107 protein-coding genes and 1 riboswitch (2 of these 108 cut by a window edge) are annotated in these 115,343 nt (G+C 28.0%); of the genes, 18 read left to right on the top strand and 89 right to left on the bottom strand.

The window, feature by feature from the left end:
• A protein-coding gene (locus tag JOC62_RS07355; RefSeq protein ID WP_204594580.1) for an FUSC family protein crosses the window boundary here: on the top strand, positions 1-1,165 show its 3' portion. It extends 569 nt beyond the left edge of the window; only the last 1,165 of its 1,734 coding nucleotides appear in the window; the start codon falls outside the window, past its left edge; it ends in the stop codon at positions 1,163-1,165.
• Positions 1,166-1,204: 39 nt separating this feature from the next.
• Here the strand turns inward: JOC62_RS07355 and JOC62_RS07350 are convergent, their stop codons facing one another.
• The 23 genes from JOC62_RS07350 to JOC62_RS07240 form a co-directional block, all read right to left on the bottom strand.
• Positions 1,205-1,672 (bottom strand): hypothetical protein, encoded by a 468-nt coding sequence (locus JOC62_RS07350; RefSeq protein WP_204594579.1) that lies wholly within the window; start codon positions 1,670-1,672, stop codon positions 1,205-1,207.
• A 327-nt stretch (positions 1,673-1,999) separates the two neighbouring features.
• On the bottom strand, positions 2,000-2,578 hold the full coding sequence (locus JOC62_RS07345; protein ID WP_204594578.1) for a hypothetical protein: 579 nt from the start codon (positions 2,576-2,578) through the stop codon (positions 2,000-2,002).
• A gap of 74 nt (positions 2,579-2,652) precedes the next feature.
• A complete protein-coding gene (locus JOC62_RS07340; protein WP_204594577.1) occupies positions 2,653-3,132 on the bottom strand; it encodes a thioredoxin family protein in 480 nt (159 codons plus the stop codon).
• Positions 3,133-3,253: 121 nt separating this feature from the next.
• On the bottom strand, positions 3,254-3,970 hold the full coding sequence (gene deoD, locus JOC62_RS07335) for a purine-nucleoside phosphorylase (RefSeq protein WP_204594576.1): 717 nt from the start codon (positions 3,968-3,970) through the stop codon (positions 3,254-3,256).
• Between the two features lie 132 nt (positions 3,971-4,102).
• Entirely contained in the window at positions 4,103-5,593 is a 1,491-nt protein-coding gene (locus JOC62_RS07330) for an amino acid permease (protein ID WP_204594575.1), read from the bottom strand.
• 105 nt (positions 5,594-5,698) lie between these two features.
• Positions 5,699-5,872, bottom strand: a riboswitch (Lysine riboswitch).
• 348 nt (positions 5,873-6,220) lie between these two features.
• The gene (trmB, locus tag JOC62_RS07325; protein WP_204594574.1) at positions 6,221-6,874 is read right to left on the bottom strand and encodes a tRNA (guanosine(46)-N7)-methyltransferase TrmB; all 654 of its coding nucleotides are present in this window, start codon (positions 6,872-6,874) and stop codon (positions 6,221-6,223) included.
• A 77-nt stretch (positions 6,875-6,951) separates the two neighbouring features.
• Positions 6,952-7,737 (bottom strand): putative ABC transporter permease, encoded by a 786-nt coding sequence (locus JOC62_RS07320; protein WP_204594573.1) that lies wholly within the window; start codon positions 7,735-7,737, stop codon positions 6,952-6,954.
• Positions 7,738-7,802: 65 nt separating this feature from the next.
• Positions 7,803-8,606: a putative ABC transporter permease gene (locus tag JOC62_RS07315; protein ID WP_204594572.1), complete on the bottom strand. Its 804-nt coding sequence runs from the start codon at positions 8,604-8,606 to the stop codon at positions 7,803-7,805.
• Positions 8,607-8,793: 187 nt separating this feature from the next.
• The gene (locus JOC62_RS07310; protein ID WP_204594571.1) at positions 8,794-9,639 is read right to left on the bottom strand and encodes a DegV family protein; all 846 of its coding nucleotides are present in this window, start codon (positions 9,637-9,639) and stop codon (positions 8,794-8,796) included.
• A 403-nt stretch (positions 9,640-10,042) separates the two neighbouring features.
• Entirely contained in the window at positions 10,043-11,206 is a 1,164-nt protein-coding gene (locus JOC62_RS07305; protein ID WP_204594570.1) for a hypothetical protein, read from the bottom strand.
• A 47-nt stretch (positions 11,207-11,253) separates the two neighbouring features.
• Complete coding sequence (locus JOC62_RS07300; protein WP_204594569.1) at positions 11,254-12,588, bottom strand: type II secretion system protein; 1,335 nt, start codon at positions 12,586-12,588, stop codon at positions 11,254-11,256.
• Positions 12,589-12,609: 21 nt separating this feature from the next.
• Positions 12,610-13,209 carry a PulJ/GspJ family protein gene (locus tag JOC62_RS07295; protein ID WP_204594568.1) on the bottom strand — a complete coding sequence of 200 codons (600 nt, stop codon included), beginning with the start codon at positions 13,207-13,209 and terminating at the stop codon, positions 12,610-12,612.
• Entirely contained in the window at positions 13,163-13,948 is a 786-nt protein-coding gene (locus JOC62_RS07290) for a hypothetical protein (RefSeq protein WP_204594567.1), read from the bottom strand. The genes JOC62_RS07295 and JOC62_RS07290 overlap by 47 nt, the downstream gene beginning before the upstream one ends.
• Positions 13,932-14,618 (bottom strand): PilN domain-containing protein, encoded by a 687-nt coding sequence (locus JOC62_RS07285; protein ID WP_204594566.1) that lies wholly within the window; start codon positions 14,616-14,618, stop codon positions 13,932-13,934. The genes JOC62_RS07290 and JOC62_RS07285 overlap by 17 nt, the downstream gene beginning before the upstream one ends.
• A gap of 1 nt (position 14,619) precedes the next feature.
• Positions 14,620-15,663 carry a pilus assembly protein PilM gene (pilM, locus tag JOC62_RS07280; RefSeq protein ID WP_204594565.1) on the bottom strand — a complete coding sequence of 348 codons (1,044 nt, stop codon included), beginning with the start codon at positions 15,661-15,663 and terminating at the stop codon, positions 14,620-14,622.
• A 13-nt stretch (positions 15,664-15,676) separates the two neighbouring features.
• Positions 15,677-16,426, bottom strand: a complete 750-nt coding sequence (locus JOC62_RS07275; protein ID WP_204594564.1) for a prepilin peptidase — start codon at positions 16,424-16,426, stop codon at positions 15,677-15,679.
• A 39-nt stretch (positions 16,427-16,465) separates the two neighbouring features.
• The gene (locus JOC62_RS07270) at positions 16,466-16,927 is read right to left on the bottom strand and encodes a type IV pilin protein (RefSeq protein ID WP_243425032.1); all 462 of its coding nucleotides are present in this window, start codon (positions 16,925-16,927) and stop codon (positions 16,466-16,468) included.
• Positions 16,928-16,940: 13 nt separating this feature from the next.
• Positions 16,941-17,423: a type II secretion system protein gene (locus tag JOC62_RS19325; protein ID WP_204594562.1), complete on the bottom strand. Its 483-nt coding sequence runs from the start codon at positions 17,421-17,423 to the stop codon at positions 16,941-16,943.
• A 71-nt stretch (positions 17,424-17,494) separates the two neighbouring features.
• Positions 17,495-17,962, bottom strand: a complete 468-nt coding sequence (locus JOC62_RS19320) for a type IV pilin protein (protein ID WP_279381510.1) — start codon at positions 17,960-17,962, stop codon at positions 17,495-17,497.
• Between the two features lie 60 nt (positions 17,963-18,022).
• Positions 18,023-19,228 carry a type II secretion system F family protein gene (locus JOC62_RS07255; RefSeq protein ID WP_204594561.1) on the bottom strand — a complete coding sequence of 402 codons (1,206 nt, stop codon included), beginning with the start codon at positions 19,226-19,228 and terminating at the stop codon, positions 18,023-18,025.
• Positions 19,229-19,241: 13 nt separating this feature from the next.
• On the bottom strand, positions 19,242-20,915 hold the full coding sequence (locus JOC62_RS07250) for a GspE/PulE family protein (protein ID WP_204594560.1): 1,674 nt from the start codon (positions 20,913-20,915) through the stop codon (positions 19,242-19,244).
• 188 nt (positions 20,916-21,103) lie between these two features.
• The gene (locus JOC62_RS07245) at positions 21,104-21,973 is read right to left on the bottom strand and encodes a methionyl aminopeptidase (RefSeq protein WP_204594559.1); all 870 of its coding nucleotides are present in this window, start codon (positions 21,971-21,973) and stop codon (positions 21,104-21,106) included.
• A 324-nt stretch (positions 21,974-22,297) separates the two neighbouring features.
• Positions 22,298-22,444, bottom strand: a complete 147-nt coding sequence (locus JOC62_RS07240; RefSeq protein WP_204594558.1) for a hypothetical protein — start codon at positions 22,442-22,444, stop codon at positions 22,298-22,300.
• Between the two features lie 262 nt (positions 22,445-22,706).
• Between JOC62_RS07240 and JOC62_RS07235 the strand changes: the two genes are divergently transcribed.
• The 5 genes from JOC62_RS07235 (at position 22,707) to JOC62_RS07215 (ending at position 27,501) form a co-directional block, all read left to right on the top strand.
• The gene (locus JOC62_RS07235) at positions 22,707-23,396 is read left to right on the top strand and encodes an efflux RND transporter periplasmic adaptor subunit (RefSeq protein WP_204594557.1); all 690 of its coding nucleotides are present in this window, start codon (positions 22,707-22,709) and stop codon (positions 23,394-23,396) included.
• A gap of 20 nt (positions 23,397-23,416) precedes the next feature.
• Entirely contained in the window at positions 23,417-24,100 is a 684-nt protein-coding gene (locus tag JOC62_RS07230; RefSeq protein ID WP_204594556.1) for an ABC transporter ATP-binding protein, read from the top strand.
• A 4-nt stretch (positions 24,101-24,104) separates the two neighbouring features.
• The gene (locus tag JOC62_RS07225) at positions 24,105-25,292 is read left to right on the top strand and encodes an ABC transporter permease (protein WP_204594555.1); all 1,188 of its coding nucleotides are present in this window, start codon (positions 24,105-24,107) and stop codon (positions 25,290-25,292) included.
• A gap of 154 nt (positions 25,293-25,446) precedes the next feature.
• Entirely contained in the window at positions 25,447-26,118 is a 672-nt protein-coding gene (locus JOC62_RS07220; RefSeq protein ID WP_204594554.1) for a response regulator transcription factor, read from the top strand.
• A gap of 3 nt (positions 26,119-26,121) precedes the next feature.
• Positions 26,122-27,501 (top strand): HAMP domain-containing sensor histidine kinase, encoded by a 1,380-nt coding sequence (locus JOC62_RS07215; protein ID WP_204594553.1) that lies wholly within the window; start codon positions 26,122-26,124, stop codon positions 27,499-27,501.
• 364 nt (positions 27,502-27,865) lie between these two features.
• On the opposite strand, the gene JOC62_RS07210 is transcribed toward JOC62_RS07215, so the two are convergent.
• The gene (locus tag JOC62_RS07210; protein ID WP_204594552.1) at positions 27,866-28,024 is read right to left on the bottom strand and encodes a hypothetical protein; all 159 of its coding nucleotides are present in this window, start codon (positions 28,022-28,024) and stop codon (positions 27,866-27,868) included.
• Positions 28,025-28,129: 105 nt separating this feature from the next.
• Entirely contained in the window at positions 28,130-28,924 is a 795-nt protein-coding gene (locus tag JOC62_RS07205; protein WP_204594551.1) for a GNAT family N-acetyltransferase, read from the bottom strand.
• Between the two features lie 184 nt (positions 28,925-29,108).
• Here JOC62_RS07205 and JOC62_RS07200 point away from each other — a divergent pair, with 184 nt between their 5' ends.
• Entirely contained in the window at positions 29,109-29,264 is a 156-nt protein-coding gene (locus JOC62_RS07200) for a hypothetical protein (protein ID WP_204594550.1), read from the top strand.
• A gap of 59 nt (positions 29,265-29,323) precedes the next feature.
• Here JOC62_RS07200 and JOC62_RS07195 read toward each other — a convergent pair whose 3' ends face one another.
• Positions 29,324-29,800 (bottom strand): GNAT family N-acetyltransferase, encoded by a 477-nt coding sequence (locus JOC62_RS07195; protein WP_204594549.1) that lies wholly within the window; start codon positions 29,798-29,800, stop codon positions 29,324-29,326.
• A gap of 387 nt (positions 29,801-30,187) precedes the next feature.
• On the opposite strand from JOC62_RS07195, the gene JOC62_RS07190 reads away from it, so the two are divergent.
• A complete protein-coding gene (locus JOC62_RS07190) occupies positions 30,188-30,397 on the top strand; it encodes a hypothetical protein (protein ID WP_204594548.1) in 210 nt (69 codons plus the stop codon).
• 82 nt (positions 30,398-30,479) lie between these two features.
• Here JOC62_RS07190 and JOC62_RS07185 read toward each other — a convergent pair whose 3' ends face one another.
• From JOC62_RS07185 to JOC62_RS07170, 4 genes are all read right to left on the bottom strand, one after another.
• Positions 30,480-31,355 carry a radical SAM/SPASM domain-containing protein gene (locus JOC62_RS07185; protein ID WP_204594547.1) on the bottom strand — a complete coding sequence of 292 codons (876 nt, stop codon included), beginning with the start codon at positions 31,353-31,355 and terminating at the stop codon, positions 30,480-30,482.
• Positions 31,356-31,549: 194 nt separating this feature from the next.
• The gene (locus JOC62_RS07180; RefSeq protein ID WP_204594546.1) at positions 31,550-31,936 is read right to left on the bottom strand and encodes a hypothetical protein; all 387 of its coding nucleotides are present in this window, start codon (positions 31,934-31,936) and stop codon (positions 31,550-31,552) included.
• Positions 31,937-32,073: 137 nt separating this feature from the next.
• On the bottom strand, positions 32,074-32,961 hold the full coding sequence (locus JOC62_RS07175; RefSeq protein WP_204594545.1) for a tocopherol cyclase family protein: 888 nt from the start codon (positions 32,959-32,961) through the stop codon (positions 32,074-32,076).
• A complete protein-coding gene (locus JOC62_RS07170; protein ID WP_204594544.1) occupies positions 32,954-34,393 on the bottom strand; it encodes an FAD-dependent oxidoreductase in 1,440 nt (479 codons plus the stop codon). Before JOC62_RS07170 ends, JOC62_RS07175 begins: the two co-directional genes overlap by 8 nt.
• Positions 34,394-34,519: 126 nt before the next feature.
• Here JOC62_RS07170 and JOC62_RS07165 point away from each other — a divergent pair, with 126 nt between their 5' ends.
• Positions 34,520-35,410 (top strand): SDR family oxidoreductase, encoded by an 891-nt coding sequence (locus JOC62_RS07165; RefSeq protein WP_204594543.1) that lies wholly within the window; start codon positions 34,520-34,522, stop codon positions 35,408-35,410.
• Positions 35,411-35,469: 59 nt separating this feature from the next.
• Here JOC62_RS07165 and JOC62_RS07160 read toward each other — a convergent pair whose 3' ends face one another.
• From JOC62_RS07160 to JOC62_RS07100, 13 genes are all read right to left on the bottom strand, one after another.
• The gene (locus JOC62_RS07160) at positions 35,470-37,095 is read right to left on the bottom strand and encodes a Mur ligase family protein (protein WP_204594542.1); all 1,626 of its coding nucleotides are present in this window, start codon (positions 37,093-37,095) and stop codon (positions 35,470-35,472) included.
• 307 nt (positions 37,096-37,402) lie between these two features.
• The gene (locus tag JOC62_RS07155; protein WP_204594541.1) at positions 37,403-38,182 is read right to left on the bottom strand and encodes a histidinol-phosphatase; all 780 of its coding nucleotides are present in this window, start codon (positions 38,180-38,182) and stop codon (positions 37,403-37,405) included.
• 852 nt (positions 38,183-39,034) lie between these two features.
• Entirely contained in the window at positions 39,035-40,858 is a 1,824-nt protein-coding gene (locus JOC62_RS07150) for an ABC transporter ATP-binding protein (protein WP_204594540.1), read from the bottom strand.
• Positions 40,855-42,651 carry an ABC transporter ATP-binding protein gene (locus JOC62_RS07145; protein WP_204594539.1) on the bottom strand — a complete coding sequence of 599 codons (1,797 nt, stop codon included), beginning with the start codon at positions 42,649-42,651 and terminating at the stop codon, positions 40,855-40,857. Before JOC62_RS07145 ends, JOC62_RS07150 begins: the two co-directional genes overlap by 4 nt.
• A gap of 272 nt (positions 42,652-42,923) precedes the next feature.
• Positions 42,924-44,309, bottom strand: coding sequence for a sensor histidine kinase (locus JOC62_RS07140; protein ID WP_243425031.1), 1,386 nt, complete (start codon positions 44,307-44,309; stop codon positions 42,924-42,926).
• Positions 44,310-44,314: 5 nt separating this feature from the next.
• Positions 44,315-44,998 (bottom strand): response regulator transcription factor, encoded by a 684-nt coding sequence (locus JOC62_RS07135; protein ID WP_204594538.1) that lies wholly within the window; start codon positions 44,996-44,998, stop codon positions 44,315-44,317.
• Positions 44,999-45,085: 87 nt separating this feature from the next.
• Positions 45,086-45,685: a TlpA family protein disulfide reductase gene (locus JOC62_RS07130; protein WP_204594537.1), complete on the bottom strand. Its 600-nt coding sequence runs from the start codon at positions 45,683-45,685 to the stop codon at positions 45,086-45,088.
• A 15-nt stretch (positions 45,686-45,700) separates the two neighbouring features.
• Positions 45,701-46,375, bottom strand: a complete 675-nt coding sequence (locus JOC62_RS07125; RefSeq protein WP_204594536.1) for a cytochrome c biogenesis CcdA family protein — start codon at positions 46,373-46,375, stop codon at positions 45,701-45,703.
• A 12-nt stretch (positions 46,376-46,387) separates the two neighbouring features.
• Positions 46,388-46,891, bottom strand: a complete 504-nt coding sequence (locus JOC62_RS07120) for a hypothetical protein (protein ID WP_204594535.1) — start codon at positions 46,889-46,891, stop codon at positions 46,388-46,390.
• 140 nt (positions 46,892-47,031) lie between these two features.
• Positions 47,032-47,595 carry a sugar O-acetyltransferase gene (locus tag JOC62_RS07115; protein ID WP_204594534.1) on the bottom strand — a complete coding sequence of 188 codons (564 nt, stop codon included), beginning with the start codon at positions 47,593-47,595 and terminating at the stop codon, positions 47,032-47,034.
• Between the two features lie 162 nt (positions 47,596-47,757).
• Positions 47,758-48,462 (bottom strand): GntR family transcriptional regulator, encoded by a 705-nt coding sequence (locus JOC62_RS07110; RefSeq protein ID WP_204594533.1) that lies wholly within the window; start codon positions 48,460-48,462, stop codon positions 47,758-47,760.
• Between the two features lie 195 nt (positions 48,463-48,657).
• Positions 48,658-49,965, bottom strand: a complete 1,308-nt coding sequence (locus JOC62_RS07105; RefSeq protein WP_204594532.1) for a PTS sugar transporter subunit IIC — start codon at positions 49,963-49,965, stop codon at positions 48,658-48,660.
• A gap of 31 nt (positions 49,966-49,996) precedes the next feature.
• Positions 49,997-51,406: a GH1 family beta-glucosidase gene (locus tag JOC62_RS07100; protein ID WP_204594531.1), complete on the bottom strand. Its 1,410-nt coding sequence runs from the start codon at positions 51,404-51,406 to the stop codon at positions 49,997-49,999.
• A gap of 216 nt (positions 51,407-51,622) precedes the next feature.
• Here JOC62_RS07100 and JOC62_RS07095 point away from each other — a divergent pair, with 216 nt between their 5' ends.
• Positions 51,623-51,826, top strand: coding sequence for a heavy-metal-associated domain-containing protein (locus JOC62_RS07095; protein ID WP_204594530.1), 204 nt, complete (start codon positions 51,623-51,625; stop codon positions 51,824-51,826).
• A 60-nt stretch (positions 51,827-51,886) separates the two neighbouring features.
• Here JOC62_RS07095 and JOC62_RS07090 read toward each other — a convergent pair whose 3' ends face one another.
• From JOC62_RS07090 to JOC62_RS07080, 3 genes are all read right to left on the bottom strand, one after another.
• Positions 51,887-52,411, bottom strand: a complete 525-nt coding sequence (locus JOC62_RS07090; protein WP_204594529.1) for a 2'-5' RNA ligase family protein — start codon at positions 52,409-52,411, stop codon at positions 51,887-51,889.
• A gap of 309 nt (positions 52,412-52,720) precedes the next feature.
• Positions 52,721-53,278, bottom strand: coding sequence for a hypothetical protein (locus JOC62_RS07085; RefSeq protein ID WP_204594528.1), 558 nt, complete (start codon positions 53,276-53,278; stop codon positions 52,721-52,723).
• A gap of 76 nt (positions 53,279-53,354) precedes the next feature.
• Positions 53,355-56,342, bottom strand: a complete 2,988-nt coding sequence (locus JOC62_RS07080) for a VgrG-related protein (RefSeq protein ID WP_204594527.1) — start codon at positions 56,340-56,342, stop codon at positions 53,355-53,357.
• Between the two features lie 274 nt (positions 56,343-56,616).
• Between JOC62_RS07080 and JOC62_RS07075 the strand changes: the two genes are divergently transcribed.
• Together JOC62_RS07075 and JOC62_RS07070 are read left to right on the top strand one after the other, a co-directional pair.
• Positions 56,617-57,039, top strand: coding sequence for a hypothetical protein (locus JOC62_RS07075; RefSeq protein ID WP_204594526.1), 423 nt, complete (start codon positions 56,617-56,619; stop codon positions 57,037-57,039).
• A gap of 202 nt (positions 57,040-57,241) precedes the next feature.
• On the top strand, positions 57,242-60,094 hold the full coding sequence (locus tag JOC62_RS07070) for an endo-beta-N-acetylglucosaminidase (RefSeq protein ID WP_204594525.1): 2,853 nt from the start codon (positions 57,242-57,244) through the stop codon (positions 60,092-60,094).
• 149 nt (positions 60,095-60,243) lie between these two features.
• Here the strand turns inward: JOC62_RS07070 and JOC62_RS07065 are convergent, their stop codons facing one another.
• From JOC62_RS07065 to JOC62_RS07055, 3 genes are all read right to left on the bottom strand, one after another.
• Positions 60,244-60,426 (bottom strand): hypothetical protein, encoded by a 183-nt coding sequence (locus tag JOC62_RS07065; RefSeq protein ID WP_204594524.1) that lies wholly within the window; start codon positions 60,424-60,426, stop codon positions 60,244-60,246.
• Between the two features lie 79 nt (positions 60,427-60,505).
• On the bottom strand, positions 60,506-60,961 hold the full coding sequence (locus tag JOC62_RS07060) for a redoxin domain-containing protein (protein WP_204594523.1): 456 nt from the start codon (positions 60,959-60,961) through the stop codon (positions 60,506-60,508).
• 105 nt (positions 60,962-61,066) lie between these two features.
• Positions 61,067-61,390, bottom strand: coding sequence for a DUF1904 family protein (locus JOC62_RS07055; RefSeq protein WP_204594522.1), 324 nt, complete (start codon positions 61,388-61,390; stop codon positions 61,067-61,069).
• Between the two features lie 204 nt (positions 61,391-61,594).
• Between JOC62_RS07055 and JOC62_RS07050 the strand changes: the two genes are divergently transcribed.
• Both JOC62_RS07050 and JOC62_RS07045 read left to right on the top strand, forming a co-directional pair.
• The gene (locus JOC62_RS07050; protein WP_204594521.1) at positions 61,595-62,146 is read left to right on the top strand and encodes a sigma-70 family RNA polymerase sigma factor; all 552 of its coding nucleotides are present in this window, start codon (positions 61,595-61,597) and stop codon (positions 62,144-62,146) included.
• Between the two features lie 3 nt (positions 62,147-62,149).
• Positions 62,150-63,187, top strand: a complete 1,038-nt coding sequence (locus JOC62_RS07045; protein WP_204594520.1) for a DUF4179 domain-containing protein — start codon at positions 62,150-62,152, stop codon at positions 63,185-63,187.
• A gap of 88 nt (positions 63,188-63,275) precedes the next feature.
• Here JOC62_RS07045 and JOC62_RS07040 read toward each other — a convergent pair whose 3' ends face one another.
• The 4 genes from JOC62_RS07040 to JOC62_RS07025 all read right to left on the bottom strand — a co-directional run bounded on the left by JOC62_RS07040 (position 63,276) and on the right by JOC62_RS07025 (position 67,227).
• On the bottom strand, positions 63,276-65,006 hold the full coding sequence (locus JOC62_RS07040) for an oleate hydratase (RefSeq protein ID WP_204594602.1): 1,731 nt from the start codon (positions 65,004-65,006) through the stop codon (positions 63,276-63,278).
• 313 nt (positions 65,007-65,319) lie between these two features.
• Positions 65,320-65,652, bottom strand: a complete 333-nt coding sequence (locus JOC62_RS19465) for a YxeA family protein (protein ID WP_423882974.1) — start codon at positions 65,650-65,652, stop codon at positions 65,320-65,322.
• Positions 65,653-65,939: 287 nt separating this feature from the next.
• Positions 65,940-66,584, bottom strand: coding sequence for an NUDIX hydrolase (locus JOC62_RS07030; RefSeq protein ID WP_204594519.1), 645 nt, complete (start codon positions 66,582-66,584; stop codon positions 65,940-65,942).
• Between the two features lie 73 nt (positions 66,585-66,657).
• Complete coding sequence (locus JOC62_RS07025; RefSeq protein ID WP_207758158.1) at positions 66,658-67,227, bottom strand: isochorismatase family protein; 570 nt, start codon at positions 67,225-67,227, stop codon at positions 66,658-66,660.
• Between the two features lie 278 nt (positions 67,228-67,505).
• Between JOC62_RS07025 and JOC62_RS07020 the strand changes: the two genes are divergently transcribed.
• The gene (locus JOC62_RS07020) at positions 67,506-68,957 is read left to right on the top strand and encodes a cation:proton antiporter (RefSeq protein ID WP_204594518.1); all 1,452 of its coding nucleotides are present in this window, start codon (positions 67,506-67,508) and stop codon (positions 68,955-68,957) included.
• Positions 68,958-69,013: 56 nt separating this feature from the next.
• Here JOC62_RS07020 and JOC62_RS07015 read toward each other — a convergent pair whose 3' ends face one another.
• Positions 69,014-69,358, bottom strand: coding sequence for a hypothetical protein (locus tag JOC62_RS07015; protein WP_204594517.1), 345 nt, complete (start codon positions 69,356-69,358; stop codon positions 69,014-69,016).
• A 209-nt stretch (positions 69,359-69,567) separates the two neighbouring features.
• On the opposite strand from JOC62_RS07015, the gene JOC62_RS07010 reads away from it, so the two are divergent.
• Both JOC62_RS07010 and JOC62_RS07005 read left to right on the top strand, forming a co-directional pair.
• Entirely contained in the window at positions 69,568-70,479 is a 912-nt protein-coding gene (locus tag JOC62_RS07010; RefSeq protein ID WP_204594516.1) for a M15 family metallopeptidase, read from the top strand.
• A 31-nt stretch (positions 70,480-70,510) separates the two neighbouring features.
• Entirely contained in the window at positions 70,511-71,614 is a 1,104-nt protein-coding gene (locus JOC62_RS07005) for an amidase domain-containing protein (RefSeq protein WP_204594515.1), read from the top strand.
• 43 nt (positions 71,615-71,657) lie between these two features.
• On the opposite strand, the gene JOC62_RS07000 is transcribed toward JOC62_RS07005, so the two are convergent.
• The 34 genes from JOC62_RS07000 to JOC62_RS06835 form a co-directional block, all read right to left on the bottom strand.
• A complete protein-coding gene (locus tag JOC62_RS07000) occupies positions 71,658-73,634 on the bottom strand; it encodes an ABC transporter permease (RefSeq protein ID WP_204594514.1) in 1,977 nt (658 codons plus the stop codon).
• Positions 73,624-74,394 (bottom strand): ABC transporter ATP-binding protein, encoded by a 771-nt coding sequence (locus JOC62_RS06995; RefSeq protein ID WP_204594513.1) that lies wholly within the window; start codon positions 74,392-74,394, stop codon positions 73,624-73,626. The genes JOC62_RS07000 and JOC62_RS06995 overlap by 11 nt, the downstream gene beginning before the upstream one ends.
• 111 nt (positions 74,395-74,505) lie before the next feature.
• The gene (locus JOC62_RS06990; protein WP_204594512.1) at positions 74,506-75,519 is read right to left on the bottom strand and encodes a sensor histidine kinase; all 1,014 of its coding nucleotides are present in this window, start codon (positions 75,517-75,519) and stop codon (positions 74,506-74,508) included.
• Positions 75,516-76,187 (bottom strand): response regulator transcription factor, encoded by a 672-nt coding sequence (locus tag JOC62_RS06985; protein WP_204594511.1) that lies wholly within the window; start codon positions 76,185-76,187, stop codon positions 75,516-75,518. The genes JOC62_RS06990 and JOC62_RS06985 overlap by 4 nt, the downstream gene beginning before the upstream one ends.
• 250 nt (positions 76,188-76,437) lie before the next feature.
• Positions 76,438-81,312 (bottom strand): glycoside hydrolase domain-containing protein, encoded by a 4,875-nt coding sequence (locus tag JOC62_RS06980; RefSeq protein ID WP_204594510.1) that lies wholly within the window; start codon positions 81,310-81,312, stop codon positions 76,438-76,440.
• 283 nt (positions 81,313-81,595) lie between these two features.
• On the bottom strand, positions 81,596-81,979 hold the full coding sequence (locus JOC62_RS06975) for a VOC family protein (RefSeq protein ID WP_204594509.1): 384 nt from the start codon (positions 81,977-81,979) through the stop codon (positions 81,596-81,598).
• A 479-nt stretch (positions 81,980-82,458) separates the two neighbouring features.
• The gene (gene eutM, locus JOC62_RS06970; protein WP_204594508.1) at positions 82,459-82,746 is read right to left on the bottom strand and encodes an ethanolamine utilization microcompartment protein EutM; all 288 of its coding nucleotides are present in this window, start codon (positions 82,744-82,746) and stop codon (positions 82,459-82,461) included.
• A gap of 77 nt (positions 82,747-82,823) precedes the next feature.
• Entirely contained in the window at positions 82,824-83,483 is a 660-nt protein-coding gene (locus JOC62_RS06965; RefSeq protein WP_204594507.1) for a phosphate propanoyltransferase, read from the bottom strand.
• 8 nt (positions 83,484-83,491) lie between these two features.
• Positions 83,492-85,087 carry an acetaldehyde dehydrogenase (acetylating) gene (locus tag JOC62_RS06960; RefSeq protein ID WP_204594506.1) on the bottom strand — a complete coding sequence of 532 codons (1,596 nt, stop codon included), beginning with the start codon at positions 85,085-85,087 and terminating at the stop codon, positions 83,492-83,494.
• Positions 85,088-85,113: 26 nt separating this feature from the next.
• Positions 85,114-85,794: a BMC domain-containing protein gene (locus JOC62_RS19315; RefSeq protein ID WP_204594505.1), complete on the bottom strand. Its 681-nt coding sequence runs from the start codon at positions 85,792-85,794 to the stop codon at positions 85,114-85,116.
• A 17-nt stretch (positions 85,795-85,811) separates the two neighbouring features.
• Positions 85,812-86,471, bottom strand: a complete 660-nt coding sequence (locus JOC62_RS06950) for a cupin domain-containing protein (protein WP_204594504.1) — start codon at positions 86,469-86,471, stop codon at positions 85,812-85,814.
• A gap of 101 nt (positions 86,472-86,572) precedes the next feature.
• A complete protein-coding gene (locus tag JOC62_RS06945; protein ID WP_204594503.1) occupies positions 86,573-86,839 on the bottom strand; it encodes a EutN/CcmL family microcompartment protein in 267 nt (88 codons plus the stop codon).
• Between the two features lie 5 nt (positions 86,840-86,844).
• The gene (locus JOC62_RS06940) at positions 86,845-87,138 is read right to left on the bottom strand and encodes a BMC domain-containing protein (RefSeq protein ID WP_204594502.1); all 294 of its coding nucleotides are present in this window, start codon (positions 87,136-87,138) and stop codon (positions 86,845-86,847) included.
• A gap of 16 nt (positions 87,139-87,154) precedes the next feature.
• Positions 87,155-88,000: an ethanolamine utilization protein EutJ gene (gene eutJ / locus JOC62_RS06935; RefSeq protein WP_204594501.1), complete on the bottom strand. Its 846-nt coding sequence runs from the start codon at positions 87,998-88,000 to the stop codon at positions 87,155-87,157.
• Positions 87,993-88,622, bottom strand: coding sequence for a cobalamin adenosyltransferase (locus JOC62_RS06930; protein ID WP_204594500.1), 630 nt, complete (start codon positions 88,620-88,622; stop codon positions 87,993-87,995). Before JOC62_RS06930 ends, eutJ begins: the two co-directional genes overlap by 8 nt.
• 16 nt (positions 88,623-88,638) lie before the next feature.
• Positions 88,639-89,073, bottom strand: coding sequence for a EutP/PduV family microcompartment system protein (locus JOC62_RS06925; RefSeq protein ID WP_204594499.1), 435 nt, complete (start codon positions 89,071-89,073; stop codon positions 88,639-88,641).
• Positions 89,070-89,423 carry a BMC domain-containing protein gene (locus tag JOC62_RS06920; RefSeq protein ID WP_204594599.1) on the bottom strand — a complete coding sequence of 118 codons (354 nt, stop codon included), beginning with the start codon at positions 89,421-89,423 and terminating at the stop codon, positions 89,070-89,072. The genes JOC62_RS06925 and JOC62_RS06920 overlap by 4 nt, the downstream gene beginning before the upstream one ends.
• Before the next feature lie 17 nt (positions 89,424-89,440).
• On the bottom strand, positions 89,441-90,394 hold the full coding sequence (cutD, locus tag JOC62_RS06915; protein WP_204594498.1) for a choline TMA-lyase-activating enzyme: 954 nt from the start codon (positions 90,392-90,394) through the stop codon (positions 89,441-89,443).
• 66 nt (positions 90,395-90,460) lie between these two features.
• The gene (gene cutC, locus JOC62_RS06910; RefSeq protein ID WP_204594497.1) at positions 90,461-93,007 is read right to left on the bottom strand and encodes a choline trimethylamine-lyase; all 2,547 of its coding nucleotides are present in this window, start codon (positions 93,005-93,007) and stop codon (positions 90,461-90,463) included.
• Between the two features lie 20 nt (positions 93,008-93,027).
• A complete protein-coding gene (locus JOC62_RS06905; protein ID WP_204594496.1) occupies positions 93,028-94,515 on the bottom strand; it encodes an aldehyde dehydrogenase family protein in 1,488 nt (495 codons plus the stop codon).
• 27 nt (positions 94,516-94,542) lie between these two features.
• Entirely contained in the window at positions 94,543-94,842 is a 300-nt protein-coding gene (locus JOC62_RS06900; protein WP_204594495.1) for a BMC domain-containing protein, read from the bottom strand.
• Positions 94,843-94,858: 16 nt separating this feature from the next.
• On the bottom strand, positions 94,859-95,155 hold the full coding sequence (locus tag JOC62_RS06895; RefSeq protein WP_204594494.1) for a BMC domain-containing protein: 297 nt from the start codon (positions 95,153-95,155) through the stop codon (positions 94,859-94,861).
• Between the two features lie 21 nt (positions 95,156-95,176).
• A complete protein-coding gene (locus JOC62_RS06890) occupies positions 95,177-95,443 on the bottom strand; it encodes a hypothetical protein (RefSeq protein WP_204594493.1) in 267 nt (88 codons plus the stop codon).
• Positions 95,444-95,448: 5 nt separating this feature from the next.
• Positions 95,449-96,501, bottom strand: coding sequence for a hypothetical protein (locus tag JOC62_RS06885; protein ID WP_204594598.1), 1,053 nt, complete (start codon positions 96,499-96,501; stop codon positions 95,449-95,451).
• A gap of 447 nt (positions 96,502-96,948) precedes the next feature.
• A complete protein-coding gene (locus JOC62_RS06880) occupies positions 96,949-97,773 on the bottom strand; it encodes a MerR family transcriptional regulator (RefSeq protein WP_204594492.1) in 825 nt (274 codons plus the stop codon).
• 199 nt (positions 97,774-97,972) lie between these two features.
• Positions 97,973-99,118 carry a 1-propanol dehydrogenase PduQ gene (locus JOC62_RS06875; protein WP_204594491.1) on the bottom strand — a complete coding sequence of 382 codons (1,146 nt, stop codon included), beginning with the start codon at positions 99,116-99,118 and terminating at the stop codon, positions 97,973-97,975.
• A 197-nt stretch (positions 99,119-99,315) separates the two neighbouring features.
• Complete coding sequence (locus tag JOC62_RS06870; protein WP_204594490.1) at positions 99,316-100,053, bottom strand: CPBP family intramembrane glutamic endopeptidase; 738 nt, start codon at positions 100,051-100,053, stop codon at positions 99,316-99,318.
• A 128-nt stretch (positions 100,054-100,181) separates the two neighbouring features.
• Entirely contained in the window at positions 100,182-101,015 is an 834-nt protein-coding gene (locus JOC62_RS06865) for a deoxyribonuclease IV (RefSeq protein WP_204594489.1), read from the bottom strand.
• Between the two features lie 160 nt (positions 101,016-101,175).
• A complete protein-coding gene (locus JOC62_RS06860; RefSeq protein ID WP_204594488.1) occupies positions 101,176-102,396 on the bottom strand; it encodes a S41 family peptidase in 1,221 nt (406 codons plus the stop codon).
• A 132-nt stretch (positions 102,397-102,528) separates the two neighbouring features.
• A complete protein-coding gene (locus tag JOC62_RS06855) occupies positions 102,529-104,697 on the bottom strand; it encodes a HelD family protein (protein ID WP_204594487.1) in 2,169 nt (722 codons plus the stop codon).
• Between the two features lie 232 nt (positions 104,698-104,929).
• A complete protein-coding gene (dhaM, locus tag JOC62_RS06850) occupies positions 104,930-105,322 on the bottom strand; it encodes a dihydroxyacetone kinase phosphoryl donor subunit DhaM (RefSeq protein WP_204594486.1) in 393 nt (130 codons plus the stop codon).
• Between the two features lie 27 nt (positions 105,323-105,349).
• Positions 105,350-105,976, bottom strand: coding sequence for a dihydroxyacetone kinase subunit DhaL (dhaL, locus tag JOC62_RS06845; protein ID WP_204594597.1), 627 nt, complete (start codon positions 105,974-105,976; stop codon positions 105,350-105,352).
• Positions 105,977-106,009: 33 nt separating this feature from the next.
• Positions 106,010-107,008 (bottom strand): dihydroxyacetone kinase subunit DhaK, encoded by a 999-nt coding sequence (gene dhaK, locus JOC62_RS06840; RefSeq protein WP_204594485.1) that lies wholly within the window; start codon positions 107,006-107,008, stop codon positions 106,010-106,012.
• A 221-nt stretch (positions 107,009-107,229) separates the two neighbouring features.
• Complete coding sequence (locus JOC62_RS06835; RefSeq protein ID WP_204594484.1) at positions 107,230-109,320, bottom strand: HPr family phosphocarrier protein; 2,091 nt, start codon at positions 109,318-109,320, stop codon at positions 107,230-107,232.
• 381 nt (positions 109,321-109,701) lie between these two features.
• On the opposite strand from JOC62_RS06835, the gene JOC62_RS06830 reads away from it, so the two are divergent.
• Complete coding sequence (locus tag JOC62_RS06830) at positions 109,702-110,166, top strand: hypothetical protein (RefSeq protein WP_204594483.1); 465 nt, start codon at positions 109,702-109,704, stop codon at positions 110,164-110,166.
• A 464-nt stretch (positions 110,167-110,630) separates the two neighbouring features.
• Here the strand turns inward: JOC62_RS06830 and JOC62_RS06825 are convergent, their stop codons facing one another.
• Positions 110,631-115,343: the 3' portion of a discoidin domain-containing protein gene (locus JOC62_RS06825; RefSeq protein ID WP_204594482.1), read on the bottom strand. Its footprint extends 78 nt past the window's final position; the window shows 4,713 of its 4,791 coding nt (coding positions 79-4,791); the start codon falls outside the window, past its right edge; it ends in the stop codon at positions 110,631-110,633.

The following is a 115,343-nucleotide window of genomic DNA, read 5'->3' as shown; positions in this document are numbered from 1 at the left end:
TTATTCAAATATATCAAAAGAACTAAGAAGATTTTGTTATAAAATATATACAACACGATATAAAAATAGTTTAACTACGAACTTAGGAAAAATAAATTTTGATATATATATTATCTTAGGAAAAATAAATATTTATTTAAAAGAATTCGCTTTAAGTAATAACTATAATAATCACATTTCTTTAGAACTTAGGGTATTTTTTGGAGAACTTAAAATATTAATAGATTCTATACTTAAAAGAATTGAAACAGATGACTCTTCTAAAAATATAATAAAAGATATAGATATATTTATATCTATATATTCTGATATATCATACTATAATTATTTAACATCTATTTTTAAAGAACTTCAAAACTCTATAAAAGAGCTATATAACTTAAATAAAAAAGATATTAATAAGAAATATATTACTTGGAAAAGATCTGATATTGATAGGATTAAAAACTATTTTATAAATAATTTTTATTTTGGGTCAATTAGACTTAATTTTGCCCTTAGAATTTCTATAACCCTTTCTTTAACTATATTTCTAGGTAATATTTACTCTATATACAAGTTTATTTGGGTTGCAATTACAATAATGTCTGTAATGCAGCCCTATTATGAAGATACAATAAGTAAAGGAAAAGAAAGATTGAAGGGAAATTTTATAGGAATATTTCTTCTAATAATTGTATTAACTATTTCAGATAATAAGTATTTAACTATTATAATATTAATTATTTCTCTTTATTTAGCATATGGATTTAAAGAATATTATAAGCTTTCAACTTTTACAGCTATGGCATCCATATCTGTAGCCTCCTTAAATACTTCACTTAACGTTATAGCCATACATAGAATTATATTTATATTATTAGGTGTTATTATAGTTATAATTGCGAATAAATTTTTATTTCCTTATAAACTTAAAACAGGAATATATCATCTAATTACAAAGCTATTAAAATATAATTATTTTCTGATAGATGCTTGTATTAATGATAAGCAAATAAGAATACGAGATTTAATAATATTATCTACTCTTTCTTCTGATAAATTATATATGAGAAACTTAGAATTTAAAGATAACCGTGTAAATTTAATAATTGAAGAAACAAATAAAACATTTATAAATATCGGATATAATGAACTTATTTTGAAAAAGGAGCATCAAAATTGATGCTCCCTTCAGGTGTATATAATAATGTAAAACTAAAGATTAGATGACATCTTCTGTTTCTATCTTATTACCTTTTTTATCTAATTCTCTAATCCATTTTTGTGCAATTCTTTCTTCATGTTTTTTGAAGTGTTCATACTTTTTAACTTCTTTTAATGAATGTTTTAACTTTTTATCAAGCTCCTTAGTTTCTAAATCACAATCTTGGAACTCTGCATATATTTCTCTTAAAGCTTTCATTTCAGCTCTCTTATCTTTAATCCCCTTTAGATTGTCTAAAACTCTCTTTAATTCTTTCTTCTTGCTTGTAAGCTTAGAATCTTTTCCCTCTTCTGCTATTGCAAGTAATACTTCTAATCTCTTTTTAAGATGTTTTGCTGTTATATCTTGAAATGTATCCTCTATCCCAAAACTTCTTAAAAAGTCTTTAAATTCTTTAATATTTTCATCATCTTCTCCTGATAAAATCTTTTCAATTTCTAATTCACTAACTTCTTCTACTACCATTTTGTATTCCTCCTAATAAGTATTAAGATAAATACTAATGATTCAATCTAGATCCTATCCTCTAGCCTCAACCTTTAGTGTCTATCTACCTTCTATATTCTTAATTTTACTCTTTTAAGAATACAAAAATGTGATTTTAATCACATTTGAGATTAATGATATATTAAGTGTGTAACAATACAAGGTATTTTTACTATAAATAATTAACTATTTAAATGTAATGTATACTTTAAAGACTATATCTAAAAAACTTATCCATATTTCTCTATTATTTTATACAAAAAGAACCATTTTAACTATCTATAGTTAAAATGGTTCTTTTTCCTGCTATCTTCTATGCTTCCTATGAGATTTTTCATTACTATACTCATTATCATTTGATGAATTATTCATATTTTGCATAAACATCTCCATAATCCTCTTCATGTCTTCTTGATTTATATTATTAGGATTAATATTGTTTAAATTCATATTATTTGGGTTCATGTTATTTGGATTCATGTTATTATTATTCATATTATTTGAATTCCTACTATTTGAATTTCTATGATTTGATCTATGATTTCCATTGTTTTGATTCATATTTCTATTCATATTATTCATAGTATTCACAGTATTCTGATTACCCATACCGTTCATATTTCCCATCATATTCATCATCATATTCATTAATGGATTTTGTCCTTGCATATTTGATCCTTGCATATTATTCATTTGAGGTGGCATGTTATTTCCCATACCGCCCATCGGATTTCCCATACCTCCCATTGGATTCATTCCACCAAGTAGCATATTCATAAGTCCTCCCATTGGATTTCCCATGCCTCCCATTGGATTTCCCATACCTCCCATTGGGTTTCCCATGCCTCCAAATAGCATGTTTAGTAATGGATTCATACCATTCATATATATTATCCTTTATATATTAATTCTCTCTATAATATATTTGGGTTTAATTGTTTTTGCTACATTTCTTTTGGTTACTTTAATATTAATTGAATAAGTGATTTTTGAATTTCTTCTGAATACTTTCCGCTTCTAAATTCTCTAACTACATCTTCTTTTTCTTCATTTGCCAATCTATCTTTCACACATTTTGGAAATTCTATATACTTATCTATTATATTAAATTCATCATCAACTTTTAATATAGTTGGTATTCTACTCTCTCCTAAATTATTTTCTAAAAATTCTTTATAATTCTCAGTCTTAAAGAATTTAATATTTATGTTTTTATTTAATTCTTTAAGTCCTAATAATATAGGTATTGCAGTTGCTGCATCTCCACATCTAGTTTCTGAAAATACTGCAACTTTAACTTCTTTATCTATTTTCTTTAGTTTATCTAACCCATAATCACAAATTTTAGAAACTCCCGCTTGTTTTTTAATCATCTCCATTTGATCTGAAGTTGCCTCTTCTAAAAATTTATTATAATCCACTCCGTCATTAAAGTTCATATAAACACCACCCTGTAATTTATTATTAATAAGAATATCACTCACAATATTAAGTTTCAACAATTTTTATTTTTATATACAAAAAAACTTGTATCAAAATTGATACAAGCTTTATAAAATACTATGCTAATTCTAATGCAACTTTCATCATATTAGTAAATGCAAGTTGTCTTTCTTCTGCTGTTGTTACTTCACCAGTAAATGGACAATCTGATATTGTCAATATACATAAAGCGTTTACACCAGCTCTAGCAGCATTCATATAAAGTCCTGCTGATTCCATTTCTACAGCAAGTACTCCCATCTTTTGCCATTTCTTTAATCCATCTAATCCTTCTTCTCCGTAGAATACATCACTTGATAGTATATTTCCTACTTTAACATTTACATTTAAGTCTTTAGCTGAATTAACTGCCTTTTCTAATAATTCATAACTTGCAATCGGTGCAAATGTTCCTGGTAAATTAAATTGACTTGCAAAGTTTGAATCTGTACATGATCCCATTCCTATTACAACATCATGTAATTTTAAATCTTCTTGAATAGCTCCTGCTGAACCTATTCTTATAAGATTCTTAACTCCATAAAAATGTATTAATTCATAAGTATATATTCCTATTGATGGAATTCCCATTCCAGTTCCTTGCACTGATATTCTCTTTCCTTTGTAAGTTCCTGTATATCCATACATTCCTCTTACAGTATTATATTGAACAGGGTTCTCTAAGAAAGTTTCTGCTATATATTTAGCTCTTAATGGATCCCCTGGTAGAAGCACTGTTTCTGCTATATCTCCTAATTTAGCGTTATTATGTGGTGTTGGTACTAATTGTGTCATAAAACAATTCCTCCTTTGATTTTCTGTTGTTATTATAGCACATTTATAATAATTTGAAAACCTTTTCTGATATTTCATAATGAATCTCTCACTAAATTTTAGTGAGAGATTCATTTATTTATATAAAATATATTAATTTTCTTCTAAGATATTTTGAGTCACATTTTCTTCGCAAACTTCTTTAGTTACATCTCTTTTCAGCGTATCTACCTCTAAATCTACATCCTGTAACTTAACTATTTTTGATTTATGTTTTATCTTATAACAAGCCCATAAAATTATAAATAGCGGTATTCCTATATAAGATGAAATTATACCCATCCAGTCTATCCCTTCTGGCTTAATATAAGAAAAGCCTTGACCTACAATAACTACAGCACAAAGTAATAGTGCTATTATAGGACCTATAGGAAACATTTTAGCTTTGTATGGTAAATTACTTAAATCTTTACCTTGATATATATAAGCTTTTCTAAATCTATAGTGACAAGCTGCTATTCCAAGCCAAGCTATAAATCCTGCAAGTCCTGATGCTGCCACAAGCCAAACATAGACTGTACTTTCTGCATAAAGTCCTGTAAGAAAACAAGCTGATGCAATAATTGTAGTTAATATTATAGCATTTGTAGGTACACCTCTTTTATTTAATTTTGCAAATATCTTTGGTGCCATTCCGCTCTTTGCCATAGCATATAACATTCTACTTGATGCATACATTCCTGAGTTACCTGCTGATAAAACTGATGTTAATATAACTGCATTCATAAGAGATGCTGCACCTGCAATACCTGCTTTTTCAAATACCATAGTAAATGGACTTGTGCTAACTCCAGCTTGTGCTGATGGTATTATTAATCCAATAACAAGTATTGTTCCTATATAAAATATAAGTATTCTCCAAAAAATTGTATGTACTGCTTTTGGAATTGTCTTTTCTGGGTTTTCTGACTCTCCAGCAGCAATACCAATAAGTTCTGTACCTTGGAATGAGAATCCTGCAATTAAGAATATTGAAAAGATTGATTTAAAACCTCCAACAAAAGGTCCCCCATTTGCATATATATTCTTAAATCCAACTGTATCCCCATTCATAATACCAAATATCATAAGTACTCCAACAACTATAAATACAATAACCGTAACAACTTTAATTCCTGCAAACCAAAACTCGGACTCTCCATAGGCCTTTGAAGATAAAAGGTTTAACCCAACTATTAGTACTAAGAAAATACTACTCCAGATTATACCTGGAACATTTGGAAACCAATATTTCATAACAAGAGATCCCGCAACCATCTCTGTTGCAATTGTTATCGCCCAGTTATACCAATAATTCCATCCAAGGGCAAATCCTAATGCTGGATCAATAAATTTAGAGGCATATGCACCAAAAGAACCTGATATTGGCATATACGTTGCCATTTCTCCAAGGCTAGTAATTAAGAAGTATACCATTATTCCAATTATTCCATATGCGACTATAGATCCTCCAATCCCTGCTACATGAATACTATCTCCCATAGCAAGAAATATTCCTGTACCTATAGATCCACCAAGTGCAATCATATTTAAATGCCTTGCCTTAAGACTTCTTTTTAACTCGCTATTCTCTGTTTCACTCATTTAAATTCCTCCTTAGTTTATAGCGAAAATAAAACCCTGAGGAAAATATCACTCAGGGTAATAAGTCAATCGTATTAATATACGTATATAAACTAATTAGGACCTTTGAATGATAGCTCTCCACAAAATATTTGTGACAATCTAGTACATATTATGTATTAGACCAGCAATACAACCTTAAAGCATCAGTTGAATACTTCGGCAAATTTACCTTTCCTATTAATTCATTGTGCTTACCTCATTAATAGTACTATTTAAATTTGCACCTCTACCTCAATTATTATTCATTTTATTTTCTTTTTTAATTATGTTCTAATTTTTTTTAAAACTCAATACTATTATTGTCCTATTTTCACTTTGTTTACATTATAAATTTATGTCATACTATTATTTTTTTTAATTATAAATGAATGATCCTCTCTATTTTACTTACTTTAAAATATATTTATAGATTATATTTTATATGGATACTATTTAATTCAGCTTTGTTCATTCATTATTCATATGTGCCTACAATAAATGTTATTTGTCCCTCTATTTTCCTAAAACCCTCTTTTATTTTTAAGCTCATCGCTATAATATTTAGTAATTATATAAAAAAACTACCTTAATTAAGGTAGTTTTTTCTTATCTTGTAGCTATTAAAAACTTAGTTTTTATTCCTTGTGCAGTAAACATTTCTTCATGCTCTGTTTTAACATTTCCTTCAAAACCACTATTATGAAGATCATATGTTATATATTTTATATTTAATCCACTCTCTTTAAAATACTCTAACGATTCTTCAAATAACTCATCATCATCTGTTTTAAACCATATCTCACCGTTACTTGTAAGGAATTTTTTATAATTTTCTAATTGTCTAGTATGAGTAAGCCTTCTCTTCTTATGTCTCTCCTTTGGCCATGGATTGCAAAAATTAATATATATTCTTTCTATACTATCCTCTTCTCCAAGTATTTCATCAATTAATAAAATTTCCTGTGCCATAAGTTTAACATTATCTAAACTTTCTCCTAGCTCTTCAAAGGCTTTTTCTATGTTTCTTTTTGCTAATACTAAAACTTCATCTTTTATATCTATAGCTATATAATTAATATTCTTATTGTGTGATGCATGCACTGCCATAAATGTACCTTTTCCGCATCCAAGTTCTAAATAAATAGGTTGTTCTTTTTTATAAGAATTATTCCATTTTCCTTTTAATTCTTTTGGATCTACTATGAAAAAGTCACATGCTTCTAACTCTGGTCTTGCCCAAGGCTTTCTTCTCATTCTCATCTTTATGTTCACTCCATTTTTATAATTATCATTCCTATTATACATATTTTAAATATTATTAACAATAGAAATTAAAGTTACTTATTATCTATAAGATTTTTAAGTTCTTTAAAGTGAGTATGTTCTTTATTGTACTTTGCATGTGGGAAAGCTTTTAAAACTCTTTTATTTTGTTTTGCTTCATTTTTAAGTGAATCTAATTTTATCATAACCTTATTTAACATATCTATATTTTGTCCATTATTTTTTCTAGTAGCAATTTCCATCTTAATCTTTTCAAATTCAGCTTCTGTAAATTGCTTAAATTCTATATTTAGCTCCTTTAAGTCACCCTTAATATTTTTAAGTCTATCCAAATGCTCCTTTAAGTGAATTAAGTGTGCTACCGTAAATGTTAAATCTATAATAAATATTATAATTATAATAGTTGACACTGGATATATTATACTTGATGGTATACTGCTTACAGAATCTCTAAGCATAGGTTCTAGGATTTCTACTATAAAAAGAGCTAATAAGCCAAAGAATATAGAATTTTTTAGGCAAACCCTACCATTTATATTAAATTTATAAGTAGAATAATCCCACCACTTCATATGAAATAATTTTTCAAGAACATAAGAGGTTATATATTCTAATACAGATGCTAATATCATTCCTCCCAAAAATACTTTAATTGGATTATTACCTATTCCATGAAGAAATTTAATTACTATAACTCCTCCAAATCCATATATAGGACAAACTGGACCATATAAAAAGCCTCTATATGTAAATTTCTTATCTATTATAAAACAATAAATTGTTTCAGCAACCCACCCTAAAAAACTATAGATTGTAAAATATATTACAATTTCTCTCAAAATAAAAACACCTCCATTATATATAATTATATACCTATGAAGATGATTTATGTTTAATGATTCTGTTAATTTTGTTTTCTATTCCAATAGTCAGCTATACTATCTTTTAATTTTTTAAACTGTTCCCCATATATGTTGGATCTCATATCTGGGAATGCTCTCATTAATCTATTTTGTATACTTGATTTAAGTTGCATTTTCTTAAAATTATTATAAGTATCTTCAAATTTAAATTTGAAATTCTTAATATCTTCTGTCATCTTAAGCTTATTGAAAACTTTATTAAATTCAATATCATTAAATTTATCCATTGAAATCCCTAAACTTTTTAATTCCACATTAATTTGTGTAATTTTTCTAAGCATCTCATTCATATCAACTAATGAAGTAACTGTAGCAATTATATCTACAATAAATATAATAATTATAATTGCAGCAGATATAAATACATATTTATCTGGTATTAATGAAACTTTCTCTATAACAAATGGATTAAGAATTTTAATTAAAAATAATGATAAAAATCCGAATATAACTGAATTTAATACACAAATACGACCCTTATAATTTAATTTATAGTTTGAATAATCCCACCATTTCAGGTCAAATGCATTTTCTAATATAACAGCAGTAATATATTCTATTGCTGTAGTTATAATTACTGCCATTACAAAAAGCAATAACATATTTCCTTTAAATCTATCTAATAACCATATTACTAACATTGCACCAAATCCATACACTGGGCACACAGGACCATTTAAAAATCCCCTATTTACCCATACCTTATCTATAGCTGCGCAATATATACATTCACATATCCACCCTAAGACACTATAAACTGTGAAATATAAAATTAAATACGCCATACCTCTATCTCCTAATCTCCTTTTTTGTTTTATTGTTAATTATGTTAAATTTTCTTTAATTTGAACTCTCTTTATAATACACTTTTTAGTACTCAAATTCAAATAATGAAGCAAAAATAAAGGAAAATTTAAGAAATCTAAAGAAAGTATAAAAAAATTAAAAGGAGTATATTATATACTCCTTTTTCTATCTTTCTTCAAATATAGCCATACCAAGTGCTCCTGGGCCCGTATGAATTCCCATCGCAGCACCAATTTCTTCTAATGATATTTCCGTTATATTTGGCATATCTTTTACTGAATCATAAAAGGTCTTTGCTTCATCATCAGCATCACCTGATAATATCCACACTCTACATTTACCTTTAGCTAGATATTCATCTAATATTTCTTTCATCTTTGAAATAGCTTTTTTTCTACCTCTAGCTTTCATGTAATTATATAGCTCGCCCTCATCATTTGATGATACTATTGGTTTTAAATGTAACATTTCACCAATAGTTCCAGCTACTTTTCCTATTCTGCCACCTTTTTTTAAATACTCTAAAGTTGCAAAAGTTATATATCCGTGAGTACGCTTTCTTATATCTTCAAGCGACTTTAATATTTCTTCTAAAGGTTTGTCCTCTTTTATGAGTTTTGCAGTCTCTATAGCAATTACTCCTTGAGGATACCCTAATGTTCTTGTATCAAAAAAGTGAAAGTTCAATTCGTGATGAGCTTCACATATTAATCTTATACTATTATATGTTCCTGATAACTTACTTGAAACAGTTATTACTATAGCATCAGTATAACCCTCATTTTTAAGTCTCTCTATTAAATCTTCAGTATACTTTAAATCTGGAAGTGATGTAGTTGGCACTTCTTCCTCTAAATTTGCATACATTTCCTTGGGAGTGATTGTAATTTTATCTAGAAATTCTTTATCCTTGTATATTATTCTCATTGGTAATAATTCAATATTATATTCTTTTAATGTAGCTAAACTTAAATCACAGCTACTATCAGCTATTAACGCAATTTTCTTCAAAAATCATTCCTCCTCTTTTGTTATTTAAAATAATATCACAATATTCACACTTTAACAATAATTTAAGTGTATTTTTGTTGTTTTTTGTCTTATATTGATACATATTGGATATTTTCCAGTTCAAAATTAAAAATTTATTTTAAATAAACACTATAAAATCTATTTTAATCAAAAAAACCTTTCACACCTTATATCTTCTTATTTCCAGCTATATTTTTATTTTATAAAATAACTACTCTACTGATAAAATATTGCCATTACTTCCAATAAATTAATACTATCATACATATATATCTTCAATAAAAATTATATTTGAACAAACTATTAACTAGGCTTACAATAAACGTTTACTTAATCTAAAATAAAAAATATTATAAAAATAGACTTAACTGATTAGTTAAGTCTATTTTGTAAACTTTTCTAGTATATTTTTTATAGAACTTTGTGAATATGTAAATTGTTCATAAGCCTTAATGTTTGAGTAATTATCTATAGTAATTCTATTTCCAGCAATTAAACTTATTCTATTATTTATTTCTGCATTATTTAACTGTATTGAATCAGTAGAATATATAAAAAATTGATTTTCTCCTGAACCCTCTAATAGAGAAATATATAGATTTCCCTGTAATGTTAATTTACCATTGCATAAAATTACATAATTATCATAACTTGAATCAATTGCTATTACTGCTGCCGAGTAATTTTTCAATGTATCATCATTTAATTCACTTAATCTTGCAAATTCATACCCATTATTATTTATTAAAATAACATTATTTTTTGATACCCAGCTTTCTGCTTCTAACCACTTAATTTCTTGTCCTAAGTCATACATATTTGCATCTCTTTGTCCAAATTTTAAATTTAATCCATCTACTCTCTTCATACCATTATTGATATTTTTAGTATTATAAACATAAGAATCATTAATTTTATCATCCGGTAAAAATTCATCTAATTGCTTGTCTGCATTAACAGTATTACTTTTAAGGACTCCTTTTATATTAAAAGTTGAATCTTCTAATATAACAAACGAATTATCACTAACATTGAAATTATTTGTATTTAATAAAGTAAGTCCTGAACTATTATTTAAAAATAGCTGTATCCTTTCCTCTTTTGTTAAATTATTTTCCAATTTTATTATTACTTTACTTTGCTTTATACAGTTATTATTATCTTTATGCGCTGTTGCACTTATAGTATAACTTTTATCTCCATTATTTTTTAATGTAATATTATAATTATAAAAATTCAGTTTATTTTCTTCATCAATATTATTTCTTTCATTAAAATTACTATCACTAATTTTCTTTTGTATATATTCATTTGGAATATCTTTACTACTTCCTGAGCTAATATTTTTATAATTTTTATCATTTATTAAATAATATTCTCCGATATTAAGTGCTGACATTGCTGCTGTTTCAATAGCTTCTTTCTTCATTTCTCCATTGTTTGTTTTACTTGTATTTACTATATACGAATAAACTGCTAATCCTGTTATAAGTAACGCTGTTAAGGTTAATAAAACTACTACTAGGGCTGATCCTCTTTTTTTCATAGTTTTCACTCTTTCCTATTCTAAGCTTTATTTTATTAATATGATGTCTATTCAAAAAACTTTGAAATATAAAATTTAGTTGTATCTGTTTTACTATATTCCCCATTTATACTTAATGGGCCATAAATATAAATACTTCCTCCAGAAACTAAACTACTATTTCTACACTTAACTGAACTTAAATTTATATTTTTGTTTGTATATATTAACATATTATTTACTGTACAATTATCTAAGTTTATCGATAAATTAGTTAATAAGATATGACTATTATTTCCATCTCTTATTATAGCCAAAACATATTGACTTAGTCCTCCATTTATTTCTTCAAAATTATTAAATAAATTAAATTGACCATTATTTTTAACTAAAATTATATTATAATTTCCCATTCTTTTAATACAGTTCTTTATATAATTATCATAAATAGTATAATTATAATCTGTTTTAAGTTTCAGACTTAATTCTATAGAATTCATATTTCCATTATTCAAATTTTTAATATTATTTGTGGCTACAGTTCCCCAAAACTGACTATTATTTTGAACTATACTTTCAAAATTTCTATCATCCTCCTCACTTCCCTTAGCTTCTCCATTGACGTAATAGGAAGAGTCCGTAAAATGAAGTGAAGAATTTAAAACAATATTATTACTATTTAAAAGAGTCATTCCTCCTATGCTATTATAAAAATCATCCAATGGTTTTGATGAATAAGGATCTCCCCTCTGATTATTATCATCTTCTACAGTGACCACCCTATCATCAGTCTTGTTTACTGAAAAATCATAATCTCGTATAACTTCCTTTTTAGTATATTGAATATAAAAATAATAAACATTATTATTTTCACTTATATTAAATTTTGTTACATCATCACATAATTTCTGATATGATAATATGTCTCCTGTAATATCTACCTTTCCTTGATTATTGTTATTAACATCATAATTATACTCTACATCTTTTCCATTAATTTCAATCATATAAAAAGATCTTACCTTACCATTTCCAAATGAAACCAATATTTTTTCTTTATCACCTGTACTATTTTTCGTTGCTAAATAAGCTTTTTGAACAGAATAGCCATCTTTTTTTCCTTCATTAATAAAATTGATATTGGTACCTGATTTTACATAGAAATTCCACCATTGTTTTGATTCATTATTATAAAAAAGATGAATATCCCCTCTATTTTTACTTATTGAATCTTTAGTGACTTGATAAAAATTTCTATATTTATTTTCAATATCTCCGTTAATTTTTGTACTTTCTGCTCGCTTTATTCCTGTAATATAAAGGCCTCCTATTGCAACTAAAATTACTGACATTATTGCCATAACGGCTATAAGTTCAACTAAAGTAAACCCTTTCTTCTTCATATATAACCTCCTCTCTAAAGGTTATTTATCAATATTATTTCCATCATCACTAATTGGTCTTATAATCATCTGCTGACTCATCACTTGAATACCTTTAGTATTTAAAGTTATATCATCCCCACTTGGTACTCTTTGTCCATTCTCATAATAATAATATTGTGATTTATTTAATGGTATTATTGATAAAGTTACATTATATAATCCTTCTGTTTGCGATTTAGTATTTATATATACGATATATTTTATAGGGTTATTTTTATCGCTATCTGATATATAGCTATCTCCTTTTAACATTTCACTTCCATTTTGTATATCATCAATAAGCATTCTTTGTATAGAATATACATTGTTTAATTCAAACCTAACATCTTTACCATTTAAATAGTTTTTAAAAAATGTATTATCTTTGTTATATAATGTATCCCTTACACCTTGTATAATACTTGTTGATTTTATTGAATTATTAGTTGAATTTTCACTTTTCATAGCACTCATTATAAGACTACTAACACTAATAAAAAGAACTGTAAATATTGCAAGTGCTGCAACAATTTCTATTAAACTTATTCCTTTCTTATTGGAAATAATTTTGTTTACCGTATGTTCCTTTATTAAAATCATACTTCTCATTCTCCTTATAATTTAAATTGTAATACTCTATATTAATTGTTGCTTGAAGTATGTTTTTTATATTTCCATTTTCATCCAAACTCGTCTTCTCTATTTTTAAATTATTTATATTTATTTTTCTTTTTGTCTTTTCTATTCTCTTTATAAAATCAACTAAGTTCTCAAAGCTACCAGTTACTTTAAAAATTGCACTATGAACTAATACATCATCCTTTTTCAATTTAGATTTATCAGTCTTGTTACTTGTTTCATTAGAACTTGTACCATCTATTTCATTACTATTATTTTCTATATTGCTATTTAAATTTCTATCATTATCATCTACTTTTAATATTCTATCTTCATTTCCAAAACTAATATCTGTTAATTTTATATTAGTTTCATTTGAAATTGTTGTTAATTCATTGAGTATTTCTGCCTGTTTCTCAGTTCTTGGTAACTCAGATAAAATTTTATTATAATCGTATGTAATATCATTTAATTTTATTTTTAATTCATCTTGCTTATTTATTCCATAGAGCGCGTCTACTTTATTTTCATTAAGAGCAACTTCTTCTTCTTTTAAATTATTTTGTTTATTATTTAAAGGCCTTATTACTAATTCCTGTATTATAAGAAAAGTAAATATTAATACGCTTGTAAATAAAAGTAACTTTTCTTTTCTCTTCAATCCCTTTAAATGTTTTATAAATTTATTACTTTCTTTACCTTTTTTACTTTTTCTCATCATTCTTTACTCCTTCTACTGAAATAGTAAATTTAACCTTAGTAATCACTTTTGGTTTTTCATCCATTGATTGGTTGCTTTTATCTTTATTATTATCATTAGAATTATTAGCTGTATTTTTATTATCACTAATATCTTTACTCTTTACATTATCATTTATCTTCAAGCTTTCCATATAATTATTTAATGTAATACTAATATCATTCATAGAAACAAGTCTTGCATTCTTATACATTTTGCTCATTTGTAAATTTGCTAAAAATACAGTTACTTCTTCTTCTTTATTTGCTATACCAGTCATATCAATTCCATTAGTAGTAAAACTTATATTTTCTAAAGATACATTTCTTGGGAAATATTTTTTTAATGTATTTATATATTCCCATGCAGAAATATCTCTATCTATTGTCTTAATTTTATTTATAAATTTCTCTTTATTTTTTATATCATCAGATATGTTGTTGTAATCACTGCCTGCTTCTTTATAATTACCTATCTCCAACTTTATAGCTGCATTACTCTTCTCTAAAGCTTTATTATCATAATATATAACTCCTGCATTTATAAATAGTATAATAGTTATTAATAAGTAAATACCTATCAATAGCTTTCCTATATCTTTTTTATTACCTTTTTCTATTGCTTTTGGATTAAGATTTAATTGCTTTCTCATATTAATATCTCCTTAAAAATAAACCATAAAGAGGCAAGAATCTTCCAAACTCTTTATTTGTATTTTTAACTTGAAGTCCTAACTCTTCTATGTTTCTTACTAATTTACTTTTTATTGAAAAGTAATCTTCTATATATTCTGCAGCTACTTTGTTAAGCTCTAGGCTATGTAATATTACAAGTCTATTTACGTTATTTTCATTTTTACCTGAATCATAAAACTTAATAGTCTTATATACTATAGATAATAAATTATCTATAGAGTCTTTTATTTTAGGACATTCTTCAAAAGTTTCTAATAAATCAAAGTTTTTTATGTATAATTTATTTGAATTGCTATAGCTACTTTTCTCTCCACTAGACTTATAATCTGAAGAACCTTTTTTATATTCTCTTATAATATTTTGAAATCCAAAAGGTATATTTCTTTCAAGTCTCATGATACCATCGTTTATTATAGAAACAATACTAAAACTATATCCTAAATAAAATAATGCTATAGTTTTATTTTTGTATTCTAAATCACTGTTAAGCAAAACTTTATTTATAGTATTGGTTAATACATCTATTACTTTCAACCTTTTACCTAAAGATTTACTTAATTCTACATATCCATCTATTTTACTTTTTATACATGCAGCAACTAATACATCTAGCTTTGGATTACGTGTCCCTTTTTCTTTTCCTACAATTTCATAATCTACATAGTAATCTTCACCATTTTGAACTAATTCTTTCACTTCAAATTCTATAGTTTCTCTTAAATTCTCACTATTCATATATGGTAATTGAATATGTCTTGTTATAACATCACTTCCAAATATAACAAAAGATACTTCATCTTCATCTATATCATGTTCTAAAAAATATTTTAATAATAACTCTGATAATCTTGCTTCATCTTTTATAGTTCCTTCTACACATATACCTTCTTCTATAGGAATAGAATCATATAATTTAATTTCATTTTTATTTCCTACCACTATATCTACAAACTCATCTTTAAAAGCCAAAACTATACTATTTTTCTTGCCTAATTTAAACATTTTATTCCTCCCATCATAATGTAGATAAATATATATTTAGTATATTAATACCCCATAATACCGAAATAAGTGCTCCTATTGAAATAAACGGAACAAAAGGTATTGCCATTTTTCTTTTTCCCATTAATAAAAGTACTATAGCAAAAATACCTCCTGTAACTATTGAGAAAAATATTGTAAGTCCCATTAATGTTGGATTTAAATATAAGGCTATAAATAAATAAACTTCTAAATCTCCTCCTCCAAATCCATCAAATCTCTTTGATAGTAAATATATAATTCCTACTATAATAAGTGGTATAAGTATACTTATTACCCCTTCAATTATTGGTTTCCCATTTACTATTTCAATTATAGAAAATATAATTCCAAGTAAAAATCCAACTAATGATACATTAAAATAGACTTCTTTAGTTTTAATATCTATAACCGTTGCTATTATAAGTATTGAAAATAGAACTATATACTTAAATGTATTTATAGAAATACCAAATTTAATATACATTCCTAAAAATGTGAATGCTGTAATTAATTCCACTAAAGGATATATAAAACTAATTCTTTCCTTACAACCCTTGCACTTCCCCCCTAAAGCTATATAGCTTATTACAGGAATAAGTTCATATGCTTTAAGCTCTCTACCACACCTTGCACAATGTGATGGTGGAAACGCTATGTTTTCTTCTCTTGGTATTCTATAAATGCATACATTAAAAAAACTTCCAAATACTAATCCAAATATAAAAAATATTAATCCTATCATTTGAATTCCTTTCTAATAAAATTTATTGAATGATTTATTTTATTTAAATCCATCAAAGTTTCCTTTTTTATCTAATTTTATATTATTAGAGCTAGAATTTATTATCCTTTCTAACCATTCAATAGTTGCAGCTTTACCTACTAAGCTTGTTATATCTTTCTCTTTACTTGTCAAAAGATTATTTTCTTCTAATACTTTTATTACGCCTTTTTTATCTTTCGAATTACTATAATTAAAAAGTGCCATATCTTTAAAAAGTGGAGTATCTTTATTATAGTCAAATCCAGCTGGTGGATATATATTATACTTTGTTGGAACTAATAACCCATTGTTATAAGCAGCTTCTGCTGCATTATATATAACTTTTGCTTCTGCTTTAACTGTTATCACCTTTGATTTTTCTACATATGATATTACTCTTGGTACTGCTATTACAGCTAATATTGCAAGTATTGCTATTGTGGCTATTAGTTCTATTAATGTAAAACCTTTCTTTTTCATAAATCGCCTCATCTTATTTTATAGGATTTCCATACCAATTGTTTAATGTTCCATCTTTATTTAAGACAATATCATTTGGATTAGCATCAATTACTTGTTTCAATGAACCTATATAATATGCAGCTCCAAGCATTCTATTATCTTTTTCAGCATTTACTTTACTTATTAAATCATGCTTTTGAAGAATATCAAGAACAGGTTCTGAACCATTTTTACAATAATCCTTTTCGAATACTATCATATATTCAAACTTCGGAGTTTGCTTTTGAGTACTACCATTATTATAATCCCAGATATTATTACTTGTAGGAATTAATATCCCCTCATTATAAGCTCGTTCTGCTGCATCATATATAACCTTAGCTTCTGTCTGTATTGCAACTTTTTTTGATCTATCTACATATGATATTACCCTTGGAACTGCTATTACTGCTAATATTGCAAGTATTGCTATTACTGCTATTAATTCTATTAGCGTAAAACCTTTCTTTTTCATAGACTCCTCTCCCATTTACATAATTCATTAAAAGGCTGCCATAGGACAGCCTTTTAATATTTTTAAGTAATTTATTTTGCTGGTGTTGAATCTGGTTGGTATTTACCTGATTCCCCATTAAAGTTACCAGTCAAAACATTTCCATTAAGTGTAAATTTACTAGCATCTGCATTAATTAAAGCTTTTAAATTTCCTAATGTCTTTGCTGGTCCAAGGTTAGTAGTATTTATACCACTTAATAAATTATTTCCTTCAAGACTTGCAACTGCATTATCAACAGTAATTGAGTCGAAGTTATCTTTATTAACTAATGCTGCATCATTACCAGTTCCATTCTTTAATGTTCCATCATTATATGAAGCTTCAGCAGCATTGTATATTGTTGATGCCTGTGTTTGTATAGCAACTTTCTTTGATTTCTCTACATATGATATTACTCTTGGAACTGCTATCACTGCTAATACTGCAAGTATTGCTATTACTGCTATTAGTTCTATTAGCGTAAAACCTTTCTTTTTCTTCTTAACAAGTTTATTCATAACTTATTCCTCCTTAAATGTCATTATATTTTATATAAAACCTTATTAGGCTTATAAACTTTATTGAATAGCATCATACATTGAAAACATTGGTAATAATAATGATATTACAACGAATCCAACTAATACTGCTAAAATTACAATCATTATCGGCTCAACTAAACTTGATAATTTCTCTAATGCAAAATTTGCTTCTGAATCATAAAATTCTGAAGCTTTTACTAATATTTCATCAACTGTTCCTGATTCTTCTCCAACCTTTATAGATTGAATAAGCATCTTTGGGAACACATTTCCACTTTCTAAACTTTCAGAAATGCTTGCCCCATCATTTATTAAATTTTTACTTTCAATCAGCTTTGTACTTAGATACGAATTTCCTATAACATCTGCACTTATTTCCATACACCTTACTGCGCTTATTCCTCCTGCAAATAATATAGAGAAAGTCCTTGCAAATCTTGCTGTATATATTTGCATTGTCATATTTTTTATAAGCTTAAACTTTACTATAAATTTATCTATAAAAAGTCTATATACTATGCTTTTATCTAATACAGTTCTTTTTATTAGAACCAGTCCAACTACCACCAATATAATATATATCCATTTTGATTTCATAAACTCACTTATATTAATAATTATTTGAGTTGGTAGTGGTAATTTTTGATTTGCAGATATCAAATTTTGAACAAATACAGGTACTACAAAAGTAACTAACCCACAAACTACTAATATAGAAAATATAAATAAAAATTTAGGATATATCATAGCATTTTTTATTTTCTTTTCCTGCTTATATTGATTATCATAATAGTCAGCAAGGCTTCCCATTACATCGTCTATTTTCCCAGTCTCTTCTCCAACTTCAATCATATATATAAAAAGATCCGGTAAATCCTTGTATTTTTTAAAAGCCTCTGAAAGCAAATTTCCTTTCTCAATATCACTAAAAACATTATTTAATATATTCTTTAGTTTCTTATTTTCAACTTGATTTTTCACTATCTCTATACTTTTAAATACTGTTATTCCTGATGATAATGAAAGATACATTTGCCTGCAAAATATAGAAATATCTTTTTTAGGTATTTTCATTAACATACTAAGATCTATGTTAAGTGATTTCCCTTCAGTATCATATTTAGCTAAAAAAAAGCCTTTTTGCTTTAATACTTTTCTAAGCTCATCTAAATTTTCTACGTCAAGTTTTCCTTTTAACATTTTACCTTCAAGGTTTTTTGCTTCATATTTATATAAAGGCATATTTTCTACTCCTTTATCCTTCTATTAAAGTTATTCTCATCAATTCGTTCATACTGCTTGTACCTTTTTTTACAACCTCTACTCCACTTTCAAATAAAGTCTTCATTCCATTTTTCTTTGCTTCATCACTTATTTCATAGAAGTTTGCACTTTTTGCTATTAATTCTCTTATATTTTGTTTTACTTCCATAATCTCAAATATTCCTGTTCTCCCTTTATATCCAGTCCCTGAACATTTAAGACATCCAACAGGTCTATATAGCTTAACATTCTCTTCTTTACTAATACCTAAAATTTCTTTTTCGTAATTATTTGCTAAGTATTCTTCTTTACAATTATTGCAAAGTTTTCTCATTAACCTTTGAGCAACTACTCCCGTTAAAGATGCTGCAATTAAATATGAAGGTATCCCCATATCCATAAGTCTTACTATAGCTGCTGGTGCATCATTCGTGTGTAATGTACTTAAAACTTTATGACCTGTTATAGCTGATCTTATTGCCATAGTCGCTGTCTCTTCATCTCTTATTTCACCAACCATTATTATATCTGGATCCTGTCTTAAAATTGCTCTAAGACCTGAATTAAATGTAAGTCCAGCTTTACTATTTACATTTACTTGTACTATTCCGTCCATGGTATATTCAACAGGATCCTCTAATGTAATAACATTATTTTCTTCATTCTTCATATCTCTAAGTATTGAATATAGTGTTGATGTTTTACCACTACCTGTTGGTCCTGTAACTAAAAACATTCCATATGATTTATTAGTTATATCGTTTATAATTTCTATTTCTTCACTTGTAAATCCTAAATTTTCCTTTGAGAATTCAAAAGAATTTTTATCTAATATTCTAATAACTAAGTTTTCCCCATTTACAGATGGTAATATTGATACTCTTAAGTCTATTTCTCTCTTATCAATCTTAATTACTATTTTCCCATCTTGTGGTGCTCTTCTTTCAGCAATATCCATCCCACTTAATAACTTTATCCTCGTAACCATAGAATTTAATGGCTCTTTTGGCGCTTCAAATTGTTTTCTAAGCTTGCCATCTATTCTATATCTTATTATTATTTTATTTTGCTGTGGTTCTATATGTATATCACTTGCATGATTTTTTATTGCATTTTCTATAATTCTATCTATAAGTCTAACTGATGGAGAATCATTTTTATTATCCACTATAAGGTTTTCATTTATTTTTTCATCTATTTCTTCATTTAATTTAGCTTCAGTCTTTGTTATGTAATCTTTTGAATAATATTTTGCAATGGCATCTACGATTTCCTCTTCCATTGCTATTCCAATATCTATTTTATACCCAGATGATAATGCTACGTCTTCTTCTGCAAAAACATTAAGTGGATCTGACATAGCTACAATAAGCCTTCCATTCCTAAACTTTATTGGTATTAGATTATACTTTTTAGCTAGTCCTTCTGATATTGTTGATACTGCATTCATATCCACATCTATAAGATCTAAATTTATTCTAGGTATTCCAAGTTGAAGCTCTAATATATTTAATAATCCTTCTTCTGTTATGTATCCTAAATCCACAAAAATTCTACCAAGTCTTTTTCCTGTAGTTTTCTGTATTTTTATTGCCTCATTAACTTGCTCTTCTGTTATATATCCAAGTTCAACTAAAAGATCACCTAATCTTTTTTTCTTATTCATATAATCACCTTAAATTCCATAAATTCAACATTATTATACAATATTTATAATGTATTATTACTACTTTCTCCCTATGTATATTTAAATTTACAGTTAGTTCATTGTTTTTTTAAAATACTTAATTTAAATTTAACTTTATATAATAAAAAAAGTGTAGAAAATTAATTTTCTACACTTTTTATTAATAATTAATAAGCAATTATTTCTATACCATCTTCTGTAACTAAAATTGTATGTTCCCATTGTGATGATAATGATCCATCTTCTGTTATTGCAGTCCAATCATTATCTTCATCAACAAACACTCCATAATCACCTTGATTTATCATTGGTTCTATAGTGAATGTCATTCCTGGTACTAGTACCATACCTTCTCCTCTATCACCTACATGTGCAACAAATGGATCTTCATGGAACTCTACTCCAACTCCATGTCCACCAAAGTCTCTAACAACAGAATATCCATTCTTCTCAGCATGTTCTTGAACCGCTGCTCCAATGTCTCCTAAGAATCCCCAAGGCTTAACAGCCTCAATTCCTTTTTGAAGACATTCTCTTGATACTTCAACTAATCTTTTAGCTTCCTCTGAGGCATTTCCTATAATAAACATTCTTGATGCGTCTGAATAATATCCATCTTTTATTGTTGATACATCAACATTTATAATATCACCATCTCTTAAAATTATGCTTTCATCAGGTATTCCATGGCATACTTCTTCATTTATTGAAGTACAAACACTCTTTGGAAATCCACCATAGTTTAGAGGGGCAGGTATAGCTCCTTGACTTACTGTATAATCATATACAATCTTATCTATCTCTTCAGTACTCATACCCTCTTTTATTTTTTCTGAAACAAGGTCTAATACTGCATTATTAATTTTTGCACTTCTTCTTATTCCTTCTATTTGTTCTTCATTCTTTATAATTTTTTTAGGAGGCATTAAAAATCCTTGTCTTTTTAAAGAATCGTACTTTTCATCAAAGTCAGCATGACATTTCTTATACTTCTTTCCACTGCCACACCAGCAATCATCATTTCTATTTATTTTCATCTTTTTACCTCTTTCCTTATCTTTCAAAATAATCTCTTATTCTATATTATATCCATTTCAAATAGTTTTTTCAAAAATAATATAATTTAAATTGAAGAAAGGAACTTATAGCTATATAATTATATTTATAGGATAGTTTTCAGAAGATTAACTATCGTTTCAAAAATATAACTCAAAATGGATGTAATTTAATTAAAGTATATCAAATTCATTATATTATTTAATTAAACATAACCATTTAATGTAAAAATATAAAAGTAATAATTACTTCTTCTATATTTTTAAATGCAAAAGAAAGGATGCTCTAATAGCATCCTTTTTTAATTATTCTAATTCATTATTATATTGTTGATTGAATACACTCTCTTTATCTAATTCTAGTTCAGCACATGCTTGTTCAAAGCTACATCCATTCTCGTCCATGTACTTTGCTACATAACTATCGATATTTGGTATTAAGTTAGTATGCATAATTGTTTGCCCCTCCTTTTTATTTAAATACTGAACATTATTGTTCCCTGATAAAAGATTTATATTCTTAATGTAAACATTTAATTACATTATACAGTAAATATTTTGAATATTCACTATATTTTATAAAAAATTATATTTTTATCATTATATGTTTAAAATATCACTTTTTAGAAATACTAAATAATTGAAGTTAGTTCATGTTAAGTTAATATTTATTAATTATTATTTAGTCATCAAACTAATTTAGGAGGATCAATAAATGAGTAAAAAAGCAAAAACAATTATAATAACTGTAATATGTACTATTGCAATATTAGGAGCTGGTGCTGCTTTTACAATTTCAAAAGCAAAAGAAAAAATAGAGCAAAATGTTGATGTTTATCAAACAGCAACTGTAAGTAAAGGTGAATTAAAGGTCTCTGTATCATCATCTGGTATAGTAGTCCCTGAAAATAAAATTAAACCTGATTATGATAATTTAGAGTTTGAACTTACTGTTGATGAAATTGATGTAGTTAATCTAAAAAAAGGTCAAACTGTAAATATTGATATAAACGCATTTCCTGATAAAAAATTCAAAGGAAAAATAGAAAGCATAGCTGATGTTGGCAACACTGTAAATGGAGTTACTACATATGGTGTTATCGTATCATTTGATAAAACTATAAATGGCCTTAAAGCTGGTATGACTGGTACTGGAACAATAACAACTGAAAAGAAAGATAATATTTTATATATTCCAATTGAAGCAATAAATCAAAATGATTCTGGAGAAAATTACGTTATAATTCCTTCAACTAAAGAAGAAAAAATAGTTAAGACAGGAATCCATAATGATGACTCTATCCAAATCACAGAAGGTCTTTCTTCAGGGGACGAGGTGCAACTTCCTACATTAGTAAAGAAGCAAACTAATGGCTTCCCTCCAATGATGAATAGTTCAAAATAATCTTTAGGAGGATATTAATTATGAAACAATATGTTATTGATGTAGAGAATGCTTGTAAAAGCTATACTATGGGGGATGAACATCTTCAAGTGTTAAATAATATTTCTCTTAAAGTAAAAAAAGGAGAATTTGTTGCAATTGTAGGGCCCTCTGGTTCTGGCAAATCTACTTTCATGAACTTTATAGGATGTTTAGATAAAGTAGATACAGGAGTATATCTTCTAGATGGAGAAGATGTAAGAACACTAAATGATAATAAATTATCTGAAATAAGAAATAAAAAAATCGGATTTATATTTCAACAATTTAATCTCTTAAGTAAGTTATCTGCTCTTGAGAATGTTGAACTACCACTTATCTATAGAGGTATGTCTTCATCTGAAAGAAAAAAACGTTCAATGGAAGCTTTAGAGAAAGTTGGATTAGCTGATAGAAGAAACCATCTTCCTACACAATTATCAGGAGGACAGCAGCAAAGGGTTGCAATAGCACGTGCCATTGTAACTGATCCAGAAATACTTCTTTGTGATGAGCCTACGGGAGCTTTAGATACAAAAACAAGTAAAGAGATTATGTCACTTATAAAGGATTTAAATGCTGAAGGAAGAACCATTGTAATTATAACTCACGACCTTAGTGTTGCAGATCAAGCAAAAAGAATAATCAGAATTAAAGATGGAACATTATACGAGGAAAGGGCGTGATTATATGGGTATAATACAAAGCTTTAAATTAGCTTTTAAGCAACTTCTATCAAATAAGATGCGTTCAATACTTACAATGCTTGGAATAATTATTGGAGTACTTTCAGTAACTCTTCTAGTTTCTGTTGCAAATTCAATGACTGAAAGTGTAAACTCTCAAATGACAGATTTAGGATCTAACCTGATAAGTGTTATGGTTACCTCAAAGGATCCAACAGATAAATTATCTTATGATGATTCAAAAAAGTTTAAAGAAATACCAAATATAGATAAAATGTCTGCTGATGTAAACGGAAATGTAGATTTAATATATGGTGATAATAACAAAATAGTTTCAATCACTGGAACAGATAATAATTTTATTTCTTTAGAAAATAAAAAGTTAGAAGATGGTAGATTTATTCTTCCTATAGATGTTGAATATAGTGATAAAATCGTTGTGCTTGGTAATACCATTGCTACTGATATATTTGGATTTGAAAATCCCATAGGCAAATATGTAAGGTTAAATGGTATTAAATATAAGGTAGTTGGTATATTAGCTAAAGATGGCTCTGCCTTAAATTCAACAGATAATAAAATTTATGCACCTATAACTTCAGTTCAAAGACTTATAAAGAATACCTCAGTCTCAACTATGTACTTAAAGGTTAAAGATACTGAAAATATAGATAATACAATGACAGCTATCGAAAGAAAACTAGATAGAACTTTTGATATTAAAAATTCTGATAAAGATAAGATTAAACCTTATACTATAATAAATCAACAACAAATATTAGATACAATAAAAACAATGCAAGGTACAATGACAACAACGGTTGGAGTTATTGCAGGTATCTCATTATTAGTTGGTGGTATTGGAATAATGAATATAATGCTTGTATCAGTTACTGAAAGAACAAGAGAAATTGGTATAAGAAAAGCACTTGGTGCAAAAAGAAAAGATATTTTAATTCAATTCTTAATTGAATCTATAGTGATAAGTTTAATAGGCGGAATAATTGGTGCTATTCTTGGAATATTAGGCTCTATGGCATTTAATTCGGTGCTTGGTGTAACATCTGGTATTTCATGGGGAGTTGTATTCTTTGGTCTTGGCTTCTCAATTTTCATAGGTGTAGTATTTGGACTTATGCCTGCAAATAAAGCCTCAAAGCTTCTTCCAATTGATGCTCTACGTTCAGAATAAAATATTATATTTTAAATCTTAAAAGGACTTTATTATATCAAACTAATATATATTTATCCACTTATATTAGTAAATTCGATATGATATAGTCCTTTTATTTAAGCTCTTAATAATATATACTAAAAATTATTACTGCATTTTAGGAGAAGATTTAATGATTAATATTTTGGTTGTAGATGATGATAAAAATATACGTACACTATTAAACGAAGTACTTAAAAGAGAAAATTATACTGTAATATTATGCTCTAATGGACAAGAAGCCTTAGATGCTGTAGAAAATAATCAGATAAGTATAGCAATAATAGATGTAATGATGCCACTAGTAAATGGATTAGAAGTCACTAAACATATAAAAGATATACTTGATGTACCTATTTTACTTTTAACTGCTAAAGGCGAACTTAATGATAAAATAGATGGATTTAATAAAGGTGCTGATGATTATCTAGTTAAACCTTTTGAAGTTCTTGAGCTTTTACTAAGAATTAAAGCTCTTCTTAGGAGGTATAAAAAAATATCTAAAGATATAATATCTTATTGTGATCTTCTTATTAACTTTAAAGAATGCTCTGTGAAAATAAATAATACTATAATAGACTTTCCTCTCAAGGAATTTCAATTATTATTTAAATTAAGTAGTTTTCCAAATAAAGTTTTTACAAGAAACGAACTTATAGAAGATATTTGGGGAATTGATTACGAAGGTGATGATAGAACAGTTGATGTTCATATAAAAAGAATAAGAGAAAAGTTAGTTTCTAATAACAGTTTAGCTAAAATCACAACTATACGAGGTCTTGGATATAAAATTGAAGGAGATTAATATATGAAAAAGTCTATATATTTTAAGTTAGTAAGCATTTTCTTTTGTGTAATTATATCTAGTATAATAGTTTCTTTTTTTATAACATCGTTTATTTACTCATTTAAAATAAAAAATACTTTACAAAAAACTTTAAATAATACAGTTGAAAATATAGAATCACTATATAAAAATAATAATAAGTCTTCTATAAATTCAATAATTAATATGGATATATTTCATATATCTAATATATCTATTTATGATAAAGATGGTTTAGTTGATGAATTTTCAAAAAATAATTCTCATATTACCATTCCTAAAGATGAAGTTTTAGAGGTTTTAGATGGTAAAAATCATCATTCAGATATAAATTCTAACACTTATCTAGATTCTTCAAATAAATATTTTGCATCGTCTTTTAAGTTTGATGATACGACTTATGCATTATTTATTAAACCTATTAATCTATTTAATGCTCTTGGAATTCATAAATGGATGTTTTTAAACCTATGTATAGTTTTGATTCTTGGTACAATTTCTTATATGATAGTTGCTAAAAATATTGTTAAACCTATAAAAGCAATAACATTAGCATCAAAATATATAAGTAACGGTAGTTATGATATTCAGGTTCAAAATCGTAGAAAAGATGAACTTGGTGAACTTATAAATACATTTAATTACATGATTTCAGAACTTAATAAAACTGAAACTATGAGACAAGAATTCGTATCTTCTGTTTCTCATGAAATTAGAACTCCCCTTACTACTATAAAGGGATTTTCAACCCTTCTATCTTATGATACCTTAAGCGTAGAAGATAGAAGATATTATTCTAATATTATTAATGAAGAGACAAGTAGATTAAGCTTACTTAGTGAAAATCTTTTACGGTTATCATCATTAGATAACATTCATGACAATATAAAAAAAGATGATTTCTTTATTGATGAAGAGATACGAAAAAGTATTTTATCTTTGGAAAGTAAATGGTCTATCAAAAATATCACCTTTGAACTTAATCTTCCAAAAGTTAATATTACTGGAGATAAAGACCTACTCTTTCATGTATGGACTAATCTTATTGAAAATGCTATTAAATTTTCAAATGAAGGTTCTATAATAAATATTTCTTTAGAAGAGACTACTGAATACATCAATATTATTTTTAAAGATTATGGAATGGGAATTTCTAAGGAAAATATTAATAGAATCTTCGAAAGATTTTATAAAAGTGATTCTTCAAGAAATACAAATGGAACTGGACTTGGGCTTTCTATAGTTTCAAAAATCATATCTATTCATGATGGAGAGATTAACGTTAAAAGTGAATTAAATAAAGGAACTACCTTTATCATAAAACTTCCAATTAAGTACAAAAATCTTAAAGAGATAAATTGATTAATTTATCTCTTCTTATTGTTTTATTAAAATGGGAATAGAAACCATAGAATAGCCTCTATGAGCTCTATAAAAAAATTTTTTACACTCTTTATATTCTCTTTTGGTCCGCTTATCTTTAGTTTCATCCTTTAATCCCCCTTATAAGATTTCAATAGATTTATTAATTCTATATACTTACCTTACCATAAAATCAATCTATTATTACATATACAGTATATTATTTACATATCTTTAATTTATTGTGTTAGTAAATATATTAAATAGGGATAGTTAATATATTTCTTCATATTTAAAAAATTATTTTATAAAAATAAGCACTAATTATAAAAAATTAGTGCCTATAAACTACTATATTAAATATTTAATTTATATTTAAATTTCCATTCTCTAATACCTCAACATTTACAATAATATCATCATTTTCATTTACTATAACTATTTCATTTTTCCCATTCTCTTCTTTTAACTCTCCTAAAAATGACCTTAATTTCCATCCATTACTTAATTTTATTTCTCTCATATACTTAACACCCCAAAATATTTATTAGCTACTATATTTACAAACTTTTCCTATAAGTGCTATGAATATTATAATATACGTTGTTAAAATAATCCATAATAAATTTTATTTTTCTATTATCATAGTCCATTTGTCTATGTCCTTAAAACCTAGTTTTTTATAAAGCTTTCCTGCTATAGGATTATCATAAAATAGACATAGAGTTTTTCCTTCTTCTAGCATATCTTTACACAGTTTACTTAAACATTTAGTTACTAACCCTCTATTTCTATATTCTTCTTTTGTTGCAACAGCTACAATCATTCCAGACTTTGAATTTTCTGCAGTGGTTTGAACATTTGCAATAATATCATTTTTTTCATTCTCAATATAATATGTCCTACCTGATTTGCTTCTCATATTCTCTAAAAATTGTTCCTCTGAAGTTCCTGATATATCGCGGAACTCTTTTATTCCATTGACAAAATCACATATTCTTTTTGAATCATTTTCTGTTGCTATCTTTATACTGTCATCATATCCTTTTAATCTATGCTCATCCTTAAGCTCACAAAAGCTTGTTTCTTTAATTTCAAACTCTTTAAAAATGTTTTTAAAATCTTCTATAATACTAGCTTTACCTGATATAACCTTATTTCTACAATCATTACACCTTATAATATTTTTAAAACATTCAACATCACTATCAAACTTATCGTAATATGCAATATAATTTTCATAGTACTTTAAGAAAACTCCCTTTAATTTATTTTCTTCATTAAAACTTCCCCATACGGTCATAAAATTTTTTTCAAATCCATGATTTTCAATATCTCCTATAATAAATAAATTTATAGAAGCTTCTCTATATAAAAATTTTAAAGTGCTATTTCTATCACCCTCATTCAATTTTCTTATCATATCTACGCCCCCTAATATATTCAATTTTCTTATTATTTTTATTTTATCATTATCACTTACTAATTAACACAATTTTCCATGTATTTTCTCCCTTTTTTTATTAAAAAATGAATCATTATTATAATATAAAATTTATCTATAGGTAGAATACTATTACTGTAATGAATTTTAAGGAGATGATTTTATGAAGTATCAGAATGAAAGAATCTACTCAAAAACAAATTATAATTCTAATGGATCAAAACATCCACAACATTGGTCAAAGAATACATTCACAACAACTACGAAGCAACCTGGAATAAATGAAAGTGGAATTGACGCTAAAAACCGAGGTTTTTAAAAAATAATAAAACACCACTATTTAAAATAGTGGTGTTTTATTATTTTAAACTATATATATTAAATTTCCATTTCCATTCTTCTATTTCTTGTAATCATACCTAACGATTCATAGAAATATCTTGCATCTTCATTAAATTCCCATACAGTTAACTGTAATGAAGATAAACCTAATTCCTTAGCATATTCTTTTATATAACTAAATAAAGTTTTTCCTATTCCTCTTCTTTTATAATTTGATTTCACACAAAATTCTTCAATGTATCCATAATATTTATTTTTTGTTAATAACAAACATTTATTATTTATAATATTTAAAATGCTATATGCAACTATCTCATTGTTACATAAATTTATTGCTATAAATATATCAGTAGTTCTACATCTTAATAATTCGTAAAATTCATTTATTGTGATCGGATCTTCTGTAAAATTATATAAATCTGGTCTTGCTTTAGCATGTATATCATTTATTTCTACTACAAGACCCTTAATCTCTTCAAAATCTTCTTCCTTAGCTTTTCTAATCTTTATCATATAATCTATTCCTCCCATAGAATTGAGTCTATAGATACTATGTTTTAATAATAGAAAATATAAATAAATTTGTAGAAAATATTTTTATATAAACTAAAAACTTTAGAAATATAAATCTAAAGTAAATACCAATATTAATTTATATAAAATAAATGGAGCCTAGCGACCGGCGAAAGTCACACTAGGCTCCGTAATTAGCACTATACGTACCAACTGCTCATTTAATATAACATTAATATACTATTTTTGCAACATTTTTTTATTTATTTCTTTAAAACTGTTGTTATTTTACACTAACATTATAATTATACCATACTATTCCATATATTATAACACTATAATATATACAATATATAGTATATAATGGAATAAAAGGAGTGATTTGCTATGAAAAAACTTCTTAATAATATTTTTGTAATATTAATTTTATTTACTATCGCTTTATTTTTAGTTCCTACTTTATATCGTTTAAAAGGTTTTAATAACTCATTAATGGATGGTCCAATTATATTTTATACATCTATTTTATTTGTACTATTCTTATCTTTAAAAGGAGTTTTATCATTAATCGAAGCTCGTAAAAAACATACTAATTAAAAAAATTAAATCTAACATAAAAACTAGTAGCATATTTATAAAGAGATAGTTGAACTTTCGACTATCTCTTTATACTTATTAATTATTTTTTATATCTTTTTGCGTATCCACATCTTTTACATAAATCTTCTACTGCACACCTTCTTGAAAAACCATCATATAGATTTATCGCTCTATCGCCATTTAATATATCTTCTAGATCTTCTTTAAATATATTTCCAAGTTCTATATTTCCTTCACTATCTAAACAGCAGGGAACTACTGTTCCATCTACTAAAACTCCCATTTGATCTCTTAACCCATAGCAAAACATTTCACAATCCGTACTAATTTTATCTATATCTGGCCATTCAAACTTTTCAGCCATATTTAAATAAACTCTATCCCAAAGTTTTATTCCTCTAGTATTCTTAAGGGATTCCTTTAAATCTATTTCAAGTCCTAATTTTGATTCTATCATATTTATTATATCTTTATTGCACTTATTACTTCCTCTTAGCTCATCACTATCCATATTCCAAAGCCTTGTTGATGTAATAACCTTACTCTTTTCCCTTGCCTCTAATATAAAACTCATTACATTATCTATATATTCTTCTAAAGATATCTTATTATCATTTGCTTCGAAGCTATGAAGAGATATATTGACCTGTCTAAGCGCCTTTGATTCTAGTAATATATCTTTAACATTATTTATTAATGTCCCATTTGTAGTTATATTTACTTTTAATCCATTTTCATAACTTATTTCTAAAAATCTTTTTAAATTAGGATTTAAGAATGGTTCACCCATTAAATGAAAATATATATAATCAGTGTATGGCTTTATCTGCTTTATCACTTTAACAAACGCCTCTTCATCCATAAACTGCAATTTTCTACTTGTCTTTGGACAAAAATTACAGCTCAAATTACATACATTAGTTATCTCTATGTATACTTTTTTAAATCTTTTCATACGTATTCTCCTAGTTTTAATAATTTAAACTTCTATTAACCATTATATTTTATTTTAAGGTTATTTAACAGATTAAAATTTTTATATAATAAAATCATTTAAATTCTTATAAAAAATATTATAATTCATAATAAATTAAAAGCAACCTAGATATTTTATTCTAGATTGCTTTTAAATCTTCCGCTCTTCTTCTTCTAACATAATTTTTCTTTAAACTTACTATACCACCGTTTTACCGATGCCCTTTCTCCAATATTTATTCTTTTATAAACTATATTTAAAGGTAATACCTTATTATCATTTACTTCCAAGAATATTGTCTTCCCATCATTTTCTTCCCATACTCCACCAATATTTTTACTAATAACTTCTCCAAGATATCCACCAAATGTCATAGATAAATCTAATATTCTATCGTTATCAAATTGAGTATTTTCATTTGCTTTATGAAATACTTCTAATATATCATCTAGCCATACTAAGCTATCTTCTGAAAAGTCAAGTTTTACGCCTAAGTTATCTTTTGAAAAAATTACTGCTCTAAGGGATGCTTCTTTAAAAATTCTTTCTAATCTCTCCATATTTATGAATACACCTTCTTCCTCATATGCTTAAAGGAGGAAACCTTAAAAGAAATATGACCTTTTAAGATGCCCTCCCTAATAATAAGTATATTCATTTAAAACTATTAAGTGCCACATATTATATATAAATAAAACTATTTTGCTAAATATTCAAAACTACAATTATTGCTGTATAAATTAAATATTAATTCATCATCAATATAAAATTCGAATCTTCCTCTACATGCTAAATTTTCTTGTATTATCCTTGACATATCCCCATTCTCTGGAGCTAATAAATTTTGTGCACTATTGTTTGTGAAGTAAACTTTCAATTTATACTTCCCTCTTTTTAATAAAACAGATTTATCATTGCAATTGACTATTTTCACTCCATTGTATGTAGCTAACCTATATTCCTCGCCTTCATAATAAACACTACATATGCAACCTCTAAAATTTATTCCCATAAATGGAATATCCGCAATAGATACCATTATTGAACATTCATGATTTTCAAAGCAATTACACTGTATCCATAAATATTCTTTAGGAAAAGAACTTCCCCAATCTTTCTCTATATATCCTACTCCATCTTTAAAATCTATTTCCTTATCATTTAGCTTTATACTCCCAGTTAGCTTATGGTATAAACTTATAACTCCATGATTACACTCCATAAATGGGATTTCACGAAATGGTCCCATAATGTCATATTCTATAGTGGTAAATTCCTTATAATTAATTTTTCCTCTAATAGATATATCCCTATTCTCTATATTTATATCAATACCTTCTTTTGAAAAAATGCTTTTACCAATTTGTATTTCTAATTCATCTTTACTACATTTAAAATCTAAAAATGAATATTTAATATTATAAGAATTTGTATTTGTTATCACTTGAATAAATGCTGATTTATTTCCATATTTATCAATATTTATTCCAGGTATAAAGGCTATAGTGTTCTCATTTTTTTGATGCTTAAAATACCATCCTTCAAAAAAGTTCTTTGTCTTATGTTCACCATGGAAATTAATCATCTACAAGTCCTTTAATTGCAGGACCTCCTATTAATCGTCCTTTATAATCAAATCTTGATCCATGACATGGACAATCCCATGTTAGTTCATCTGCATTCCAATGAAGCTGGCATCCTAAGTGAGAACATTTTGTTGATACAATAAATTCTTTCCCCTCTTTATTTTTGTAAACACCAACCTTATCTCCATTATATTCAACAATTCCAGCATGACCATTTTTAATATGCTCTATTTGACTACTTGGAATATATATTTTTTGTGCAATAAAATTTTTAGCTGTTTCACTTATATCTTTAGCAACATTATTTATTGATGCTGACAAATCAAATCTTTTTGGAGAAAATATTTCTGAAAAATCATTTTCTTTTTCTAAGATCATATCTGATATTATCATTGCTGATACCATAGAACTTGTCATTCCCCATTTATTAAATCCTGTAGCAACATATATATTAGGTGTATCATCAGAATATCTACCTATATAAGGTATTCCATCTATAGTCATACAATCTTGAGCTGACCAATAATACTTTTCCTTTGAATTTGGAAATAATTCTTTTGAAACTCTTCTTAACTCATCATAGCTTCCTCCAGTTTCATTATCTCCTGTTCTTTGCTTTATACCACCTAACAATAATAAATCTTTATACATTCTAAAGGAGTATCCACTCTTATCATTATCTATATACATACCATCAATATCTTTTACATTTTCTAAAGCTATAACATAGGATCTTTCTTGATGCATTTTCAAAAAGTAATATCCAGGTTCATTCATTATTGGATAATGTGTTGCTATAATTACAATATCTGCAGTTATTTCTCCCCTATCAGTAAATACTGAGTTTTCTCTAATTTCTACTGCCCTAGTGTTTTCATAGATAATTAAATCCTTTGAAATATTTTCTAAAAACTTAAGTGGATTAAACTGTGCCTGATTATTAAACTTAACAGCTCCATTAACTTTAAAAGGCAGATTAGTCTCTTCAACAAATTCAGCATTAATTCCGACTCTATTAGCTGCTTCTACTTCTTCCTTAAGAATATCTGTTTTATCTAGTGAATATACATAAGCAGCCTTCTCTTCAAAGTCGCAGTCTATTTGTCTTTCTTCAATAATTTCTTTGTACTTTTTTATAGCAAGTTCATTTGCTTTTGCATATTGTCTAGCTTTTTCTTCTCCAAATTCTGATATTAATTTATTATAAATTAAATCATGTTGAGATGTTATCTTTGCAGTAGTATTTTTCGTATTTCCACTTGCTGTTTCAACTCCATCAATTAAAACTACCTCTCTACCATTTTGCTTTAACATATATGCCGTTAATATTCCTGCTATTCCAGCCCCAATAATTAAAATATCAGTTTTTATATCTTTACTTAGAACTTCCCTTCCTCTGAACTTACAACTTTCACTCCATACAGATTCCATAAAATCACCTCATTTTTATTATTCCATTTTTAAAATGATATACACAGGACATATATTGCACCTTTTCACAAATATATCTAGTCTTTCATAAAATAACTAACGATATAAATTCTTTAGGAGGCTTAAATGAATTCATATTATGACAATAATACAAATATAGAAGATTTACCCAAAAACTTTCCACCTCAACATCAGATGCTTCAACCTGGAATCGAATCAATAATGAAACCTCGCCCTATATTTGATAACCCTAAGTATAAAGGCAGTGGCAAGTTAAAAAATAAACGTGTTTTAATTACAGGTGGAGATAGTGGAATTGGTAGGGCAGTCTCAATCGCTTTTGCAAAAGAAGGTGCAGATATTGTAATTTCTTATCTTTATGAAGATGAGGATGCAGAGACTACTAAAAGATATATTGAAAAATATGGTGGTAAGTGTTATCTAATGCCTGGTGATATAATGCATAAAAAGTTTTGCAAAGAATTGGTTCAATTTACAGTTGATACTCTTGGAGGCATAGATATATTAATAAATAATGCAGGTGTTCAGTTTCCACAAAAAAGCATAGAATGCATTTCAGAATCTCAACTAGAATTAACATTTAAAGTGAATCTATATCCCATGTTCTATCTTACACAAGAAGCCGTAAAACATATGGAAAGAGGAAGCACAATAGTAAATACTGCATCTATTACAGCCTATCAAGGTAAAAAAAATCTTATAGATTACTCATCAACTAAAGGAGCAGTTGTAACATTTACACGATCCCTTTCGCAATCACTAATTAAAGATGGAATTAGGGTTAATGCCGTTGCACCTGGTCCTATTTGGACGCCACTTATAGTTTCAAGTTTTTCTGCTGAAGAAGTTACTAAGTTTGGATCTGACGTAGCTATGAAACGTGCTGGACAGCCCTTTGAACTTGCTCCTGCTTATGTATACTTAGCATCTGATGATTCATCATATGTAACAGGACAAGTTATCCATGTAAATGGTGGTGCAATGGTTGAAAGCTAACATACCTTAAATAATTAAGAATAAAAATGTGTGCTTAACTTTATAAACACACATTTTTATTAATTAATAACTTCTAATCCATTCTCTCTTAAATATTTATTTATAGCTGGAATTGTTACGTTTAAAAATTGACTAAATGATACTATTACTTCTCCTGATTTTGCTTCGTTTAAAGCTTTTAATATAGCCTCTTCTTCTTCAAGTAATATTGTTATTTTATCATCATTAAATCCTTTATTTTTAAGTCCCTTATATAATAGCTTTGCTGTTTCTTTCTCTTCTCTTCCCCGTCTGTCTTCCTGTTCTTTAATTATTACCTTATGGCAATAAGATGCAGTTATTTCTCCGAGTTCAACTATATGCTCATTGCTCCTATCTCCAGCAGCTGTTATAATTCCAGTTATTAAGGTTGGATTTAAAGATTTTGCCATATTGAATACTTCATGAAAAGATTCGCTATTATGTCCATAATCTATTATTAATTTAAAATCTTTTATATTTATAACATTTTGTCTGCCTCTATTAGTACTTAAATCGCATTTTAATCCTTTTATAGCATCAATTACTTCATAAATATTATTATGAATTTTATTTATTGCAGCTATTGCTGTCATTACATTTCTTGTGTTACTTTTAGATAATCCGTTATGTGTAAACTCTAGTTCTTTTAAATTTACTAATTTAATTTCTTTACCAAATTTATTATGTACTATAAATTTCCCCCTTGTATAAAATGCCTCCCCTCCATTTTCTGTATGTGCCTTTATTAATTCATTAGGATCATTATCAAATAATATTAATCTATCTTTCTTACTAAAAAGTCTTACTATATCTTTAGTTGCTCTAACTATCATAATACCATCATCATCTAGACCTTCTTTAATTAATGATTTTATTTTTCCTAAATCCTCTATTGTATTAATCCCTTCCATTCCCATATGATCTTCTGATAAAGATGTGATTATTCCAACTTTAGCATTTTTAAAGCCTAACCCTTTTTTAATTATTCCTCCTCTTGCCGTTTCAAGTACGGCAATATCTATATTCTTATTTTTAAGAACCTCTAAAGCACTATAATATCCTGTTGTATCTCCTGTCTTAACTACTTTATTTCCTATATATATTCCTCCAGTAGTAGATGCTCCACTCTTATATCCTAAGGATAATAAAGTGCTATGTATAAGTCTTGTTGTTGTTGTCTTTCCATTAGTTCCTGTTACTGCAATTATAGGAATAATACCATTGTCCTTTAAATTAGAAATAACCTCTGATATTTCTACACTACAAGTTTCTGATTTTGATAAAATAATTGAATTTTTACCATATCCAATTTTAAGATTATTAATATCAATATTTATTGATGGAATATTAATACTATCTAATTCTTTTATTATCTCATAACTCCAGTCATCTTCTAATAATATCTTAGCTCTTTCATAAACCTCTTCCTCATCATCTATTATTCCATAAATAATTAATGAACTGACCATTTCTCTATCATAGCTTAAATATGCTTCATTATCTTTAAGTTCTAATATCTTTCCTTCAATATTTAGTAAAGAGCATATATCTACATATTTTTTTATTATACCTTCTATATTATCTCCCTTTATATAGATAATCTTTGGTATACCTTTTATATTTTTTTCAGCTAGAAATCTAATTTTCTCTACTGTCATATGCATCACACTTCTTCCTATTTACTTAAAGCTTCTACCTTGCTAACCTTATAGTTTTCAATTTATATTAAAGTTATTCAAAGTAATTTTATAGTTTATCATAATCATTAAATAACTTACCTTATAAATATATTTAAAGAGAAAGCTTAATACCTATAGCTAACTTTAATGTATATTCTAAAAAAGCTAAAGATAATAGATATTTCTCTACTATCTTTAGCTTTTATAATTTTATTAAGTATTTATTTTTTTTACTTTATATTATTAATAATAGCTATAATTTGCACTTTCACTATTTTAAATCATTATAATCTTATAATTCTAATCTATCTATAACATCTAATCCAAGTTCTTTTGCAAAATTTAATCCCATATCTAAATCTCTCATATGGCACGGATCATGAGCATCAATTCCTATTATTCTCTTTATATTATATTCCTTTGATAATATCCAAAATTCTTTTATAGGATAACTATATCGTTCACCGTTATTATATCTAACCTTAGGCTTTCTAAATCCATTAATATTTATTTCAAGAGGTATATTTAAATCCTCAGCAGCTTGTAATATCCTTCTTGATTGCTTAATTGTATTCTCATCCCAATCTCTATAACTAAGTCCAAAAAGATCTGGATGTGCAACACATTTAAACAATCCACTTTCCATAGATTTTACTACATAGTCTACATAACATTCTAATATCTCTGGTGTTAACTCTATTCCCCCTACATAAAACCATTCTCCTTTATATGGGAAAAAGTGTACTCCAAGTAAAAGATAATCAACTTTATACTTCTCCATAAGTTCTTCATAAAGCCATCCGAAATCTTCAAAGTATTCGGACTCAATAGCTTTTTTAATAGATATTTTATCAGAATATTTTTTAATTGCTTCATTTATTTCATTGAAATATTCTTCTAACTCTTCATACTTCATTCTGCTTTTATTATCAATATTTTTTCCTGGATGAGGCAGATGATCTGAAATACCAACTTCATCAAATCCTTCAGCAATAGCTTCTTTTATGTATTCTTCTACAGTTCCCTTAGCATGATTACATCTATAATTATGTGTATGATAGTTACTTTTCATTTTATTTCCTCCTAAGTAAATGTCTTTATCTCTCTATTATACATACTTTTTTATATTTCTATCAAATTACCACTTATTAAATATAAATATTTACCATATAAATTTAAAAACATATATTTTTAAAAGAAGACTAAAATTTTAAATGGAATAATATAGATGTAAACTAGTTAGTATAATAGAACAATAAAGACTCTGTTATATAAAATTTAAAAAGAAAATTTAAAAGACTTGAAGAAGAAAACAAAGCATTTAAAGTTAATTATGCAGATATTTACAATATATTATAATTTTATAGAAATTGTCATATAATTAAATATATAAATTATATAACAATTGTATTATATAACTCAGCAAAGAACGTCTATTATTTTTAATTATATCTTACAACAATAATTTTTTAAAAGGAGGTGTGTAATATTAAAAAAATCAGTAAAGCTTATTTATTTAATATTATTATGTCAATAATTACGCTTATAAGCTTTTGGATGACTATAAAAGTAGATAATAATTCTAGATTGCCGCAAAATATAAATACAGATTATTATATGAATTCATTGCCTTATATTTATATAATATTGTTTTGCTTAATTGTGTTAGTTTTATTTAATTTATATCAAGCTATAACAAGTATAAAGAAGAGTAATACTACCAATTAAATTAATTATTAGACAAATCATCCTAAACTATTACAAACTAAAGTCCAGCAAATAAACTTGCTGGACTTTTTAATATAACATACTATACATATATCATGTTGAAAGTAGTCTTTTAAAAACTTTTTATAATTTTACTCTTCATAAGAAATCATTCATCTTAAATTATTCCTTATGATTAAATTTGCCTTTTCCTATACTAAAAAGCCATAATCTCTTCATCTTCTGATTTCACATACCACTTACTCTGAGCATTATACATTTCTCTATATTTACCTTCTTTATTTATAAGTTCCTCATGAGTTCCACATTCAACTATCTTACCATTGTCCATAACAACAATTCTATCTGCTATCTTAGCTGATCCTAACCTATGAGTAACAATTATAGCTGTATTTCCATATGACATTTCTTTAAATTTATTATATATCTTACTTTCTTCAACTGGATCAATTGCAGCTGTAGGTTCATCTAGAACTATCATATTATGATTTGAATAGAATCCTCTTGCAATTGCTACCCTCTGCCACTGTCCTCCTGATAAATCAACACCATTAAATTCTCTTGATAGCATTGTATCATAGCCATCTTTAAATATTTCTTTGTTCATAGTTAAATCTGCTTTTTTAAGCGCAATATCTTTATCTACATTATAATCATCAACATACTCAATATTACTTATTGATATGTTTTCTCCAAAAGTCATTTTGTATCTTTGATACCTTTGAAATACTGCTGACACTTCTTTGTATAAAGATTTTTGTGAAACTTCCTTAGTATTAAACCCATCTACTAATATATCCCCCTCAGTTGGAAGATATAAACCTATCATAAGCTTAACTAACGTAGTTTTTCCTGCCCCATTTTCTCCAACAATGGCAATTGTCTCTCCTGATTTTATGTGTAAATTTATATTTTCTATAGATAATTTATTTGAAGATGGATATGCAAATGATACATTATCAAGCTTTATATCTGGTACGTCTTTTATTTCAACCTCTTCTCCTTTTCGCTCTGGCAGTTCTAAAAATCTTATAAAATTCCTTACTGTTCCTAAATTTTGAGTTACTTCTCCTATATGTCTACATATTACTTCTTCCATTATTGAGAACAACATTCCTATTGATGAAAATACAGCTCCAAATGCTCCAACAGATATATCTCCATTAATTAAACAAATAAATAGCAAATATAGTACTCCAATATATCCAAGTAGCGTAAGAACTTTCATGCCAAGTTCCATAGATCTTATTTTTTTTTCTGCACACCATACTTTTTTATTTAATAACTTTAAAGAATCTAAATATAAGTTTTTAAAGTATCCAAATGCACCTAAAATACGTGTTTCTTTAAAATATTCTCTACTACCTATGCATTCCTCGTAATACTTATATTCTCTTCTAATAGGGGCTACCTCGTCCTCTAATTTACTAAAAACTTTAATTCTTATAAACTGAGTTAATGCAACTGGAATAAATATAAAAATTAGCGCTACTGCAAGTATTGGTTTTAAATTATATAAATATATTCCCATAAATAAAAAGTATGGAATGTACATGCAAGCAATCATTGTAATTACTCCTATGAGTCCTATACTATTTCTAACACCTTCATGTACTTTATTTATATCATCTAAAACATTAGTATCTTCAAAAGAAATTGAATCCGTATTTCCAACTTTATTATTTACTATACTAGTTATATATCCAGCTACTTTACTCCACCAGCTACTCCCCATAAAATTGGATATCCCATTTAGCATTTGAGCTCCTATTAAAACCCCACCTAACATTAATGCCATTAATATAGTTTTTGCCATCGTATTTTCACCAACTGTTAAAGCTGCTACAGAATCAAAGAATTTTTGACTTGCTACTGTGTTTAAAACCCAGAAAGCTGCATGAATAATATTTACTAATATTATAAATATAAAATATATCGGAGCTGCTTTTAATACCATAGGTGTTATCTTCTTTAGAATTTTAAAAATAGATATACTCCTATCTTTTTTATTATTTATCATAAATACCAACTCCTTTGACTTTCATACATATTAGCATACTTTCCAGCCATACTTATTAAATCCTCATGATTTCCCGTCTCTATTATCGAACCATTTTCTATAACAAATATCTCATCTGCTAATTTAGTTGAACCTAATCTATGACTTATAAAGATAGTAGTTTGTCCTTTACTTATTTTCTCAAACTTTTCATAAACATTACTTTCACTTATAGGATCTAAGGCAGCTGTTGGTTCATCTAGTATTCTTAATGAAGCATTACTTACAATAGCTCTTGCCATTGCTATACGTTGCCATTGACCACCTGATATATCAAGTCCATCACTTTTTATCTTCCCAAGATTTGTTTCTAATCCTTTATCTAATTTATCTACTACATCATCTAACTCTACAATATTTATTGCCTCTTTAAGCTCCTTTTCTTTTAACTTATCATGCATACACTCTAAATTTCCCAAAGCTATATTATCTTTAATCGAAATAGAATACTTTGCAAAATCTTGATAAACTACAGAAGTTAATTCTTTAAGCTCACATTGCCTATACTCTTTTATATCTCTTCCATTTATTAAAATATCTCCTTCAAATTCATCATATAATCCTGTTATTATTTTAGTTATAGTAGTTTTTCCTGCTCCATTTATTCCTACAAAGGAATAATGTTTTCCTTCTTCTATTACAAATGATAAATCTTTAAGTATATACTTTTCTGTACCAGGATATTTAAATGATACATTCTTAAATTCTAATCTTTCTAATTTAACACTACCTATAGTTGGTTTATCTATTGCACCTATACTTTCTGCTAAATTCATAAACTTAGCTAAATCTTTTAAGTGCTCTCTATTCTTTACAAGATTTTCGGTATAGGCTGTTAATTGCCATGACATTATTTGAATAATATCAAATACTGAGCTACTTATAGATATAAACATACCAACTGTTAATAATCCATTTTTTACTGGCACTAAAAGTATAACCACTATGATTATTGAAATTAAAGCAGTTATTATACCTCCAAGTTTCATCTTAGCAAACCATTTAAGTTCTATTTTTAACTGATGTTTTCTTACTTTCTCATATAGTTTAAGCCATTTTTTATTAAGCTCACTTGTATATCTAAATAAAGCTCTTTCATCTGCCGCTTCTCTTCCTGTAATAACATCACCTATATAATCTGATTCCCTTCTATATTCAGCCATCTCTCTAAAAGCATCATAGTTTGCTTTCCCTGATTTTATAGATAAATAAAATAATGGAATAGATATTGCCAAGATTAATAAGGCTGCCCACCACACTTTTGTAATAAGTATAAAAATTAAACCTGTTACTCTTACTATTAATGATATTGAATCTAATAAATCTATATAAGCACTCTTACATTTTAATTCAGGATCTTCAGATATCCTTGATATTAAATTCCAAGCTTCTTTATCTTCTATATATTTATACTTAAGCTTCGCTTTTTTTTCTGTTATTAATCCCCTAAGCTTTTCTCTAAGTCTTAATTCAAGCCTCACTTCAACAAAACCTACTAACTGCTGAGAAATCCAATCAAAAGCAATCAGCATTACAATTGTTATAAGTGGTATTATAATTTCGTTTTTATTATAAGTTCCATTAACTACACCTATAGCTGTATCTAAAAACTTTGCTATAGCTACTAATTGAAATGTAGGAATTAATCCCTGCAATATTTTTTGTAAAGCAATTATAATAGAATATATTGGTGCAAATTTAAATGGTATCGTTATCACTTCAATTATTTTTCCACTTATTTTTATATCCCCCATAAAATATTCCCCTCTCTTTTTCTGATTACAAATTAATTTTACTATACAATATTTCTTTTTACATATTTTTCTATAACATTTTATCTTTTTAAAGACTTATTCTATAATTTTTTCAGCTTTTCTATAATTTTTTCAAATTTTATTTCTAAGTTAATGACTTATTTAAATATCTATTTATAATTAATTTATTAGCTCTAATCTTGATAAAAAATACTAGTAAAATAAATAAGCGTAATATTATGCAAATAATACATAACATTGCGCTTATCATTTTATATGGAATTTGGTATCTCTATTACAAATTCACTTCCTTTATTAATTTTACTCTTTACTTTTATATCTCCACCATGAGCTTCAACTATCGCTTTTGATATTGTAAGTCCAACTCCAACTCCACCTGATGATCTAGTTCTAGATTCATCTGCTCTATAGAACCTTTCAAAAATATACTTTATATTTTTTTCATCAATACCTATACCATTGTCTTTTATAGATATATAGGTTTTACTTTTATCTCTATAATCTGATATTTCTATATATCCTTGTTCTACTGTATACTTAATACTATTAGATATTATATTTATTATAGCTTGACTTATTTTATCTTTATCAATATCACATATAATATCTTCTAAGTTTAATTCTATCTTTATATTTTTATCTAAGAACTGTTTTTCAAAATTAACTAGAAGAGTCTCTATTAAGTCTTTAATATTAGTTTTTTCTTTATTTAATACTAATGAATCACTCTCATATCTAGCTAACTTTTCTAAAGATTCAACTAACCTATTAAGCCTTTGAATCTCATCAAATATACTCTTTAATCTTTCCTCCGATGGCTCAAGCACCCCGTCAATTAAAGCTTCAACCTGTATTTGTATTGTAGTAAGAGGAGTTCTTAATTCATGAGATATGTCCCTAGTTAAAATTTTTCTTAATTTATCTTGTTCCTCTAGATTATCTGCTAGCTTATTCACAGAGTTAATCATTTGATTCATCTCTCTTATATTATTTTTAACATTAATTTTATGAGAGTAATTTCCTTCTGCTATAAGATTTGTTGCCTTTATTACTTTTAATACCGGCTTGCTTATATTGTGAGATATACTAAATCCAATTATTACCGAAATAATTATCGCTAATCCTCCAACAATAATTAATACTCTATTTAGTGTTTCAAAGAAAATTAAATCTGATTCATTGTAATAAAATGGTCCTATATACTCTATACTTAAAGTCCCTATATCTCTATTATCTTTTGTAAGATTTATATTGTCTATTGTATTTCCTTCTTTTAGTCTTGGATTAATCTTATTTGTATTACTTCTAATCTTTTTTAATACTGACTCACATAATAAATTATTAATTTCTCTAGCATTCCAAATAACATTGCCATTATTATCTTTAATTTTAATAATTAATCCATTTTCAATTGCATCTAAACCTATGGTGTTTATATTATCTTTATTCCATTCTTCTGATTTATAATTATTTTCTATAGATTTAACTATTTCATCTTTTCTTTTATCTATACTATCTTCTATGTACTTATTAAAATTAGATTTTATGGAGATATTTGCGAGTATTCCAATTAAAAATATTATTACCAAAGAAAATAGTATAAAAATTAAAGTAAGTCTATGCTTTAACTTATTCAAAATATTTATTCACCACCAAACTTATATCCTATACCATGCACTGTTATTATATATTTATTTCCTTTACTTCCGTCTTCTATTTTCGCTCTTATATTTTTTATATGAGAATCAATTATTCTGTCATATACATAATTCTCTTCCCCTATAACCTTATCTATAAGTTCTGATCTTGTAAAAACCTTTTTAGTATTTCTTGCAAGTTCTAATAAAATTTTAAATTCTGAGGCAGTAAGATTAACTATTTTATTATTTTTAGTAACCTCAAATTTATCTATATCTATAATAAGGTCACCATTTCTAAACACTAATTTATTTTCATTTAAATTCCCACATCTCTTTAATACAGCATTAACTCTTGCAACTAACTGTTTGGGACTAAATGGTTTAGTTATATAATCATCCGTACCTATATTAAATCCATTTAATATATTATCCTCATCACATTTTGCAGTTAACATAATAATTGGAACATCTGACAATTCCCTTATCTTTCCGCATACCTCTTCACCTGATATATCCGGCAACATAAGATCTAAAACCATTAAATCTATATTATTTTTTTCAAATATTTTAAGAGCATCTATACCATTACCTGCTGTATATACTATATATCCTTCTTTTTCTAAATAAATTTTAACAACCTCTAATATCTTAAATTCATCATCAACTATGAGTATGTTTTCTCTCATTTAATTATCCTCCAGCGCTTTAAATTATCTAATTATATAACAAAAAATCAGTCTAATATATAACTGATTTTTTATTATATAAATCTTTTATTTTCCTATAAGATCATCTATATTATCATCAAGCATATCTTGAGTAATAAGTCCTGTATGATCATTTACTAAATTACCGTCTTTATCTATAAATAAAGTTCTTGGTAATGCTTGTATTCCATATATTTTTGCTGCATTTAACTCTGTATCAAATAACACATTCATATTATATTTACTTTCTTTCATAAACTCAAGCGCAGTCTTTTTTGTTTCTCTACTTCCATCAGTAAGATTTACCATAAGTATTTCAACCTCTTTACCTTTATACTTATCGTTTGCTTTTTGGAAATATGGCATTTCATACTTGCATGGTGGACACCAACTTGCCCAGAAGTTTACAACTACTGCTTTTTTACCTTTATAATCAGATAATTTAACAGCCTTTCCTTCTTCATTATAAACAGTAAAATCAGGAGCCTTAGTAACATTATTGATATTATTATTTGATTCGTTACCTATAGACCCTTGCTTTGGCATCTGATTTTCTATTTCATCTTTAGAATATTTATTAGATAAATATTTATAAGAAACTCCTCCGATGGCTATTAATGCAACGAAAACTATAATTATATATATTAACCTCTTTTTTTCATTCATTTTTAAAATCTCCCCTTAAAATGTTAGTAGTGATAATAGTAAATTTAAATATCCTGTCATCATCATTATTCCTATGATAATTAATAAAATTCCTGATATTATATTTATTATCTTATAATTTTTCTTTATAAAACTAAATGTATTTTTTAAAGAATCAATTAATAATGCTGATAGTATAAATGGAAGTCCAAGTCCTAAACTATATGTTAAGAGCATGAATATTCCTTCCATATGATATTGTGAGTTTGCTGCTATCATAAGTGCTGATCCTAAAAAAGGTCCTACACAAGGTGTCCATCCTACTGCAAATATCATTCCAAATAATATAGCTGAAACTAATCCATTTTTCTTTCCTATATTACTTTTCAATTTAAAAGTTCTTTGTAATAATTGAATTTTTAATATTCCTATATAATTAAGTCCAAATATGATTAATAAAATACCTGAAATAACATTAAATAATTTCATATATTCATTAATAACACTTCCAAAAGTTCCAGCTAATGCCCCAAATATAGTAAATAATATAGAAAATCCTAGAACAAATGCAATAGAATTTCTAAGTGCAACATTTTTATTCTTCTCCTCATCACTTCCCATAAAATAAGAAATGTATATAGGAACCATTGGCAATATACATGGTGAAATAAAGGTTATTATACCTTCTAGAAATAGTATTATATAATTCATATACCCCTCCAATTAAAATGCGCAAGTTAATCTTTTTATAGCGTCATTATATACTTCTTCTACATTTATTTTATCATAACCTGGAACTACTCTAGTAGCTCCAATTAACCTGTTATTTAAAAGAACTGCATAATCTTTAGATACTTCCATGCTCATATCTAAAGAAAATCTACCCCCTCCTTCATTTTTCATTTCTACAGTATCACCTGTAAATGTATTTATAATCATTGGTTTATCATCTTTTTTTAATCCATCTATTTCAATTTTAAAGCTTGAACTTTCTTCAGCTAATGTTACTATTGGATTTAGAAAACTACCATCAAAACTTTTCTTAATTAGGTTTCCTTTTGCTTTAACATGTCTATATTCATCATTTATATCATCTTCTACTCTCTTACTCTTATTCTCTTCCTCATTACTCTTGTTTAAAACTTTAATAAATGTTATAGAACCTATAAGCACTGCTACTACTAGGATTCCTCCTATTATCTTTTTATGTTTCTTCAGAAAAATCATCCCTTTCTCCAGTTTATTATAGATATAATACTAAATTAAACTTTTGTAGATTTTATGAAGATTAAAACAAAATGAAAACAAAAACAAGTATAGAAAAATTTCTACACTTGTTTTAGTCTATAATTTATAAAATTTTATAACTAGTCTAATTCATTAATGCGCTTTATAACCTTGCATGGATTTCCAACTGCTACAACATTTTCTGGAATATCTTTAGTTACAACACTACCTGATCCAATTACTGAATTCTTTCCAATTTTAACTCCAGCATTTATAGTTGTTCCTCCACCTATCCAAACACAATCTCCAATTTCTATTGGATATGCATACTCAAGTTCTGCAAGTCTTTTTTTTGGTGATATTGGATGTCCTGCTGCAAATATATTTACATTAGGTCCTATTAGTACATCCCTTCCAATTGTAACTTTAGCACAATCTAATATTGTACAATTATAATTAATATAACAATTTTCACCAAGTTCTATATTATATCCATAATCACATCTAAATGGTGGTTCAATAAAAAACTTTTCTCCTGTCTTTCCTAACAAACCTTTTAGTAATTCATTTCTTCTCTCCACTTCTCTTGGTGGCAATGAATTATATTCAAAAATAACATCTTTTGCATGTTGCCTTTCATTAAATAATTCCTCTCCAAAAGACAAATATAATTCTCCATTTAACATTTTTTCTTTTTCTGTCATTTTAACTCCCTACCCTTATAACATTTGTATTCTAAGATTGTACTTTTCTATACATAATACATCTATAGTTATATTATACTTAACATCTTATAGATATACTTACACTAATTTGATTATTAATACCACAATATTGACTTAATTTATAATTATATATATTAAATTTTAATTTTTACCTAAGCTTAATAGCTTCGTCTTAGTATAATTATACTTTTCTCTTGATACATTAAATACTAATCCAGTATTTAAAAAAGCTGTATTTTCAACAACTAATGTTGGATCACCTTCATTTAATCCTAGAAGTTTTGCTTCATCCTCATTTAATTTTTCACAATATACTATTTTATCTGCGAATCCAATATTTAACTTTAATGCAGTTTCAATATACTCATATATTGAATCGTCACAAATTTCCTTATTTAAATACGGAATTATATCTTTATTATAATAAGATTCCTCATAAGCATATGGCTCAGAGTTTAAATATCTTGTACGCTTAATATGATACACTTCTGTGCCATTTTTACATTTCATCTTCTCTGATAATTCTAAATCAGCTTTTATAACACTAAGCTCCAATAATTCACTAGTTAAAATATCCTTAGAAAATTCTTTAGTTAAGCCCCTCATTCCATTTAAAGGTATACATCCAGGCTTAGAAAATTCCCTTAAAAATATTCCACTTCCTTGAACCTGATAGATATATCCTCTATCAACTAATATCTCTATCGCTTTTCTTATTGTATTTCTGCTTACATCAAACTTTCTCATAAGTTCTTCTTCTGTTGGTAATTTACTACTATAAGGATATTTTCCCTCTAATATCTCTTTTTCTAATTCATCACAAACTAGTTTATATTTAACCGCCATATCTCTACTCCATCTTTCTTTTAATATTTAATCTCATATAGATAATTCTACAATCTATGTATTTTATCAAATATTTTAATCTCTTAATATAACTTTTTATATAATATTAAAAGCCTCTTTACATAAGTATATTTTATATAACACTTAGTGTAAAGAAGCCTATTTAAGTTATTTAATTAAGCTAACATACAATTATTAATTAGTAACTTTATTCTCTTCATTATAAGATACCTTATCTTGTAACTTAACAAATGGAAGGTACATAAATATTGACATAGCAAGTATTGCTATTTGAAGTACAGCCCCTTGCCATCCGGACAATAAGAAACCTGATATTATAGGTGGTGTTGTCCAAGGTACTTGTACTGCAAGGAATGGTTCTATAAATCCTAAAGTTATTGAGAAGTAAGTCATAAGTACTGCAAATATTGGAACTAAAATAAATGGTATAATCATAAGTGGATTAAATACAATTGGTAAACCAAATATTACTGGCTCATTTATATTAAATATACCTGGTACAAGAGCCATTTTAGATAATTCTTTAACTTGTCTTGATTTTGCAACTATTAATGCTGCAATTATTAATCCTAAAGTTATACCTGCTCCTCCAAATTTAGCATAAATATCTACCATTTGAACTGTAACTACCTTTGCATTTTCACCTACTACTAAAGATTGTCCAGCATCTACGACAGCTTGATTAGCTAATGAATTAGCTGTAAGAATTGGAGCCATAATCCCCATTACTATGTTAGGTCCATGTAATCCAAACCACCAGAATATAGATATTAAAGCCATAATAACTACTATACCAACTAATGAATCCGAAAGATTTTGCATTGGAATTTGTAAAATCTCATATATAATCTCAGTCATTGAAACGCCTTTTAGTTTATCGCATACTATATAAACTATCATTGATAGTGTTGCTATTATAAAACCTGGTATAAGTGCTGAGAAAGCATTTGATACACCTGGCGGAACACTCTCTGGCATTTTAATTCTTAAATTTTTTCTTATACATAAAGAATATATTGCCCCAACTGCAAGACCAACTAATATAGCAGTTATCATACCTTGTCCAGCAGTCCAAGCTTTATGGATAACTCCATTTATGACTTCCCCTGATTCACTTACAACAAAGGAATTACTTACTATTAAGAATGATATAATCCCTAAAATCCCTGCTGGAACTGCATCTATATCATAAGATTTTGCATAAGAATATGCTATACCAAATACACCAACTAAAGCTATAATATCAAAAGTTGCGCCTGTAACTTGGTTAAGTGGTGCAGCCCAACCTGCACCAAATATACTTTCCATAATTCCATTCCAATTTGAAATTGGGAAGTTTCCAATTAACATAAATACTGATCCTATAAGTGTTAATGGCATTGTTAGTACAAATCCATCTTTAAGTGCACTTACTATTTTTGAATTTGCAAATTTCATAAATGCTGGCATCATTTTATTAAAAAACTTCTCTACATGCCCCATAATATACCTCTCCCTTATTTAATTTAATTCTTTATAAATCTTCTCCTCTTGTTTCAATAATATTTTTATACCACTGGAAAGATAGTTTCTTTTTTCTCTCTAAATTATTTTTGTGATCAACATATATAAATCCATATTGTTTTTTATATCCATTTAACCAACTTAATAAATCTATTACTGACCATGCATAATATCCTTTTAAATTTATTCCTTCTTCAATAGCTCTTTTAACTGCTTTTAGATGTTCTTCAATATATTTAATTCTTGGAATATCAACTATCTCATCTTCAATTATTGGATCTTCATCTCCAAGCCCGTTTTCAGTAATGTATAATTTTACATCACCATACCTATCTTTTAACATTCTAAGACTTTCTAAGAATCCTTCTGGTGATATCTCCCATCCCCATTTTGTATAAACCTTATCTTCCATCATTACAGTTTTATATACTCCATCAAATGAAGGATTACCTGGTTTTCCTGTTGATTTATCTCTATCTGCTTCTTTAAGTTCTACTACTTCATAGTTTTTAGCAACTCTTTGAGGCTGATAATAGTTAAGTCCCATAAAATCATTATATTCTGCAGTAGCTTTTAATAAATCAAGTTCCTCTGTTGTCCAATCAGGAGTTAATCCCTTTTCCTTTAAAATATCTACTATGTATTTAGGATATTCCCCCTTTAATATTGGGTCATAATACCAGAATGTTTCATAATAATTTGCATGCTCTTTTGCAAATATATTCTCTATATTATCATCAACACTAAATGCTGGACTAAATACGTGTGTTATTCCAATTTCCCCATACTGTTTTAACCTTTTATATACTTGTACAGCTTTTGCATGAGCTACAAATACATTATGTGTCGCTTGGAAATATTTCTTTTGATCGTTTACAATACCCGGTGGATGAGCCCCTGCAATATATCCTAATTTACAAAATACTATTGCTTCATTAAAGGTTATCCAATGTTTAACTCTATCACCAAATGCTTTAAAACAAGTTTCTGCATATTTAGCAAAAGAATTTACTGTTCTCTTATTTGTCCAACCACCATCTTCTTCTAATGTTTGTGGTAAATCCCAATGATATAGTGTTACAAATGGAACTATTCCATATTTTAAACATTCATCTATTAAGTTATTATAAAAATCTATTCCCTTTTGATTTATTTCTCCATCTCCATCTGGAATAATTCTAGCCCATGATACTGAAAATCTATATGATTCAAGTCCCATTTCTGCCATAAGCTTAACATCTTCTTTATATCTATTGTAATGGTCTACTGCAATGTCTCCATTTGTACCTTCAAACGTCTTTCCTGGTATTTTAGAAAATACATCCCAGTTAGTTAATCCTTTACCATCTTTGTTCCATGCACCCTCAACTTGATAAGAAGCTGATGCTGCCCCAAATAAAAAGTCTTTTGGAAATCTCATACCCTCTCTCCTCCACATTTCAATTTATAATTATGTATTAAATTTATAGGTATCAATTCATTGGTATTAATTGATTATATACCACCCTTTATTCTTTGTAAATGATTTCTTTAAATTTTTTAATAATTTCAAGTGATTATTAATTACAAAAAGTGGCTAATACTATCTTTAAATTTTGAACATACTATAATTATAATTTTTAAAGGAGTTGATAATATGGAAAGACAACATTATAAAGTTGATGGATTAGTAAATGAAACTATTAAAACACAAATGAAAAATTCATTAGATAAAATTGATGGAGTTGATAATGTTTGTATAGATCTTGGTCGTGGAACTGTGGAAGTTATATATAATCCACCTGCTACTAAGAGTGAAATTGAAAATTGTATAGAACGTACAGGACATTTTATAGAATAAGTCCTACTTAAATAAAATAGAGCTTTTATAATTATTGTAAATATAAAAGCTCTATTTCTATTAAATATTAAATTTTCTATATAATTCCCAAGTGTTATTTTGCCATCTATAGATACTTATATTATCAAATAAACATTCAAACTGACATGGATAGCTATTAACATAATTCCATACATCATTATAAATAGATCTTAGCTTCTTTGATGCAATTGTTATGTGAAAGGTTTTATCTCTACCATCGTTTTTATCGAATTCTATATAATCTATTTTTTCCATTCTATCTATTAAATTATCATGCATAATTTTACCTTCATTAGACATATTAACCTTCATGTAAATTACTCTATTATCGAAATGATCATACCCATCTATGCTATATGACTTAGCATCATATTTACTACAAAAATCTTCAATTAAATCTTCTAATTCTTCTACATTCTTATCATATTCAAAAGGTGCCTTTATAGTAAAGTGAGCTGGTAATTTAGATGATTTTACATTAAATTTTTCAAATACTTCTTTTCTTAAATTATTATTAAAGCCTCCAGCACTTCCATTTACAACACATACTATTACATATCTCATAAGCTTTCTCCTTAGCATATAAATTTAATTTTTCTAATACTACCTTATACCTTAAATTTCCCCTATATATATCATACATATTCTAACTACTACTTATTTAATAACTACTAGTTTTACTAAATATAAGTTATTATGTTAGAATACTCATTAATTTATATCTATTTTCCAATTATTAAAGCTATTAATATAATAAAAAAGGACAGGTTAATTTTAATAATAGCCCTGTCCTTTTTTAAAATTTTATTTATTAATAGAATATTTATTTTAGCATGTTACAATAATAAACTAAGCTTATATAATCATATCTATTTATAGCTCTATTATTTGTCCTTTTGGAGTAACAAGTACAGTAAATGCAACTCCATTTCCACCTTGTTTCATAAGTTCTTTAGATTTAACTTGAACTAAATAACCTTTTTCACCATTAACATCTTTCATATTTTCACTACTTGCATAAATAGTATCTGAATCTTTACCATATTTTTTTTCACATATATTTATAGCATCCTGTGGTGTAAATTTACTAGTTGAAGGTTTTGTTTCTTCTTTTTTGCTCGCTACTTGACTTTCTGACTTAACATTTTTATTTTTTTCTTCTGCTGTTACTACCTTTTTATTATTTTCATTACTTTTTACTTCACTTTTATTTTCTTGATTGTTAGCTGAAGCCTTTTCTTCACTTTTATTAACATCTTGATTTTCTTTAGTTGTATTTTTACTAGCTGCATTTTCCGTATTTGTAGTTTGTGTATTGGTAGATTGCGTATCTTCATCCTTATTACCACGACCTACAAAGATATACATTGGCGCTAAAATTAAAATTCCAACCATTAATATACTTAATAGAAAACTTTTCTTATGTTTCATTTCATAATCCCTCTTTTCATGAAAAATTAAGATTGATTTAGATGGAAGAAAAACTTTCATCTAAATCAATCCATAACTATAGACTATCTCTATACATTCTTATAGCATCTTCTCTTTCTCTTACATACCTACTTGCAACACCTTCTTGAACTGCTTTTGAAGAACTTCTGAAATAAACTAAATTACCATCTGAATCTCTACGTCCTCTTTCTTTATATACAGATGTTATAAAGTCTTCTACATTTGTAGTATGTGTAAGAGGTGCTATTATTTTATAAGCTCCATATCCACCATGCTGTACTGCTGTTGACCAAAGTACATTTTTAGCAGCAAAATTATTAAGCACACTAGTATAATCCCCACTATTTTTTAATCTTTTTATTAAATCATCATAGAAAGTTATTTTTGTATATTCATGTTGCAAATTATAAAATTCATTATAATGATTTTTTGCAATATCTCTCCAAGCATCATCAAAGTGTTTACCATATGATCCATTATCAAGCTTTCTTGCATCAGTTAATTCTTTATAAAAACTACCATTTTTGCCTGAAAGCCAGTTTATGAACCCACCTAATGAGCCCATATTTGATGACAACTGCCATGCACCATAAGACTTACCGCCGTAATCTCCTTCTCCTGAAGATACAGAACCTGGATCTCCATTTGATTCATATTTTTCTGATAAAACACCTAAATAATCATCTTCTCTATTGTCATCATAAACTTGTACAGCTGTATTTCCATTTAAATAAATACTTACATATCCATAATATGTATGACCATTATTAACATATTTAACATGATAATAAGTAAGATCTCCTTTTACTTTTCCAAGTATCTGCACCTTTGAATTTGGTGGCATTGTTGTTAAAACTTCAGAATTAAGACTTGGCTCTGATCTAAGATTCATTGTATAATCAGTAAGCTTTCCTTCACCAAATGGGTTGTCCTTTAATACCCCATCATTATTAAATTCATACATTTCACCATCTATTTCTACTTGTCCTGTAACTCTAACACCTGAATTATTTAAATAGTATTTTTTATCTCCAAGAGTAAGCCATCCTTTTCTCATAGATCCATCACCATTAAAGTAATACCACTCATTAGTACTTATATTTCTAAGCCAACTTGTTACCATTTTTCCTTCACTATCAAAATAATAAGTCTTTCCATCTAAGTCTAACCAATATTTTTTCATCTCACCACTGTCTTGCATATAGTACTTATTCCCTTCATACTCAAGCCAGCCTTTTCTCATAGCTCCATCACTATCAAAGTAATACAGCTGATTGTTACTTATTTTTCTAAGCCATCCTGTTATCATTTCTCCTTGACTATTAAAGTAATAAGTTTTTCCATTTATATTTGTCCAATATTTTGCCATTGATCCATCATTTTGCATATAATATGTATTACCATCAAGTTTTAAAAAGCCTTTTTGCATACTTCCATCTTCATTGAAATAATATCTGTTATCCCTTGCATTAAGCCATCCTGTTACTAATTCATTTCTCCCAGTAAAATAATACATTTTACCATCTATCTCTGTCCAATACTTTGCTAATTCTCCATCAGCTTGCACATAATATCTTTCTCCATCTCTAGTTATCCAACCTGTCTTTGATTCTTTTAATACTCCATTTTCATCAAATTGGTATTCTTTATTCTCTATTTTAACTTTTCCAGTAACTTTAACTCCTGAATCATTTAAATAATATTTTTTATCTTCAATAGTAAGCCAACCTTTTTTCATACTTCCATCACTATTAAAATAATACCACTGACCAGTACTTATTTTTCTAAGCCATCCTGTTACCATTTTACCTTCGCTATTAAAGTAATAAGTCTTTCCATCTAAATCTAACCAATATTTTTTCATCTCACCATTGTCTTGCATATAGTACTTATTACCTTCATATTCAAGCCAACCTGTTTTCATAGTTCCATCACTATTAAAGTAATACCACTGATCAGTACTTATTCTTCTAAGCCAGCCTGTTACTAATTCATTTTTTCCATTAAAGTAATACATTTCACCATTTATTTCTGTCCAATACTTTGCTAATTCTCCATCAGCTTGTATATAATATCTTTCTCCATTTCTAGTTATCCAGCCTGTCTTTGATTCTTTTAATACTCCATTTCCATCAAATTCGTATTCTTTATTGTCTATTTTAACTTTCCCAGTAACTTTAACTCCTGAATCATTTAAATAATATTTTTTATCCCCAATAGTAAGCCAACCTTTTTTCATAGTTCCATCACTATTAAAGTAATACCACTGACCAGTACTTATTCTTCTAAGCCAGCCTGTTACTAATTCATTTCTTCCATTAAAGTAATACATTTCACCATTTATTTCTGTCCAATACTTTGCTAATTCCCCATCAGCTTGTACATAATATCTTTCTCCATTTCTAGTTATCCATCCCGTCTTTGATTCTTTTAATACTCCATTTTCATCAAATTCGTATTCTTTATTGTCTATTCTAACTTTCCCAGTAACTTTAACTCCTGAATCATTTAAATAATATTTTTTATCTCCAATAGTAAGCCAACCCTTTTTCATAGTTCCATCACTATTAAAGTAATACCACTGACCAGTACTTATTCTTCTAAGCCAGCCTGTTACCATTTCACCTTCACTATTAAAGTAATAAGTTTTTCCATTTATATCAATCCAATATTTTGCCATTGATCCATCACTTTGCATATAATATGTATTACCATCAAGATTTAAAAAGCCTTTTTTCATAATCCCATCTTCATTGAAATAGTATCTGCTGTCTCTAGCATTAAGCCATCCTGTTACTAATTCATTTCTTCCAGTAAAATAATATATTTTCCCATCTATTTCTGTCCAATACTTTGCTAATTCTCCATTAGCTCGTCTATAGTATCTTTTTCCGTCTTTATTTATCCAACCACTCTTTACATCACTACTAATATTTTTAGCATTATCATTAAGAAGTGTTGCCGCATTTGCTTCTAGGTTTGGTGTAAAACCAGCTACAACAGCAGATAGGATCAACATTTTTATTATACTTTCTCTCTTCATTTGCTTTTGTTTCCCCTTTTTTATTAATTTTGTTATTTAAGTTAAATTAACCTATTGTAAATTATAACATATTTTACTGACTTTTTTTATTTCAATTATATTAATTCCATTAAAGTAATATTTTTAATATTATATGAACTTTTATTTCTTTTCTCTTTTTCCCTTTAAATTTACAGCAGATAGAAATACTATTGTATTTTTAATATAATATATTAAGCTTACTAATTATAATATATTATGTTAAAATACTCCTATAAACTTGAGAGGTGAATATATGAATATATTTTATGGTGCATATGGAATTGATATATTATCAATTTGTCTACTTATAATAAGCAGTCTTTTAAATATGAATCGTCACACTAATATGTTAGGATTACTTTTATTAATTCTAGTTATTTATAGAACATTCTCTAAGAATATCTATAAACGTACAATTGAATTAAATAAATTTACTACTTTTGTAAACAAGCTTTTAAATAAATTTGGAAAAAGACTTCCTGATAATTTACCTAGAGTTAGTCTAGAGCATATAGGTTCATTATTTAATAACCTTAAGTATAAATTAAATCAAAAGATTAAATTTAAGATAGTATCTTGCCCTAAGTGTGGACAAAAATTAAGACTACCTAGAGGAAAAAAATATATAATAGTAACTTGCAGAAAATGCTCTAATGAATTTCGTATAAAAACATAAAACAAATAAGACTCATGACTAATTTAGCCATGAGTCTTATTTTTATTTAATAAATGTATATTTTTTTCACTTTTCTAAAATTTATCCACTATATATTATTCTTTTACATATGGTAAACTTTTCATGTAATTGTTTTCAAATTATTATAATATTTTATTTAAAAAATTAACAATTTTATTCTAACTCAGAGAGGGGTATCTATATGTATTTAAGAAAACACAAGAATAAGGGTGCAAAATTATTAGTCCCAGCAGTATTAACAGTTACTCTTGGATTTAATCTTGTTTCCTGCTCTACAGGTTCTAATGTAGGGAATAATAGTAACATTAATTACAAAATTACTGCTGAACAAAAAACTGACCTTGTTATGCAAAATCAACCAACTGCACCACATTGGTTCCCAAGTGAACTTTTAGCTTGGAATCCATCTGAAGATAAGAATTTAGAGTTCAATAAAAGTATGGTTCCATTAGCTAAAAGAGTTGATAAGGAGAAATTATCTCCTGTAAATAAAACTCAAAAGAAAGATATGGACGTTGTAGCAATATCAATTATGAATGCTAGCACTAGTGGTAACCCATCACAAGGTTCAAATAAGTTTTCATCTAATACATTCTCCTACTGGCAATATATAGATAAACTTGTTTACTGGGGTGGATCAAGCGGAGAAGGTATTATAGTACCTCCAAGTGCTGATGTTACTGATTCTGCACATAAAAATGGTGTTCCAGTCCTTGGAACTATATTCTTCCCAACCACTGAACATGGCGGAAAAGCTGAGTGGGTTGATGAATTCCTAACAAAGGACAAAGATGGTAAATTCCCTATGGTAGACAAACTTATAGAAGTTGCTAAAACTTTAGGTTTTGATGGTTGGTTTATAAATCAAGAGACTGGCCTAACAAAAGGTGAAAATGACTTTATAGACCAAAAAGATACAGTTAAGGAAGCCTCAAAGATTACTAAAAAGCACTCAGAGCTTATGCAAGAATTTATAAAACAATTCAAAGAAAAAGCAAATGACTTAGAAGTAATGTGGTATGATTCAATTACTAAAGATGGTGAAATGGATTGGCAAAATGCACTTACTGAGAAAAATGATTACTTCTTAATAGATGGTGATAAAAAAGATGTAGCTGATAGTATGTTCTTAAATTTCTGGTGGACCAATAAAAAATTAGCTGATAAAGAACTTCTTAAAGCCTCAAATGAAAGAGCCAAAAAGGTTGGCGTAGATCCATATAATCTATATGCAGGTATAGATGTACAAGCTAATGGTACAAATACTCCTATCCGTTGGGATCTATTTGGAGGAAAAGATACTACTCCATTTACTTCCCTTGGTCTTTACTGTCCAAGCTGGACATTCTTCTCCTCAAGTTCTATAGAAGATTTCCAAGCTAAAGAAAATAGACTATGGGTTAATGAATTTGGTGATCCGTCTAAAGATACAGAAGCTACAGGTACAACATGGAATGGTATTTCAAAATATGCTGTTGAAAGAACAGTTGTAAACTCATTACCATTTTCAACTAACTTTAATATAGGTAATGGTTATAACTTCTTTATTAATGGAGAAAAGGTATCATCTCTTGACTGGAATAATAGAAGTCTTGCAGATGTAATGCCTACTTATAGATGGATTATTAATAATGAAGGTAACAATACATTAAAGGCTTCATTAGATTTTTCTAATGCATTCTATGGTGGAAATTCAATAAATTTATCTGGTAATTTAGAAGCTTCAAAACCTTCTATTATAAAACTTTATAGTGCTGACCTTGAACTTAATAAAGATGTTAAATTCTCAACTAGTACTAAAGCAAGTAAAAAAGTAAATCTTGACTTAGTTTTAGAATTCCATGATGGAAGCAGTGAAACTATAAAAGCTGATAAAGCTATCGAATCTGAATGGACAACAGTTACTTATGATGTTTCTAAGCTAGCTGGAAAGTCAATTAAATCAATATCTTATAGTATATCATCAGATGAAGCTATAAGTAATCTTTCATTAAACTTAGGTAATATAACAATAAAAGACTCTAAGAATTCTGATAAAGTTAATGTTACTAAGTTAAATATTGATGATACTAGCTTTGAAGAGGATAATATGTATGCGGGTATAAGGCTTTCATGGGAAAATGAAAATAAAGAGGCCGTTAGTCACTATGAAGTATATAAAGTTAATGAAGATAAATCGAAATCATTCTTAGGTGCTACTCCAAATACTAGCTTCTTCTTAAATGCACTTGAAAGAGAAGAAAAAGAAAATAAAACTAAATTTGAAGTAGTAGCTGTTAATAAAGATTCTGTTAGAGGCAAGGAAGCTTCTGCTGAAATGGAATGGCCAGCAAATGATGTTCCTAAAGCAAACTTTACAGTATCTAAAACAATAGTTGCACCTGGTGAAAAGATTAAATTTGAAAACCTTAGCTCCAAAATAACTGAAAGTATAGAATGGAGTTTCCCTGGTGCTGATATAGAGACAAGCACTGAAAATACTCCATCTGTAAGTTATGCTAAAGAAGGCGTGTACTCTGTTACTCTAAAAGCTAAAAATGAAAAAGGTGAAGATGTTAAGTTATTAGAAGACTTTATAACCGTAACTAAAGAAGCTGATAGTAAGTTTAAAGACCTTTCAAGTAAGAAAAAAGTTACAGCTTCAAGCTTTGTAAATGCTAATGAAGCTCCTGAATTTGCTTTAGATGGCAAGGGTGATACTAAGTGGTGTGCAACTGGAACAGCTCCACACGATATAACTATAGACCTTGGTGCAGTTAAAACTGTAAGTGAAGTATATGTAGAGCATGCTGAAAATGGTGGTGAAAGCCCTGATATGAATACAGAAAAGTATTCAATAGAAGTAAGTGAAGATGGTAAAACTTTCACAGAAGTAGCTGCAATAGATAAAAATAAAGCTGCAACTACACTAACTACATTTAAAGCTACTAAAGCTAGATATGTAAAAATTATTGTTAAAAAGCCTACCCAAGGTTCAGACTCAGCCGCAAGAATATATGGTATAGAAGTTCGCGGATTAGATGGAACTATCTAAATATATTAAAGGTAGAAGCATTTTTATTGCTTCTACCTTATTTTTATACAAATCTATCTGTAGTCCCCAAATTATTTTATTTATATTAATATAAATAAAATAAGCCAGAGATACTCTAATTTCCCTCTGGCTTAATAAGAACAACTTTCTTACTTTTGTTCTTCCATAATCTTCTTTAATTTATTCTGAACTAGCCAAAGCCTTTTTTGCTTTCTATTGTACGCTACTAGTTTAGATTTATTTTTCTTATTTAGATCAATTAATCTTATATATTCTTCATCTGCAATCTTAAGTGCATCTTGAATTACTAGAAGTTCCTCATCAGTAAACATTGTATATATCCTCCATTTGCTTAATAATCGCTACTATTATAACATAAGTGAAGAATACTTTTAATATAATTCTAAACTCTTATACTAAACTTTCTACATGTCCTTTAACTTTTACTTTTCTATAGATATCTTCAATCTTACCGTCTGCATCTATAACAAATGTACTTCTTTCAATTCCGAAAACTTTTTTTCCAAACATATTCTTTTCTTTTAATACATCATATAATTTGCACACTTCTTCATTTTCATCTGATAATAAACCAAATGGCAAGTCATATTTTGTAATAAATTTATCATGAGATTTTAATGAGTCTCTACTTACCCCTAAAATCACAGTATTATTATTTAAAAACTTTTCATGATAAGCCTTAAAATCTTGAGCTTCTAATGAACATCCTGGAGTATTATCCTTTGGATAAAAGTATAAGATTACTCTCTTTCCTCTATAATCACTTAATTTATGTTCTTTATTATCTGATCCCATTAAAGTAAAATCTGGGGCCATCATACCTTTTTCTAAAATTATGTTTTCCACAATATCACCTTCTACAATTATTTTAACTAATAATAATTATTATATAATAAAAACTTATTTAAATCAAATTTTTAACTTATCAATATAAAATTATTCTTTTAATAACTAATAGTGCTCTCCATTTTCATAATAGCAAGACTCATCTAATTTATAAAATACAACTTCTAAGCACTCACGATCCTTTTTAAAACAATCTGTTACAACTTTTGCTACTTTATCTTGTACATCTTGTCCTCTATCAAACCATAATATATCAATCATTGGAGAAGGTTTCACTTCCATACCATCCATGATAAATGTATTCCCTATTATTTCTATAGTGAAGTAATCTCTTGGACATTCTATTATTTCTACTAATGAGTCTACAAGCTTTGTACTTTCCTTTTTAACTTCTTCCTTTGATATTCCTTTAATTTTTAGCATTGGCATAACTATAACTTCCTCTCTTTATTTCTATTTCTCTAATTTAAAGTAAATCATATTTATAAATTTTATCTATCTACTATTATAATCAATTTATTTTGCATTAAATATATATTTTTTATTTTTGATAGATTTTGCTATTTATGTTACGAAATATTAAGTGTAAAGTAAAAATATACTAATCATCAAGCGCTTGAAGGGAAGGTAACAATGAAAATTGTAGAAGAAAATTTTATTGAACAATTAAAGAAAAAAAATGATGATGCATTATACTATGTAATTGATAATTATGGATGGATAATAAAAGCTATAGTTAAAAAACATTTGTATAAGATGCCTAACTACGAAGATGATTGCATAAATGATATATTAATGGCTGTTTGGGTCAACATAGATAAATTTGATCCTACTAGAAGTACATTTAAAAACTGGTTATCTGGTATATCAAAATTTAAATCTATTGATTATGTTAGAAAATACTTAAAAGAATTAGAGCATGCTAATATAGACGACCTAAGTATAAAAGATGAAGCTTCTTATAATATAGATATAAATGAGTTAAACGATGACTTAGAGTCTCTTTTAAGCTGTTTAAAAGAAGCTGATAAGAGTTTATTTTTAAAACTATATGTTGAAGAAGACGATGTAACAACCATCTCTAAAGAAACTGGGATAAAAAAAGAAATTATATATAACAGAGTATCTCGTGGAAAGAAAAAACTAAGAGAGATTTTTAGACTATCTCACATAAGGGGGCTTTAAAAAATGAAAAAAGATATTTATGAAATTTTAAATGATTCTAATATAGGTATAGATAACTATATAAAATATGAGTTAAACGATATAGAAAAGAAAAAAATGAAAAATAACTTTAGAAAGTCAATTAAAAATAAAAATTCTATAAAGAAATTACCAATAGCTATTGCTATATCATTACTATTAACAACTGCCCTTGTAACAACTAATTTAGGCTCTGAGATTCTTGTATCTGCTACTATAGCTACTTCTAATATCTCAAGCTATCTTGGTCTTAATAAAAATTTAGATAAGTACTCTACTATAATTAATAAGTCTATATCAAAAAATGGAGTAACAATTAGTCTAAATGATGTTATACTAAACAACAATGAACTTATAGTATCATCAACTATTCAATCCTCTAAAGGCGATGCTACTAATGAAGGTTTTCATGAATATTCTAAAATATTTATAAATGGAAAAAGGATAAAATCTGGTTCTACTGGTAGTTCAAAAGCAATAGATACATCAACTATGGCATCAATAACAAATTATATATTACCTGATATTGATTTAAGTAAAGAAATAGATATAAAAATAATCTATTCTGATGTTCTAGTAGGTAATAAGCCTATATATGGTCCATGGATATTTGAATTTAAAGCTAACGGCTCCGATTTATCTAAAGATACTAAAAGGATAGCCTTAAATAATAGTTTCTCATTAGATAATGGGAATGAAGTAACTTTAAATGAATTTACTTCAAATTCTATGGGACAGGAAATATTCTATACTATTAAAAATAATAACTCTACTGATAAAAATGTATATGATATTAAATTAGTAGGCACAGATAACTTAAATAATCCAATTGAATTTGATCTATCTTCTGGAAACTATACTGGTGGTATACTAAAACTAGAACCTGTTTTAGGTAAACTATCAGATAAAGCCACAAGTATATCACTTACTCCATATGCAGTTAAATTCCCAGAAAAATCAGGAAAACTTAGTGATGACTTTAAAAAAACCGGAGATAAATTTACTATAAATTTTGATAACTAATAAATAAATCGCAATAGAATTTAATTATTCTATTGCGATTTTTAATTTAAAGAGTTAAGTTCTTCATTTATAAAACTCTTATATAAACTTATCTATATGATGTTTTTAAAGCCATCTTTAATACTTTTGGATTCTTCTTATATTGAGTTACTGGACAAATCTTCTTATCTTTTACTCCAAATAATTTATATATAGCTGTTCTTGCAGCACGTATTGAGTATTCTTCAGTGAACACCATGTCTTCTGGAATCTCAACAAATTGGCTAATCATTGCAAAGTTTGTTGATCCATCTGGAACAACCTTTGGACGATCACTCATTTTACGAGGTTGGAATTGTGAATCTATATAAGGCATCATACATGGTATTACATTCACTACAGTATCCATAAGTTCATCCATTTCATCTTCTAAATGTAAGTGATATAAAAGTTCTTCTAACATTTCCTTACCTGTACAATCACGCATTGGTTTCTTTACATAGTCACCAATTTTTTCTGTATATAAACCATAACCCCAGAAAATAGTTGTATCAAGTGGTTGATTCTTAAAGTGTGGTTGAGCTGCAACAACAATGCTCATTAACCAATTTGAATCTTTAAATGTCATCAATGCTCCACTACCTGGTATATTTCCTGTTATCTCTTCTATAATTTTTAATATCTTATTTCCTTTACAAGTAACAGTGAAGCTTTCCCAGTTAGTTTCTTCTGGATGATCAAAGAATGGTTCTGGATTACCAAGCCCCTCTTTCTTATTAGCTACCTTTCTCCAAAGATCAGCTGAAATTGGATTATTTGGATTATATTCTGCTGGTGTATTCATATCACCTAGAGTTGCACAATCAGTCATACAACCATTTGTCATTATACATACATCACCAGAATTTAATTCAATAACTTTTTCTTCTCCATCTTGTTCTAAATGTATAGCTGTTACTGTAATTTCATCACCTTGCTTAAAGTCTAAATCTGTTACTGTTGAATTTGTATTAAAATCTACTCCAAATTCATCTAAATAAGCTTTTAATGGTAATATAAGTGAATCATATTGATTGTATGTTGTACGTGTGACCCCTTCTAAAGTATCTATACGAGAAAACTCTAGAATCATACGATTCATATAACGTCTAAATTCAAAAAGACTAGACCATTTTTGGAATGCAAATGTTGTTTGCCACATATGCCAGAAATTAGTTTGGAAGAAATGTGGTGTGTGGCTAAACCATTCTTGTATAGTCATATCATCTAATTTTTCTTCAGGAGTTATAAGTAATTTTCCAAGTGCCATACGATCAGCATTATTAAAGCCCATGCTGTGTGCATCTAATATAACTCCATACTTATCAACTAAACGTGCTTGTGAATGAGTTGGATGTAAGTGATCAAAATTAAGTATTTCTTCAGTTACACTCATATTTGGCATATCTAATGAAGGTACACTTGAGAATAACTCCCATAAATTTTCATAAGTTTCTTCATTTAGCATTCTACCACCACGGCATACAAACCCATTTACAGGATCTCCTATCCCGTCATTACTACCACCTAATATTTTCATTCCCTCAAAGATATGAATATTCTCGCCTTTAAAATTGCAATCTCTCACAAGATATAGTGCTCCAGCTAATGAAGCTAATCCACCCCCAACGAAATAGACTTGTCTATCTTCATTATTTATATCTAATACAGATTTCTCAGGTACTTGAGATTTGTTTTTTATCTTTTTTGTAGCAATAGTTGCTACAGTTGCAGCTCCTGCTATTGCTCCTAAAGCAAGTAGTGCATTTCTAGTATTATTTTTGTTTGATTTATTTCTCATTTTTCTCATAAAACTCACTCCACTTCTTTATTTCAAGTTATTGTATCTCTTATTTAATATTATAATTCAAAGAAAAATAATTGTATTTAGACAATATTATGTGTTTGTCTAAAAATATTATTCTTTATATTTAATACACATAATTATAATTAGAAATATTATTAAACTTAATAATATTAAAATAAGAAACTATATAAAAATGTATTTTTATATAGTTTCTTATAAAATTAAATTATGAACTTTTTTATAACAATAACTCTCTAAAAATATTTTTCTTTATCTCTAATTAATTTAATCATTGTAATATAACTATTTATTTAATATTATATATTTCTTTAACTTTTTTAGGTAAATCATTTGCTTTTACTTCTTCATAGGCTTTTACCTCATCATTTTTTTCAGCTACTTCTAAATATCTATCTACTTTTAGTACTTTATCAGTTGTAAAAGTTAATACCTTTTCATTACCATTTTTATCATAACCTTTGATATTGTATTCATATTGAGTATAATGATCTTTATTTTGATTACTAATGTCTTTATAATCCTTTATTGTCTTAACATAATATTTTGTTGTTCCTAATTTAAGTATTGTATTTCCATTAGTTATTGTAAATCCACCTCCAATTAATAATACAACTACTATTATTCCAATTAATTTTTTTCATACCTATATCTCCTTTATAATTAATATAACTTAATTATAAATTTGAACTAATTAATCTTATATTCAAATTCATTACATTATTCTTTCATTTATGTAAGTATTCTAAATATAATTCATGGTAATCTATAAAGTGTATTACTTATTTAAAACCTGTAGTCTTCTTTTTAAATCAATATTTAAAGCAACCGGCTTTTACTTCTTTCAAAATAAAAAAGATCTACCTAAGGTTATATACATTAAGTTGATCTACTTTTACTTATATATAATTAAATGCTAGACTTTATTATTTCTAAAAAATTTTCTAATATCTTAGCTGTCATTCCCCATATAACATAATCATTATATTTGTAAAATACAACTCTATAAGAGCCTTCTCTAAATTTATAATTCTTACCACCCTTTATATACTCATATGGAAAATCATCACTTGGAATAGTAATAATTTTATTAACTACTGATTTTGCCTCAGTAGTTAATAAGTAATTTAATGGAACAATTAAAAGCTCTTTTACTTCATCCTTATTTATAACAAAACTAGTACCATCTTTTATATATCCTAAGAATGGATATAGCACCATATTATTATTGGGTACAAATAAATCAAGTTCTGATATTATTTCTATATCAGAAGGCTTTGTACCTATCTCTTCATAACATTCACGCATAGCGGCTTCCTTTGGAGACTCTCCTTCTTCTATTGAGCCTCCTGGAAAACATATCTCTCCTGGGTTATCTTTTAAATTATCATTTCTTACTTCAAATACAATATTATATTCTCCACCTATCTCTATTATAGGAATTATTACAGAATAATATCTTCTTCCATCTCCAGCATTTATTCCAGGCTTATAACCTTTAAAAATCTTCTTTAATAAATCTCTCATATTACCTCCATACTCTATTAAATTCATTATGAATAAATCCCCTTATATAGTAATATTATAAGTAAGTTTTTAATTTTATAAAACCCATACTAAAGTTTAATTATTTACCTTTTACTTCTGATATAAGTTCATCTGTAGTTCTTGTTCTTCCTATCCTAGGGAAAATATATTTTATAGTACAATCATGTTCTTCCTTACTTGCTGCAGTCATTGCATCAGTTATAAAGATTTGATTATATCCATAACTATAAGCTTCACGTGCTGTACTTTCTACCCCTATATTAGTTGAAATACCACATAAAACTATAGTATCTATTCCTCTTCTGCGTAACTCAATATCTAAGTCTGTTCCAAAGAATGCTCCCCATTGACGCTTTGTAACTTTATAATCATCTTCTCTTACCTCTAACTCTTTTACTAAATCAGCCCATCCCTTTGGTAGCATATTCATAGGCTTTTTTTCACTATCTGTTATAGGCATTAATCTATCTTTTCCATCTAAGAAATTAACATTTACGAATGTAATAAAACCATTATTTTCTCTAAATAAATCTACAAGTAATTTGGCTTTCTTTACTGCCTCGCCCCCATTACTCATTTTTACTATTCCTTCTTGTAAATCAATAATCACTAATGCTGTCTTTTTAAAATCTAAATTTAAATCTTTCATAATTAAAGTTTCCTCCTATTATATTGCTAATCCTTTTATGTTTTTAACGCATATACCAACCTTAACAACTCTTAATTATATAGTTTTATAAAACAATTTAATTGAATTATATAATCTAATATTTAATCAATACAATTAACATACTATAAATTAAGTATGAATAATTATTTCTATTATTATTAACTTAATGTTATCTAATTGAATTTATCAAACTTGCGAAATTAAATTATGTTATTTACAATATATTTTATAAACTTAAGAAAAAGAAGGGATTCTATATGGAAGAGACTTTAAATTATGATTCTCTACTAATTTTGACTGTGGTAGCTTTCTTCACGCCATTTTTAGTAGCAAAATTAAAGAAAATAAAAATCCCTTATCAGGTTGGAGAAATCTTTATAGGAATTATTCTTGGAAAAAGCTTTTTAAATATTATAAAACCTGATGTTTGGATTTTATTTTTATCAAATTTAGGCCTTGCTTATCTAATGTTTTTAAGTGGTCTTGAAATAAATTTTGATGATTTAAAATTAAAAGATAATGAATCAGTTATTGATTCAAAGATATTTTTAAGTGTAAAGATGTTTATTATATCTCTTATAGTATCAATAATATTATCTTTCTCATTAAAATTTGTTGGAATAGATAATGGAACATTATTTTTTGCACTACTATTTACTGCTGCAGCACCAGCACTGCTTGTTCCTATATTAAAGGCAAAGCATATTTTAAATAGTGATTTTGGTCAATCTTTATTGATTTTTGGATTAATTGGTGAATTAGTAAGTTTAATTGGTATAACCTTTGTATCATCAGTGACTACTTATGGATTATCACTTAAAAGTTTTACATTCTTAATAATATTTGGTGCTGCTTTTCTCATGTATTTTTTAGCTAAAATTTTATTTAAGATAAATGATTTTTCAGCAGTAGCTTTTAAGAATTTACACTTAAGTATTAGAGGTGCTTTTGCTCTTGTATTAGTTCTAGTTGCAGTTGCTCAAAAAGTTGGTTCTGAGATTATACTTGGATCTTTCTTAGCTGGAATAATATTTTCACTACTTGTTGGAAAAGCAAAAGAAGAAATATCTCACCAATTAGATGTAATTGGATATGGATTTTTAATACCAATATTTTTTATTATGATAGGTGTAAATATAGATTTAAATGCTATAATTGAAAATCCTGGTTCTATTGCAAAGATACCTGTATTTTTAATTATTTTCTTCTTAGTTAAATTTATACCTTGCTTATTGCTAAAAAAGAAATATGGTATGAGAAATTCATTAGCATCTTCAATGATATTAACAGCACAACTTAGTTTAGTAATAGTTGGCGCTCAGATGGCTTTAAACTTAGGGTATATAAATAATTCTGATTACTCTGCTTTCGTTGTTACTACTGTTATATCCTGTATTTTATTCCCTATACTTTTTGAAAAGTTAATAGTTGAAGATGAAAATACAGTTCAAAAAGTTGCAGAGGAAGAAAAAATAATAATACGTGAATTCTTAATTAGTAATCAATTGTATCTTGGTAAATCATTAAAGGAATGTAAATTACCTGTTGGATGTAGAATTTTCTCAATTATTAGAGATGATGAAGAAATAATGCCAACCGCTGATACTGTACTTGAAGCAAATGATTTAATAATACTAGCTGGTGTGCGCCATGCAGTTGAAGATACAATAAATATGCTAACAGTCTGCAATTTATCAATGCCAGACTAAAATAAAAAATACTCAGTAGCGGTTAGTTACTGAGTATTTTTATTTATATATATTCACTAAAATCCAAATTCAGCTCTTCTTCTTTTATTCAAATAGTTTGCTACCCTCATCTTAAATCTTTCTGATTCTTTGTAGCTATAAAAGTTTGTAATGTCTGCCGCAAGGAATAAACTATCTAAAACTAAATATCTTAAATCCTTTAGATTATTTTCATTATCTTCTGAAGCTATCTCTTCATTACTCTTTTCCATTATCTCTTCAAACTTAGCTTTATAATTTTTAAGCTTTTCTAATTTTTCTTCACTATAATTTTCCAAATCTTCCTCAACTATTTTATTTGCAAAATCTAAAAATTTTTTATTTATAATATTATATTCTTCATATGTCATTACTAAGCTCATTATCAAAACCTCTTTCTAAAATATATATTTATATATTAACATTTTAATTTTATATAAAAAAGTAAATATTATTTTCAACTCTCTTTAATTACGCAAATAATGAAATATATAAGTTACTTTCCAAATTTCGCTGCCTATATATATTACATATTAGAATTATTCTTAGGATAAACTATATTCAATATGATTTTAAAAGGCAGGTATTAATTATGAAAAAATTTTTGAAGATATTTATGGTATCATTTTTAATTATTTTAAATATTCCTATAACTCCAAAAGCCTCTAATAGTGAAGATTATCTAATAGAAATGAAAAGAGATATATTATCATTAATGCTTGCTTATCCAGAGCATATACAAGGTGTAGAAAAAAAATCTGATGATAAGGTATATATCATTATGAAATCTGGCAAAAAAATTCTATATGATGATAAGAGAGAAAAAGGCCATGATGAGAAATTATCTAACCCAGATATACAAGATATGATGGAACAATACTATCCACTTACTAAAAATAACTCTGTTGTGGATAAAGGTTTTGATCCAGGTAGAGCTAGAAATTATGACTTATTAAATGAGGTATATGGAAGTTCTAAAGGTGCTATAGAAAAAAATTTATCTAGACTTAAATATGGCTATACTAATTATCAATTTAATAGTCAAAATTCTGCTAATGCATCATTAGAAAATGCCTTAAGAGAAATAATACCTTTATCAAAAGGACGAAATGATATAAGTGCTATACTATATCCTGCTAGTGGTACTTATAATTACAGGGTTATATCTGGAACAGGACGACTTAGTCCTCATGCTTATGGAATTGCCATTGATTTAAAAAGTGATCCAAGAGATTATTGGAAATGGAGTTCTAAAGAAAAAGGAAGCACCAGAGTTTCAGAATATCCTACTGAATTAGTAGAAGCATTTGAAAAACATAATTTTGTTTGGGGTGGAAAATGGAATCACTTTGATATATTACACTTTGAATATAGACCTGAAATCATTCTAAAAGCTAAATATTTTTCAGATGCTAAAAATAGCGAGAATTGGTTTGATGGTGCTCCTATAGATGAAGAAAATGCTAAGAAGTATATAGATTTAATTGATAAAAGTTTAAAATAATTTATTCTCTATGAAAGGGGTGATAAGTCTAATGCTAAAATCAAAATCTTATTTCAAATACCTTAAAATATTTATAATTGCTTTTATTTGTTTATGTACAATTTTTATGATTCCTTTAAAAGCTTTTGCAGAATCTAACCCAGATGATGAAATGAAAAATTTTGTTAAAAATATATTCTTATCAAAGAGTAAATCAGTGTTAACTCAAGATTTAGATTCAATTGAATCTTTGTATGACACAGATACAAAATATGGCCAATGGGCTTATGAATATGAAGAACGAAAAGTAAAGTATATTAATAACTGGGCTAAAAAGCAAGGTGTTAAATTTACCGATATAACTCCAGATATAGTGTTTAGAAAAGCTAAGGTTTCTGATAAAGCCTGCTCTTTTTATGTATTATGTAATACAGAATATACATATGTTTATGAAGATCAACCTCATATAGTAAACTCTTCAAGAATAGGAACTTATCACTCAATTAACCTTACTAAAAAGGATGATGAATGGATAATCACAAAAGAATGGTACACTGATCCATTTGCTGATTCATTAAAGCTTGAAGATATTAAAATGGATAAAATCAAAGAATATATAAATGCTCAACCCCCAAGAGATCTATCAGGTATTAATGATAGACGAAAAAATGCCGTTTCTTATGCTGACCAGTATTGTGGTTCTGCAACAGCAAAAGAATATGGATATAAATATAATAAAGCCTATCGAGACTTTAATCCTGAAGGTGGGGATTGTGCAAACTTTGCATCTCAAATTTTACATGAAGGTGGAAAGTTTAAGAAAAATGCTATTTGGAATTATGCAAAAAGTAGCGCTACTGGTCCTTGGGTAAATGCTGATAAATTTACTCATTATATGATAGGAAGTGGTCGTGGATATGTTCTTGCTAGAGGTAGTTATGAACAGGTATATAAAGCATCTTACAAGCTTTTACCTGGAGACTTTATAGCTTATGAAAAAAAAGGAGATATAACTCATATATCTATGGTTACTGGTGCTGACTCTAAAGGCTACTCTTTAGTAACTTGTCACAATACAGATAGAAATAACGTTCCTTGGGATTTAGGATGGAGCGATAAAAATATGAAGTTCTGGTTAGTAAGAATGAATTATTGAAAAAACCACTCATTTCTTGAGTGGTTTTTCTTTATCTTTTATTTCATTTTTCTCTTATAGTCTTTTTTACTGATGTATAAGTAACTATAAAATATCCACCATATATAACTAAAAGTACAATAACTGTTATGATTATATTCTTGAACATACCTTCATTCCCAAATATAGATACTATATCTGAAGAAATTTTCAATCCTACTATTGAATGAACTAATGCTAAAGATAGTGGAACCATAAAATATATTCCTATTTGAATTAATAGGGATTTATTTATTATACTATCATCAACACCTATCTTTCTAAGCAATTTATATCTTTCTAAATTATCTGTTGAGTCGCATAATTGTTGAAGTGCTAGTACAGCTGCTGATGTAACTAAGAATATAATTCCAATGTATATTCCTAAATAAGCTATCATGACCCCAGTGCTTGTATTTTTTGATAACAACTCACTTTTTGTAATTAACTGAATATCACTTTCCTTCTTACTATTAATTACTTTAATTTTTTCTTTCAATTCTTTTTCTATTTTACCCTTATTATCATTTAAATTTACATTTAAAAATGAATTAATGGGTTTTAATCCACTTACTATTGAATCATTTACTACAAATGTACATATATTATTTTTTATCATTTGATTATAAGTAGTCATATCTAATACCCGTATCTTAGCCGGAGTAAGTTTATGTCCATTAATATTTATTACTTTATTATCGTCTACCGATCTTTGAATACTACCTATCATATCTTGTACATCTCCAAAAACCATATAACTATCTTTCTCTAATTTTACGGTATCCTTACCTAATATCTTCATAATATCATTAAACTTTGAAAGTCTCATTACTTGAATGTCTATATTTTCAGCTATAGGATAATATGTTTTTCCTTTATTAATTCCTTTTGAATTTAAAAAATCTCTATATTTAACTCCACTATTAAAATTAATATAACTTACATATTCATCTGAATATGATCTAATATTTATTCCTTCACTTTTTAATACATTATCTATCTCCACACCTTTGTTACTCCAAAATGTTACATCAAATTGTGTTAGGTCTTTAACATCTGAATTTAATGCCTTATTTATTCCAAGTCCTCCTGAAAATGTACATATGGCTACAAATAACATTAAGCATATAAATGTCATGGATACAAATGTAGTATTTATTTTACTGTTAATTTGTCTAAATACAAACATATTTAAATCTCTTAAATATATTGCCTTATTACTTTGTACTACCTTTAAGAAAAAACCTGATATTGAAAAGAAAAATAGAAACGTTCCAATACTTCCCAAAAGTATACTTGTCAGGTCAATTTTAGCTATTCCATTATCTAATATATTATAATAAGCATATCCAATAATAGTAATACTTATTATAAATACTATTACAGATGTCCAAATATTTTTAATTCTTAATTTTTCATTTTTCTTTGATGATATTAATAAATCAATTAACTTAACCTTATTTATTATTATTGAATTAAATAATAATACAACCAAATAAATTATTCCAAAACAAATTATAGTCTTTAAGAATGCATTATATGAAAATATAAATTTAAACTTTGTAAGGTCTACTTTAAACATATTGGCGGTCAGAATAGATAATCCCTGTGATGCTAAAACACCTATAAAGAGTCCAATTACTAATGATGTAATTCCTATTAATAGTGTCTCTATAAATATTATCTTAGATAACTCACTCTTCTCCATTCCAAGTGTCATATATATACCAAATTCTTTTTTTCTTCTTTTTATTAAGTAATTATTAGCATATACAATCAAAAATCCTAATATAAATGCTATAAATATGGAAGCTACTCCCATAACATTTTGTATTAAATCAAAAGCTTTTGATTGTGTTTCATTTATATTCATCATAATACTTTGAGATTTTATTGAATTAAATGTATAGAATACACATACAGCAAATATAATCGTGAAAAAATATATTATATAATCCTTTAGGCTTCTTTTTAAATTTCTTAAAGCTAGCTTAAAATCCATCTCTAGAGTCACCTCCAAGAACTGCTATAACTTCAATGATTTTACTAAAGAATTCTTTTCTTGTGTCATTTCCACGAATAAGCTCATTAAAAACTTCTCCGTCTTTTATAAATAATATCCTGTCTGCATAACTTGCTGTAAATGCATCATGTGTAACCATAAGTATTGTTGCATTTAAGTTTTTATTTAAATCCTCTAAACTTTCTAAAAGCATCTTAGCAGATTTGGAATCCAATGCACCTGTTGGCTCATCAGCTAGTACCATTTTCGGATTTGTAACTATCGCCCTCGCTGCTGCAACCCTCTGTTTTTGTCCTCCTGATATCTCATATGGAAATTTATTTAAAATATCTCCTATGTTTAATCTTTTTGAAATCTCTTTAACTTTATTATCTATTTCTTTATGATCTAGTCTTAAAATACTTAAAGCTAATGCTATATTTTCATATACAGTTAATGTATCAAGAAGACTAAAATCCTGAAATATAAATCCTAATTCTTCTCTTCTAAACTTAGCTATTTTCTTAGAATTTAATTTTGTTATATCATTACCTGATATAAATATCTTTCCACTTGTTACTTTATCTATAGTCGATATACAGTTTAAAAGAGTTGTTTTACCAGAACCTGATGCCCCCATAACTCCAATAAATTCACCTTCATTTACTAAAAAGCTTATATTATTTATGGCCTTTGTAATATTGCCCTTTCTTCCATAGTATTTCTCTATATTACTAACCCTTAATACTTCTTTGCTCATAACTTTCCCTCCAAAATTCTTTCTATGATTCTATTTTAAATTCCATATAAGGTTACATCCATAGTAGAACCTAACAGAAAACTTACAAACTTGTCACATAAATTTATAAAGCTACTCAAAGAGCATCATTTTATTTATTGGAAAGAATATATATACTTTAGTTCCTCCATTTAATAAGGATTCTAACTTTATTTTGAGCCCTAGTTTTATGCATAGTTTATTACAAAGATATAACCCTATCCCTGTTGATTTAGTAAACTTACGTCCATTTGTACCTGTATATCCTTTATCAAATGCTTTTAAAACATCTTTTTCATCCATTCCTATACCATTATCTTCGATAGTTAAGACTATATTTTCACCACTTTTTTCAGAATAAAACTTAAGTATACTATTATCTTTTTTTCTGTATTTAATTGAATTAGATATTATCTGATTTAATATAAATTCAACCCACTTAGAATCTGAATAGACAATATTATCTCTATCAGTTATATCAATTTTTATTTTATTTTCTATTAGTTGATTTAAATTTTTCTTTACAGAACTATTTATACAATCTATTATCTTTATTTCTTTTATAATATAGTCCTTCTCAAGTGTATTACTTCTTGCATAAAACAAAGCTTGTTCTATGTAATTTTCAACTCTCTCAACCTCTTCTCCTATACTCTCTGTTACTGGGAAATCATTGTTTTCTATTAATAACTTACATGTTGCTATTGGAGTTTTTACTTCATGAACCCAAAGTTCTATATATTCCTTATACTCTCTAATATTAAGCTTTAATTTTAAAATTTCATCATTCATAGATTTATCAGTCTCTTTTATTATGCTATATAATATTTTCCCATCTAAGAAATCTGCCTCATCCATCACCTCAGAAATTAAATATTTTTTATCTAATGATTTTAAGTTACTTAAAACTTCATCATAGTATTTTTTCTTTTTTATATATTCATAAATATGAAATACTATTATTCCAATAAAATTTATAACTACTATAAAAATTATTGCATATAAATCTACTTTTAAAGCCTTTAGTAGTATTCCTGTAAATGATAGTATTAAAATATTTATTATTAAAAATATTACTCTCTCTTTAAAGAATTCTATTATATTCATATTAATATATACCCTTGTCCTCTTTTAGTTTGTAGATAATTGTTAGCACCAATCTCTTCTAACTTTTTTCTTAATCTATTTATATTTACAGTTAGAGTGTTATCATCTACAAACTCATCAGATTGCCATAACTCTTTCATTATTTTATCTCTTGATATTATTTTCTCTTTATTTTTCATAAACACGTATAAAATTTTACTTTCATTCTTAGTTAGTTCTATTTTATTCCCATTAAATTCAGCTTCGCTTTGAGATAAATTATATTTTAAATCTCTATATTGGAATACTTCAATATTTTCATTATTATAGGTTCTCTTTATAACTGATGTTATTCTAGCTAATAGAATTTGAGGATTATATGGCTTAGTTACAAAATCATCTGCTCCTAAATTCATACTCATTAGCTCATCAACATCACTATCTCTGCTTGTAACTATTATAATAGGAACATTACTCTTTTTTCTTATCTCTCTACATATATAATAGCCATCATAATATGGAAGATTTATATCTAATAATATTATTGTTGGATTACAATTTAATCCTTCTTCAATTACATTTTCAAAGTTCTCTACAGTTTTAGTTCTATATCCGTACCTTTCTAAGAAAGTACTTAACTCTACGTTTATTTTCTCTTCATCTTCTATAATAAATATTTTATTATCCATATAATTACACCTCTTTTTTATTATTTATAATTAACTACTGTATTATAAAGATACTTACTGTTATATTATAACAAAATATTTAAATTAATCTTTATTATAGAAATCATTATTACCTTTAGCATTTAATGAAGTTTAATTATTAAATTAGATAAAGGCCTAGGTATAACCATGAACAGTTATATCTAGGCTTTAATTTTAAATTCTTATATTTTATTCTTTAACGTACTAATACTCTTTGAATCATCTAAACTTATTTCACAGAGTTATAGCTTCCTGTTTTTTTAATATTTATGATATTAGTAAACAATATATTATCTGATTTTAATACTAATCTCTCTGCTTCATTTTTTAAATTGATTACTAAATTATCAATTTCTATTTGTTGTATGTCATTTCTATTAATCTCTTCCTTAGCTTTATTTATTTCTCTCATATAAGATAACCATGAATCACTTGTATATAAATTTTTATCTAGATTTTCACTTTTATTTATTTCTTTTAATAACTCATCTTTATCTACAAATCCCAAAGCATTATCTATTTCTCCAAGTTTTAACCTAACTCCAATTATATAGGGATTATTACTTTTATCATTTTTATCCCAATTGCCATAAGAGTTTAAAACAAATGTTCCATCTTGTAATACAACATTTCCAGCATATCCACAATCTCCTGATTTTGCTGTAGGCGTAAAATCTTCTGCTAATCTTATACGATACTCTCCTTCATTACCATTTATTAAATCATCATAAGTTCCTACCCATGCAATCCAATCACCAGCCATCCAATCATTATTCTCAATTACACTATTATTGTTGTAATCTAAAATAATTTCTCTAAATGTAATTAGTAATCTACCGCTTATAGGATCATATGATATCTTATGCCTTTCTCCATTTAAAGCTCCTTGAACTTCTCTTGGCTTACTCCATGTATCACCCTCATCCTTTGAAAATGCAATTGTTGACTTATGTCTATGTGATTGACTTCTAGCTAACATTACTAATTGATTTCCATCAGGTGATCTAAGCATTCCAACTTCACATAATTGTGTCTCTTTTTCAACGTCTCTCCATTCTGATAAATATGGCTCTGGTTTGCTCCATACTTCATTTCCAAGTTCATCAAACGTTAAATAAGTTTTATAGTTAACATAACCATAATCATGGTATACACCCATCCATTTATCAATAAAGTTTCCATTTTCATCTTTTAATTGCACTAAACTTGCCATAGCAACAATTGTTGTTGATCCTTCATGCCACTTTTTATAGTCACTCCAAGATTCTCCTTGATTATCAGATATCGATGTTGTCCAGCCCCTGAATCCATTTCCCCATCCTGGGCCACCTGAGATTTGAATTAACTTTGTACTTCCATCTGTTAAATTTAGTTTATATATTGTTGGTGTTTCCATTGACTCTTTCCAAGTAGAATTTGTTTCTAATCTTTCAGACCAAGTTATACCCCCATCATTAGATTTTTTCAATAATACTTCTCCAAGTCCATGACCCTTTGGATATACTGTAAATAATGTTTTATTATCATCTAATAAAATCATATCTGGTTGTCCTAAATATTGTCCTGCTTCACGATCTATTACTATTTGTTTATTAGAATCATAATTATATTGAGGTATTGTAAATCCTATATTCATTTTTTTATTGACACGCACATCTACTCTTTTACTAAATCCTGTTGCTTCATTAACTACTGTTATAAATGTATCTCCATATGCTACTCCTGTAATTAAACCATTTGGGGTTACTGTCGCAACCTCTGGATTATCACTTATATATTTTATTGTTTTATCACTATTATCACTTACCAATTCTGCAACTATTTGACTTGTCTCATTTACCATAACCTCAACAGATTTATCAACTATATTTAATCCAGGTACCTTTCTAATTTCATCAACATCTTTTTTTGAAAGAGCACGATTATACACCTTAACTTCATCAATAGCACCAATATAATTTCTTCCTCCAATTATCTTTAATGGTGCATTAAATGAGTTATTTTTTGTCCATGAATTAACTTCCGTTGATACTCCATCGATATAAATTCTTAATCCTTCAGACTTATTATTTACCCAAGCTAAGTGAATCCATTCATTTTCAGGTATAGTATTTTTAAAGGTTAAGAATCCTTGTTTTACGTGAACTCCCATATTGCCGCTATTATCTCTCTCAACATCTATTGACTCTGTTTCTTTATCTCCATTCTTAAATTCATTTCCATCCCACATTATAGATGCAGGTAAATTTTTAATATCACCTTTTTTTACCCACATTGCAAGTGTCCAGTCCTCTGATAATGTTGCAGGAGAGGTAATAGTAACGTTATCACTACTATTATTAAATTGTAGTGCCTTTCCTACTTTTCCATCAATTATTTCTGCTCCTTCTAGAACTCCATCATGTTCTCCCCACTGATCTACTACCTTATTATCAATTATATTATTAAAGTCATAAGATGAAATATTACTTTCACTATAATCTGCTTTTACTACATCTACTAATCTCTTCTCTTTAATTGAATCAACTCTATCAACTACATTTTTCTTTATATCAATATATTTTTTTGATATATTCTTAATTCCTTCTCTTAAATTCTCCATATCTCTCGGAATTTCTTCTCTTGTCTGACTTGTTGCAAATTTTGCTCCGCCATGATCTCCTACTCCATTTTTTACTCCAGTATAATCTACTCTTACAGTTTTTAATAATTTTTCTACATCACTTTGTAATCCTGGAATCTCTTTTACCATATGATAAAGTTTATTAACATCTCTTACTCCCTCAGCCATTTTCTCTAAACGAACGCTTGACTTAGATACTGGATTTTCAATATCCTTTTCATCAGGATATATAAGAGAGGTATCTCCAGCTTCAAATGCCCAATGAGTAGTATCTCTTAGCGGATCTTCAACCCATGCATCATATGCCCAACGCATGTACCCCGTTGCACCTTGTGCTGCTGTAAATAACATTGTCCAATAACTTTCTCCTGGCATACTAAGTGCAAGAGAATTAGGGAAGTGTTCTGTACATGTGTAGATTGTAGTTTTATATTCCTTTTCAGAATTTCTTCTCTCTTTAACAAACTTTCTATAACCATCTAAATCAGTTTTTGCTGCCGTAGATCCTACACTTAAATCATCAACACGTTTTGTTATATTGAAATAATTAGCATTAAAATGATCCATAGCCGCAGCTTTTTTTAGTATTAATCCATCTTTATTTTTAACTTTATCTATAACATCAAAAGCTTTATCCATATTTCTTCTTTCATCAATTCCAATATAAGTATCTTCAAACCATCCCTTTTCATCAAGATGAGGTATTAAATCATTAAGAAATTGAGTCCAAATAACTTCATAATCACTTGTTCCAGGATTTAATATAATATTTTCTTGATTTCCTGTAGACTCATTATAGTAATAAATCTTATTTCCCCAAGGGATCATACTATAGCAAATAATCTTATCTCCAATACCTAAATCTTTATTAAATTGTACCCATTTATCAAAATTAGTAAAATCAAAAGTAAATTTTCCATTTGATTTTTTAGTCCACTTAATCATAGATGGATAGCGAATATCATTTTTACTATAAGTTTGTCCTCCCCATGCTTCCTCTACAATTGATGTTGTGATAGCATGTCCACCCATTTCTTTATACTTAAGCATATGAGGTTTTAGAATTCTAAAATGTTCTTCTGAAAATGGAGTAACATTATAGTATTCGGCTGAACTATATGGATATTGCCACATTTCTATATCAAATTCATACTCTTCACTATTTGGCATAATTGCATCTAATACTTCTATATTATATGTGAATATAAGTGGATCATTGATACCATCAGCAGTTACTTCAATAGTACCAGTATAAATTCCTGCTTGGGTATCTTTTGGTATATTAAATTCCACCCATACTGGTTGTACCTTATTAAATTCTATATCCACAGGATCTGTAGTATATAAAATATCCGGTACATCTGCCTTTTCTCCATTAGGCATTGATATATCATTTTGATCATGATATCCTGCATCTCCTATATAAGCTTTTGTTTCCTTTAAAAAGGTAGTAGTAACATTCGTTTTTGATAATACATTTTCTCCTGAAACAAAATCGCTCACTTTAACGTTTACATTTTTTAATTTAGATTCTCTAGATATTAATGCTAACTCTGATATAGTTTTATCTGATTTCCAAGAATATAAATTTTTATTTACTAACCCCATTGATTTAATTAAATCATATTTATCTTGAGTATAATGTGTATTTGTATCAACTATACTTCCATGTATTGATGGCGTTGAAGCCTTTACTTTCACTCTAATATCTTTTGATATTCCAAACTCTTCTGAAACAACAGATATATTCGTTTCCCCTTCAGAAATAGCTTTTATTTTTCCTTCCTTATCTACAGTTGCAATGTTTTTATTATTAGAAGTAAACTTAATATCTGATATCTCTGCATAACTTGGAATAGAACTATATAAAATTTTTATTTCGGCCCCCTCCATTAACTCAATATTATTATTTTCTATCTTTATATCTTCTACTTGATACCTTTTATGATACACCTTTGCATAATCAACTTGAATTACTGCCTTTCCTCTTGGTGAATCACTTTTTCCTGTTGAAATGGCAGTAAGAGTATGCTTACCCTCACTTAATCCATATGCACTAAATAGCAGTTGATTTCCTACTCTATTCTCTGAATAACTACTTACTTCTATCGCTTCTCCTCCATCAATAGAGTAACTTACAATCCCATGGTTCCAACTTTTATGCCCATACACTTCTATCTTATTTCCAACAAACTCAATTTTATAGTATTTTGTAGATGCAGTAGTATCATTAGTGTTTATATCATTAAAATGCTCATCCCCAGCCCCATTAATGCTATCATTTGTATCACCATAGCTCCAACCGTCTCCGTAATAAGAGAATTTATTACTGTCGCCTTCAATGGTCATATCATTTATAAGTGACATTTCATCTGATTTATTATTTGTAGTTGCATATACTGAAATCCCCAAATTTTCTAATACCACTACAAACGACAGTACAAATAGTAGTAACCAGCTAATTCCTCTTTTCCTTCTCATATTCCCCTCCCATAACCTTAAAATATATTATTTTCAAATTTATTATCATTTTATATAAGCATCTCCCCCTTTTATTATTTAATTTAATTAAAATTTATACTATAGCATTTATATTTCCTAATTCATCCTTTTATACACCTATATTTCTATTAATATTAATACTTGGAATTAAATTTATCTAAAAATAAGTTTTTTACTTTATTTAATCTCCAATTATAAAATTCAATATCATGTATAATTTCTTTATAATAAAAAAGCTACTCAGATATTGAGTAGCTTTTTCTTAATATACATCTTCACGAACTAAATATTCATTTCTGTCTTGATCTTTAAATGAGAACATCTTTCCATAAGTCATATTTAGAAGAGTTCCTACTTCTACCCCATTATCCTTTATCTCGTCGTATGTTTTTTGAATATCTGAAGTGCTTAATATAATTGATGGATGCTCTACATTAGCTTCTGGATTTTGTTCTTTCATTAATTTTTTATCATATAATACAAATGTAGTAAAATCTTCATCCTTAGGGGCAACCTCTAACCATTTCATTCCTGGCCCCATTTGTTGTTCAAATTTAACTACAAAGTTTAATTTATCAACCCAAAATTCCTTTGCTTTCTCTTGGTTGTGCACATATAATGTTATCTTTCCTATTTTATTAATCATCTGTATCCCTCCTATATTTTGTGAATTTATTATATTATAGATTATATACCTTTTTCCTTGCTGTCTATTATTCTTGTTCTAATTATATTTTATCATAATAAGAAACCCCATTACTTTAAATTTATTATAAGATTATTATCTAAAAATTAAATATATTTATATATTAATTATAAAGACTAATGACTCAAAGCAATTTGATAAATCTGTGGAATCATTTATGAATTCAATCAAAAGCTTGCAATTATATTACAAAAACAAAAGGCAATTATAGCCTAAAATTTATCCTAATAGAATAAACAATAAAAAAGCTATCTCTATTTGATACGGTTATGTATAATTATACAGTTTAATTGAAATAAAAAAAGATGACTCCTGTTATATACAGAAATCATCTTCTTATCGCTACTTAGACTTTTTAAACTGTCATTCTCAAAGGAAGCAGATTATAATAATCCTTGAGCTTTTTTAAAATTCATTTATTATTTTACTTCTTTTGAAGCTGGTAATATAACTTCAACTTCTGAATGTGGTCTTGGGATAACGTGTACTGAAATTAATTCTCCAACTCTTTGTGCAGCAGCAGCTCCAGCATCTGTAGCAGCTTTAACTGCTCCAACATCTCCTCTAACCATTACAGTTACAAGTCCGCCTCCAACGTATTCTTTTCCTATTAAGTAAACATTAGCAGCCTTAACCATTGCGTCAGCCGCCTCTATTGATCCTATTAATCCTTTTGTTTCAATCATTCCTAAAGCATCGTATTTCATATTAAAATCCTCCTAAAAATCCTTTTATTTTTTTATATTAATTATTTTTATAAACTTTTTATTTAAGTGCATTTATTTTAAACACTACATTTGACTATCTTAATTTTTGATTTTGGCGTAATACCAAATGAATTTGCCTCTTCAACATCTAAGTGACATTCTAGGCTAAATGAATCATTAGTTCTAATGCTTACATTATTTAATATTCCGCCTCTTAATCCATCTACCTCAATTTTTACAATATCTCCATCACTAACTCCAAAATGCTCTGCATGTTTATTGTTCATGTGAATATGTCTTTGTGCTACTATAACGCCTTCTTCTAATTGAACACTTCCTTTAGGTCCTATTAGAGTTATCCCTGAAGTTTCTTTTAGATTTCCTGATAACCTAACACTTGGTGATACTCCAGTTTTTCTACAGTCACCTATAGATAACTCAACTTGAGTCTTACTTCTTATAGGTCCAAGTACTCTTATCTTTTCTATAGATCCTCTAGGTCCACATATTGTTATAGTCTCTTTACAAGCATATTGTCCCTTTTGAGATAAATCTTTTAATTTTGTTAATTCATATCCTTCTCCAAAAAGTATATCTACATATCTTTTTGAAAGATGTATGTGTCTATTTGAAATTCCAACAGGTATCTCAAATGATTCTTTAACTTCTTTTTTCTTATCTTCGCTTTCCTTAACTGCATTAAGTAAAAGCTTTAATACTTCTTCTAAATTTTCCATGTTTTAATCTACCTCTTCATAGTGGCTATGATTTTATTTACTAAATCCATTACTTCTTCATTATCTAAGTTATTAACTTTTTCTACTATATTTTCAGCAGTTACTTCTGTTTCAGTAGATTTTCTTTGTATTTCTGCTGGACTTAAGTTCATTTCTGAACCTCCAAAACTTAATCCTGTATTAAAATTAGTGTTTTTAAGAGGCTTAGTATTGCAAGTTTCCTCACATCCGCCTCTATCTTTTCCAATTTTGTCACAGTCGATTAATCCATAAGCAACTCTCTTTATATTTATAAGATGCATTGGAGTAACATTTTCAGATACTGAACTTCCTCCCCATGTTCCACATCCTAAAGTGAATGATGGCATAAGTCCTGTTGAAGCTCCTGTTCCTCCAAATGATCCACCTGTATTAACTAAAATTCTTGATGCTGGTTTTTTAGCAAACTTTTTAACTATTTCAACATCTTCAGTATGAATACTCATTGTGTGACCTATTCCATTTTGAAGAAGTTCTATACTTAATTCGCAAGCTTCCATCCAGTCATTAACTACATAGAATCCAAGCACTGTAGTAAGTTTTTCATATGAAAGTGGATATTTAGGTCCAACTCCACCTTGTCTTCCTATAAGTACTTTAGTTCCTTCTGGAACATAGAATCCTGCAGCTTTTGCAATTACATCAGCAGCTCTTCCAACAAATGCTGCATTCATTGCATTTCCTTTCTTAAATAGAAGATTACAAACCTTATTAGTTTCTTCTTCTGTCATGAAGTATCCGCCTTGTTTTTTTAGTTGTTCTACCACTTTAGCTTCATTACAATGTTCACAGATAATTGATTGCTCTGATGCACAGATAGTACCATTATCAAATGTTTTACTAGCTATTATATTCTTTATAGCTTTTTCAATATCAGCAGTTCTTTCGATATATGCTGGTGAGTTTCCAGCTCCAACTCCAAGTGCTGGTTTTCCAGAAGAGTAAGCAGCTTTAACCATTCCTGGTCCTCCAGTAGCTATTATTATACTTACTTCTTTTGACTTCATAAGCTCATTTGTAGCTCCAATTGAAGTTAACTCTACACAAGTTATTATGTCTTCTGGTGCTCCAGCAGCTACTGCTGCATCATGCATAAGTTTTGCTGCAGTAGATGTACATTTTACTGCTGATGGATGTGGTGAAAATACTATAGCATTTCTTGATTTTATGGCAATAATTGATTTAAATATTGCAGTTGATGTTGGATTAGTTGAAGGAACTATTCCCATTACTAAACCTACTGGCTCTGCTATATCAATTAATTTATTTTCTTTATCTTCTTTTATAATACCTATAGTTTTCATATCTTTTATTGAATCATATAAAACTGTTGATGCTAAATTATTTTTAGTAGCTTTATCTAAAACTTTACCAAAACCTGTTTCTTCTACAGCCATTTCAGCTAAGCAAACTTCATGCTCCTTTGCAACTTTAACCATATTTTTAATTATTTTATCTATTTGTTCTTCATTAAAATCGGCTATTTTATTTGCTGCTATTTTACCTCTTCTAGCTAAATTTCTTGCTTGTTGTATTGATTGTAAATCTTTATCGAAATTTTCCAAATCAATTTTCCTCCTTCTTTAAAACACTATTTTTTATAGTGATTTCTAAGTCTATTTAGAAGTGCTCCTTTGTCTTCTTTAGAAACAGTCTTACTTGTAATATCAAGATCTTTAAATTCTTTTGCTAACTTTCTTATTTTAGATACTTTTAAATCTTCTAAAATTTTAAGAGCTTCATCTAATCCTTTTTCTTCTACAAGCTTGTCTAATTCTTCTTTAGTCATATCTAAATCTATAACTTTATCTAGAATTTCTAAAGTCTGGACTTCTTCTGAGCCTTCATTTATTATTTCTTTATCTATAGATTCTTCTAAAGTTTCTTCTACTGCTTCATCTACAATTTCAGAAATTACTTCTTCTATAGATTCTTCTACCATTTCACATAAAACCTTTTCCTCTATAGATTCCTCTAATCTTTCTATAGCAGGTTTAGTTTCTAATATGCTTTCTAAATCATAATGTGGTCTTGCAATCACATGGTGTGAAACTAAAATATTATCGCCAAGTCTATTTACAGCTGAAACACCAGCATCAACTGCTGATTTTACAGCTCCAACATCTCCAGTTACTGTAACCGAAACATATCCTCCGCCTATATATACTTTTTCAAGGATATTAACGTTTGCTGATTTGACCATAGCATCAGCTGCTTCAATAGTAGCTAATAATCCTTTAGTTTCTATCATTCCTATTGCTTGCATAATCATCTATCCTCCTTAAGTAATTAAAGTAAATCTGCCCAATTGGCTGGATATGTTGTATAGAATAATTTAGCTTTATTAGGTGATCCCCAAACTACTTTAGATCCCTTAGGAACAAATAGTACATCACCGGCATTTGCTTCATAAGTCTTACCGTTAATTTCTACAGTTACTGTTCCTTCAATAACATAGTCTATCTCTTCATAAGTTAATTCCCATTCGAATTTTGAATCTTCAATGATTAAAAAACCAGCACTCATCTTAGATTCATCTTTACTTATTAATTCTTGGAAATAAACTTTATTATTAGGATTTCCAGTATCGAATACATCCATCTTTACTGAGCTTCCTCTTACTACTTTAAGTCCACTTTCATCGCGGGAAGATACAAACTTTGAATCTTCACCGCTAGCTAAAATTTTTAACATCTCTTGAAGTAACCCTTCGTTTATTAACTCCTTGAACATCTCTAATAACTTATTAGAATCTAAACTTTCTACGCCTTTACAGTTAGTACTACAAATTTCTTTTTCACTAACTTTTTCTGTAGTAATTGAGATATCATTATTTTTAGCTATATCTTTAGCTGACGGAGTTAAGATAACATCTTTATCTATATAGAAAACCTTTTCCCCTGTAGCTAAAAATTCTTCCATATCTTTTGCACAAATTAATCGTTTCACACTCTCACATCCTTTCACTAAATTTTTCAGTTTATATTTAAAGTATGGGGTTTACAACTATTTATAATTAAAATGCCTATCCTTACGTCAGAAATTATAACTTACTCACTAAAATTACAGTCCTGATCGATTATTCCAATTACTGCTGCATCAACTGGAATATCATCATTTCCAACCATTCTTCTTGCTGATGATCCTGTGCTTACGATAACTCTATCCCCAATTCCTGCCCCAATATTATCTACAACTATGAATCTTCTACCACTAAAGCTTCCACCAATCTCTTCTGCTAGCATAAACTTCAATCCATAAAGATTATCAGCTTTTCTAGTTGCCCAGATATTATCTATTAACTTTGCTGTTATCATAAGACTCATCCTTCTTTCATATTTGATTTGATTTCTTCTATTGCAGATTGAACTGATGAAGTATCACCTAATATAGCAATTGAAGTCATATGTTGAGGACATACTCCCTTGATATCTTCAACAACTACACCTGCTGCCTTTTCAGCAATATCTATTGCATAAATCATATCAATTAGCTTACCTTGAGCAAGTCCAATAGCATCTACATTCTCGATTACTTCCTTGCCTTCTATCCCCATCCTTTTTATAAGAGCACGTTTTGTTCCCTCTGTTGGTGATTTTATAAGTCTAAAATTCATAAAACTCAAACTCCATTTACTCTATGATTTCACTTGTGCAGCTAAGTGCTATTCCAAGTGGTGTAACAAACATTGGATTTTTAGGTTTATGCGTATATACCTTAATCTTGTTTTCTATTATTCCTTCAATTCCTGTAAGGCAAGCTGTACCACCAACTAATGAAATCTCTCTCACATCATAATCTTTTATATGATCATTAATTATTGATCCAACCTTTTCAATTACAGGTTTTAAAACTGGTAATAATTCTTCATGATTACTATTATCTCTTTTAAATTCATCAGCTTCTTTAAAATTCATTTTATATGCACCTGAGATAACTAAAGAGAAATGTGTTCCTCCAGTAGGCTCATCTGCTACGCAAACTACTTTTCCATCTTTTATAATAGAGGTTCCTGTAGTTCCTCCACCTATATCTACTACTGCACCATTTTGAATTTTTAAAACCTCATTTGCAGCTGTAGGTTCATCTAATAAATTCGTTAGTTCAAAGCCTGCAGCTTGTACAACATTTTTTATAGCACCACCATCTAAAGAATCTGTTCCTGGTGGAATGGCTGCTGCTGCATAAAGCAGTTCAGTATTAAGCTTTTCTTCTATTTCCTCTTTTAATTCTCTAACTATCTTTACAGCTCCGATATAGTCAACTACCATACCATCTCTTACTACATCAGCATATCTGTAAGCTCCTGCAACTGGTCTGTAATTTTCATCTAATACTGCTAAAACTACACACGCAGTTCCAAGGTCTACACCAGTATAATAAACTGATGATTTTTCTAAGATAGGCTTTTCTATAACTTTTTCAAATTGGCTTACTAATTTATCACAGTACTCGAAAGTTTTACTCTTATCACTCAACTCTTCTGCCTCCTATTTCCTTAGATATAGTCGTAGATAATATATTTATAATATTTTCTAAATTAATTAAAATTTTATTTATTAGCTCATCATTTTCATATCTTTCTAGAATGTCATATTTAAATTCATTTAGCTTACATAAAAGGATGTAAAGATTTAATATTTTTTCGCTATTTTTTAGGTATATATATACATCTGTAATTTCTATCTCTTCATTACTGAAATCACAAACTTTAGGATTAATGACTTCTAATTTTATTTTGCCTTCTGTAAACTCTCTTATATTTTTAATTTCTCTTTCTAAATCGATAAGCTTTTGAGCTAAGATTAAGTCCTCATTAATTATTTTGCTTGCTGCATTTAAAAATGATGCTTCAACAGATCTACATTTATATGTAAGTATTTTATACTTTACGTGTTTATTTTCATCTATTAAAATATCATCACTTTTTTCTTCTTTTTTGCTATCTGTAGGTAAATTACTATTTATCTTTATCCCTTTATCTAATAAGTACTGCCTACCTCCCGGAGTAAGCCTTTGACCTTCATTAAGCTTAAATTCTTTAAAAGACTCTTTTCTATACAAGTCCTTTAAGTAATCTTCAGTAATAAATCTAAGCATTTATATATTCACCTACCTATTTAAGTAGATATTCTTTAAGTTTTTTCATATCTACTTCACTATTTTCTCTAATTAAAAAATATGGCTCTATAATTCCTATTCTTTTTAAACTCTGCTTGCATTTGTCTATATTTTCATAATTACTATCTACCTTATTTATAACTCCAATAACTTCTATATTAAAAAGTTTTGAAAATCCGTCTCCAATAACTTCTTTAGGACTTTTAGAATCTAACACAAATACTATTTTTTTAGCATCTTGCGCTAAAGCGATAATATGTTTATACATCCAAGCATTTTCCATATAAGAACTAGGAATATCCATAGTATTTTCACCATAAATAACATCTGCTGTCCGCTTTAGAGGACCATTATAATCATTTAAGTAATTTACTATAGTTGTTTTACCAGAACGGCTTGGACCAACAACCATTATTCGTTTTTTTCTCATGTTCTAGTTATAGGGCATATTGCAAAACCTAACATATCTCTTAAAGTTTCGTTTACTGAATTAAGTGCCTCATAAACACTATCAACATCACCATTTATAAGAACTGATCCTGTAAATCTATCTAAGAAACCTATCTCTACATCAGCTACTTTAGTTGCGATATCAGCAGCTATAATTGCAGTTTCATATGGTGTTACTGTTAAGATCCCTATGGCTCCTTTTTCATCTACTCCTAATCTTTCATAAATATCTTTCATAGGAGATGCAATAATGTGTGATAAAGTTATCTGCTTTCCTGGTACTGATTCTTGAATTACCCTTTGTATGTTTTTTTCATTAAAATTATCCATAACTTTTCTACTCATTTCTAATGACGAACCACTTTTGCGTTCATATCATATCTTTTTATATAAGATTCAATTCTGTTTAAATCTTCATCGCTCAAACTAGGATCGCCATATACAGGGTAATCTATGCCAAGTTGGTTATATTTATTTACTCCCATCTTGTGATATGGTAAAAGATCTATACCTTTAAAATTCTTATAGTCTTTATAAGGAAGTAAGAACTCCATAGCTTTAGTTATAGCTTCTTCGCTATCATTTACACCTTTTAAAAGAGGCATACGAATTTGGACATTGAATTTATTTTGAAGTAGATTTTTTAAATTTTCTAAAATTTGCTCATTTCTAACTCCAGTCCATTTAAAATGCTCATCTGAGTTTATATGCTTAATATCAAATAGGAATAAATCAGTAAATTCTGCAATCTTTAGAATAGTTTCTGTTTTTGTATATCCAGAAGTTTCTATGGCCGTATTTATTCCTACATTCTTACATGCCATAAGAAGACTTAAAGCTGCTTCAGGTTGCATTAAAACTTCTCCACCACCTAAAGTAACTCCGCCACCAGACATTTCATAAAAGGTTCTATCCTCTTCTATAATTTCTAATAGCTCTGATATTGTTTTATTTTCCCCAATTATATTTATTGCTGATTTTACGCAAGCTTCTTCACATTTTTTACATCCAACACAATCTATATTTCTATTTATTTCATGTTTATTTGTACTGCTATTTACTGTGTGAATACCGACTGGGCAAACATCCACACATTCTAAGCAATTTTCACAAAGATTGCTTTTAAACATGACTCTATTTTTTTTAATCATCCCTTCTGGATTAGCACACCATTTACAGCGTAGAGGACATCCTTGAAAGAATACTATAGTTCTAACTCCTGGCCCATCATACATATTGTATTTTTGTATATTGAAAATCCTTGCCTTTCTTTGTATAATTCCATTTGTGTTATTATTCATACCTAAACTCTCCAGCTTTCTTAAGCTCATGTAGTAGAAAAATCTACTACATGACCTATAGTTTTATTAAAAATGTGTTAGCATAGTTCTACTTATAATCTCATCTTGAACATCTTTGCATAATTCTACAAAGTATGCACTATATCCAGCAACTCTTACTATTAAATCTCTATAAGCTTCTGGGTTCTTTTGAGCTTCAATTAATGTATTATTATCTAAGTAGTTAAATTGAACTTCTCCAAGTTGAAGAGCACAAGCACTTCTTAATAATGTTATGATTCCTTGTTCTCCTTCTGGAGTATCAAGAAGACCTGACATTAATTTAAAGTTATGAACCATTCCTATATTCATATTGTCACAAGCTAATTTTGAAACTGATTTAATTATTGAAGTAGGTCCTTTAAAGTCTGCTCCTTGAGTTGGACTTATTCCATCTGATAGAGGAGTCCAAGCTTTACGTCCATTTGAAGTAGCTCCTGTTAATTGCCCAAATGGAGTATTATTTGAAATTGATAATGTTCCGTGACTTAAAACTGAATATAATGTTTTATATTTTCTATGTTCCATTTCAGTAAAGTTTATAAGATCTGCTCCAATATAATCAGCATAATCATCATCATTACCGTATTTTGGTGCATCTAAGCAATCTTTTCTTAATTTTTCATATCCAACGAAATCAGCTTTTAATGCTTCTTTCATTTCTCTTAATGTGTATTTTTTCTCATCGAAAACTAATTTTTTGATTGCAGCCATAGAATCAATATAAGTAGCAAGTCCGCTCCATACTACTCCTGGACCGAAGTTGTACATTGCTCCACCAGCTTCAACACCTCTACCTTTTTCCATACATCCTTCATACATCATTGACATAAGTGGTTTTGGTGCAAGTTCTTTGTGAACTCTTTGAGAAATAACTGTAGCTACGCTTGTCCATTTAGTTATAAATTTAATTTGCTCTTTAACAGCAGCTTCAAACTCTTCATAAGTTTTGAAGTTATCAATATCTCCTAGGTCTGGACAAACTTGTTTTCCATACCATAGAGGTACTCCATTATTAAGTACTAACTCTATACATATTGGCCATTGAGTGTATCCTGTTGAAGTCCATTGATATAATCTTCCTGATTTTTGTGGTTCAACACATCCCATTAAACAATAATCTCTAGCATCTTCAATTGAAACTCCTTTAGCAAGCATCATTTTTATATGAACGTCATCAAAGTGACATGCTGGGAATCCCATTCCTGCTCTTATTACCTCAACTATCTTTTTAAGATACTTTTGTGGTGATGATTTATGGATACGACAAGCTAAAGATGGTTGATAAATCTTAACGTGTCTAACTGCATCCATTAATAGATAAGTTAATTCATTTGTTGCATCTCTACCTGCTCTTGTAACTCCTCCAACACACATATTTACAAATGGTTGGTATCCTGCGAAGAATTTAGATCCTCCTTCACTTGTTATCCACATCATTTCTGACATTTTTATAAGCATACATCCTGCAAGTTCAAATGCTTCAAATTCAGTCATTCTTCCTGATTCAATATCATCTTTAAAGAATTGATACATGTACTGGTCAACACGTCCAATTGACATACCTGTTTGATTTTCTTCTACTACTAGAAGTGATTCTATTGTCCAAACAGCTTGAATTGCTTCCCAGAAAGTTTCTGGCTTATGAGCTGGAACCTTAGCATTTACTTCTGAAATCTTAAATAATTCAGCTTTTCTCTTAGGATTTGTCTCTTTTTCAGCTAATTCTCTTGCATAATCTGACATACGTTTTGCATAAATCATTACACCTTCTGCAGTATCAATTAATGATTTATAGAAGTAGATTTTTTCTATATCCTCTGGATTTGCATAGTTAAGTTCTTTTAGCTTTTCTTCTGCTTCTTTAACTATGTCAACCATACCTTTTTTCATTAAAATAACATCATATCCTGGGTTTGAATCTCCTCCACCATTTATTGCATGGTATGAGCAATCAGAAACGAATGATTCTCCTGAAAGTTCCCAAACTCCAGCTTCTCTATATTGGTCTTCACAATATTCATCAACTGACTTACCTTGCCAGAATGGGAATAGTTCTTCTCTCATGAATTTCTTATCTTCTTCTGAAATATAGAATGGGTCTTGAGGTCTTTCACCTATAGTATCAATCTCATCTACCATCCATCTCCAAGCTATATCTGGAGAGAAAGCTCCAGCTCTTGGTGCACCATTTGGAGCTCCAACTATAAGTTCATGATCTTGAATTACAAGTGGTGCAGTCTCACAACAATGTTTGAAACATTTACCTCTTAATATTGATTTTGGTGTTCCTGGGTTTTGCTTAGCTATTTCAGTTATAGCTCTTGCTCTATGTGTTGTGATTGATGGAACTTGTTTTAAATAATTTTCTTTAAGTTTTGCTAAACGTTCTGTAATTCCTTCTGGAACTTTGCCATCATTTGAAGAAACTATACATTCAACCTTTACAGGTTCATCATCTTTTTTTATTTCATCTGAAACGCTCTCAAACATTTTTAATAATGATTGACGCTCATTTTCTGACATATTTTTAGTGGCTTCTATAAATTTATTTGAAAATTCACGAATATCCATTTTATCTACTCCTTTTCTTTTTAATTGGTTTCTTTTAATATTTGAGTTAAAACATTTTTAAGAAGCTTCATATTATCTGAAGAGTTGTCTAAATCTTCATCTATAACCTTATTAACCTCTCTATTCATGCCTATAGAATTTAAAAATTCATCTTTATCTCTGACTTCATATCCAACTTTTCTTATATATACTAAGTTCATTGGTGATACATTATCAGAAGTCATTCCTTTTCCAATAGATCCACTACCAAGTGTCATTGATGGGAAAAGATTTGTTGTAGCCCCCATACTTCCAAATACTCCTGAAGTATTTACTAAGATTCTTCCAACTGGTTTTTTTAGTGCGAACTGTTTAATTACTTCATCATCATTTGAGTGAATTATAAGGGTATGTCCTTGCCTTTCACTTAATAGTAACTCTATACATTTCTCACAAGCATGCATCCAATCATCTTCCACATAGAATGAAAGTATTGGGCAAAGTTTTTCTCTCGAATGAGGATTGTCTAAAGATACAAACTTTTGACTTGATATTAAAACCTTTACACCAGATGCAACACTAAAACCAGCTCTTTTTCCTAAAAATTCTGGTGATTTTCCGATAAACTCTTTTTCGAAATTTCCATACTTATCAAAAAGAATTTTTCCAAGAGACTTAGATTCATCTTCACTCATAAAATAAGCTCCATTTTTAATAAGCTCATTTTTTACTTCATTTGCAATAGGGCTGTCTACAACTATAGATTGTTCCGCACCTGAGACTACTCCACAATCAAAACTTTTACTATCTATAATATCTTTAACTGCCTTTTTAATATCAGCAGTTCTCTCTATGAATGCAGGTCCATTACCTGTCCCACCATAAATAACTGGTTTTCCACATTTATCTGAAACTTTTAATAATTCATGTACACCCGTGTTCATAACTAATGATGTGTCTCTATGTTTCATAAGTTCTAAAGACCCACTGTCTGATACTATACTAAGATACGATATAGCACCTTCTGGAAGTCCATACCCTTCAGCTGCTCTTATTAAAATGTCTAAAGTTCTCTTCATGACATTTTTTGCTTTAGGATGAAGTGCAAATACTATTGCATTTCCTGATTTAATTGCTATTACAGCGTTATAAATTATAGTTGAAACTGGACTAGTCATAGGGCAAAAAGCTGTAATTACACCAATAGGCACTCCAATGTCAGTAGTTTTATTTTTTTCATCTTTTCCTATTACTCCTACACATTTCATCCCATCTAGTTTTTTCTTAAGATAACAAACTACAAACTTATCTTTTATTAATTTATCTTCTACTTTTCCTGAATCTGTCTCTTCAAAAGCTAATCTTGCTAGTTCACTATCATACTCTTTAATTACTTCAAGCATGCGGTTTACTATCTCATCTAGCTTTTCTTGTGGAAATGTAGCTAAACTTTTTTGAGCTTCTCTTGCATTTTCAACAAGTACTCTAGCTTCTTGCATGGAGAGCAAATCATTATCTATAATATTCATTCTCTTCTCCCCTTTTCTAAAACTCTATTAAAGTGCTTCTATAGCATACTTATCTATTATTTTTTGAAGATCATTATGAGGCCTTGCTATAACTACTGAACTATAAAGATTTCCATCTTCCATCTCCTCTACAGCTCTAACACCTGCATCCACAGCAGCTGTACAAGCTCCAACATCTCCTGTTACTATAACTGAAATATAACCAGATGCCACGTTTTCATAACCGACTAATTCAACATCTGCTGCTTTGCACATAGCATCTGCTGCTTCTAGAGCAAAAACTAATCCAAACGTTTCAATTAATCCTATTGCTTCACGTCTAATCATATTAACCATTTCCTTTCTATTCATCGATATCATGAACTGATACTATTTTTCCAACTTCTCTAATTGGTCTTGGCATAACGTTTTTTGCTGTAAGTTTTCCTATAGCCCCTGCAGCCTCTGCTCCAACTTCTACAGCAGACTTTACAGCAGCAACATCACCTTTAACCATTATAGTAACAAGAGTTGAACCTATATTTTCATATGAAACTAATTCAACATTTGCAGCCTTAAGCATTTTATCTGCCGCTTCAAGTGCAGGAACTAAACCTATTGTTTCTACAAGCCCTAAAGCTTCATCACCATAATATTTCATCTAAAATACCTCCATTTTAAATTAATCTCTTATATAACCATTGATTACGGCTTTACTCTCTTCATTTGCATAATAAAAGATAATAAGCTCTTCATTATGATCTAAATCAACTCTAGTTTCTTCGATTAATCCATTAGCTTCTGCTGTTAATAAGGCATCTATTACAGCTGCTTTAGTAAATGTTTTGAAGCTTGAATAATCTTCTTTTAAAGCTTCCATTACATCTGACGCTGAAGCTTCTCCTACTTTTGTAAAATGCTTTAATATAGCGTAATTTAAAGGTTTCATAAATCTTATGCCTCCTTCTTTCTGAAAAAATCTAAAGGATTTGTAGCTATAGTTAATATTCCAAGCATCATAATTATTGCTCCTATCCAAGCTACTATTGGTAATGACCATCCTTCAATTCCTGAAATAACACCAAGAATTAAGTAACAGAAAAATGGTCCGAAGAATGAGTATGTACCATTACAAGCAGTTCCAAGTCCAGCACCACACATACTGTTTCCTTTATACCAAGACATGAAAGTTAAGAATGTTAATAATCCACTTAATACAAACCATATCATTGCAGGTCCGCTAGTGAATGCTTGAATAACTAAGTTTTTAGAAACCTCTAATCCTCCAGCTAAAAGTCCCATTATAGGTACTACTATGAAAAGATTTGCTATTCCTGATGTTAATTGACGGATACAAATTCCGATTTGTGGATCAACCATGGTTGAAGCATATCCAGCAACACAACCTTCAAATCCCCAGCCTAAAGCTGCTATAACTGCTATAAAAATTCCTAAAAATACAGTTCCTGAAACTCCTCCTGAAAAACCTGTACTTCCTATTAAGAAACTAGCAAATACGCATATTGCAATTCCTACTGCCATACGTTTTGTAATTTCTTGCTTATAAAGTATTTTTCCAAGTATCGCTGCTATTGCAGGGCAAAGAGCTGATATTGGAACTATTATTGGACCTGCCATTTGAAGAGCTATAACATAAGCTGTTCCTGCAACTGGTCCCCCTAAAAGTGCTGCTCCCACGATTATTCTGCCTGGTTTAGAGTTTAAACATCTTATAAAATCTTTGAATTTACCTTGTACTAATGAATTCCCAATTGCCCAAAAAGCACTACACGTATCATTAATTGCATTTCCAAGTGCAGCAAGTAAGTAAACTACAACAAATGCTGAAAGCCCAGCTGTGTTTGCTCCATACCAATCTGCCCAAACTCCCTTGCTCATTCCCATTGTTAAGAATGCTGTATAAAGCCCGTACGCAACACCTGAAAATAGTGCTATTGCAACTCCCTTTTTAAAGAAATTGCTTTTCATTTTTTCTTTCAATTCCATAGCCTTGCTAACTCTTTTATCGCTAGCATTATCTTTAGAATTGACTCCTACTGATATCTCCGTCATAAATAAGGACTCCTCCCGTTTAATTGATTTATAAATAAGCTGATTACCTTGTTAAATTTTTAGCAATCATTTTACTTCTAAACGTTTACTTTTGAAGTGTAATTGTGCTTATAAAATTATTTCTTATTGGAATATTTTGTATACTTCTTATTTTTATCTTTGTTCTCTTCGATTTAATTATAAGCCCTCCCCCTAACTTAAAGGTCAATACTAAGTTTTATCTTTTTATAAATGTTATTTTTTATAAAAAACTGCTCTTTTTATAGTTTTTAATCATATTTTTTCAAATTTCTGAGAATTATGAATTAAAATATAAAAAAGGTCATATAAAAAACATTGTACCTAAGGGTAACCTTTTTTTATATAACCTTTAAATTTAATCTAATTTTTTATTTTTATCATAACTTCTGTGACAAAATTTCTACTATCTTTGCTTGTCCAATAATCTACTACATATCTTTCGTAACATTCACCTTCACATTTATAATTATGTAGCTTTATCCAATCTTTTATTTTTTTATAAGTCTCATTAATATTATCATGAGACCCTATATGATAACATGAGGCTACTAAGTTTCCCCCAAACTCTGTAGTTTTTTCTTTTTCACATTTTATAAGACCTTGCTGAATTATTCTCATAGTTTTACAAGTTCCTTTAATCTTTTCTTCGTAAGATGGAAACTGTATTATAACCGGTCCTGTAATTGCATTTTCAATACTTTCGATATAATTAGTAAAATCAATATTTATTATTGAATCCATATAATCGTAATTAAACTCTTGATCTAGATATAACATATCAATCTTATTTAGATATTTAGCTGATACTTCATTTAAATTATTATCTATAACCATTTTTGCTTCTTTAACTAAAGAATGCCAATCTCTTATAGATTGCTTTTTTAAATTTATATTTCTTTCTGCTTCTTCAAGTTCTCTAATTTTCTCTCGAAAATTCTCCTCAATCTCAGTACATTTAGATTCACAAATTAAATTTTTAATTTCTTCAAGTTTAAAACCACTTTGCTTATAGTACTTTATTACTGGAATAGACAGCATATTGCCTTTGCTATAATATCTGTATCCGTTTTCATCTCGTACAGCATCAGGTGATAGAACGCCGAGTTTATCGTAATACCTTAATGTTTTTTTACTTATCTTGCAGATCTTCTCCACTTTCCCAATGTAATACATTTCATCCTTCATATGTTATCCCCCTTACCTTTTGTTAACAATAATTAACCTGTAGTTAAGATTGTTAACTATTGTTAATATATCCTTATCATATTGATAATTCAATATATATACAATACTTATCTTGAAAAAATATGTTAATAATCTTTAAATATAAGAAAATATGTAAAAAAAATAGAGGTTAAGCAATTATATGCTTAACCTCTTTATTTTAAATTCCAATTACTTTATCTAATAATATTTCTAAATCTTTTCTAGATACTTCCCTAGGGTTTGAACTAGTACATACATCTTTTAATGCTGCATCTATTATTTCTTCTCTAAAACCATTAACTACCTTGATATCTACTCCAAGATCTATTAAATTCTTAGGAATAGATAAATCACTTTTTAACTTAATTATATTTCTTATTAAGTTATTAACTCCTATAATAGTGCTGCATGCATTTATATCTAAAATTTTTGCAAGTCTTTGATATTTTAATGCAACTAAATCGTATTCTTGTATATATGACTTGTTATCAATATTAGCATTAAACTCCATAACATAAGGAAGTATTATAGCGTTAGCTTTTCCATGAGGGATATGAAGCTTACCGCCTATAGCATGTGCTAAGCTATGAGTTATTCCAAGTCCTGAAGCATTAAATGCAATACCTGCAAGGCAAGATGCATTATGAAGTTTTTCTCTAGAAACTATATTTATTGGTTCATTATAAGCTAATGTTAAATTATTAAAGGCTAAACATAATGCTTTTTCTGCTAAAGCATCTGAGAAATCATTAGAATTTTTTGAAACATAGGCTTCAATAGCGTGAGTTATTACATCCATACCAGTATCTGCTGTTATAGATTTAGGAACTGTTTTAGTAAGCTCCGCATCTAAAATAGCAACATCAGGTAGAAGTGATTTATCAGTTAATGCATATTTTAAATTTTCTTCTTTGTTAGTTATTACTGCATATTCTGTAACTTCTGAGCCTGTCCCACTTGTAGTTGGTATGGCATAAAATTCTATCGTTTTTGAATCCTCTTTAAATAGATTATTGTAGTATTCACGAATAGCTTTAGCTCCGTCTATTGCTGAGCCTCCGCCTAGAGCAATAATTATATCCGCATTTAGATCTTTAAGTTTTTGAACTCCTAGAGCAACTATTTGAACGCTAGGGTCTGGAACAATATCACTAAAAATAGAAATTCTACAATTATTTAATTTATTTGAGATATTTTCTGTTGTTTTACTCTCTTCCATAAACTTATCGCATATAATCAGTACATTTTTATTTGAGATTTCACTTAACTTATTTAAAGCTCCTTCTCCAAAATATATTTTAGTTTTTAAACTAAATTCTTTCATTTTTATCTTCTCCTTACTATTAATTAAAAGATAAAAATAAGATTTCAAAGTATACGTTTCCAATATATTATATTTATATTGTATCACTTTTTTTATCAATGTAAACTAAAATAATAAAAAACTTATTATTTTAACTTAATGCTTACAAAACTATTATAGAAATAAAAAGCAGTTAATTAGTTAACTGCTTTTTATTTCTAACTTATATTATACTCATTATATTGTTTTTTCTGATTCTTATATAAATTTAATTTTAAAAATATAATTGTACTTATTAGCATAATTACATATGCAAACATAGATACTAATACATCTTTATAATATGGCGTAATATCAGTGAAAAGATTCCATATGCTATGAAATATAATTAAAGGCCATAAACTCTTTATATAGTAAAATGCTGATGCAAATATAATTCCTATTATAAATAACATAAAACATATCATAAGATTGAATTCTGGACTTATAATATGGAATAGCGCAAATATAAATGATGAACCAATAATTTTATATTTTTCAGGTTTTATTTCACTATAAATGTACCCTCTAATAAATATTTCCTCTGAAAATCCTACTATAAATGAATATGTAACAATCCAAATAATACTTTTAAAAGACATACTTTCAAAAACTAAATTTTCTCCTTTTAGTACAGCATATATTATTGGCATTGTAGCAATTAAACTTAATAATATACTTAAAATAACTATATTATTATTACATTTTAATCCAATATCTCTAAAAGATTTTTTATCAATTTTCTTCATAAATATTATAGTCGTTGTCATCATAGCTATAAATGGAATTAGCTTACTTATAGGTCCCCCATTAACTCCAAAAAATTTAAATAAAAAAAGTAATCCATAGCAAATAGCAATTGATAGCATAAGTATCTTACATAATTTATATATATTTCTTATCCCCTCTTTTTCCATTATTCCCCCTTAAAGCTTCTATATTATAATCAACATAATTGTACCATTTTTTTACATATAATGTACAGTAATTTATTTGTTATAAATAAAAAAGCCCATGATAAGTATCATGGGCTTTTGTAAATTTATTATTCACTATAAACGCTTCTTAATAATTCTATTTCATTCTTATAGCCTTCAAGTTCATTAGGTGTTTCAAGGAAAAATGGTAAATGACGTAATTTAGGATGATTTATTATTCTAGTAATAGCTTCAAGTCCAATATTACCTTCACCAATTTTTTCATGTCTATCTTTATGACTTCCAAACGGGTTCTTACTATCATTTAAATGGATTGCACGTAATCTATCTAATCCAATTACTCTATCAAATTCCCCTAAAACTCCATCTAAATCATTAACAATATCATATCCAGCATCATAAACGTGGCATGTATCAAGACATACTCCCATATGATCCTTTAATTCTACTCTATTAATTATTTCTGCTATTTCTTCAAATGATCTACCAACTTCTGTACCTTTTCCGGCCATAGTTTCTAGTAATACAGTTGTTGTTTGCTCAGGCTTAATAACCTTATTTAGCATATCTACAATATAATCTATTCCAACTTCTACACCTTGCTTAACATGGCTCCCTGGGTGGAAGTTATATAAGCTATTTGGCAAGTACTCCATTCTAACTAAATCATCAGCCATCATCTCTAATGCAAACTCTCTAGTTCTTTCATCTGCTGAGCAAGCATTTAATGTATAAGGTGCATGTGCTAATATTGTAGCAAATTCATTATTCTTTGCTATCTCTAAAAGTCCTGCAACATCTTTTTCATCTATCTTCTTAGCTTTTCCACCTCTAGGATTACGTGTGAAAAATTGAAATGTATTAGCACCAATTCCTAGTGCTTCTTTTCCCATATTTTCAAATCCTTTAGTTGTTGATAAGTGACATCCTATATTTAACATTTGTTTATCCTCCATTTATATCAAAACCATAAGTTTTAATCTCTTCTTTAATTCTATATATAAAATAATACTATATTTCAATATCCTTTTGCAATGGATAATTTTTATTATTTAATAATATGACTCACTTTTTTATTTTATAATCTTTTATTAAAATTTCTTATATATTATTTCTACTTTCTAACTCAAGTACTTTTTTAATACATTCATCTGTTTTAAAATCTCCAGTTTTCTTAGGATTATTTACTATTATATCTGGATTTGTTTTATGCTCTTCATTACATGTTCCATCACTTGTAGTTCCCATTTCTTTAGTGAAATTAAATACTAAACCACTATTAGGTAACATCATTAACATAGGATCACTTCCAATACCGTCACCTTTAGTTTTTTCTCCAATTAATGTTGCCATACCTGTACTTTTAGCAAATACAGCTAAAGCTTCTGCTGACGAAAATACTTTATCATCAACAAGTAAATATATTTTTCCTTTAAAATTTATTGATGAGCTTGCCTTTTCAACAGAATATTTATCCTTGGAGTAGCTTTTAAAATCTCTAGTAACTTCTTGTGGTAAATTTTTAAGATTACTTGTGTCTAGCTTTTCTACTGGCTTAATAAAATTTTTATTATAATTTAGAAATTTATTTATTAATTTACCATCTTTATAAAAAGAATAATACTCAGTATAGTAATCTCTATTAACTATATTGCTAAAGATATAATGCCAATAACGTGAATCTCCCCCTCTATTACCTCTAATATCAACTACTAATGCATCATAATTTTTGATACTTTCTAAGTATCCTAAAATATCTTCTTTATCCTCTTTAATATAGGAACTATTATTCATTAATGGTATCTCCATATAACCTATTTCTCCATTTACTATATCTTTGAATTTTGGTTTTTCATAAAATGCGCTTTCTTTTTTCTCTAATTCTTTAACCTCTCTACTTAATCCATATCTTCTTAAAGCCTTTTTATTATTTAGAACCTTTCTATTTAGGTCATACCACGATCCTGTTGGTACTTTGTTATATATATTTCTAAATTGCTCTAGTACTTCCTTATTCAATATATAGGAATGTGAATTATTTAAATCTTTTACAATGGTTTTTATAGCTGTCTCAAATTCCCCATCGCTTTCACATTCTTTTATCATATCTCTATATATAGTTTCATTAGCTTTAAAATCTACTCCATTAACCCTTTTATTAACATTCAAATATGGATAATTATCTATTATAGAATTAAATAAGTAGTTAAAATCCTCCATCATCTGATTTTTTGATAAATCCTTTTTACTTCCAAAAATAATAAATATGCTTGAACAAATAATTAGCATGAATATACTAATCCCAATTAACCTCTTTTTCATAAATCTCCCCCTCTCTTCAAATTATATTTTACCATATATTTCAAGTTAATATTTAATATATACAAAAAAGCAACTATCATATTAATATGCTAGTTGCTTTTTATAATTTTATCTTATTCATTTATAAATTCATTACTTAACTAATGTATATAGACTCTTGTCCTTAGGTAAGATATCAACTATATCTTTACTAGCTAATACATGTAATTCATGTAATGCTCTTGTGCAAACTGTATAGAATAAATTTCTGTCATTTTCTCCAGAGTAATTCTCACCATAAGCAACAATAACTCCATCAAATTCTAAGCCTTTAGCTAAGTAAGATGGTATTATATTAATTCCTGTCTTAAATTCAGCCTTATCATCATCAATTAAATTTATAGAAGAATTAACTTCTTTAAGCCTACTATACAACTCTTCTGACTCAGCTTTATTTTTACAAATTACAGCTATTGATTTGTATCCCTTATCTGTCATTTCATTAATGATATCTAATATCCTTGTTTCTAATTCACTTTTTATGATATGGATTTTAGGATTTTCACCCTTTCTTTCAATGGCTTCAATAGGTTCATGAGTATCTAATAATTCCTTTGTGAAGCTTGTTATATTAAATGTTGAACGATAACTTTTAGTTAAAATGGCCTTCTTTACATTATGGAATATATTTATTATTCCATCTTTATCTTTAACATTTGAATGTTTATCTATTCTTTGATTAAGATCTCCCATAATTGTAATTGAAGCATCTTTAAATGATTGTTTTATCACTTCATAAAATAATGGACTGTAGTCTTGGGCTTCATCAATAAGTATATGCTTTACTTGGCTATAATTTCTAAAACCTTCCATAGCTGCTCTTATATATATAATTGGAGTTATATCTTCATACTTTACTTCTCCATAATTTATATATCTTAATGTAAGTTCTTTAATATCACCTACATCTTTACTTGTATATCTAGATATATTTTCCCAAAGCATCTTATATATAGCTACATTATTTAATGTGCTTATCATCTCATCTATTTGAAGTTCAACTTGTTCTTTGCAATAATCATAAAATTGTTTTTTATCCTCTACGTACTCAAAATCATCATTATTTGCTAAGTACTTAGTCTCAACTTGTGAGAATATACTCTCCTTTATAACTTTTATTCTATTTAAGAATGGGATATTTTCAAATCTTCTTAAGAATGTATTTTCTACAGCTTTTCTATTTAGAATTTGTTTTCCATCTATAACTATAGGCTTAACCTTAATTAATAATCTTGGAATATCTCTAATGAATTTATTTAATACTTCCATAAATTCTGTAGTGTTTTTATATTCCATTCCAATAGTTCTTAATCTAAATTCTTCATTATCATCCTTTTGTGAATAAATATAATCTAGATGCTCATTCTTACCTTCATATATATAATTAGATGGTAGGAATGTCTTTGAATACATTTCAAAAGTAGTTTGAAGTATATTAGTCTCACCAAGTTCAGGTAAAACATCAGATATATAGTCTGCAAATACTTCATTTGGACTGAATATTAAAATATTATCTGCTTTAAGCTCTTTTCTATGCTTATATAAAATATATGCAGCTCTATGCAGTGCTATTGAAGTCTTACCAGAACCAGCTGCCCCTTGTATAAATAGAACTTTACTATCATCATTTCTAATAATATCATTTTGCTCTTTTTGTATAGTAGCTACTATATTTTTCATCTTATCAGTAGCATTTCCTCCAAGCATTGAACCTAATGCTTCATCACACAATGATTCATTTGAGTTATGCATAAATACTATCTCACCATTTTTTATATTAAATTGTCTATTAAATTCAATTGTTCCAGTTACCTTTCTAGCTGGTGCTTCATAAAAAGCTGGCCCAATTTCAAAATCATAAAACATTGCTGAAACTGGTGAACGCCAATCAAAGACTAGAAACTCAAAATTTTCTTCATCTTCAATACTAGATAATCCTATATAAAAACTTTCAGCAGCTTCCCCATCTTCTCTAAAATCTAATCTAGCAAAATAAGGCGAATTAAGTTGCCTCTCTAAAGTTCTTATTCTATTTATTTTTCTTGAATGCATCTTTTCTTGTAACGCAACCTGACTACAATTATCATTTATCTCAATCTCATCTAATTCACTTCTATTATCCCAAAGAAATTTTCTGTGCTTTACTATTTCTTTGTCTTGTATTTCACTTAAATCAGTATATTTACCTAGTAATTCTTCTATTGTTTTTTGTGTTAATCTTAAGTAATTTTCTTCATCTAAATGTTCTTTACCTATTAGCATATTTAAATTCTCCTTATATGAACGTCATTAAATTTTAAATTGTATAATGAAATATGTCAAGCCTTATAATGAATTTAATCTTGCAACTTTCTGAATAAATAATAAAAACTGTTTAATTAAATTAAACAGTTTTTATTAAGAATAAGATGTTATATATTTAATTTTTTTGTTATAGTAAATATATTTATATAAACCTTATTTATTTCAATATTTCTAAAGCTTATTTTTTGTATCAAGGCATTTTATTTAAGCATAGTGGTTTTAACGCTTCCTTTATACCTTCTCTACTTGAACCAATACTACTTTCAACTGAAGCAGTTATTACACCTTCCACAAGAGCAGAATCTATAATTTCTATTTTTTCTTTATCTATATCATCCTCTAAGAAATCTATTGCCATCTCTGCATTCATATATGCACTTCCAAGATCGAAAAGAATTACTACTCCATCATTTGAATAAACACTTTTTATAGCTTCAGATATTTTTTCTATATCAGTACCAATTCTGCCATCATTTGTTCCTCCAGCTGCTATAATTGGAGCGTTTGGTGCCATTTGAAGAGCCATTTCTACTAATCCTTCTGCTATTTTTTCACTATGTGATATTACAACTATTCCTACCATATATATTTCTCCTTTATTACTTTTTCTCTATATTTCTTCGTATATAGTTTCTAATATATAAAGACAAGATGTAGCTCCTGCATCTTGATGTCCTATACTTCTATCACCTAAATAACTAGCTCTACCTTTTGTTGCTTTTATTGTTTTTGTATAGTTAACTCCTTCTTCTGCAGCATCTTTTCCATTTTTTAAAACTATTTTTGGGTCATCTCCATTATTTATTGACTCTTCCATGGCTTTTATGGCAGGTTCTAATGCATCTATCATTGTCTTTTCTCCATAAACAGCTTTACCTCTTTGCTTTATCCCTTGAAGTCCTGCTTTTAATACATTTAAGAAGTCATTTATATTAATATCCCTCTTACCATTTACCTCCATAGCTCCCTTCATGAAAGCTGTTCCATAAAGAGGTCCTGATGCTCCACCTACATTTGATACTAAAGCCATTCCTGATTTCTTTAATATATTTCCTATATTTTCTCCCTCATCATCCTTTAACTTATCTACAACTGCATTAAACCCTTTGCTCATATTTAGCCCATGATCACCATCACCTATAGCTGCATCAAGTTCTGTAAGATATTCCTTATTATCATTCATCTTTACGTTTATTTTATTTATTACTTCTATAACTCTTTTTCCATCCATTGTTATTCCTCCATAAATAATTAATTAAATTTAACTATATTAAAATACTTTAAATGCTGGTGTATCAGCTTTTTCACCTAACAATCCTTTAAGTTCATCGTCAAGCTTCAATATTGATACTGAACAGCCCGCCATTTCTAGTGAAGTCATATACTCTCCAACAAAAGTTTTATGAACCTTTATTCCCTTTTCTTCTAATATTTCTTGAACCTTTTTATTTACTATATAAAGCTCCATAAGTGGTGTACCTGAAAGTCCATTCACCATAACTGCAACTTCATCACCATTTTCTATAGTAATATCATTTAATATTTTATTTACCAATTGTTCTGCTATATTATCTGCTGTAGAAATTTTTTCTCTATGAGTTCCTGGCTCCCCATGTATACCCATTCCTATTTCAATTTCATCTTCTGCTAATGTAAAATTAGCTTTTCCTGCCGCAGGAACTATACATGATGTTAATGCCATTCCCATACTTCTAACATTATTAATTACCTTTTCAGCTACATTTTTGACCTCTTCTAATGATGCTCCTTCTTCTGCTTTCGCTCCTGCTATCTTATGAACAAATACTGTACCTGCAATACCTCTTCTTCCAGCTGTATAAAGACTATCTTCCACTGCTACATCATCATTTACAACAACAGCTTTAACATTTATACCTTCCATATCAGCCATATCTTGTGCCATTTCAAAATTCATTATGTCTCCAGTATAATTTTTTATTATAAGAAGCACTCCTGATCCATTATCTACTGCTTTTATAGCTTCATATACTTGATCTGGAGTTGGTGATGTAAATACAGCACCACATACAGCTGCATCTAACATTCCTTCACCTACATACCCTGCATGTGCTGGTTCATGTCCACTTCCACCACCACTTACTAAGGCAACTTTACCTTCGCTTTTAGGATTTTTTCTTACTAATACATCAAATCCATCAACTCTCTTTAAATAATCTTCATGTGCATAAAGCATTCCTTGTAGCATATCTTCTAAAACATTATCTGGATTATTTATTAACTTCTTCATAATTATAAAACTCCCCTTTATAGTTATTATCTTTTATATTTATGACTATATTAATAGCATTTATTATGCCAAAACTAATAATTATTAAATAGATCTTTAGTTAATATAGCTTCAAAGCCTCATTTCTTAAGCTTTTAGTAAAATAAAAGAAGAGATGTATGTAAACCATCTCTTCTTTAAAACTTATATACCCTTGGTAAAAAGTATCAATATGATATTTTTTACCTTGATATTATTTCCCAATCAACTCTTTTTTCTATTCCATACTGTCTTGCTTTTGCTGCTACTGTTTTATGAGTTAATCCTAATGCTTTTCCGGCAGCATTAAAACTACCATATTTTCTTAATGCTTTTTCTATTATTAATTTCTCATACTCTTTCATTGGCATAACATCATCATTCTCTAATATTAATTCTTCTATATAATCTTTGCTTATACTACTTACATCTTTAAATTTATCATCTTTTCTCTGAGATTCTTTTGTGCTTTTTAAGTACAGAGGTAAATCTTCATAATCTATATAGTTTTTATCAGTAAGTGTTATCACTCTCTCTAAAATATTTTCAAGTTCTCTAACATTTCCAGGCCATGAATAATTTAAAAATGCTTCCATAGCTTCATTGTTAACTCCTGTTATTCTTTTATTTATATCTTTACTTATCTTTTCTATAAAATGTCCTATTAAAAATGCCAAGTCCTGTTTTCTATTTCTTAATGGAGGTATATGTATTGGTATAACATTTAATCTATAATATAAATCTTCTCTAAAATCTCCGTCCCTAACCATTTCCTCTAAATTTCTATGAGTTGCAGTTATAATTCTAACATTTATTTTAATTACTTCATCTCCACCAACTCTGGTAAATTCTTTCTCTTGAAGTACTCTTAAAATCTTTGCCTGCATATTCTTTTCCATTTCGCCAATTTCATCTAAGAAAATGGTTCCGTTATTTGCAAGCTCAAACTTTCCAAGCTTTCTTTTTATCGCACCAGTAAATGATCCTTTTTCATGTCCAAATAATTCACTCTCTAGAAGATTTGATGGTATAGCTGCACAATTTACTCTAACAAATGGACCTTTAGCATTATTAGATGAAAAATGAATTCCTTCTGCTATAATCTCTTTTCCTGTTCCACTTTCCCCTCTAATTAAAACTGTAGCATTTCCTTTAGCAGCCTTCTTAGCTATAGCTAATACGTCTATTGTCTTTCCACTTTTACCTATAAATTTATGAAAATCTTCATTATCTTTAGTTCTAAGTAGTTCTTCTTCTAGATAATTTTCTTTATCAGATAATTCATTTAGCATCTGCCATAAAACTTGAACCTCCGAAAGCTCTTTAACTACTGAAACAGCTCCCCTTACTTTATTATCTATTATTATTGGGTTTACGTTTTCAATTAATGTAGACTCTTCTTTTCTTCTATCTATATGCCCAATTATCCCTCTACCACTTTCTAAAGCATCTACTTTAGCTTCATTTCCCGGTAAATCTTTTATGTTCTTTCCTAATATATTTTCTTCATTTTCATTAAATAAATTAGAGTAAGCTTTATTTACATAAGTTATTACACCTTCTTTATTTACAAAGCAAATTCCATCATTAACATTTTCTAAAATAAGTTGAAGTCTCTCCTTAAGCTCTTCAACTTCATAAAGTTCTAATTTTATCTTTTCTAAATTTGAAATATCCTCAAATACTGATACTGCACCTTTTAATTTTCCTTCTATAATTATCGGTGTTATATTATTAAATATTATTTTGTCATTACGTAATTGCTTTATACCAAGTTTTGCTTTCTTTTCTTTTAGTACCGCAGGTATAAATGATTTTGGAAGTACCTCTGAAATTTCTTTTCCAACTACATCACCATAACTAATATCTAGTATTTTGTCAGCTGAAGAATTAGTCATAATTATGTTTCCATTTTCATCAACAACAACGATTCCATTTGCTGTACTCTTAATAACTTGCTCCCATGTTATATTGTTGTCTTCTATTATATTATCTATTTGCTTTTGTTCTTCATCGTCTATATGAAAATCGCTATTTAAAAACTCCTCTAGCTCATATAAAGCTTGATTCTCTTCTCCACCATAAGCTTCTATTATTATATTTTCTCCCTTTTTTACCTTTAATAATATTAACGGCATAAGGCTTGTTGCCGATATGCTTTTTCTATCTTTATATCTTATAAATAATTTTGTGTCATATTTCTTATTTAATTCATTTGCCTTATGTACAAGCATAGCTATAATTCTTGCATGAAGACCTTTTTGTGGTCTTATCTTTACAACTCTCTCTTTCATTTTATCCCCTACTTTTTAAAACTTATATATTTGTTTAACTCTATATAAATATTATATCAATTTTTTATATTTTCTCTTTATTTTATTTAAGTATTAACCTTTATTTTGAATAAATATTGATAATTGATTACTTTTTGAAAAAAAGTCTATAATATAAATCTTAGCAATTTCAAGATAAATAACTGTAAATATTCACAGAAAAGAGAAACTATATTTGTGTAAATATAATTATTATGAAACATATTCTGGATTTATTATCCATAAATTATATATAATACAATATATAGACTAATAAATAATTTAAATAATTGATTTTATTATGAATTGAATTTTTATTTAACTTGTAGAAAAATAATATTTTAATGAGAGGGGTAATGTGTTGTGGTACATTTAGTTTATTGCGATAATACTGGTAAAAAAGGCCAGAAAGTTCTAGATAAAGTATTAGCAGGTACAAAAATAATGGTTGTAAGAGGTGCAGCAGGAAGAAAAATACCTCATAGCCGTGTTTTTGATGGAGAAACTCTTTACTTTATGGAAAAAGGAAGTGCTAAGATTACTACTTCTGCCACTGTAAGTAATGTACAAAATTATGTAAAACTTTCAGAGGATGAAATAACAAAAATCTTAGAAGAAAATCAGTCTAAATTGAATCTTTCTGAAAAGCAAAAAACACGTTGGCATAAAAAGTGTCTTTGTTTAGTGGAGTTTTCTGATGTGAAAGAAATCCAACCACTAGATTTCGATCATCAAGGAAACATGGATGACTGGCTGATTATTGAAAAGATTGAAGATGTAGTTGTGGGCACAAGTATCCCTTACAACTACGATAAATCAAAGTTCTAGAAACAGATCATATGACAATGTGAAATCCGTGAAGTGAATGCTATAAACATAGTAATTGGCTCAGTTATGTTGTATTCATAATAAAAATAACAATAGAATTATTAATACAAACAATATAATAATATTACAACTTAATAATATTATATAACTTCTAATATAAAAAACTGCTCAAGTTTTAATCGAGCAGTTTTTTTAATACGATATTCTATATCTTTAATTATTATATCGTCATAAAGGGACTGCGCATTAGCGGATAAAACCCACGAGCGATAGCTCCTTCTTTATATTTTAAGGAAATAATTTTAAATTTTGTAACTACGTTTAATTTATATATAAAAATAGCTGCACTTAAACAAGCTTATGAAAAAGATAGTTGCTCACAAAATAGAAGTTTGTGATAGCAAAAACAGTAGTAGGATTTTGCTTAAATCCTACTACTGTCATATTTACATTTTAAGATTTCTTTATTTTTCTTTTTTCTTTAACATTGTTAATCCACCAAGTGCTGATATAATTCCTGCTAATAATATTCCTGTTTGTACTGCTCCGCCTGTTGCTGGAATATTATCATTTGCACCTTGATTATTTCCTGGTTTATTTTGATCATTTGGTTTACTATTTGATGGCTTATCTACATCATTTCCATTATCATCACCAGATGGTTTATCTATGTTATCTCCATCACCTGGATCTTCTGGGTCAACTGGCTTTTCTGGATCTGGTGTTGGATCTGCATTATTTCCAGGGTCATCATTTCCATTATTATTATCATCTTGTACTAATTCTAAGCTATCTAAAGCTGCTTGTAGCCCTTTTACTGCTTCATCTACTTCTTCCTGACTAGCTTCCTTATTAATTAATACAGATTTAACTTCTTTTAACTTCTCATTAAGAGCATCCATACTTTCCTTAGTATACTTAGATGCGTCTACTTCTTCTGCTTTATCAATTACTTCTTTAAGCTTAGATTTATCAACTTCAGAAATTTCAGGAGTATCAACAAGCTTTGATATTGCATCATTTAAATTGTTAATGGTTTCATTTACTTGTTCTTGTGTTGCATCTTTATTATCTAAAACTATCTTTGCATTATCTAAGGCAGTCTTAAAGATTTTCCAAGAGTCTGGTGTATATTTTTCTTCTAATCTATCTTTATTTGCATTATAAAGATTTTCAAGCTCTTCCTTATCAACATTAGATTCCTCTTTTGTAAAGTGAGCTTTTAATGATATATTTCCGTCTACATTAAATTTATACTCATCATTTTCAGAAACTATATCTCCTGTAGAACGGTACCATCCACCGAATGTATATCCATTATCTGGAGTGGCAGTAACAGTAACTTCTTCACCTTGTTTTGCTTCTTTTCCGCCACTTACTGTTCCACCTTCAGTTGAATCAACATGCACAGTAAATGTTTGTTCTGGTTTATTTGCGATATCAAATTCTGAAACAGCTACCCAGCCATCATTTGATCCTTTAGCTACAAATTTAATATATTGCACTTCTTGCTCATCAAATGCGAATGTCTTTTTACTTGAATTTACTTCAAAAGTTTTATTCTCAGTTATAGTAATCCATTCATCAGATTCTTTATTCTTAATATATAAATCTGCCTTAGTAACGTAACCACTAGCATTATCTAATCTAGGTGTAAATGAGAATTGATTGATTTTATAAGTTTTACCAAAATCTATTTCTGCATAGAATGAATTTGTTCCATTTAATTTATCAGCTGCACCTTGCCAATTAGAATGCCAAATTGTGTTTGATTTATTATCAAAAGCGTATTCTAATTTACCTTCTGTATCATCATAAATAGTTTCTGTATTTGTTTTACCACTCCAATTCTCCTTATGGTAAATATCTTCTACTCCTCCAGCTTCTGAAACATTTACATTATCAATAACTGCTTCAATAGCCTCACCTTTAGCACCTATTCTTTCTAAAGGTAATGCGAATGTTGCATTACTAATATTTTCTTTTTTCACTATGTCATTATGAATGTATTTTCCGTTAGCGTCACAAACGAATTCATCATCTACATATAATTTAGTTTTTTGTTGTTCTGTAACAATCTTAACATTTACAGTTTTTCCAACTGGTAGCTCATAATCAAAGTAGTAATTATGCAATTCTCTTGTAAATCCTAACTTTCCATCTTCCATAACTCTTATATCGTGTGTTCCATATGCTGCATCTGCTTCAAATAGGATATCTCCTGGCTTTGATGCATTTTTTAGTGTAATATCGAAAGACAATTGATTCCCATTACCAAGCTTATCAATAGGTGATGTTACATAACTATCTTTTGAATCTAAAACTAAAGCACCATTTTCTACTTTAGCAGTTCCCTCAACTAAATCTCTATTATTAGCTGAAGTATCTTCTAATCCATTTTCAAAATCGTAACTTTGATATATTTCACCTTCTTTTTCTTCTTGATAGTAAGGATTTACGTTTGGTCCATTACCCTTATCATTTGCTAGTGAGCTTAATGCTGTTGCACTTCCTTTTTCTTTACCTGTTGCTGCCCAAGTTTTTTCAGCATAAAATGGCATAGCGTCAAAGAAACGCCAATATAAATCAGATTCGCTTAATCCAACTGATTGCTTATCTATGTTATCATTCCAAAGTGCAAAAGCTGCACCAAGTACTTGTTTATCCCCAGAAGGAACGTATTTATATCCTGATTTTGTTTTTACACGGTTTGCCTCAAACTCATTAAAGATACGATTAATATTTAATAAATCTCCATAAGAATTTGCACGACCCTTATTTCCATTAGGCACCATATATCCAAAATCATCAATAGTATTAATTAGTTTATATCCCATATCATACATTTGTAATCCATCGGCCCAATCACTAGACCATAGATTCATTTCTACATTCTCAATGGCTTCCTTTTCAATTTCAGTTTTTTTATCATCAATCCAAGTTAATCCTCCCCACATACGTACAGTATTAGTTTCCTTTACGTAAGGTACTAAATCATTTAAGAAATTACGGTATGCAGTATAATTTGCTAAGAATTCATCTGCTCCAATATGAACTGTAGTTTGTGAATCAAATGTTGGATTATTTCCTTTTGTATAATCATCAAATATTTCTTTAATTTTATCCATAGCTTCTTTTTTAGATACATCAATATGGTCAATTAACGGTCTATTACCATTCAACATAGAAACTTTGTTTGCAACCATTATCTCTGGCCAAATTTTAGTAAAAGATGTAGCATGAGCTGGAACATCTATTTCTGGAACTATCTTCATTCCAAGATTTCTCTCGCTAGTAATAAAATTGTTGAATTCTTCTTTAGAAATCGAGTAATCTGTTGCCGTAGGTGATTCTCCCTTATCATTTGTTAACCCTGATTCTAAACGGAAAGCTTCATATGCTTTAAATGCTTCATTTTCATTTTCTAATTTTCCATACTGCTCTAAGAAAATATAATTATCAGATAAATGTACTTGTAAATCATTCATCTTATAATATCTCATAGTTCTTGAAACATCTTGGATCATTTCCATTGAAACAGGCTTACGTGCTACATCAAATAGGAATCCACGAGTTTCAAAACGAGGATAATCTCTAATTATTCCTATATTAAATGAACTTTCATTTTGTTTATACATTTGTAATATAGTTTGCATTCCATACATATTACCTATACTACTTTGTGATTTTACAATAATTCTATCTGCTTGGATATCCATTATATATCCTTCATCGCCTAATAAAGAATCTGGAATTTCTTTTATAAAATTATATGCATTTGCTCTAGCACTACCCTTTACTTTACTTAATTTGATACCTGTAAAGTTTTCATAATCAGAAATAAATTCGTCTACAATTCCTACTAAAGAATTATCATTGTAAACTACTGTATCCATGCTATTAATATCTATAGTATTTGTACTATCTGAATACCACTCTGCAATTTCTGGAATAACAACTGGTTTTTCATTCATACTTGCTATTTGAGTATTCTTGCCTTTTACAATAAACTCTAAATCATCAGTCTTTTTTGTTTCTTGTGTTTTCTCTTCAGTTACCTCAAAGGAAACCTTTACACTTTTATCTGTTAATGGTCTTACGATTGTTCCATCATCACCAATAATTTGCTCAAAGTCTGCACCATTTAATTTAATTGTATATCCCTCTGGCATTGATGGCATTGGTAGTTTTTCAACATCCTGTCCAAGAGTTTGTCCAACAATTCCAGCAACTATACTATCTAATGACACTATTTCACTTTGTTCATTTGAATAAGCTTCTAATTCTGTAATACTTACATTATTATAATTACTACTATTTGCTACAAATTCGCAAACTGTAATATCTTTAGCAACAATGGCGTCATCTAATAAGATAGATACATCTGTATTCCACCCTTTTCCAGAACCTAACGAAGTATTTACAAAATCCTTTTTAATATATTTTTCAACTCCATCTTCATCTGTGTACTTAATGCTAAATTGTTCTACATTAGAATCACCAGGTAATACATCACGATTTAAAAAGTTAATATTAATTTGCTCTACTTTTGTTAGTTCAGGAAACTCTGCCTTTAACCACTGTACTGATGGACTCTCATAATTACTTGCCCAACGCGTATCTTTAGACCCATCATTAGCCTTTGTAGCATTTAATCTATCTAAGTTTTCTTCTACACTAGATGCTGTCATAGATGCATCACGTACATGATTAATATCCTCTCTTGATTCAACCTCTTTAACAATGTTACTATAAATCTCAACTTCATTTATCCCTACGTTTTTCCAATTGATATTTCCACCATCTGCATCCAAAATAGTTATCTTCACCTTGGAAGCCGTTTTCATTTCATCAAACACTATTTTTTCATTTTGCTTTGCTCTTTCAGATTTTCTATAAACTTCTGTATATTTTTCGTTATTTTCTATTTCTACTTTATATCCTAAAATATTTTGTTCTGCATCAGATCTCTCAAAACAAATATTAATTTGTTTTATTTCTTTAGATTCTTCTAAATTTACTTCTATCCATTCACCTGCAGCCTTATCTTTACTTGTCCCCCAACGTGTTACAATATCCCCATCTATAGCCTTCTCAGGTGAAGTCTTTTCCACTTCATAACTACTAGCTGTTACTTGTTTATTAAGGGCTAAATTCAGTTTCTCCATAGCTTGTAC

Origin of the sequence: Clostridium sardiniense, assembly GCF_016907995.1 — a bacterium.
In the GTDB taxonomy this organism is placed as follows: Bacteria; Bacillota; Clostridia; order Clostridiales; family Clostridiaceae; genus Clostridium; species Clostridium sardiniense.
Note: the sequence above shows the minus strand (reverse complement) of the source record. Positions and strands in the feature narration are given on the sequence as shown.

Bases quoted from the DNA above. Each gene is read 5' to 3' on its own strand.
- JOC62_RS07350 (WP_204594579.1), bottom strand. From the start codon at position 1,672: ATGGTAGTAGAAGAAGTTAGTGAATTAGAAATTGAAAAGATTTTATCA.
- JOC62_RS07345 (WP_204594578.1), bottom strand. From the start codon at position 2,578: ATGAATGGTATGAATCCATTACTAAACATGCTATTTGGAGGCATGGGA.
- JOC62_RS07340 (WP_204594577.1), bottom strand. From the start codon at position 3,132: ATGAACTTTAATGACGGAGTGGATTATAATAAATTTTTAGAAGAGGCA.
- deoD (WP_204594576.1), bottom strand. From the start codon at position 3,970: ATGACACAATTAGTACCAACACCACATAATAACGCTAAATTAGGAGAT.
- JOC62_RS07330 (WP_204594575.1), bottom strand. From the start codon at position 5,593: ATGAGTGAAACAGAGAATAGCGAGTTAAAAAGAAGTCTTAAGGCAAGG.
- trmB (WP_204594574.1), bottom strand. From the start codon at position 6,874: ATGAGAATGAGAAGAAAGCCTTGGGCAAGACCAGAGTTAGAAGCATGT.
- JOC62_RS07315 (WP_204594572.1), bottom strand. From the start codon at position 8,606: ATGGCGTATTTAATTTTATATTTCACAGTTTATAGTGTCTTAGGGTGG.
- JOC62_RS07305 (WP_204594570.1), bottom strand. From the start codon at position 11,206: ATGAAAAAAAGAGGATCAGCCCTAGTAGTAGTTTTATTAACCTTAACA.
- JOC62_RS07300 (WP_204594569.1), bottom strand. From the start codon at position 12,588: ATGAAGAAGAAAGGGTTTACTTTAGTTGAACTTATAGCCGTTATGGCA.
- JOC62_RS07295 (WP_204594568.1), bottom strand. From the start codon at position 13,209: ATGATTTTAATAAAGGAACATACGGTAAACAAAATTATTTCCAATAAG.
- JOC62_RS07290 (WP_204594567.1), bottom strand. From the start codon at position 13,948: ATGATGAGAAAAAGTAAAAAAGGTAAAGAAAGTAATAAATTTATAAAA.
- JOC62_RS07285 (WP_204594566.1), bottom strand. From the start codon at position 14,618: ATGAGAAAGCAATTAAATCTTAATCCAAAAGCAATAGAAAAAGGTAAT.
- pilM (WP_204594565.1), bottom strand. From the start codon at position 15,663: ATGTTTAAATTAGGCAAGAAAAATAGTATAGTTTTGGCTTTTAAAGAT.
- JOC62_RS07275 (WP_204594564.1), bottom strand. From the start codon at position 16,426: ATGATAGGATTAATATTTTTTATATTTGGATTAGTATTTGGAAGTTTT.
- JOC62_RS07270 (WP_243425032.1), bottom strand. From the start codon at position 16,927: ATGAAAAAGAAAGGTTTTACATTAATAGAACTAATAGCCACAATAGCA.
- JOC62_RS19325 (WP_204594562.1), bottom strand. From the start codon at position 17,423: ATGAAAAAGAAAGGTTTTACGCTAATAGAATTAATAGCAGTAATAGCA.
- JOC62_RS19320 (WP_279381510.1), bottom strand. From the start codon at position 17,962: ATGAATAAACTTGTTAAGAAGAAAAAGAAAGGTTTTACGCTAATAGAA.
- JOC62_RS07255 (WP_204594561.1), bottom strand. From the start codon at position 19,228: ATGCCTTTATATAAATATGAAGCAAAAAACCTTGAAGGTAAAATGTTA.
- JOC62_RS07250 (WP_204594560.1), bottom strand. From the start codon at position 20,915: ATGAATAAGAAAAAAAGATTAGGTGATCTTTTAGTTGAACTTGGATAT.
- JOC62_RS07245 (WP_204594559.1), bottom strand. From the start codon at position 21,973: ATGAAAATAAATAGAAATGATGATTGCTGGTGTGGCAGTGGAAAGAAG.
- JOC62_RS07240 (WP_204594558.1), bottom strand. From the start codon at position 22,444: ATGCATACTAACTTAATACCAAATATCGATAGTTATGTAGCAAAGTAC.
- JOC62_RS07235 (WP_204594557.1), top strand. From the start codon at position 22,707: ATGAGTAAAAAAGCAAAAACAATTATAATAACTGTAATATGTACTATT.
- JOC62_RS07230 (WP_204594556.1), top strand. From the start codon at position 23,417: ATGAAACAATATGTTATTGATGTAGAGAATGCTTGTAAAAGCTATACT.
- JOC62_RS07225 (WP_204594555.1), top strand. From the start codon at position 24,105: ATGGGTATAATACAAAGCTTTAAATTAGCTTTTAAGCAACTTCTATCA.
- JOC62_RS07220 (WP_204594554.1), top strand. From the start codon at position 25,447: ATGATTAATATTTTGGTTGTAGATGATGATAAAAATATACGTACACTA.
- JOC62_RS07215 (WP_204594553.1), top strand. From the start codon at position 26,122: ATGAAAAAGTCTATATATTTTAAGTTAGTAAGCATTTTCTTTTGTGTA.
- JOC62_RS07210 (WP_204594552.1), bottom strand. From the start codon at position 28,024: ATGAGAGAAATAAAATTAAGTAATGGATGGAAATTAAGGTCATTTTTA.
- JOC62_RS07205 (WP_204594551.1), bottom strand. From the start codon at position 28,924: ATGATAAGAAAATTGAATGAGGGTGATAGAAATAGCACTTTAAAATTT.
- JOC62_RS07200 (WP_204594550.1), top strand. From the start codon at position 29,109: ATGAAGTATCAGAATGAAAGAATCTACTCAAAAACAAATTATAATTCT.
- JOC62_RS07195 (WP_204594549.1), bottom strand. From the start codon at position 29,800: ATGATAAAGATTAGAAAAGCTAAGGAAGAAGATTTTGAAGAGATTAAG.
- JOC62_RS07190 (WP_204594548.1), top strand. From the start codon at position 30,188: ATGAAAAAACTTCTTAATAATATTTTTGTAATATTAATTTTATTTACT.
- JOC62_RS07185 (WP_204594547.1), bottom strand. From the start codon at position 31,355: ATGAAAAGATTTAAAAAAGTATACATAGAGATAACTAATGTATGTAAT.
- JOC62_RS07180 (WP_204594546.1), bottom strand. From the start codon at position 31,936: ATGGAGAGATTAGAAAGAATTTTTAAAGAAGCATCCCTTAGAGCAGTA.
- JOC62_RS07175 (WP_204594545.1), bottom strand. From the start codon at position 32,961: ATGATTAATTTCCATGGTGAACATAAGACAAAGAACTTTTTTGAAGGA.
- JOC62_RS07170 (WP_204594544.1), bottom strand. From the start codon at position 34,393: ATGGAATCTGTATGGAGTGAAAGTTGTAAGTTCAGAGGAAGGGAAGTT.
- JOC62_RS07165 (WP_204594543.1), top strand. From the start codon at position 34,520: ATGAATTCATATTATGACAATAATACAAATATAGAAGATTTACCCAAA.
- JOC62_RS07160 (WP_204594542.1), bottom strand. From the start codon at position 37,095: ATGCATATGACAGTAGAGAAAATTAGATTTCTAGCTGAAAAAAATATA.
- JOC62_RS07155 (WP_204594541.1), bottom strand. From the start codon at position 38,182: ATGAAAAGTAACTATCATACACATAATTATAGATGTAATCATGCTAAG.
- JOC62_RS07150 (WP_204594540.1), bottom strand. From the start codon at position 40,858: ATGATAAATAATAAAAAAGATAGGAGTATATCTATTTTTAAAATTCTA.
- JOC62_RS07145 (WP_204594539.1), bottom strand. From the start codon at position 42,651: ATGGGGGATATAAAAATAAGTGGAAAAATAATTGAAGTGATAACGATA.
- JOC62_RS07135 (WP_204594538.1), bottom strand. From the start codon at position 44,998: ATGAGAGAAAACATACTCATAGTTGATGATGAATTTAAGATATTAGAG.
- JOC62_RS07130 (WP_204594537.1), bottom strand. From the start codon at position 45,685: ATGAATGAAAAAAAGAGGTTAATATATATAATTATAGTTTTCGTTGCA.
- JOC62_RS07125 (WP_204594536.1), bottom strand. From the start codon at position 46,375: ATGAATTATATAATACTATTTCTAGAAGGTATAATAACCTTTATTTCA.
- JOC62_RS07120 (WP_204594535.1), bottom strand. From the start codon at position 46,891: ATGATTTTTCTGAAGAAACATAAAAAGATAATAGGAGGAATCCTAGTA.
- JOC62_RS07115 (WP_204594534.1), bottom strand. From the start codon at position 47,595: ATGACAGAAAAAGAAAAAATGTTAAATGGAGAATTATATTTGTCTTTT.
- JOC62_RS07110 (WP_204594533.1), bottom strand. From the start codon at position 48,462: ATGGCGGTTAAATATAAACTAGTTTGTGATGAATTAGAAAAAGAGATA.
- JOC62_RS07105 (WP_204594532.1), bottom strand. From the start codon at position 49,965: ATGGGGCATGTAGAGAAGTTTTTTAATAAAATGATGCCAGCATTTATG.
- JOC62_RS07100 (WP_204594531.1), bottom strand. From the start codon at position 51,406: ATGAGATTTCCAAAAGACTTTTTATTTGGGGCAGCATCAGCTTCTTAT.
- JOC62_RS07095 (WP_204594530.1), top strand. From the start codon at position 51,623: ATGGAAAGACAACATTATAAAGTTGATGGATTAGTAAATGAAACTATT.
- JOC62_RS07090 (WP_204594529.1), bottom strand. From the start codon at position 52,411: ATGAGATATGTAATAGTATGTGTTGTAAATGGAAGTGCTGGAGGCTTT.
- JOC62_RS07085 (WP_204594528.1), bottom strand. From the start codon at position 53,278: ATGAAACATAAGAAAAGTTTTCTATTAAGTATATTAATGGTTGGAATT.
- JOC62_RS07080 (WP_204594527.1), bottom strand. From the start codon at position 56,342: ATGAAGAGAGAAAGTATAATAAAAATGTTGATCCTATCTGCTGTTGTA.
- JOC62_RS07075 (WP_204594526.1), top strand. From the start codon at position 56,617: ATGAATATATTTTATGGTGCATATGGAATTGATATATTATCAATTTGT.
- JOC62_RS07070 (WP_204594525.1), top strand. From the start codon at position 57,242: ATGTATTTAAGAAAACACAAGAATAAGGGTGCAAAATTATTAGTCCCA.
- JOC62_RS07065 (WP_204594524.1), bottom strand. From the start codon at position 60,426: ATGTTTACTGATGAGGAACTTCTAGTAATTCAAGATGCACTTAAGATT.
- JOC62_RS07055 (WP_204594522.1), bottom strand. From the start codon at position 61,390: ATGCCAATGCTAAAAATTAAAGGAATATCAAAGGAAGAAGTTAAAAAG.
- JOC62_RS07050 (WP_204594521.1), top strand. From the start codon at position 61,595: ATGAAAATTGTAGAAGAAAATTTTATTGAACAATTAAAGAAAAAAAAT.
- JOC62_RS07045 (WP_204594520.1), top strand. From the start codon at position 62,150: ATGAAAAAAGATATTTATGAAATTTTAAATGATTCTAATATAGGTATA.
- JOC62_RS07040 (WP_204594602.1), bottom strand. From the start codon at position 65,006: ATGAGAAATAAATCAAACAAAAATAATACTAGAAATGCACTACTTGCT.
- JOC62_RS07030 (WP_204594519.1), bottom strand. From the start codon at position 66,584: ATGAATTTAATAGAGTATGGAGGTAATATGAGAGATTTATTAAAGAAG.
- JOC62_RS07025 (WP_207758158.1), bottom strand. From the start codon at position 67,227: ATGAAAGATTTAAATTTAGATTTTAAAAAGACAGCATTAGTGATTATT.
- JOC62_RS07020 (WP_204594518.1), top strand. From the start codon at position 67,506: ATGGAAGAGACTTTAAATTATGATTCTCTACTAATTTTGACTGTGGTA.
- JOC62_RS07015 (WP_204594517.1), bottom strand. From the start codon at position 69,358: ATGAGCTTAGTAATGACATATGAAGAATATAATATTATAAATAAAAAA.
- JOC62_RS07010 (WP_204594516.1), top strand. From the start codon at position 69,568: ATGAAAAAATTTTTGAAGATATTTATGGTATCATTTTTAATTATTTTA.
- JOC62_RS07005 (WP_204594515.1), top strand. From the start codon at position 70,511: ATGCTAAAATCAAAATCTTATTTCAAATACCTTAAAATATTTATAATT.
- JOC62_RS07000 (WP_204594514.1), bottom strand. From the start codon at position 73,634: ATGGATTTTAAGCTAGCTTTAAGAAATTTAAAAAGAAGCCTAAAGGAT.
- JOC62_RS06995 (WP_204594513.1), bottom strand. From the start codon at position 74,394: ATGAGCAAAGAAGTATTAAGGGTTAGTAATATAGAGAAATACTATGGA.
- JOC62_RS06990 (WP_204594512.1), bottom strand. From the start codon at position 75,519: ATGAATATAATAGAATTCTTTAAAGAGAGAGTAATATTTTTAATAATA.
- JOC62_RS06985 (WP_204594511.1), bottom strand. From the start codon at position 76,187: ATGGATAATAAAATATTTATTATAGAAGATGAAGAGAAAATAAACGTA.
- JOC62_RS06980 (WP_204594510.1), bottom strand. From the start codon at position 81,312: ATGAGAAGGAAAAGAGGAATTAGCTGGTTACTACTATTTGTACTGTCG.
- JOC62_RS06975 (WP_204594509.1), bottom strand. From the start codon at position 81,979: ATGATTAATAAAATAGGAAAGATAACATTATATGTGCACAACCAAGAG.
- eutM (WP_204594508.1), bottom strand. From the start codon at position 82,746: ATGAAATACGATGCTTTAGGAATGATTGAAACAAAAGGATTAATAGGA.
- JOC62_RS06965 (WP_204594507.1), bottom strand. From the start codon at position 83,483: ATGGAAAATTTAGAAGAAGTATTAAAGCTTTTACTTAATGCAGTTAAG.
- JOC62_RS19315 (WP_204594505.1), bottom strand. From the start codon at position 85,794: ATGATTATGCAAGCAATAGGAATGATAGAAACTAAAGGATTATTAGCT.
- JOC62_RS06945 (WP_204594503.1), bottom strand. From the start codon at position 86,839: ATGATAACAGCAAAGTTAATAGATAATATCTGGGCAACTAGAAAAGCT.
- JOC62_RS06940 (WP_204594502.1), bottom strand. From the start codon at position 87,138: ATGAATTTTAGACTTATAAAATCACCAACAGAGGGAACAAAACGTGCT.
- JOC62_RS06930 (WP_204594500.1), bottom strand. From the start codon at position 88,622: ATGCTTAGATTTATTACTGAAGATTACTTAAAGGACTTGTATAGAAAA.
- JOC62_RS06925 (WP_204594499.1), bottom strand. From the start codon at position 89,073: ATGAGAAAAAAACGAATAATGGTTGTTGGTCCAAGCCGTTCTGGTAAA.
- JOC62_RS06920 (WP_204594599.1), bottom strand. From the start codon at position 89,423: ATGGATAATTTTAATGAAAAAAACATACAAAGGGTAATTCAAGAATCA.
- cutD (WP_204594498.1), bottom strand. From the start codon at position 90,394: ATGAATAATAACACAAATGGAATTATACAAAGAAAGGCAAGGATTTTC.
- cutC (WP_204594497.1), bottom strand. From the start codon at position 93,007: ATGGATATTCGTGAATTTTCAAATAAATTTATAGAAGCCACTAAAAAT.
- JOC62_RS06905 (WP_204594496.1), bottom strand. From the start codon at position 94,515: ATGAATATTATAGATAATGATTTGCTCTCCATGCAAGAAGCTAGAGTA.
- JOC62_RS06900 (WP_204594495.1), bottom strand. From the start codon at position 94,842: ATGATTAGACGTGAAGCAATAGGATTAATTGAAACGTTTGGATTAGTT.
- JOC62_RS06895 (WP_204594494.1), bottom strand. From the start codon at position 95,155: ATGAAATATTATGGTGATGAAGCTTTAGGGCTTGTAGAAACAATAGGT.
- JOC62_RS06890 (WP_204594493.1), bottom strand. From the start codon at position 95,443: ATGAAACCTTTAAATTACGCTATATTAAAGCATTTTACAAAAGTAGGA.
- JOC62_RS06885 (WP_204594598.1), bottom strand. From the start codon at position 96,501: ATGGAATTGAAAGAAAAAATGAAAAGCAATTTCTTTAAAAAGGGAGTT.
- JOC62_RS06880 (WP_204594492.1), bottom strand. From the start codon at position 97,773: ATGAAGGATGAAATGTATTACATTGGGAAAGTGGAGAAGATCTGCAAG.
- JOC62_RS06875 (WP_204594491.1), bottom strand. From the start codon at position 99,118: ATGAAAGAATTTAGTTTAAAAACTAAAATATATTTTGGAGAAGGAGCT.
- JOC62_RS06870 (WP_204594490.1), bottom strand. From the start codon at position 100,053: ATGGAAAAAGAGGGGATAAGAAATATATATAAATTATGTAAGATACTT.
- JOC62_RS06865 (WP_204594489.1), bottom strand. From the start codon at position 101,015: ATGTTAAATATAGGATGTCACTTATCAACAACTAAAGGATTTGAAAAT.
- JOC62_RS06860 (WP_204594488.1), bottom strand. From the start codon at position 102,396: ATGAAAAAGAGGTTAATTGGGATTAGTATATTCATGCTAATTATTTGT.
- JOC62_RS06855 (WP_204594487.1), bottom strand. From the start codon at position 104,697: ATGCTAATAGGTAAAGAACATTTAGATGAAGAAAATTACTTAAGATTA.
- dhaM (WP_204594486.1), bottom strand. From the start codon at position 105,322: ATGGTAGGAATAGTTGTAATATCACATAGTGAAAAAATAGCAGAAGGA.
- dhaK (WP_204594485.1), bottom strand. From the start codon at position 107,008: ATGAAGAAGTTAATAAATAATCCAGATAATGTTTTAGAAGATATGCTA.
- JOC62_RS06835 (WP_204594484.1), bottom strand. From the start codon at position 109,320: ATGAAAGAGAGAGTTGTAAAGATAAGACCACAAAAAGGTCTTCATGCA.